General features: G+C 41.9%; 96 protein-coding genes and 6 tRNA genes (1 of these 102 running past the window's edge). 51 read left to right on the top strand and 51 right to left on the bottom strand.

Going from position 1 to position 115,343, the window contains the following annotated elements; all coding sequences use genetic code 11:
* The first annotated feature begins 257 nt into the window (after positions 1–257).
* Genes GVX98_RS08470 through GVX98_RS08460 form a run of 3 tightly spaced genes read left to right on the top strand, consistent with a single transcriptional unit; the run spans position 258 to position 2,283 of the window.
* On the top strand, positions 258–665 hold the full coding sequence (locus GVX98_RS08470; RefSeq protein WP_159127807.1) for a YraN family protein: 408 nt from the start codon (positions 258–260) through the stop codon (positions 663–665).
* A 60-nt stretch (positions 666–725) separates the two neighbouring features.
* Positions 726–1,409 carry a BON domain-containing protein gene (locus tag GVX98_RS08465; RefSeq protein WP_004980798.1) on the top strand — a complete coding sequence of 228 codons (684 nt, stop codon included), beginning with the start codon at positions 726–728 and terminating at the stop codon, positions 1,407–1,409.
* Complete coding sequence (locus GVX98_RS08460) at positions 1,399–2,283, top strand: alpha/beta hydrolase (protein WP_004980795.1); 885 nt, start codon at positions 1,399–1,401, stop codon at positions 2,281–2,283. The genes GVX98_RS08465 and GVX98_RS08460 overlap by 11 nt, the downstream gene beginning before the upstream one ends.
* Before the next feature lie 42 nt (positions 2,284–2,325).
* On the opposite strand, the gene nudC is transcribed toward GVX98_RS08460, so the two are convergent.
* The 3 genes from nudC to dnaQ form a co-directional block, all read right to left on the bottom strand.
* Positions 2,326–3,102, bottom strand: a complete 777-nt coding sequence (gene nudC / locus GVX98_RS08455; RefSeq protein WP_004980792.1) for an NAD(+) diphosphatase — start codon at positions 3,100–3,102, stop codon at positions 2,326–2,328.
* Positions 3,102–4,745, bottom strand: a complete 1,644-nt coding sequence (locus GVX98_RS08450) for a chemotaxis protein (RefSeq protein ID WP_159127806.1) — start codon at positions 4,743–4,745, stop codon at positions 3,102–3,104. The genes nudC and GVX98_RS08450 overlap by 1 nt, the downstream gene beginning before the upstream one ends.
* Before the next feature lie 126 nt (positions 4,746–4,871).
* The gene (gene dnaQ, locus GVX98_RS08445) at positions 4,872–6,293 is read right to left on the bottom strand and encodes a DNA polymerase III subunit epsilon (RefSeq protein ID WP_159127805.1); all 1,422 of its coding nucleotides are present in this window, start codon (positions 6,291–6,293) and stop codon (positions 4,872–4,874) included.
* Positions 6,294–6,502: 209 nt separating this feature from the next.
* Here dnaQ and GVX98_RS08440 point away from each other — a divergent pair, with 209 nt between their 5' ends.
* The 6 genes from GVX98_RS08440 (at position 6,503) to GVX98_RS08415 (ending at position 16,672) form a co-directional block, all read left to right on the top strand.
* Entirely contained in the window at positions 6,503–9,772 is a 3,270-nt protein-coding gene (locus GVX98_RS08440) for a LysM peptidoglycan-binding domain-containing protein (RefSeq protein WP_159127804.1), read from the top strand.
* Positions 9,773–9,807: 35 nt separating this feature from the next.
* Positions 9,808–11,649, top strand: a complete 1,842-nt coding sequence (locus tag GVX98_RS08435; RefSeq protein WP_159127803.1) for an extracellular solute-binding protein — start codon at positions 9,808–9,810, stop codon at positions 11,647–11,649.
* Between the two features lie 20 nt (positions 11,650–11,669).
* A complete protein-coding gene (locus tag GVX98_RS08430; protein ID WP_159127802.1) occupies positions 11,670–12,731 on the top strand; it encodes a microcin C ABC transporter permease YejB in 1,062 nt (353 codons plus the stop codon).
* Positions 12,731–13,744, top strand: coding sequence for an ABC transporter permease (locus GVX98_RS08425; RefSeq protein ID WP_159127801.1), 1,014 nt, complete (start codon positions 12,731–12,733; stop codon positions 13,742–13,744). The genes GVX98_RS08430 and GVX98_RS08425 overlap by 1 nt, the downstream gene beginning before the upstream one ends.
* Positions 13,719–15,308 (top strand): ABC transporter ATP-binding protein, encoded by a 1,590-nt coding sequence (locus tag GVX98_RS08420; protein ID WP_159127800.1) that lies wholly within the window; start codon positions 13,719–13,721, stop codon positions 15,306–15,308. The genes GVX98_RS08425 and GVX98_RS08420 overlap by 26 nt, the downstream gene beginning before the upstream one ends.
* Positions 15,309–15,427: 119 nt before the next feature.
* Positions 15,428–16,672: an NADH:flavin oxidoreductase/NADH oxidase family protein gene (locus GVX98_RS08415; RefSeq protein ID WP_159127799.1), complete on the top strand. Its 1,245-nt coding sequence runs from the start codon at positions 15,428–15,430 to the stop codon at positions 16,670–16,672.
* Positions 16,673–16,680: 8 nt separating this feature from the next.
* On the opposite strand, the gene GVX98_RS08410 is transcribed toward GVX98_RS08415, so the two are convergent.
* Entirely contained in the window at positions 16,681–17,346 is a 666-nt protein-coding gene (locus tag GVX98_RS08410) for a glutathione S-transferase N-terminal domain-containing protein (protein WP_159127798.1), read from the bottom strand.
* A 62-nt stretch (positions 17,347–17,408) separates the two neighbouring features.
* Between GVX98_RS08410 and GVX98_RS08405 the strand changes: the two genes are divergently transcribed.
* Positions 17,409–18,017, top strand: a complete 609-nt coding sequence (locus tag GVX98_RS08405; protein ID WP_159127797.1) for a YiiX family permuted papain-like enzyme — start codon at positions 17,409–17,411, stop codon at positions 18,015–18,017.
* A 78-nt stretch (positions 18,018–18,095) separates the two neighbouring features.
* Here GVX98_RS08405 and GVX98_RS08400 read toward each other — a convergent pair.
* From GVX98_RS08400 to pyrC, 10 genes are all read right to left on the bottom strand, one after another.
* Positions 18,096–18,171 (bottom strand) — tRNA-Glu (locus GVX98_RS08400).
* A 47-nt stretch (positions 18,172–18,218) separates the two neighbouring features.
* Positions 18,219–18,294 (bottom strand) — tRNA-Glu (locus tag GVX98_RS08395).
* A 24-nt stretch (positions 18,295–18,318) separates the two neighbouring features.
* A tRNA-Glu gene (locus GVX98_RS08390) sits at positions 18,319–18,394 on the bottom strand.
* 132 nt (positions 18,395–18,526) lie between these two features.
* Positions 18,527–19,432, bottom strand: a complete 906-nt coding sequence (locus GVX98_RS08385; protein ID WP_171503311.1) for an alpha/beta fold hydrolase — start codon at positions 19,430–19,432, stop codon at positions 18,527–18,529.
* 80 nt (positions 19,433–19,512) lie between these two features.
* Entirely contained in the window at positions 19,513–20,925 is a 1,413-nt protein-coding gene (locus GVX98_RS08380; protein WP_159127795.1) for an amino acid permease, read from the bottom strand.
* Between the two features lie 109 nt (positions 20,926–21,034).
* A tRNA-Glu gene (locus GVX98_RS08375) sits at positions 21,035–21,110 on the bottom strand.
* Positions 21,111–21,285: 175 nt separating this feature from the next.
* A complete protein-coding gene (locus tag GVX98_RS08370; protein WP_159127794.1) occupies positions 21,286–22,716 on the bottom strand; it encodes an amino acid permease in 1,431 nt (476 codons plus the stop codon).
* A gap of 412 nt (positions 22,717–23,128) precedes the next feature.
* Positions 23,129–23,204 (bottom strand) — tRNA-Glu (locus tag GVX98_RS08365).
* A 20-nt stretch (positions 23,205–23,224) separates the two neighbouring features.
* Entirely contained in the window at positions 23,225–23,884 is a 660-nt protein-coding gene (rnt, locus tag GVX98_RS08360) for a ribonuclease T (protein ID WP_005399764.1), read from the bottom strand.
* Positions 23,869–24,903 carry a dihydroorotase gene (gene pyrC, locus GVX98_RS08355; RefSeq protein ID WP_010326368.1) on the bottom strand — a complete coding sequence of 345 codons (1,035 nt, stop codon included), beginning with the start codon at positions 24,901–24,903 and terminating at the stop codon, positions 23,869–23,871. The genes rnt and pyrC overlap by 16 nt, the downstream gene beginning before the upstream one ends.
* Before the next feature lie 151 nt (positions 24,904–25,054).
* Between pyrC and GVX98_RS08350 the strand changes: the two genes are divergently transcribed.
* Positions 25,055–26,317 carry a diguanylate cyclase gene (locus GVX98_RS08350; RefSeq protein ID WP_159127793.1) on the top strand — a complete coding sequence of 421 codons (1,263 nt, stop codon included), beginning with the start codon at positions 25,055–25,057 and terminating at the stop codon, positions 26,315–26,317.
* Positions 26,318–26,371: 54 nt separating this feature from the next.
* Here GVX98_RS08350 and argG read toward each other — a convergent pair whose 3' ends face one another.
* Entirely contained in the window at positions 26,372–27,715 is a 1,344-nt protein-coding gene (gene argG, locus GVX98_RS08345) for an argininosuccinate synthase (RefSeq protein WP_004694013.1), read from the bottom strand.
* 625 nt (positions 27,716–28,340) lie between these two features.
* Between argG and lldP the strand changes: the two genes are divergently transcribed.
* The 7 genes from lldP to GVX98_RS08310 all read left to right on the top strand — a co-directional run bounded on the left by lldP (position 28,341) and on the right by GVX98_RS08310 (position 37,315).
* Positions 28,341–30,008: an L-lactate permease gene (gene lldP / locus GVX98_RS08340; protein WP_171503310.1), complete on the top strand. Its 1,668-nt coding sequence runs from the start codon at positions 28,341–28,343 to the stop codon at positions 30,006–30,008.
* 32 nt (positions 30,009–30,040) lie between these two features.
* Positions 30,041–30,784, top strand: a complete 744-nt coding sequence (gene lldR, locus GVX98_RS08335; RefSeq protein ID WP_004694009.1) for a transcriptional regulator LldR — start codon at positions 30,041–30,043, stop codon at positions 30,782–30,784.
* Between the two features lie 2 nt (positions 30,785–30,786).
* Positions 30,787–31,941, top strand: a complete 1,155-nt coding sequence (lldD, locus tag GVX98_RS08330; protein WP_159127791.1) for an FMN-dependent L-lactate dehydrogenase LldD — start codon at positions 30,787–30,789, stop codon at positions 31,939–31,941.
* Positions 31,942–32,224: 283 nt separating this feature from the next.
* Positions 32,225–33,922: a D-lactate dehydrogenase gene (gene dld / locus GVX98_RS08325; RefSeq protein WP_159127790.1), complete on the top strand. Its 1,698-nt coding sequence runs from the start codon at positions 32,225–32,227 to the stop codon at positions 33,920–33,922.
* A gap of 189 nt (positions 33,923–34,111) precedes the next feature.
* Positions 34,112–36,148, top strand: coding sequence for an NADPH-dependent 2,4-dienoyl-CoA reductase (locus tag GVX98_RS08320; protein WP_004980744.1), 2,037 nt, complete (start codon positions 34,112–34,114; stop codon positions 36,146–36,148).
* A gap of 87 nt (positions 36,149–36,235) precedes the next feature.
* Positions 36,236–36,326: transfer RNA gene (locus GVX98_RS08315), tRNA-Ser, on the top strand.
* 521 nt (positions 36,327–36,847) lie between these two features.
* Positions 36,848–37,315, top strand: a complete 468-nt coding sequence (locus GVX98_RS08310; RefSeq protein ID WP_004980743.1) for a surface-adhesin E family protein — start codon at positions 36,848–36,850, stop codon at positions 37,313–37,315.
* An 18-nt stretch (positions 37,316–37,333) separates the two neighbouring features.
* Here the strand turns inward: GVX98_RS08310 and GVX98_RS08305 are convergent, their stop codons facing one another.
* Positions 37,334–38,215: a LysR family transcriptional regulator gene (locus tag GVX98_RS08305; protein ID WP_159127789.1), complete on the bottom strand. Its 882-nt coding sequence runs from the start codon at positions 38,213–38,215 to the stop codon at positions 37,334–37,336.
* A gap of 169 nt (positions 38,216–38,384) precedes the next feature.
* Here GVX98_RS08305 and GVX98_RS08300 point away from each other — a divergent pair, with 169 nt between their 5' ends.
* From GVX98_RS08300 to GVX98_RS08255, 10 genes are all read left to right on the top strand, one after another.
* The gene (locus GVX98_RS08300) at positions 38,385–39,902 is read left to right on the top strand and encodes a CoA-acylating methylmalonate-semialdehyde dehydrogenase (RefSeq protein ID WP_159127788.1); all 1,518 of its coding nucleotides are present in this window, start codon (positions 38,385–38,387) and stop codon (positions 39,900–39,902) included.
* A gap of 11 nt (positions 39,903–39,913) precedes the next feature.
* On the top strand, positions 39,914–40,804 hold the full coding sequence (mmsB, locus tag GVX98_RS08295) for a 3-hydroxyisobutyrate dehydrogenase (protein WP_159127787.1): 891 nt from the start codon (positions 39,914–39,916) through the stop codon (positions 40,802–40,804).
* 85 nt (positions 40,805–40,889) lie between these two features.
* Entirely contained in the window at positions 40,890–42,545 is a 1,656-nt protein-coding gene (locus tag GVX98_RS08290) for an AMP-binding protein (protein WP_004980739.1), read from the top strand.
* A gap of 126 nt (positions 42,546–42,671) precedes the next feature.
* The gene (locus GVX98_RS08285; protein WP_035326884.1) at positions 42,672–43,796 is read left to right on the top strand and encodes an acyl-CoA dehydrogenase family protein; all 1,125 of its coding nucleotides are present in this window, start codon (positions 42,672–42,674) and stop codon (positions 43,794–43,796) included.
* Between the two features lie 93 nt (positions 43,797–43,889).
* A complete protein-coding gene (locus GVX98_RS08280; RefSeq protein WP_004980735.1) occupies positions 43,890–44,693 on the top strand; it encodes an enoyl-CoA hydratase in 804 nt (267 codons plus the stop codon).
* A 9-nt stretch (positions 44,694–44,702) separates the two neighbouring features.
* Positions 44,703–45,767, top strand: a complete 1,065-nt coding sequence (locus GVX98_RS08275; protein WP_171503337.1) for an enoyl-CoA hydratase/isomerase family protein — start codon at positions 44,703–44,705, stop codon at positions 45,765–45,767.
* A gap of 648 nt (positions 45,768–46,415) precedes the next feature.
* The gene (locus GVX98_RS08270; RefSeq protein ID WP_159127785.1) at positions 46,416–46,961 is read left to right on the top strand and encodes an ATP/GTP-binding protein; all 546 of its coding nucleotides are present in this window, start codon (positions 46,416–46,418) and stop codon (positions 46,959–46,961) included.
* Positions 46,962–46,970: 9 nt separating this feature from the next.
* Positions 46,971–47,387, top strand: a complete 417-nt coding sequence (locus tag GVX98_RS08265) for a roadblock/LC7 domain-containing protein (RefSeq protein WP_004980730.1) — start codon at positions 46,971–46,973, stop codon at positions 47,385–47,387.
* Positions 47,388–47,470: 83 nt separating this feature from the next.
* Positions 47,471–48,463 (top strand): hypothetical protein, encoded by a 993-nt coding sequence (locus GVX98_RS08260; protein ID WP_228716277.1) that lies wholly within the window; start codon positions 47,471–47,473, stop codon positions 48,461–48,463.
* 39 nt (positions 48,464–48,502) lie between these two features.
* A complete protein-coding gene (locus GVX98_RS08255) occupies positions 48,503–48,859 on the top strand; it encodes a hypothetical protein (RefSeq protein ID WP_004693972.1) in 357 nt (118 codons plus the stop codon).
* Positions 48,860–48,909: 50 nt separating this feature from the next.
* On the opposite strand, the gene GVX98_RS08250 is transcribed toward GVX98_RS08255, so the two are convergent.
* The 3 genes from GVX98_RS08250 to GVX98_RS08240 all read right to left on the bottom strand — a co-directional run bounded on the left by GVX98_RS08250 (position 48,910) and on the right by GVX98_RS08240 (position 51,555).
* The gene (locus GVX98_RS08250; RefSeq protein WP_159127783.1) at positions 48,910–49,782 is read right to left on the bottom strand and encodes a histone deacetylase; all 873 of its coding nucleotides are present in this window, start codon (positions 49,780–49,782) and stop codon (positions 48,910–48,912) included.
* A 4-nt stretch (positions 49,783–49,786) separates the two neighbouring features.
* Complete coding sequence (locus GVX98_RS08245; RefSeq protein ID WP_159127782.1) at positions 49,787–50,749, bottom strand: hypothetical protein; 963 nt, start codon at positions 50,747–50,749, stop codon at positions 49,787–49,789.
* A gap of 173 nt (positions 50,750–50,922) precedes the next feature.
* A complete protein-coding gene (locus GVX98_RS08240; RefSeq protein WP_228716276.1) occupies positions 50,923–51,555 on the bottom strand; it encodes an AraC family transcriptional regulator in 633 nt (210 codons plus the stop codon).
* Positions 51,556–51,672: 117 nt separating this feature from the next.
* Here GVX98_RS08240 and GVX98_RS08235 point away from each other — a divergent pair, with 117 nt between their 5' ends.
* Positions 51,673–52,740: a 4-phosphoerythronate dehydrogenase gene (locus GVX98_RS08235; RefSeq protein ID WP_159127781.1), complete on the top strand. Its 1,068-nt coding sequence runs from the start codon at positions 51,673–51,675 to the stop codon at positions 52,738–52,740.
* Positions 52,737–53,720 carry an EF-P lysine aminoacylase EpmA gene (gene epmA, locus GVX98_RS08230; RefSeq protein WP_159127780.1) on the top strand — a complete coding sequence of 328 codons (984 nt, stop codon included), beginning with the start codon at positions 52,737–52,739 and terminating at the stop codon, positions 53,718–53,720. The genes GVX98_RS08235 and epmA overlap by 4 nt, the downstream gene beginning before the upstream one ends.
* Positions 53,721–53,772: 52 nt before the next feature.
* On the opposite strand, the gene GVX98_RS08225 is transcribed toward epmA, so the two are convergent.
* From GVX98_RS08225 to ahcY, 6 genes are all read right to left on the bottom strand, one after another.
* The gene (locus tag GVX98_RS08225; protein ID WP_159127779.1) at positions 53,773–54,996 is read right to left on the bottom strand and encodes a multifunctional CCA addition/repair protein; all 1,224 of its coding nucleotides are present in this window, start codon (positions 54,994–54,996) and stop codon (positions 53,773–53,775) included.
* Positions 54,997–55,079: 83 nt separating this feature from the next.
* Complete coding sequence (locus tag GVX98_RS08220; RefSeq protein WP_159127778.1) at positions 55,080–57,359, bottom strand: NADP-dependent malic enzyme; 2,280 nt, start codon at positions 57,357–57,359, stop codon at positions 55,080–55,082.
* A gap of 139 nt (positions 57,360–57,498) precedes the next feature.
* Positions 57,499–60,375 carry an EAL domain-containing protein gene (locus tag GVX98_RS08215; protein ID WP_159127777.1) on the bottom strand — a complete coding sequence of 959 codons (2,877 nt, stop codon included), beginning with the start codon at positions 60,373–60,375 and terminating at the stop codon, positions 57,499–57,501.
* Between the two features lie 181 nt (positions 60,376–60,556).
* Positions 60,557–61,273 (bottom strand): 16S rRNA (uracil(1498)-N(3))-methyltransferase, encoded by a 717-nt coding sequence (locus GVX98_RS08210; RefSeq protein ID WP_159127776.1) that lies wholly within the window; start codon positions 61,271–61,273, stop codon positions 60,557–60,559.
* A 40-nt stretch (positions 61,274–61,313) separates the two neighbouring features.
* On the bottom strand, positions 61,314–62,150 hold the full coding sequence (gene metF, locus GVX98_RS08205) for a methylenetetrahydrofolate reductase [NAD(P)H] (protein ID WP_004980684.1): 837 nt from the start codon (positions 62,148–62,150) through the stop codon (positions 61,314–61,316).
* 185 nt (positions 62,151–62,335) lie between these two features.
* Positions 62,336–63,718: an adenosylhomocysteinase gene (gene ahcY / locus GVX98_RS08200; RefSeq protein WP_159127775.1), complete on the bottom strand. Its 1,383-nt coding sequence runs from the start codon at positions 63,716–63,718 to the stop codon at positions 62,336–62,338.
* 234 nt (positions 63,719–63,952) lie between these two features.
* Between ahcY and GVX98_RS08195 the strand changes: the two genes are divergently transcribed.
* The 4 genes from GVX98_RS08195 (at position 63,953) to GVX98_RS08180 (ending at position 68,924) form a co-directional block, all read left to right on the top strand.
* Entirely contained in the window at positions 63,953–65,887 is a 1,935-nt protein-coding gene (locus GVX98_RS08195) for an SIR2 family protein (RefSeq protein ID WP_159127774.1), read from the top strand.
* A 71-nt stretch (positions 65,888–65,958) separates the two neighbouring features.
* Positions 65,959–67,356, top strand: a complete 1,398-nt coding sequence (locus GVX98_RS08190) for a hypothetical protein (protein ID WP_159127773.1) — start codon at positions 65,959–65,961, stop codon at positions 67,354–67,356.
* Positions 67,357–67,419: 63 nt separating this feature from the next.
* On the top strand, positions 67,420–67,953 hold the full coding sequence (locus tag GVX98_RS08185; protein WP_004980678.1) for a cysteine peptidase family C39 domain-containing protein: 534 nt from the start codon (positions 67,420–67,422) through the stop codon (positions 67,951–67,953).
* Positions 67,954–67,973: 20 nt separating this feature from the next.
* Entirely contained in the window at positions 67,974–68,924 is a 951-nt protein-coding gene (locus GVX98_RS08180; protein ID WP_035326603.1) for a DUF4424 family protein, read from the top strand.
* 271 nt (positions 68,925–69,195) lie between these two features.
* Here the strand turns inward: GVX98_RS08180 and GVX98_RS08175 are convergent, their stop codons facing one another.
* The 4 genes from GVX98_RS08175 to GVX98_RS08160 all read right to left on the bottom strand — a co-directional run bounded on the left by GVX98_RS08175 (position 69,196) and on the right by GVX98_RS08160 (position 72,214).
* Positions 69,196–69,714: a tetratricopeptide repeat protein gene (locus tag GVX98_RS08175; RefSeq protein ID WP_171503309.1), complete on the bottom strand. Its 519-nt coding sequence runs from the start codon at positions 69,712–69,714 to the stop codon at positions 69,196–69,198.
* 79 nt (positions 69,715–69,793) lie between these two features.
* Positions 69,794–70,132, bottom strand: a complete 339-nt coding sequence (locus GVX98_RS08170; RefSeq protein ID WP_125273047.1) for a DUF3325 domain-containing protein — start codon at positions 70,130–70,132, stop codon at positions 69,794–69,796.
* A complete protein-coding gene (locus tag GVX98_RS08165) occupies positions 70,129–71,856 on the bottom strand; it encodes a PepSY domain-containing protein (protein ID WP_159127771.1) in 1,728 nt (575 codons plus the stop codon). Before GVX98_RS08165 ends, GVX98_RS08170 begins: the two co-directional genes overlap by 4 nt.
* 7 nt (positions 71,857–71,863) lie before the next feature.
* Positions 71,864–72,214, bottom strand: coding sequence for a hypothetical protein (locus GVX98_RS08160; RefSeq protein WP_159127770.1), 351 nt, complete (start codon positions 72,212–72,214; stop codon positions 71,864–71,866).
* A gap of 273 nt (positions 72,215–72,487) precedes the next feature.
* On the opposite strand from GVX98_RS08160, the gene GVX98_RS08155 reads away from it, so the two are divergent.
* Positions 72,488–72,748 (top strand): hypothetical protein, encoded by a 261-nt coding sequence (locus GVX98_RS08155; RefSeq protein ID WP_078425966.1) that lies wholly within the window; start codon positions 72,488–72,490, stop codon positions 72,746–72,748.
* 97 nt (positions 72,749–72,845) lie between these two features.
* On the opposite strand, the gene GVX98_RS08150 is transcribed toward GVX98_RS08155, so the two are convergent.
* The gene (locus GVX98_RS08150; RefSeq protein ID WP_159127769.1) at positions 72,846–75,320 is read right to left on the bottom strand and encodes an acyl-CoA dehydrogenase; all 2,475 of its coding nucleotides are present in this window, start codon (positions 75,318–75,320) and stop codon (positions 72,846–72,848) included.
* Positions 75,321–75,611: 291 nt separating this feature from the next.
* Positions 75,612–76,625 (bottom strand): lipoyl synthase, encoded by a 1,014-nt coding sequence (gene lipA / locus GVX98_RS08145; RefSeq protein WP_004693928.1) that lies wholly within the window; start codon positions 76,623–76,625, stop codon positions 75,612–75,614.
* Between the two features lie 208 nt (positions 76,626–76,833).
* Here lipA and sthA point away from each other — a divergent pair, with 208 nt between their 5' ends.
* Entirely contained in the window at positions 76,834–78,249 is a 1,416-nt protein-coding gene (gene sthA, locus GVX98_RS08140) for a Si-specific NAD(P)(+) transhydrogenase (RefSeq protein WP_004693926.1), read from the top strand.
* A 311-nt stretch (positions 78,250–78,560) separates the two neighbouring features.
* Here the strand turns inward: sthA and GVX98_RS16765 are convergent, their stop codons facing one another.
* On the bottom strand, positions 78,561–78,701 hold the full coding sequence (locus GVX98_RS16765) for a hypothetical protein (protein WP_004693924.1): 141 nt from the start codon (positions 78,699–78,701) through the stop codon (positions 78,561–78,563).
* A 429-nt stretch (positions 78,702–79,130) separates the two neighbouring features.
* The gene (locus tag GVX98_RS08135) at positions 79,131–80,063 is read right to left on the bottom strand and encodes a hypothetical protein (protein ID WP_159127768.1); all 933 of its coding nucleotides are present in this window, start codon (positions 80,061–80,063) and stop codon (positions 79,131–79,133) included.
* Positions 80,064–80,328: 265 nt separating this feature from the next.
* On the opposite strand from GVX98_RS08135, the gene GVX98_RS08130 reads away from it, so the two are divergent.
* Together GVX98_RS08130 and GVX98_RS08125 are read left to right on the top strand one after the other, a co-directional pair.
* Positions 80,329–80,799, top strand: coding sequence for a YaiI/YqxD family protein (locus GVX98_RS08130; protein WP_004693920.1), 471 nt, complete (start codon positions 80,329–80,331; stop codon positions 80,797–80,799).
* A gap of 13 nt (positions 80,800–80,812) precedes the next feature.
* Positions 80,813–81,724: a DMT family transporter gene (locus tag GVX98_RS08125; protein ID WP_159127767.1), complete on the top strand. Its 912-nt coding sequence runs from the start codon at positions 80,813–80,815 to the stop codon at positions 81,722–81,724.
* Positions 81,725–81,739: 15 nt separating this feature from the next.
* Here GVX98_RS08125 and GVX98_RS08120 read toward each other — a convergent pair whose 3' ends face one another.
* Complete coding sequence (locus GVX98_RS08120) at positions 81,740–82,309, bottom strand: PilZ domain-containing protein (protein ID WP_004693916.1); 570 nt, start codon at positions 82,307–82,309, stop codon at positions 81,740–81,742.
* 24 nt (positions 82,310–82,333) lie between these two features.
* On the opposite strand from GVX98_RS08120, the gene GVX98_RS08115 reads away from it, so the two are divergent.
* The 3 genes from GVX98_RS08115 to GVX98_RS08105 all read left to right on the top strand — a co-directional run bounded on the left by GVX98_RS08115 (position 82,334) and on the right by GVX98_RS08105 (position 86,818).
* Positions 82,334–83,569, top strand: a complete 1,236-nt coding sequence (locus GVX98_RS08115) for a lipoprotein-releasing ABC transporter permease subunit (protein WP_004693914.1) — start codon at positions 82,334–82,336, stop codon at positions 83,567–83,569.
* A complete protein-coding gene (gene lolD / locus GVX98_RS08110; RefSeq protein ID WP_004693913.1) occupies positions 83,562–84,245 on the top strand; it encodes a lipoprotein-releasing ABC transporter ATP-binding protein LolD in 684 nt (227 codons plus the stop codon). Before GVX98_RS08115 ends, lolD begins: the two co-directional genes overlap by 8 nt.
* A 101-nt stretch (positions 84,246–84,346) precedes the next feature.
* Positions 84,347–86,818, top strand: a complete 2,472-nt coding sequence (locus GVX98_RS08105; protein ID WP_159127766.1) for a DNA internalization-related competence protein ComEC/Rec2 — start codon at positions 84,347–84,349, stop codon at positions 86,816–86,818.
* On the opposite strand, the gene GVX98_RS08100 is transcribed toward GVX98_RS08105, so the two are convergent.
* The gene (locus GVX98_RS08100) at positions 86,718–87,707 is read right to left on the bottom strand and encodes a lysophospholipid acyltransferase family protein (RefSeq protein ID WP_159127765.1); all 990 of its coding nucleotides are present in this window, start codon (positions 87,705–87,707) and stop codon (positions 86,718–86,720) included. The two genes, GVX98_RS08105 and GVX98_RS08100, sit on opposite strands and share 101 nt — an antisense overlap.
* A gap of 127 nt (positions 87,708–87,834) precedes the next feature.
* Here GVX98_RS08100 and sppA point away from each other — a divergent pair, with 127 nt between their 5' ends.
* Together sppA and GVX98_RS08090 are read left to right on the top strand one after the other, a co-directional pair.
* Positions 87,835–88,854: a signal peptide peptidase SppA gene (sppA, locus tag GVX98_RS08095; protein ID WP_159127764.1), complete on the top strand. Its 1,020-nt coding sequence runs from the start codon at positions 87,835–87,837 to the stop codon at positions 88,852–88,854.
* Positions 88,851–89,651, top strand: coding sequence for an alpha/beta fold hydrolase (locus GVX98_RS08090; RefSeq protein WP_159127763.1), 801 nt, complete (start codon positions 88,851–88,853; stop codon positions 89,649–89,651). The genes sppA and GVX98_RS08090 overlap by 4 nt, the downstream gene beginning before the upstream one ends.
* 53 nt (positions 89,652–89,704) lie before the next feature.
* Here GVX98_RS08090 and purN read toward each other — a convergent pair whose 3' ends face one another.
* Positions 89,705–90,334, bottom strand: coding sequence for a phosphoribosylglycinamide formyltransferase (gene purN, locus GVX98_RS08085; protein ID WP_078388910.1), 630 nt, complete (start codon positions 90,332–90,334; stop codon positions 89,705–89,707).
* Between the two features lie 5 nt (positions 90,335–90,339).
* Positions 90,340–91,410: a phosphoribosylformylglycinamidine cyclo-ligase gene (gene purM, locus GVX98_RS08080; RefSeq protein ID WP_004980634.1), complete on the bottom strand. Its 1,071-nt coding sequence runs from the start codon at positions 91,408–91,410 to the stop codon at positions 90,340–90,342.
* Positions 91,411–91,542: 132 nt separating this feature from the next.
* Between purM and cxpE the strand changes: the two genes are divergently transcribed.
* The 4 genes from cxpE to GVX98_RS08060 all read left to right on the top strand — a co-directional run bounded on the left by cxpE (position 91,543) and on the right by GVX98_RS08060 (position 97,848).
* Entirely contained in the window at positions 91,543–92,763 is a 1,221-nt protein-coding gene (gene cxpE, locus GVX98_RS08075) for a chloramphenicol efflux transporter CxpE (protein ID WP_004980631.1), read from the top strand.
* A gap of 15 nt (positions 92,764–92,778) precedes the next feature.
* Positions 92,779–93,483, top strand: coding sequence for a DnaA regulatory inactivator Hda (hda, locus tag GVX98_RS08070; protein WP_004980630.1), 705 nt, complete (start codon positions 92,779–92,781; stop codon positions 93,481–93,483).
* A gap of 122 nt (positions 93,484–93,605) precedes the next feature.
* Entirely contained in the window at positions 93,606–95,411 is a 1,806-nt protein-coding gene (rbtA, locus tag GVX98_RS08065) for a rhombotarget A (protein WP_159127762.1), read from the top strand.
* A 16-nt stretch (positions 95,412–95,427) separates the two neighbouring features.
* Positions 95,428–97,848 (top strand): CSLREA domain-containing protein, encoded by a 2,421-nt coding sequence (locus GVX98_RS08060; protein ID WP_159127761.1) that lies wholly within the window; start codon positions 95,428–95,430, stop codon positions 97,846–97,848.
* A 76-nt stretch (positions 97,849–97,924) separates the two neighbouring features.
* Here GVX98_RS08060 and GVX98_RS08055 read toward each other — a convergent pair whose 3' ends face one another.
* The 5 genes from GVX98_RS08055 to GVX98_RS08035 form a co-directional block, all read right to left on the bottom strand.
* Positions 97,925–98,329 carry a DUF3106 domain-containing protein gene (locus GVX98_RS08055; protein ID WP_010326404.1) on the bottom strand — a complete coding sequence of 135 codons (405 nt, stop codon included), beginning with the start codon at positions 98,327–98,329 and terminating at the stop codon, positions 97,925–97,927.
* Complete coding sequence (locus GVX98_RS08050; protein ID WP_004693889.1) at positions 98,319–98,636, bottom strand: hypothetical protein; 318 nt, start codon at positions 98,634–98,636, stop codon at positions 98,319–98,321. The genes GVX98_RS08055 and GVX98_RS08050 overlap by 11 nt, the downstream gene beginning before the upstream one ends.
* A complete protein-coding gene (locus GVX98_RS08045; RefSeq protein ID WP_159127972.1) occupies positions 98,633–99,247 on the bottom strand; it encodes an RNA polymerase sigma factor in 615 nt (204 codons plus the stop codon). Before GVX98_RS08045 ends, GVX98_RS08050 begins: the two co-directional genes overlap by 4 nt.
* A gap of 161 nt (positions 99,248–99,408) precedes the next feature.
* Positions 99,409–100,185 (bottom strand): RNA methyltransferase, encoded by a 777-nt coding sequence (locus GVX98_RS08040; RefSeq protein WP_159127760.1) that lies wholly within the window; start codon positions 100,183–100,185, stop codon positions 99,409–99,411.
* 52 nt (positions 100,186–100,237) lie between these two features.
* Positions 100,238–101,212: a class 1 fructose-bisphosphatase gene (locus tag GVX98_RS08035; protein WP_004980616.1), complete on the bottom strand. Its 975-nt coding sequence runs from the start codon at positions 101,210–101,212 to the stop codon at positions 100,238–100,240.
* A 181-nt stretch (positions 101,213–101,393) separates the two neighbouring features.
* Here GVX98_RS08035 and GVX98_RS08030 point away from each other — a divergent pair, with 181 nt between their 5' ends.
* Positions 101,394–101,594 carry an NF038105 family protein gene (locus tag GVX98_RS08030; RefSeq protein ID WP_159127759.1) on the top strand — a complete coding sequence of 67 codons (201 nt, stop codon included), beginning with the start codon at positions 101,394–101,396 and terminating at the stop codon, positions 101,592–101,594.
* A 58-nt stretch (positions 101,595–101,652) separates the two neighbouring features.
* Here the strand turns inward: GVX98_RS08030 and pal are convergent, their stop codons facing one another.
* From pal to ybgC, 6 genes are all read right to left on the bottom strand, one after another.
* Positions 101,653–102,222: a peptidoglycan-associated lipoprotein Pal gene (pal, locus tag GVX98_RS08025; protein ID WP_004980612.1), complete on the bottom strand. Its 570-nt coding sequence runs from the start codon at positions 102,220–102,222 to the stop codon at positions 101,653–101,655.
* Positions 102,223–102,273: 51 nt separating this feature from the next.
* Positions 102,274–103,557 carry a Tol-Pal system beta propeller repeat protein TolB gene (gene tolB / locus GVX98_RS08020; RefSeq protein ID WP_171503336.1) on the bottom strand — a complete coding sequence of 428 codons (1,284 nt, stop codon included), beginning with the start codon at positions 103,555–103,557 and terminating at the stop codon, positions 102,274–102,276.
* A gap of 356 nt (positions 103,558–103,913) precedes the next feature.
* The gene (gene tolA / locus GVX98_RS08015; protein ID WP_004980610.1) at positions 103,914–105,221 is read right to left on the bottom strand and encodes a cell envelope integrity protein TolA; all 1,308 of its coding nucleotides are present in this window, start codon (positions 105,219–105,221) and stop codon (positions 103,914–103,916) included.
* Positions 105,222–105,224: 3 nt separating this feature from the next.
* Entirely contained in the window at positions 105,225–105,677 is a 453-nt protein-coding gene (gene tolR, locus GVX98_RS08010; protein ID WP_159127757.1) for a protein TolR, read from the bottom strand.
* Positions 105,677–106,375, bottom strand: coding sequence for a protein TolQ (tolQ, locus tag GVX98_RS08005; protein WP_004693871.1), 699 nt, complete (start codon positions 106,373–106,375; stop codon positions 105,677–105,679). The genes tolR and tolQ overlap by 1 nt, the downstream gene beginning before the upstream one ends.
* A gap of 26 nt (positions 106,376–106,401) precedes the next feature.
* Positions 106,402–106,809 carry a tol-pal system-associated acyl-CoA thioesterase gene (ybgC, locus tag GVX98_RS08000; protein ID WP_004693869.1) on the bottom strand — a complete coding sequence of 136 codons (408 nt, stop codon included), beginning with the start codon at positions 106,807–106,809 and terminating at the stop codon, positions 106,402–106,404.
* A 220-nt stretch (positions 106,810–107,029) separates the two neighbouring features.
* On the opposite strand from ybgC, the gene GVX98_RS07995 reads away from it, so the two are divergent.
* Together GVX98_RS07995 and GVX98_RS07990 are read left to right on the top strand one after the other, a co-directional pair.
* The gene (locus GVX98_RS07995; RefSeq protein ID WP_087010802.1) at positions 107,030–107,602 is read left to right on the top strand and encodes a hypothetical protein; all 573 of its coding nucleotides are present in this window, start codon (positions 107,030–107,032) and stop codon (positions 107,600–107,602) included.
* A 180-nt stretch (positions 107,603–107,782) separates the two neighbouring features.
* Positions 107,783–108,625, top strand: a complete 843-nt coding sequence (locus tag GVX98_RS07990; RefSeq protein WP_228716275.1) for a hypothetical protein — start codon at positions 107,783–107,785, stop codon at positions 108,623–108,625.
* A gap of 150 nt (positions 108,626–108,775) precedes the next feature.
* Here GVX98_RS07990 and ruvB read toward each other — a convergent pair whose 3' ends face one another.
* From ruvB to GVX98_RS07975, 3 genes are all read right to left on the bottom strand, one after another.
* Positions 108,776–109,783 carry a Holliday junction branch migration DNA helicase RuvB gene (ruvB, locus tag GVX98_RS07985; RefSeq protein WP_087010806.1) on the bottom strand — a complete coding sequence of 336 codons (1,008 nt, stop codon included), beginning with the start codon at positions 109,781–109,783 and terminating at the stop codon, positions 108,776–108,778.
* A gap of 247 nt (positions 109,784–110,030) precedes the next feature.
* Positions 110,031–110,633, bottom strand: coding sequence for a Holliday junction branch migration protein RuvA (ruvA, locus tag GVX98_RS07980; RefSeq protein ID WP_125280477.1), 603 nt, complete (start codon positions 110,631–110,633; stop codon positions 110,031–110,033).
* A gap of 126 nt (positions 110,634–110,759) precedes the next feature.
* Positions 110,760–112,100 carry a deoxyguanosinetriphosphate triphosphohydrolase gene (locus GVX98_RS07975; RefSeq protein WP_062034676.1) on the bottom strand — a complete coding sequence of 447 codons (1,341 nt, stop codon included), beginning with the start codon at positions 112,098–112,100 and terminating at the stop codon, positions 110,760–110,762.
* 436 nt (positions 112,101–112,536) lie between these two features.
* Here GVX98_RS07975 and purL point away from each other — a divergent pair, with 436 nt between their 5' ends.
* Positions 112,537–115,343 carry the 5' portion of a phosphoribosylformylglycinamidine synthase gene (gene purL / locus GVX98_RS07970; protein WP_159127756.1) on the top strand. The gene runs 1,030 nt beyond the window's last position, so 2,807 of the gene's 3,837 nt are visible here — the first part of the coding sequence; its start codon is at positions 112,537–112,539; its stop codon lies off the right edge, out of view.

The raw sequence follows: 115,343 nt of genomic DNA, 5'->3' as shown, positions 1-115,343 counted from the left end.
ATAAGCATTCTACCTGAATTGTCCGTCGTGGCGTGAGCTAGAATGTTGTCGGCGATGCATTTGCAGGAGTCAGTGAGACATTCGGCTGAAATCTAAACGTCAAGAAGGCTTTAAAACACGGAATGAAGCGAAATGATTGGCTTGAGAGATTCGCAGCAGTGGTTTTAAACATCAAGAAGTCATATTTTTGATCGATATTGAGTTTTTCGAAATGCGCTCATTAAAAAAATAAAAAATGAAGTAGGGAAGATAAAGAGATGAAACTGGGACAATGGGCAGAGCAACAAGCTTTGACTGTGCTAGAAGAACAGGGGTATGTTCATGTACGGTCCAATTATCACTCGCGCTTTGGCGAAATTGATCTGATTGTACAAAAAGGGCAGGAATTGGTTTTTGTTGAGGTCAAAGCACGCTCAAAAACGCATTTTGCGCAGGCTATTGAAACAATTTCCTATTCAAAACAACGCAAAATAGCAAAAACGGCCATGTTATTTTTACAAGATCATCCATATTTCCAGCAATATTATTGCCGCTTTGATGTGATTTGTTTTGATTTTTTTAAAGAAATTGCAAAAACCATACAGCAAGATTTTTCAAAATTCACTTATGATCAGCAATGGATAGAAAATGCTTTTACTTTTGATCAAGACTTTATTAATCTTTGAACAAAATCAAAGCTGAAATGCTGAATTAAAATAGTTTGAAAAGTTGAGGAGTCTTGCTGAGTGTTCAATCGTATTGCAATGACCGTATTATGCGTCGCAAGTTTATCTGGATGTGCAAGTTTCATTTCGGGTGGGACAGGAACAGCCGCTGTAGGAACAGAAAGCGGTGTACGTTCATTAGGGCAGGTCTTTATTGACTCTTCAATTGAGCGTACTGCAAAAATTAACTTATATAAATTGGACAGTCGTTTTAAACAGTCACGTGTCAATATCGAAAGTTTTCATGGCAATGTCTTATTAACAGGACAAGTACCTGATCAACACTTACGTCAGTTGGCTGAAGACAATGTACGTGCGATGTCGGATGTCAAAACCGTGCATAACTACATTACAGTTGGAAACCAAATTAGTTATAGCACCATCATGCAAGACACCTCAGTTACAGCAAATACACGTGGCTTGATCATGAAAGCTGCTGTTGTTTCAGATGCGAAAGTGCGTATTCACACCGAAGATGGCGTGTTATATGTGATGGGACGTTTAAATGGTGCTGAAATTACCGATTTAAACCAAGTGTTACAGCAAGTGGGGAATGTGACTAAAATTATCACACTGGTGGATAATATAGAGCAACAGACGCAAACGACCAGTGCATTTGCATCACCAATGATTAATTCAACACCGACAGAGCAAACGCCTGTTGCGATAGACCCAGACCAAGTTGAGCCAAATAATGTTCAATAAGATTCAGCCTTTTGTTCAAAGACTGAATCGTTCGGTAGAGTATGCAAGATTACTCTATCGTGACTTTCGTATTTATGATGTCGGTAGTTATGCCTTAAACCGTTTAACACCGCGTAAGGGTTATTCGGTCCAAGAAAATGTGGCCTATGGGTTACGTGCGCGACATCGTTTAGATTTGTTTCGTACACAAACACCGCGTGAACACCGTCCTCTGATTGTATTTGTGCATGGCGGTGCATGGATGCATGGCGATAAAAAAGATTATCGTTTTATTGGAGAAGCCTTTGCCAAAGAGGGCTTTGATGTGGCGGTGATTAACTATCACTTGGCGCCTGAGCATATTTTTCCTGCCTCTATTGATGATCTCAGCTTGGCTTTAAATTATCTCAATGTACATCAACTTAAATATCAAATTTCGACTGAAAAAGTGGTGTTGATGGGGCATTCTGCGGGCGCGTTTAATGTGATGTCTGCGCTCTATCATCCGAAGCCATATGAAATACAATGCCGCAGTCAAATTACCGCCATTATTGGTTTGGCAGGCCCTTATCATTTTGACTATAAAGGTGATCCGATCTGTGCGGATGCTTTTGATCAGAACAGACCTTATCAAGAAGTGATGCCATATTATTTCGTTGAGTCGAATACGGTTAAACATTATCTATTGGTTGCGGAGAATGATGATGTCGTCGGGTTGAGTAATGCCGTTGATTTGGATCGTAGGTTGAAAGAAAAAGGCAACTACAGTCAACTTTGGACAGTGCCGCGTATCGGTCATATTTCAATGATTGGTTCGGTATCGAGTTTGTTTAGTCGTTACTTCACGACCAAGCAAAAAATTATGCAGGCGCTCGAGGATGCGCTTAAGCACTAATTAGGTTTTAAAGTGTATTTGTTGTAGAGATGGTGAGTGAGCTTAGAGCCACTCACGTGTATCATCTGCGAGCGTTGTGCCTTCTGTCGCATGCATGATCATTGCATGTGCAATGCTGCCTTTGAACGGAATTTCAGGCAATTGATCAAACTTAAAGAATTGAGCATCGCTGATTTCTTCTTCTTGTAAGCAAAGCTCACCCGATGCGTATTCTGCTTTAAATGCAATCATTAAGTTACTTGGAAAAGGCCAAGGCTGACTCGCCAAGTATTGAACATTTTTGACTTGAATGCCGACTTCTTCCAAGGTTTCGCGGCGTACCGCTTCTTCTAAAGTTTCACCGACTTCAACAAAGCCTGCAATCAAACCATACATATTGCTACGGGTATTACGCGCATTTTTTGCCAAGAGAATTTCATCTTCACCTCGTGTAATGACGGTGATAACACAGGGTTGTACTCGTGGATACTGATGATAACCGCAGGCAGGGCAGATCATGGCATATTCGCTGGCATGTGCTTCTGTGGCGTGGCCGCAATGACTACAAAATTTATGATTGCGACGCCATTCTAGCAGTTGAATAGCTCGGCTGGCCTGTTCGAATTGTTTGGTGCTCCAGAGTGGAAGCAACTGGCGAATTGGGATGAGTTCTAAGCCATCAGGGATTGGTTCATTGTCTAGCAGGTCTCGGGCAATCACTTGATCACCCGAGTGAAAACTTAAATCACTTGCTAGCTTTTCTACACGAGGCAATTGAAAGTTATGGTCCACCAACAATTGCTGTTGGTGGAAAATATAAGCAAGTGAAAGTTCTGACATTAGGCAACAGTCTTTAGTTTTTGACTACTGTCCAATGCTACATCAAACATACTGTGTAATACAGGCTGTTTGTTTTTTAAGTTATCAATCAGCATATCTGCACTTGCGAGAGCATCAAGTACATGATTCACCTGAGCAGCAGTGAGCGCAGTTTCAGCCGTGATTTGTTGTTGCACAAAATCTGCTGAAATATTCAGAGCAGTTTGACCATTTTCAGCGCCTAAGAACAGCATTGCGCCCGCAACTTCACGTAGTTGCACAGGGGTGTTCTCAAGTGCAGCTAAATCTTGTTCTTGCTGATATTGCGCCAACGCTTGACTACTTAAGTCAATAGAAGTTTTAGCCTCAGTCAATAAAGCAGCATGGGCTTCATCTAAACGGTCTAGTGAAATATTCATGTTGTTCACACGAAGCTGTAGGCGGCTTGAAGTATGGTGACGTTCTAGCACGCCAATGGAGTTCATTGCCGACAAGATCACGTTCATCAACTGCTGCGCAAAACCTTCATCTTTCAGCATATCTGCTTGACTAAGTGATGCTGCTTGACGGTTTAAGTCATTATGCGCCTCATTTAAGTTCAATACTTTGAAGATGTTCGCCAAATCGACCAGTTTTGCTTGGAGCTCTAAGGTCTTCTCAGGCGTCATGTTTTGATAGTTGTACTCAATATCATTGCGGATTTGCGACATTTCGGTGGTTACCAAATCACTAATGGTATGCATCGTGTCGAAATCTGGGCCATACAGATGACGACTGAAAACTTGCAGCTGCGTATCTGTGAGTAGGTCGTCGCCAATATTGAGTTTGCCACGGATGTGTTGAGAAACTTCGTCTTCTTGGCTGATACATAGGCTGAGAATGTTGGCAAGATCTGTGAGGCTAGCTTTGAAACGTTCAGGCGCAGTAAAGAACTGTGCAATGTTACGTTCGATGCTAATCAGAGTGCGTAAACGTGGTTCATTAATGAGCAATTGTTCAATTTGATTGAGTGCAACATAGACCAAGTTCCAATATTGTTTACTCGGCGTTTGTTCTGCTAGACCCGCTAAATAAGTGCCCACCAATTTCATTGCTTGTAAATCAAGTTCGCTTTCTTCTTGTTTCAGCATTTGGCTTAAAGACAGCTTGTACAAGCGGTGAACATATTGTGATTTTTCAAGGCTTGGTGCTTGAGGGAGGCTGAAATCTGGGGTAATACAGTCCAGTAAGGACTCGATGTGTTGACCTTCTTGCGTTAGAGATTTTGCTAGTGCAATTTCAAGACGGTTTAAGGTGTCGAGTAAAAACTGTGGAATTTTCACTTCTCTTAAACAAATGAATTCAATATAGCGCTTCAGCATGGTCGTACCTTCGCTGAGTGCAATCAAATCTTGCGTATTAATCTGTGCAGGATTCCTCATGATCTTGCGCATAAGCTCTGCGGAATATTCAGCAATTTTTGCCAAGCTCGACATATCAATTAATGCAAGCACTTGAGCACATTGCTCAAATTGGTTTAATGCGTCGTCAATTCCAAAAGGTAAAGTCTGATCTTCTGCTAAGGTGCTCACAGCTGATTCAACCAGCTTAATGGAGTTATCCACTTCATTTTTTATTATCAGCAGCGCCGTTGGATCAAAATGAATAGAGGTTTGGTAAGACATTGATCTGCACCTATCCTAGTGTTTTATCGTGTTTATATGCGGCCTAAAGAAGGCATAGCAACTTGTTCATCACTATAGCCTAACTGAAAAATCTTGTAATACAAAAGTTAACAAAAACTTTAGAATTTATTTGGAAAAAAGGCAGGGTGTGCCATGTTTTTCTTGGTATTGTTTGACCCAAGTCTCATGTGCTTCAAGTTCTTCGGCTGAAGGGTGAATTACCGCCAGTTCAATATCCAGTGTTTGACGCTGACTTTGCCCATTTTGTTGTTCACTATGTGACAGGGCATCCATATCAAAGGAAACCTGACCACCTGTCATAGCCAAGTAAACGTCGGCTAGAATTTCAGCATCCAGTAAGGCCCCGTGGAAGGTACGGTCACGCTGTGGAATTTCGTAACGGCGAACTAAGGCATCAAGTGAGTTTTTTTGTCCCGGATGCTTAGATTTTGCCATCGCGAGGGTATCTGTCACCGCACAAACTTCAGAAAGCGCAACAAATCCTGCACGCTTGAACTCCATGTCTAAGAAGTTCATATCGAAGCTTGCATTATGCGCAATGATTTCCGCACCTTTGAGATAGGCAAATAAAGTGTCAGCAATCTCTTGATACAGCGGTTTATCTTTTAAAAAGTCATCAGAGATCCCGTGGACATTTTCAGAGTCGCCCACAGGTTTTTTCGGATTGATGTAGATATGAATCGAGCTGCCTGTGAGCTTTCGATTGACCATTTCAATCGCACCAACTTCAATAATGCGATCGCCATCTTGATAATAGAAACCTGTAGTCTCTGTATCGAGGATGAGCTGTCGAGGTCCAAAGACCTCAACCTTACGTGGAGTAATCACAATTTGCGGATGTTGTTTGAGTTGTGTTAAATCGACACTTGCCGCAACTTCAGGCGTTTGTTCAGTAGACGCAACCGTTGTGCCAAGTTCTGGTTCAGCGACTAAACTTGGCTCTTGTTCTGCAACGTGTATTTCACTTTCGGCTAAATCTTCGCTGTTATCAACTTCTTCGTCATCGAAACCCAAACCAAAAGGGTCGTTTAACAACCAGTCTGGTTCAACTTTTTTTTTATCTACAGACGGTTCTGTTGTCGCTGTTTTAGACTGACGAAGTTGAGCCTGTGTTTGATCGGCACCGAGGTTTGCCAATTGATCTGCCATTTCATTACCTTCATGACCTGCATGGCCTTTGACCCAGTGCCAGTCGATATCACGACCTTGGCAGGCTGCATCGAGTTTTTTCCACAAATCTGGATTTTTAACATCTTTCCAGTTCTTCTTTTTCCAACCTGTAATCCACTCGGTAATGCCGCGTTTGACATAGGTTGAATCTGTCCAGACTACCAACTTCGCGTCGGTTGGGCAGAAAAGAATGCCTTCAATGGCCGCGGTCAGTTCCATACGGTTATTGGTGGTGTTGTCTTCACCGCCACACAGTTTATGTTCTTCAGTTTCTGTAATAATGTAGGCGCCCCATCCCCCAAGACCAGGGTTTCCACGACAAGCACCATCGACATACAGGGTAATTGTTTGTGACATACACAACTTCCGTAAACTGAAAATTAAAACTAAGCGGGCACCATTGTATAACGCAAATGCACTAGAGAAGTGTATAAGATGCAGCTTTTTTAATTTCTTGTAACATTTATACTGATTTCAAGTTAAATTAACGCCTTGTGTCTGCGGCGTGCTTTACTACAATGGCAGATCTAAAAAATAAATTTTATACGAGTTGTTTGGATTTTCTTATGTATAAGTCAGCTGCCATTTTTGGCCAACCGATGTTACCGACATTATTTAAAATTACAGTACTCGGTTCAGCTCTCGCGACACTTGGACTGGCTGGTTGCTCCTCGACGCAAAGTGCAACGCAAACATCTAAATCCAAACAAGTCGGATCAAACTACTTAGACGCAAATAGTCTAGATTCTTTAGAAGATTTACTTTCTGCAACCGACATGCGTGCGGTGGAAGGGGATCGACTGTTGGTGTTAAAGCACGGTGACGTTTGGAAGCGTATGACCGTGGGCTTTAAAATGAACAGCGATCATTGGAATCTGCGCATTGATGCACAGCGTGGTTGGTTTATTTCACGCCAACCGTATTTGGACCGTTTAAGTGCACGTGCTTCACGTTATTTGTATCACACCGTTAAAGAAGCCGAGCGTCGCGGGTTACCAACAGAGCTAGCTCTTCTGCCGGTGATTGAAAGTTCGTATGATCCTGCTGCAACCAGTAGTGCTGCGGCTGCGGGCTTATGGCAGTTTATTCCAAGTACAGGGCGTATTTATGGCTTAAAACAAAGTAGCCAATATGACGGTCGCCGTGATGTGGTCGAGTCAACACGTGCCGCGTATGAGTTCTTGGGTAGTTTATATAACCAGTTCGGTTCGTGGGAACTTGCACTAGCGGCTTATAACGCAGGTCCGGGCCGTATTCAACAAGCAATTAACCGTAATAAAGCCGCAGGTTTGCCGACAGATTATTGGTCATTAAAACTGCCTGAAGAAACCATGAACTATGTGCCACGTTTCTTGGCGGTTGCGCAGATCATTAAAAATCCAAATGCCTATAACATCAATTTACCGCCGATTGCCAACCGTCCGCACTTTAGAGAAGTTACTGTGGGCGCGGTGAGTCTAAATGAAGTCGCGTCGATTACCGGTTTAAGTCGTGCCGAGCTGTATCAGTTAAATCCGGGACACCGCGGTGAATGGATTGATGGTGCAAGTCCAATGCGGATTTTAATTCCTGCGGATTTGAGTCCTTCAGTGGATGTACGTTTGAAAAAATTACAGGGTGGTTCAGGCGGCTTGTGGGCATCTGCAAATACCAAACTGCCTGAAAATAACCAAACGATTCAACCAAGCAAAATTGAACCGCCGACCTTAAACACCAAAGCGATCACACCGTCGAAAACTACACCACCTGTTTTAGCGACGACAACAACAAAAACCACAACAGGAAAGCCTGCCACTTCGTCTACAGTGACGTCGTCGAGCAGTACGGCTATTGCGACGCCTACCCGTGGTTCAACGCCTAAAGGGTCTAATGCACTGGCTGCTTTTGCTGCTAATAGCGATATTCCAAGTGCGCCGCGTATTCCCGTTGCGGTTACGCCAGCGACTCCAGTGAAACCAGTTTCCGTTGAACCACCAATTTCAGCAGCAGAGCGTGAGCAGTTAACCGCGGCAATTCAAGCCGAAGGTCAAAGCAAAACTGTCGATGAAGTTCTGAAACCAGTTGCGACCAAAGCAGAGCAAGCTGAAGTGGTAGCTGAAATTCAGGCTTTAGCCCCTCAAGGGACAGAAATTGTAGATCCTTTAGATGGTAAAATTAAGCTCACCGCAATTCAAACCAGTCAGTCTGTGGCTGAGCTGCAAGGTAAAGAGTTGACTAAAGGTTTTGCATATCCAAAGTCTGTGGCTGACAATACCCGTTTAGATTCAGATGAAGTGAAACGTAATCAAGGCAAAAACTTTGTTAAGACTGACTCTGAAATTGTGATTGTGCCGCCAAAAGGTAAACGTTCAACTTATACCGTACAACCGGGTGATACTTTGGCGCTGATTGCTGCCAAAAATGGGGTGAACTGGCGTGATGTGGCGAAGTGGAACCAAATGGATGCCAATGCCACGCTTTATGTCGGTACATCGATTTATTTATATGATGCAAAACCACAAGCTGAAAAAGTTGAAGTGCGTTCTACCGTGAAAGCTGAGACTAAACCCGAGAGTTATACCGTTCGTGCCAATGATACCTTAACCGGTATCGCGGATGAGTTTGGTTTAAGCTTAAAACAGTTGGCTGACTATAACGGTTTAAGCGTAACGAGTGGTGTACGTGTGGGGCAAAAGCTTTCTTTAAAAGAAACAGCTCAATCCCGTACTAAATCCAACGATGAAAAAACTAGCAGCCCAGCCAAAGTGGCAACCCAGTCGTATACGGTGAAACGTGGCGAGTATCTGAAACTGATTGCAGACCGCTATGCGCTGTCAAATCAAGAATTGGCAGATTTAACATCAGGTTTAAATGCGGGCAGCAACCTGTTGGTGGGACAAAAAATTAATGTGCCACTCAATGATGTCAAAAGCTTAACGACAAGTAGTGCCAAAGCATTTCCAGTCAAAGCTGAGCCACAGTTCAAAGTTGAAAGTTATAAAGTACAACGTGGTGACACATTATATAGCATTGCATCACAGTCGAAGATGAGCTTGTCGGAGTTGGCTGATCTCAATAATCTGTCAACCAATAGCGGTTTACAAGTGGGTCAAAGTATTAAGATCCCTGCGGGTTCAACTGTGCCAGATACTTATACCGTTCAGTCGGGGGACTCGTTAACTGCGATTGCTTCGAAATATAATTTGGGTATGGATTATATTGCTGACCTCAACAACATGAGTCGTACAGCGGGCTTACGTGCAGGTCAAAAACTCAAATTAACGGGTGAAGTGCCTGCTGTTGAAATGCCGAAAACAGTCGAAAAACAAACCACTGCAAGTAATAACTCAACCGATATTCACGTGGTGAAATCGGGTGAAACCCTAAATAGCATTGCGCGTAAATATCACTTGCAACTGAACTATTTGGCTGAATTAAACAACCTAAGCCGTACAGCCAATGTTCGTGTCGGTCAGCGTTTGAAAATTGAAGGTGATGTTGATTCAGTTCCAATCAAAACAGAAACAGTGGCAGCAAAACTACAAGCAACTTCTAGCCGTGCAACTGAAGCCTATAAAGTGAAGTCAGGCGAGTCGTTAAATTCAATTGCAAGCCGTGCGGGGATGTCAGTGTCAGAGCTTGCTAGTTTAAATAATTTGAGTCCGCGTGCGGGCTTACAAGTTGGGCAGACCATTCAAATCCCAAAACTGATTTCGCAGTACACGGTGAAACGTGGTGATACCTTAATTGGACTGGCAAGTCGTTATGGTATGGACACTTCGCAATTGGCTGAGCTCAATGACATTAAACCGAATACACAGTTGCGCATTGGGGATGTAATTAAGGTGCCGAACTAATATTGAGTTGAAATGCAATTTCAGAGAAATCCCCGATGAAGGTTAGAACAACACTCTTGCTGTTCAGCCTTGTAACGATTCCTTTAAAGGCATGGTCTGCACTGCAGACCATGCCTTTTATTGCACCTTATGCTACGCCGAAATACAGCCAGTTGGATCATTTGCCTTATGCCAATGTGCAGGCGCCAAAGGGTGGCGAATTAACACGTGCAGTCATTGGGAGTTTTGATAACTTAAACAGCATGAATGGTCGCGGTACTGCGGTTGAGGGAACCAATTATTTATTTGACTCACTCATGAGTAGTTCTTTGGATGAGCCTGCGGTAATGTATCCATTGCTGGCAGAAAAGGTCAGCTACGACCCGGAAAACTTTAACGCTATCATTTTTCATTTAAACCCAAAAGCACGGTTTAGTGATGGCAGTCCTGTTACCGCAGCCGATGTAAAGTTCAGTTTTGATATCTTTCAAAGCAAATCCAATTTTGGCTTACAGATGTATTTGTCGGATTTAGCCAAGACAGAAGTGTTGTCCAAATACAGCGTCAAAATGCATTTTAAAACCCGAAATAATGTGGAAATGCCTTTGATTGTAGCCAGAATGCCAATTTATTCCAAAAAAGACTGGCAAGGCAAAGATTTTAGTAAAACTTCGATCAAACCGATTTTAGGATCAGGCCCTTATCTCTTAGAGAAAATCAATGCAGGGCAGCGGGTTGTTTATAAGCGTAATCCAAAGTATTGGGCCAGAGATTTAAAGGCCAACCAAGGGCGCTATAATTTTAACCGCGTGGGTTATGTGTATTATCGTAGCAAAGATATTGCTTTTACTGCGTTTAAGGCGGGTTTATATACCTTGCATGAGGAAGAGTCCGCACGACAATGGGTGACAGCCTATAACTTTCCCGCTGTAAAACAAGGTCTCGTTAAAAAATATCGCTTTAAGCATTTCAATCCAATTCCAACGCAAAGTTTTGTATTTAATACCCGTCGTCAGCCTTTTCAAGATATTTATTTTCGCCAAGCTTTGACTTATGCCTACGACTTTGAGTGGCAAAACAAGGCGATGTTCTATGGGCAATATCAACGCTTGCAAAGTTATTTTTCTAATAGCGAACTAGAGGCGAAGGGTGTGCCTTCGGCTGCTGAAATTAAAATTTTAAAGCCTTATTTGGCGAAATTGCATCCTGTGCAGCGAGATGGCGTTTTAAAGAACTGGCGTTATTCAGCTTCAGATGGATCGGGCTACAATCGAAATAATTTGCTTATCGCACGACAGATCTTATTAAAAAATGGCTATAGATATAATGCCAAAGGTCAATTGTTGGATCGGAACAACAAGCCGATTCAGTTTGAGTTTCTGATTCAGCCGAGTGATGCTGTGCGTGAAATTACGCCTTTTGTTCGTCATCTAAAGCGCTTAGGAATACAGCTGAACATTCGACAAGTTGACACACCACAGTATTATGAGCGGATGCGGACTCAAGATTTTGATATGACCCTACAAACGATGCCGCAGTCTCTGACACCAGGCAAAGAGCAGGTGCAACTGTGGGGCAGTGCTTCAGCCCATCAGGTGGGAAATTATAATTATTCGGGTATTCAAAATCCGGTGATTGATCAGATGATCCAACAGTTGATTCAAGTGCCTGATCGTAAGCAAGTGGTCGTGCAAACGCGTATTTTAGATCGATTACTGCGTGCGGGTTATTATCAAATTCCGACCTATGGTAAAGCGGATCAATGGTATGCCTATTGGAATATGTATCAAAAACCGGCACGGAGTCCACAGTTGCATGTCGGTTTGGATTATTGGTGGAGTGATGCCAAACAGGCAAAAAAGGTGAGTCAGTATTTAGGTCAGGCAGCCAAGCCATAAGCTGGTATAGGGGGGGTGAGATGCGTATGTATATATTCAAAAGGCTGTTGCTGATCGTTCCGACCTTATTTCTGATTTTACTGATCAATTTTGCTGTGATCCAAATTGCACCCGGTGGGCCTGTTGAGCAAGCCATTCAACAAGCGGAAGCTATGCAAACTTTGGGTAATTTGGGCGGTGCAGGTACGGGCTCAAATGTCTATCAAGGCGCGCAAGGACTCAGTGATGAAATGCTCGCAAAGATCAGAGCACACTATGGTTTTGATCAGCCCATGCATATACGCTTTTTTGAAATGGTAAAAAATTATGCGCAACTGGACTTCGGCACGAGCTTTTTTAAAGACCAACCTGTTACAGCATTGATTAAGGATAAATTACCTGTATCGCTGTCCTTGGGGCTGTGGAGTGCTTTACTGATTTATCTGATTTCCATTCCTTTGGGCATCAAAAAAGCCCGATTGCACGGCACGGTGTTTGATCAGTCTACATCACTCCTGTTGGCAGTGGCTTATGCAGTTCCTGCGTTTATTTTTGCAATTCTCCTGATTGTCTTTTTTGCAGGCGGTTCTTATTTCCAATGGTTCCCCTTACAAGGTTTGGTCTCGGAAAATTTTGCAGACTTGTCGCTATGGGGCAAAATTAAAGATTATTTCTGGCACATGGCTTTACCGCTTTTGGCGATGGTGATTGGTGGCTTTGCCACAGTGACTTATCTCACCAAGTATTCGTTTATGGAAGAGCTAGGCAAGCCTTATGTGCTGACGGCACGTTCTAAAGGCTTGACTGAGTCGCAAGTGTTATATGGCCATGTGTTTCGCAATGCGATACTGATTGTGGTGGCAGGTTTACCAGAAGCTTTAATCGCTTACTTCTTTGTGGGCAATTTATTTATTGAGATCATATTTAATCTGGATGGTTTAGGTTTATTAGGATTTGAAGCCATTGTGCAGCGTGACTATCCTGTGATTTTTGGCACCTTATTCATTTTTACTTTGATGGGCTTGCTGCTGCGTCTGATTGGCGATGTGTTGTATCAGCTGATTGATCCGCGAATTCATTTTGATTCGCAAGGGAGAGGCTGATGTCACCTATTTTACAGACAGGTTTTAAGCGATTTAAGCAAAATAAGCTTGGTCTCAGTTGTTGTATTTTATTTCTTTGTGTTTTTGTCCTGTCTTTAGCTGCAGAACTGATCGCGAATGATAAACCGCTGTTGCTTAAGTATGATCATGCTTTGTATTTCCCTGTATTGAAACACTATCCTGAAACGACTTTTGGCGGTGTTTTCGAAACTGAAACTGAATATAAAGACCCAGTGGTACAACAGCTGATTCAGGTAAAAGGTTGGGCCATTTGGCCGTTAATTCAATATTCATATCAAACCCCCAATGTAGATTTGACAGTCCCTGTACCGTCACCACCCACGATGCAAAATTGGCTCGGGACAGATGATCAAGGTCGTGATGTTTTGGCACGAGTATTATATGGCTTACGTGTCTCATTGCTGTTCGGTTTTATTTTGACTTTTAGTTCAGCTGTACTGGGCATTGTGATTGGGGCCATACAAGGTTATTACGGTGGTTGGATCGATTTAATCGGGCAGCGCATTTTAGAAGTGTGGGGCGGGTTACCCATGCTGTTCATGGTGATGATTTTAGTCAGTATGTTTAGCCCAAATATTTACTGGCTGTTTTTAATCATGCTGTTATTCAGTTGGACAATTTTAGTTCCACTGGTACGAGCTGAGTTTTTGAGGGCGCGCCAGTTGGATTATGTCCGTGCCGCGCGAAGTTTAGGTGTCACCAACCGAGCTATTATTTTTCGGCATATTTTACCCAATGCAATCAGCTCTAGCCTGTCACAACTGCCTTTTATCTTAACAGCCAATATTACAGCACTAACAGCACTGGATTTCTTGGGTTATGGCTTACCGCCTGATGCGGCATCATTGGGCGAGCTTTTGTTACAAGGCAAGAATAATTTAAATGCACCATGGTTAGCACTGTCTGGCTTTTTCAGCTTGGCCCTTGTGCTTGCGTTGCTGATGTATATCGGGGAGGCTTTGCGCGATGCATTTGACCCTAGATGCCAATAGAACAGCTCCGATACTTGAAGTGAATGCCCTGAGCATTCACAGTTCAGAACGGGTATTAGTCGATCAGCTCAGTTTTGAACTGCGTGCTGGGCAGACTTTGGCGCTGGTTGGAGAGAGTGGTTCAGGAAAATCGGTCAGTGCTTTAGCCTTGATGGGTTTATTGCCGAAAGTTTTACAAGTGCAAGGCTCAGTGCTGTTAGACGGAAAAAATCTCTTAAAGCTGAGCGATGCGCAACTTAGGTCGATTCGTGGGCAAAAAATCTCGATGGTTTTTCAAGAGCCAATGACCGCTTTAAATTCTTTGCATCGGGTGGAAAAGATCATTGCCGAGACTTTATGGTTACAGGGTTGGTCTAAAAAGCAAGCGCGACAACGAGTAATTGCCTTGCTAGACGATGTGGGTATTCCAAATCCAGAAAGTGTGTTGCGGCGTTTTCCTTATGAGCTGTCTGGCGGCCAGCGTCAGCGGGTCATGATTGCTATGGCACTGGTGCAAGAGCCTGATATTTTGATTGCTGATGAGCCTACCACGGCACTAGATGTCATGCTGCAAGTTCAAATTTTAGACTTGCTGAAGTCTTTACAACAGCGCCATAACATGGCCATGATTTTGATCAGCCACGACCTCAATTTGGTGAAACATTATGCTGATGATGTCGTAGTCATCCATCAAGGTAAGGTCGTAGAGCAAGGGGCGGTTGCGCAGATTTTTGAACAGTCGCAGTCTACTTATACTCAAAATCTACTCAATCATTCTTTTGGTCAAGCCATTAGCGTACAAGATGCTGTGCCTTTACTGAGTTTAAAACAACTTGAGGTCAAATTTCCGATTAAAAAAGGCTGGTTTAATCGCACGACACAGTATCTTGCTGCGGTTGATGCTTTGGACTTGAGCTTGGCTCAAGGGCATTCTTTGGGAGTGGTGGGGGAAAGTGGTGCAGGCAAAAGTTCTTTGGCACTGGCTATAGCAAGGCTGATTGAAAGTCGTGGGCAGATCCAGTTTGGAAAACATGATTTAAACCAACTCTCGCAAAAGGCATTACGTCCGCTTCGTGGTGATTTTCAAATCGTATTTCAAGACCCGTTCGCAAGTTTGAACCCACGCATGAGTGTTGAACAAATCATTGCAGAAGGTTTGACTTTAAAGCCTTTGTCTTTGTTTGAGAGGACACAGCATGTTGAGAATGTCTTAACTCAGGTGGAGTTGCCAGTCGCATTTAAAAGCTATTATCCACATGAGCTATCCGGTGGGCAAAGGCAGCGTGTGGCTTTGGCACGAGCCTTGGTACTTCAACCTAAACTATTGATTTTAGATGAACCGACTTCGGCTTTAGACCGTAGTACGCAGCGTTCAATTGTGGCGTTATTACGCCGTCTACAACACGAGCAGGGTATGAGCTATTTGTTTATTAGTCATGACTTACAAGTGGTACGTGCACTCTGCCAACAAGTTTTGGTTTTGCGACATGCCAAAGTAGTGGAATTGCAAGCCACTGAACAGCTTTTTGAACAGCCGCAGTCTGATTATACGCGTCAATTGATTCAAGCCAGTCAGTATCAGTAAAATTATTTTGCTAAATAAAAGTTTAGAGAATTTGACAAAATGAATTGTCAAATTCTCTTGACTGTCGCCAAAAAACACATAGAGTAAAAACACTAAAAAATATTAAAGGATGAATTTTCATGAGCCAGCTTGCAAGCGCAATCGACATTGGGCAGGTCCATTTTAAAAATAAGATGATTAAAGGGGCGATGAGTGAAGCACTGGCCAATCATGCTGGCCAGCCGAATCATTTGCACTTAGGCTTGTATGAGGCTTGGGCAAAAGGAGGCCTAGGCTGTGCCATTACAGGCAATGTGATGGTGGACTTCCGAGCTAAAAATGAGCCGGGCGTGGTGGTGATTGAAAATGAGCGAGATTTAGAGCAATTAAAGCAATGGGCTGCGATTGGTAAAAAACATGGCATGGTGCAATTGGTGCAGTTGTCACATCCGGGCCGTCAATGTCCTAAGGGTTTAAATAAGGAAACGGTTGCACCTTCAGCAGTACCGTTTAGCCCTGCTTTAGCAATGAGCTTTGGAACGCCACGAGCGCTCCTTGAAGATGAAATCCTTGATATTATCCAACGTTTTGCAACTTCAGCTGCCATTTGTGAGAAAGCGGGCTTTGAAGGCGTGCAATTACATGGTGCACATGGCTATCTCATCAGTCAGTTTTTATCGCCATTGACCAATAAACGCCAAGATCAATGGGGGGGCTCTTCTGAAAACCGTATGCGTTTTTTATTAGAAATTTATAAAGCAGTACGTGCAGTGACTTCAGAGCAGTTTATTATTTCGGTCAAACTCAACTCGGCAGATTTTCAGCGTGGTGGAATCTCGGAAGAAGATGTCATTGCGACATTTAAAGCTATTGATGCGGCTGGGATTGATTTGATTGAAATTTCAGGTGGTAGCTATGAAGCACCTGCCATGGCTGGGGTGAAGCAAGAAAAACGTAAAGCGTCGACCATTGCACGTGAGGCTTACTTCTTAGAATTTGCTGAAAAAATTCGTGAACAAGTCCAGTGTAAGTTGATGGTGACAGGCGGTTTTCGTACGGCTGCGGGTATGAATGCAGCCTTAGAAAGTGGCGCGTGTGACTTTATTGGAATGGCACGTCCGTTTGCGGTAGAGCCAGATGTGACCAACCGTTTAATTGCAGGGCAAGATGTACGTTATGCAGTCGATAAGATCAAAACAGGCATTTCAATGATCGATAAAATGGCGATTATGGAAGTGATCTGGTATGCCGCGCAATTTAAGGATATCGCAGAAGGTAAACAACCAAATCCGAAACTGTCACCGCTCAAAGTGTTTTTTAATTATTTAAAAGGCAATGTGAAAGCCGTGATTAAGGGGCAAGTCAACTCTAGAAAGTCAGCTTAAGCATAGCCTCACTGTGTGATAGACCAATAGTGTTCAAAATAAGAAGCAGACCATTGTCCACGTGCCATTGCAGCATTAAAGGCAGGTCTGCTTTGTATTTGGGTGAAATAGTGTTGAATAGACTGATACTGGGCAAACTGCGGAGTGGCATAACTGGCCGCATAGAGTGGAAACCACATCAAGATATCCGCATAACTAAACACATCGCCAGCAAAGGATGAATGCGTGCTTAAGTGGGTATCAATTTCTTTCAGTTGTCGATGTAGCTCAGGGTTTAAATAAGCGCGATTGAACGAGCTTTGAAAGGCCAAACTTACAAAGCGCACAAGCAAAGGTGTTTGTTGCTTAATGTGTTGGAAAACTTGTTTTAATGCCAAATTGGGCATGAGACTGGCATCGCTATAATGGCTATAAAAACAGAAGTTCCAATACTGTGTATGGTCATGAGGAATAATCAACTTCTGCTGTAGTTGGCATAAATACTCTACGATTGCACTGCTTTCCGTAAGTTGTATCGTCTGAGTATGATGTGGAATGTCGAGCGTTGGAAATTTCAGATTCGTTTGTCTAGCTTGTGTTGCATCATATAGTTTGATTTCATAAGACAGCTCAAGTTCCTCAAGTAACCAAAGAATACGCTGTGAACGTGAGTTTTGAAGATGATGTAAGATCATAAATATTTTTAGTTTTAAGTGATTGATCGTATCTATAAAAAGAAGAATAAAGGAAATCTAGGATGAAAAATAGAAATGTTGTGATTTTAAGTGCTGTTTCACTGTTGGTAAGTCCTCAGCTGCTATGGGCGAATATGTCCTATCAAACAGGGGATATTATTTTTCACGTCTCGAAGTCTCAACAAAGTTTAGGGATACAAAAAGCGACCAAGTTTCGTTATAGCCATATGGGTTTAATTGTTCATAAAAATGGAAAAGCATGGGTTTTAGAGGCAGTTCAGCCTGTGAAATATACGGCACTTCAGCAGTGGATTGATCGCGGGGTTGAGCGGCATTATGTGGTGAAGCGCTTTAAAACGAATTTGACTGTTCAGCAAAAGCAGCAACTAATCAAGAACGCAGAACAATACTTAGGCCAGCCTTATGATCTTTATTTTGAGTGGGACAATCGTGCTTTATATTGCTCAGAAATAGTCTGGAAGGCCTATCATGATGCTTTAGGTATTGAGTTGGCTCCGTTATCGAAACTGAAGCAATTTGATTTAAGTTCGTCTGAAGTCAAGCAACTCATGCAACAGCGATATGGGCAAAACATTCCCTTGAATGAAATTGTGATTGCGCCACAGGCTATTTTTGCCTCGACCGCTTTAGTTGAAGTCGATCGTAAATAGACAGGCAATAAAAAAGCCCAGGTCCTAATGCTTGGGCTTTTTTTATGAGATGACTCTAGAAAAAATCAATCTCGAATATGGCGTCCCTACGGGGATTCGAACCCCGGTTACCGCCGTGAAAGGGCGATGTCCTAGGCCTCTAGACGATAGGGACAGTACAGAAGTGATATTTTAAAACCGATTACTTTTGATCTTAAGTAATGGCGTCCCTACGGGGATTCGAACCCCGGTTACCGCCGTGAAAGGGCGATGTCCTAGGCCTCTAGACGATAGGGACTTAATAAAACTTTACTTCTGAAATTGGCGTCCCTACGGGGATTCGAACCCCGGTTACCGCCGTGAAAGGGCGATGTCCTAGGCCTCTAGACGATAGGGACGTTTCAGAGGTGGGCGTATATTAGGGCGAAAATAGAGGGGTGTCAAACGCTTTTCTCTAAATAATTCCAGTTTTAAGTGTTGAGTGCATAAATTTAAAACAATCTAGATAAAATGATTAAAAATCATATGATTTAAGCCGATTTTTTAAGCAAACTTAGCAAGTTGTTGATGAACTCGGGATGGTGTAAATAGCCTTCGATTAGATGAGGATGAGCAAGATCGGTGGTGATTTGCTTGTTGATAATGGCGGGAGTAAAAGCAAACGGTTTTTGGTTCAGTGGAAAAGCACTCAGAAAATCAGCATCTGAATAAAAATTGATCCAATCGCCATATAAAGCAGCGGGCCGTTGAATAGGTTGCTGCAAATGACACTGGATAACGCGAAAGGCCAGTGGTGAACCGAGGGTAATTAGTGTTTGAATCTTAAGTTCAGGGTGTTGAATTAAATAATTATAGGCAATCACGCTGCCTAGAGAGTGGGCAATCACAATATTGGGTTTCGTACCGTGTAAGTGCTCATGCAGACGCGTATGCACGGTGTGGATGAAGTGTGGATTGGATAAATATAGATACGCTTCCATCAAAAAACGATGAATAAAGCTACTATGCAGCTCTGGGAAGTGGTTGATTAAACTAGCTAAGTCACGTAAGGCCAGATCTTTGCCGAGGAGGCTGATGTATTTAATTTTATTATTGAATGAGAGTTCATCTGAAATAGTGAGCTGGGGGTTTTTAGAAATTTCAGCTTGATGTTCGATATTGGGTGCAGCGGTGTGCGTCAGGTGAATAGGATGTAAAAAAGAAAAAGGAGACCAATGTTGTGGCATGAGGGTGCTGGCATTGAGGGTGTTTTCTAAATGCTGACGTGTTAGGAGATCTCCGTAAAAGGCCAGCCGACTGTGCCGCTGAAGATAGGGAAGGTCATCTGCGCGGCCAAGTTCACTCAGTACCTGTTGTAAGATCACAAGCCAATGTTTAAGCAGGGTACGTGCAGTCTTGTGCTGCTGATTCATCCCATGAATCCATACAATATTCATCGTGCATGCACCGATGGTGTACTTGATCAAAACAGTATAAAAAAAAGAGCAACCGAAGTCGCTCTTTTTAACAGTAAGGATTAAGTTTTCTTGTGATAAAAGGTGTAATAACTGGCATAACATACTGCAATAAACAGTAAACAACCAAAGAAGCTAATACGCATACTTGGATCAAACACCATACTGACGCAGGTGATAAAGCAGAAGATAAAGCCAAGGATTGGCACAATAGGAAACAGGGGTGCTGCAAAACCTAATTCTTCTTTTTTACGTCCTTGTTTATACCATTGGCGACGGAAGTTAAATTGGCTTAAGCAAATACTCATCCAAACGACGACCATGGTAAACGCTGCAATACCTAAAAGGTTTGTAAAAATGGCTTCAGGTGCAAACTGTTCAGACAGTAAACCCGGCATACCCCCAATCATGGTCACGATGACTGCCACGTAAGGGACACCACGTGCATTGATTTTTGAGAAGACTGCTGGCAACTGTTTTTGGTAAGACAACGACCACATCATACGCGAAGCGGCAAATAGTCCTGAGTTCGCAGCAGATAGCAACGCAGTGATAATCACAAAACGAATGATATCTTCAGCATAAGGAATGCCAATGTGCTGGAATACGGTTACAAATGGACTGCTACTCACGCCTTCAGCTGCTAAACCTGCTTCTTGATGCGGGAGGAGTGAAGTCACGACCAAGATGGTACCCACAAAGAAAATCAATAAGCGGAAAATCGCAGTATTGATGGCTTTGGGTACATTCTTAGCAGGATCTTTGGTTTCACCCGCAGCAACACCAATCAGCTCTGTACCAGAAAATGCAAAGTTCACGATCAACATGGTGGTAAAGATAGGGAACAAGCCTTCTGGGAACCAACCCTGAGCCGTTAAGTTGCTAAATAAAGGCGCGGCTTCATAGCCTCTGTAGCCAATCACGCCAAAAATAGCGAGTAGACCCAATAAAATAAAAATAACAACGGTGATAACTTTGACTAAAGCCAACCAAAACTCAGATTCTGCGAACCATTTGGTTGAGATCATATTTAAACTAAATACAAAAGCACCAAAAATTAGGGTCCACATCCACATTGAACTATTTGGAAACCACTCCTGCATGAGCAGAGCGGCAGCTGTAAACTCGGTGCCTAGCGTGACTGACCACGTTAGCCAGTACAACCATGTGATGGTATAACCTGTACCTGGTCCGATATAGCGTTTGGCATAGGCGCCAAATGAGCCAGACTCAGGCATATGAACAGCAAGTTCCCCTAAACACAGCATGACCATATATGCAATGATCCCGCCGAGGAAATAAGAAATAATGGCACCTACAGGCCCCGTTTGTGCAATGACTTCACCCGATCCTAAAAATAGGCCAGTCCCGATTGCGCCACCAAGCGAAATCATAACCAGATGTCGAGTACTCATAGCGCGTTTTAAAGGCGCAGAATTGCCCTGATGCGAAGCATCATTCGGAGATGAGTGCATAAGCGTTAATAAGTTCAGGAATGAAGCGGGCTATTGTAGTGAAAAACTGCAAATCTGCAATGAAATAATAGTAATTATGAATAAGTGTTGATCGGATAAGATCAAGATATGGCGTCCCTACGGGGATTCGAACCCCGGTTACCGCCGTGAAAGGGCGATGTCCTAGGCCTCTAGACGATAGGGACGTTGCGAGGTGATGCGTATATTAAGGATTAAAGGCCTATTTGTCAAAAGGGTTTTTGCTCTGTGATGGTTGAAAGTTCAAACATTAGGCAAAACAAGTAATTAAATTGAATGAATTTTTTATTGCTGCAAAAGTGAGCCCAAAAAATAAGCTTGTGCTCACTTTGCTGAAGGTACTTAGTTTTTATTATGATAGAGCCAATAGTAACTGGCATAGCAAGCCGCCATAAAGAGTAAGCAGCCAATAAAACCTGAAAGCATTTCAGGGTCAGCCGCCATACTTAAGCCTGTTGCTGTACAGCAGATAAAGCCTAGGATCGGAACCAACGGATACCAAGGGGTACGGAATTTCAGCTCCGATAAAGCCCGACCTTGCTTTAACCATTGGCGACGAAAGTTAAACTGACTCCAGCAAATACTCATCCAGACAATCACCATGGTAAAAGCTGCAATACCCATTAAGTTCTTAAAAATGACATCTGCACCAAATTGCTCAGAGAGCAAGCCCGGCAAGCCACCGATCATGGTGACCCAAATGGCAATATAAGGCACCCCAGATTTACTCACTTTAGCAAAGAGCTTGGGCAATTGGTTTTGTGAGGACAGGGCCCACATCATGCGTGATGCAGCATATAAGCCTGAGTTCGCGGTTGATAATAATGCCGTGATAATCACAAAGCGAATAAAGTCTTCGGCATAGGGAATGCCCATTTGGGTGAATACAGTCACAAATGGACTGCTGCTTAAGCCGCCATGTCCACCTACTTGCAAACCTGTGTTGCTATAGCTGAGCAGTGAACTGATGACAATGATAGTACCAACAAAGAAAATAATCAGGCGCCAAACCGCGGCATGAATGGCTTTGGGTACATTTTTTTCTGGGTTTTCAGTTTCACCTGCGGCAATGCCAATCATTTCTGTGCCATTAAAAGCGAAATTCACAATTAATAAGGTGGTAAACAAAGGAATAAGGCCATTTGGTAGCCAGCCTTGTGCGGTTAAGTTGTTAAATAAGGGTGCAGATTCATATCCCTGAAAAGGGATAACACCAAAAATACAAGCAAAGCCTAAAAGAATGAAAATGAGTACAGTCGCGACTTTAATCATGGAGAGCCAAAACTCAGACTCTGCAAAAGCTCGGGTTGAGCTAAGGTTTGAAATCAGGACGCCACTGGCAAAGATCAGGGTCCATAACCAGATCGACGTTTGTGGGAACCATTCCTGTACCAAAATGGCTGCTGCGGTAAATTCGGTACCGAGTGTTGCCGACCAACCGAGCCAATACATCCACGACACCATATAACCTGTGCCAGGGCCAATATAACGTGTTGCAAAGGCTCCAAATGAACCAGAAACAGGTAAATGTACTGCAAGCTCCCCGAGGCAAAGCATGACCATATATGCGATCAACCCGCCAATAATATAAGCCAGCACAGCACCGAGAGGACCTGCTTGAGAAATAACCTCGCCTGAGCCCATGAACAGGCCTGTGCCAATGGCACCACCAAGCGATAACATGATCAGGTGGCGCGTGCTCATGGCACGTTTTAATGAGGTATTTTGCGGTGAATCAGTTGAAGACTGCGGAGGCGGCGTTGCAGATTGCATAGAAAATCAAACAATGGGCTTAAAGTGATATTCTAGTTTTTAATAAGATGAAAAATCACGTGAATTGAAATTTTCTGATGAACTATATTTATTAATTTAAAAACCAAATGCTTAAAGGCTATCTTTTAGTGGTCAGGTGTTGGATAAGAAGGGCTGTTCTCAGCACTTGAGTGTATTTCTTGTGCAACAGGGTCTTGTTTGGTGTTATTGGACCCTTGTTGAACAAACCATAGATAAAAAATAGAAGGCGATAGAATCAATAAAAAGATTAAAAATTTCTTAAGCACAACAATCAACCTTGAAAAACACGAAGCATCGTATAGCGAGTGCATGGTTAAAATTGAAATGAAATATCGGTGGTCAATCAGAACCGATTAAATGAAAAGTGGTGTTTTCTAGAAATAGAATAAGATGGCGTCCCTACGGGGATTCGAACCCCGTTTACCGCCGTGAAAGGGCGATGTCCTAGGCCTCTAGACGATAGGGACGTTGCGAGGATGGCGGTATCTTATTGATCCGCCACCAGAGTGTCAAGTAGGTGTGGCGCGAGTTTGTTCAAAATATAACAGAACAGTTCAGCGGTTTTTTGAGTGTCGTATAAAGCCGAGTGGGCCTCTCTACCATCGAACTCAATCCCTGCTTGAATACATGACTTCGCAAGAACGGTTTGACCAAACATCACAGCACTTAAGGTGACGGTGTCAAATACAGAAAAACTGTGAAATGGGTTTTGATTTTTAGTCCCTGTACGTGCAATAGCTGCTTGTACAAAGCCTAAATCAAAGTGGGCGTTATGACCGACCAAGACCGCATGTGTACAGTTCTGTTGGCGACGGACTTCATTGACGGCTTTAAAAATACGTTTTAATGCTGTTTTTTCGTCTTCAGCCATAGCCATGCGCATCGGGTTAAAGGGATCAATACCAATAAAGTCTAATGAGCGACGGTCTAGATTTGCACCTTCGAATGGGTTGATATGCGCATGATGTGCAGGACCCGGTACAAATTGACCTTCTTCATTATAAATAATCGGAATTGCGGCAATTTCCAATAAGGCATCGGTCTGTGCATTAAAACCTGCTGTTTCGACATCGACAACAACAGGTAGAAAACCACGGAAACGCTGACCAATTATTGGCAATGTTTCATTTGTCACACTTTTCTCCATTGAATGGTTTTACCCGCATACAGCGGAATAATTTGTTCACCATCCAAATAGTCTAAACTCTCAGGGATGACTTGGTCTTCTTTTACCAGTGTAATTGTAGAAGTATTGCGCGGTAGACCGTAGAAATCTGCACCAAAGTGGCTGGCAAAACCTTCAAGGCGTTCAAGTTTACCCACTTGATCGAAGGCTTGAGCATAAAGTTCAATTGCCGTTGGTGCGCTGTAGCAACCTGCACATCCACATGCATTTTCTTTGGCATTTTTAGAGTGTGGTGCACTGTCTGTGCCTAAGAAAAACTTAGGGTTGGCACTGGTCGCAACTTCGAGCAAAGTTTGCTGATGCGTTTGACGTTTTAAAATGGGTAAACAATAGAAATGCGGTTTAATACCACCAACCAACATGTCATTACGGTTAAACAGTAAATGCTGTGGAGTAATGGTTGCAGCCACATTGCGGTCTTGCTCTAAAACAAAGTTGGCCGCTTCGCTGGTCGTAATGTGTTCTAAAACCAATTTCAGTTTTGGAAATTGTTTTAGCAACGGAGAAAGAACTTCGTCTAAGAAGCGTTTTTCACGATCGAAAATATCGACATGATTGTGTGTGACTTCACCATGCAGCAGTAATGGAACCTGATGTTCTTCAAGTTGCTCAATAACGGCATAGACTTTACGAATGTCGCTTACACCATTATCTGAGTTGGTGGTCGCGCCAGCAGGGTAGAGTTTAATGGCATTTACAAACTCAGAATTTTTAATTTTCTTGACTTCTTCAGGCGAAGTTGTGTCAGTAAAATACAATACCATGCGTGGGTCGAAGGCATTGCCTTCTGGTACATGCGCCATGATGCGTTCACGGTACGCATTCGCTTCCTCAACCGTTTTAACTGGCGGTACGGTATTTGGCATACAAATAGCGCGTGAAAACTGTTGGGCTAAATCGGGAACCGTACGTTGTAATGCAAGACCATCACGAAGGTGAGCGTGCCAATCATCTGGCTGGAGAATCGTAATCGTATTCAAGGCGATTTCTGTCAAAGAAATAAAACAGATGATAATGCATATGCGCCAAAAATGGTAATGACAAATAAAGGCATCTTGTCTGATTATTATGATTTATCTTTGTAATTTTGTGTTATTTTTAGGCAACTACAAGAATTAAATCTGGTCTGGTATGGAATATAAATACAACCTCGCCAAACTTCAGTACGATAAAGAAAAAATGGAAGAGCTGATTACACGACACAACCGTCGTATTGGTCAGGTTTTTCCTCAGAAATTAGAACAAGAGTTTTGGCGATTAAACTTAGAGCGCGCGCGTCGCAATATTAATGACTTTCTGTGGTCTGGTGTTTTGGCTTATTTTATTTTCGCCATTTTGACGATTCCGGGGGATTACTGGATTATTGAACAGTCTCATTTTAAACAAGATTTTATTCATTGCTTGCTGGGGCTGCTAAATGGAGCAGTTTGTCTTTTATTCCTTTATATTTTTTCACATTTTACCAAGCTGAAGCCTTTTTTTGCGTATGCTGCCATGTTTGCTGTGTTTTGGGCTGTGGTCTCGACGACTTGGTTGACCATGTCGGTGCATACCGAAGCTTTGCGTCATCAAGCGATGATGATCATTTGCATGATTTATGTCTTGGGGTATTTGCTGACTGGGGTAAAACCAGGATATGTTTTTATGACTGGTATGGCAGCCGCTGGGGTTTCATTTTTAGTCCTGATTTCAACGCTGGTCAAGTTTGATGCGATCGTGATGGGGCGTGTAATGTTTGGTAGCTGTTTGCTGGGTTTTATCATCAGTCGTATGATTTACGCCCGCGAGCGCATCATTTTTTTAAATATTCGTCGCGCTAAAATTAGTGAAAAAATTCATCGAATACATACCTCAGAATTGCTGCATTTAAGTCAGAATGATGAGCTGACCAAGATCTCAAATCGGCGTAATTTTGACGAAATGATGGATACCTATTATGAGCAATCACGTCAGGATGAAACACCCTTGTCGATTTTGTTTATCGATGTTGATTTTTTCAAAAAATATAACGACTGTTATGGTCACCAAAAGGGCGATGATGTGATTTCATCGATTGCAAAATCTATTAAAAATGCGATTCGGCATATGGATTTTGTGGCGCGTTATGGCGGCGAAGAATTTGTGGTGTTATTGCCAGAAACTGATGCACATGGCGCTTATGCGGTTGCTTCAAATATTTACCGAGCGATTGAGCGTTTGGAAATTCCACATGAAATGTCCGAAGTGTCTGCATTTGTCACCATTAGCTTAGGGATTACGGTCTTTAAAGGTGAGGTGGATTTGAGCAAAGTCGAGTTGTTGGGTATCGCAGATCAGGCTTTATACCGCGCCAAGCAATTGGGGCGTAATCAGATTTATTATCAGCCTTTAACCACATCGACTTGCATCGAATAAATCGCTGAAATAAAAAAACCGCTCATAAGAGCGGTTTTTTGACATTCAATAAACTTATTTGTTTTTGTCTTTTAACTGAGGAACAGCAGAACCAGTACCGACTGCTAGCAAACCAGTATTGGTATAAATACCAAGTTTCGCACGAGTATCTGTGATATCCAAGTTACGCATAGTTAACTGACCAATACGGTCCATTGGCGTAAACATTGAATCACCTTTCTCCATCGTCAAACGCTCAGCTTCATAAGTGAGGTTTTCAGACTCTGTGTTCATGATGGTGTAGTCATTACCACGACGAAGTTCTAAAGTCACAGTACCTGTGATGGCTTTCGCAACCCAACGTTGTGCGGTTTCACGAAGCATTAATGCTTGAGAGTCGAACCAGCGACCTTGGTAAAGCAAACGACCTAAACGTAGACCGTTAATACGGTACTGTTCAATCGTGTCTTCGTTATGAATACCAGTCACCAAGCGCTCATAAGCAATATGTAGAAGTGCCATACCTGGTGCTTCATAAATACCGCGAGATTTTGCTTCAATAATACGGTTTTCGATTTGGTCAGACATACCTAGACCATGACGACCACCAATACGGTTAGCTTCAAGAATGAACTCAACAGGGTCTTCGATACGTTGACCATTGATAGCAACAGGGAAGCCTTCTTCAAAAGTAATCGATACTTCTTCTGCTTTAACTTCTACGTCGTCTTTCCAGAATGCAACGCCCATGATTGGGTCAACAATTTTGATCCCTGCATTGAGGTATTCAAGATCTTTTGCTTCGTGGGTCGCACCCAACATGTTTGAGTCAGTTGAATACGCTTTTTCTTTTGACATTTTGTAGTCAAAGCCGTTGTCGATCAAGAATTGCGACATTTCAGCACGGCCACCTAATTCATCAATAAACGTTTGGTCTAACCAAGGCTTATAGATTTTAAGTGCAGGGTTGGTCAACAAACCATAACGGTAGAAACGTTCAATATCGTTTCCTTTATATGTTGAACCATCACCCCAGATGTTGACATCATCTTCTTTCATTGCGGTAACAAGCATAGTCCCTGTTACTGCACGCCCCAATGGCGTCGTGTTGAAATAAGGTACACCACCAGTTGAAATGTGGAACGCACCACATTGAATCGCAGCAATACCTTCAAGTGCAAGCTGTAAACGGCAGTCAACTAAGCGAGCTTTTACTGCGCCATACGCTTCCGCTTTTTTGGGAATCGCATCGTAGTCGTCTTCATCAGGCTGACCTAAGTTTGCTGTATAAGCATAAGGTTCTGCGCCTTTTTGTTTCATCCACAGAAGTGCAGCTGAAGTATCTAGACCACCAGAGAAGGCAATACCAACTTTTTTGCCAACTGGGACATTCTGCAAGATAGTTGCATTATCAGTCATTGTTAATCCTAACGATATAAATATAGGCACCGAGAATGGGTGGCCTGAAAGAATACATATGTCCGCGATTGTAGCACTTTTCCAAATGGTTTTTCTAAAAAATCATAGGGCTTTAAAAATATTAAAGCTCATGTGCATATCGATACTGTTAAAAAATTCTGGATAAAATCGGTTTCTATATTGTGTGCTCAATTTTTGTCTTTTTAGAAAATGTTTAAGCTGTAAATTAATCAGAAAAGAGGTGAAATTAGTTCGGGTTTAAATTGGTATTACCAATATTGTGTGATTTTTCCATTTTTTGAGTATTAAGCTAGATTTAAGTTGGGTGATTATTTTTTATATTATTAGACTAAAGTCTAGAGTTGGCATTATTTTAATAAAAATATCATTAAAAACAATGATATTAATTTGATTGAAATATGATCTAGTTTATAAAGGCATCCAATATTGGTCATACCAATATTAACTTTTAATTGAAGTTTTACTTCATTTTAAATCAAAATAAGCCAAGTATAAGTCATTATTGGTTTGTTTCTCTTTACGGTTGCTTATATTGGTCTGTCCAATATTGGCAAAAGTGCCAATAATATGCTCAAAATTAAATCTTAGTAAGCATTTCAAGGAGATGACAATGCTTCAATGGCAGCAAATGTATGACCCGATGGGGAATACTTGGATTTCAAGTCTAATAGCACTGATTCCGATTATCTTCTTCTTTTTGGCGCTCGCGGTATTTCGTTTAAAAGGCAGTGTGGCAGGTACGATCACCGTAGTACTTGCACTTCTTGTCTCTTTATTTGCCTATAAGATGCCTGTGCTGATGGCATTCGCATCGATGGCTTATGGTTTCCTCTACGGTTTATGGCCGATTGCATGGATCATTATTGGTGCGGTGTTCCTGTATAAAATTTCAGTGAAGACAGGCCAGTTCGACATCATTCGTTCTTCTATTCTCTCAATTACTGAAGATCAGCGTTTACAAATGCTGTTGGTAGGTTTTGCTTTCGGTACCTTCTTAGAGGGTGCGGCAGGCTTTGGTGCTCCTGTGGCGATTACCGCAGCATTATTAGTCGGTTTAGGCTTTAAACCGTTATATGCAGCAGGTCTGTGTCTAATCGTAAACACAGCACCTGTGGCTTTTGGTGCAATGGGTATTCCAATTATTGTTGCTGGACAAGTCTCTGGTGTCGATACGATGGAAATCAGCCAAATGGTGGGCCGTCAGCTACCATTTATGGTACCAATCGTGTTGTTCTGGATTATGGCGATTATGGACGGCTGGCGCGGGGTTAAAGAAACATGGCCAGCAGTTGTGGTGGGTGCAAGTAGCTTTGCAATTGCGCAATACTTAACTTCTAACTTTGTTGGTCCAGAATTACCCGATATTACGGCTGCAATTGCATCCCTGATTTCTTTAACAATTTTGTTTAAATACTGGCAGCCGAAGCACATTTTCCGTTTTGCAGATCAAGACGCAACGATGAGTGAAGATGTGGCTGCACAAAAACAGCAAAAATACACTGTAGGACAAATTGCAAAAGCATGGTCTCCATTCGCGATTTTAACTGTGATGGTGACGATCTGGAGTGTGAAACCGTTTAAGGATTTATTTGCCAAAGACGGTGCATTGCATGATCTCGTGATTTCAATCAAAGTACCATTTTTGCATCAAATGATTCAAAAAATGCCGCCTGTGGTTGCTGAAATTAAAGACTATGACGCGATTTACAAGTTTGATTGGATCTCGGCGACAGGAACTGCGATCTTTATTGCAGCATTGATCACCATTGCCTATTTGAAGATGAAACCGAAAGATGCTGTGGTAACTTTTGGTGAAACCCTGAATGAATTGAAAGTTCCCATTTATTCAATTGGTATGGTGTTGTCTTTTGCTTTTATCGCAAACTATTCGGGTATGTCTTCAACCTTGGCTTTGGCCCTTGCACATACAGGTTCGGCATTTACGTTCTTCTCGCCTTTCTTGGGTTGGTTGGGTGTATTCCTCACGGGTTCAGATACCTCTGCCAATGCACTGTTTTCAGCACTTCAGGCTACTACAGCTCAGCAAATTGGTGTGCCAGAAGTTTTACTGGTGGCAGCCAATACCAGTGGTGGTGTGACCGGTAAGATGATTTCACCTCAATCGATTGCGATTGCGTGTGCGGCGGTAGGACTGGTTGGTAAAGAGTCTGATTTATTCCGTTTTACCTTAAAACACAGTATAACGTTCACAATTATGATGGGTATTATGATTACTCTACAAGCCTATGTGTTCCCATGGATGATTCCATAACACAAATTGTGTATCAACGTTAAGGAAAGCAGATGAAAGTCTCCGATAAAGCTGTACAAAGCCTGCGTGTATTGATTGAACAAAGCAATATGCAAGTTGGAGACCGTCTGCCTGCTGAAAGAAAACTGTGTGAACAGCTTCAAGTCTCTCGCTCTTCTTTAAGAGAGGCCATTTCGCAGTTGACCAGCATGGGTATGTTGGTCAGCAAAGTGGGGGCGGGGACTTTTTTAAAACAATTACCAGCAACTTGGTCCAGTTATCAAATCGTACAACCGATTAGTAATTTGATGAGTGAGGATCCTGCCTACCGATTTGATGTGCAAGAGGCGCGCATTATTTTAGAAGGTGGAACAACTTGGTATGCAGCACAACGCGCAACCCAAGAAGATCTGGTGAACATCCGACATCATTATGATCAGATTAACCATTTTCAGGCTTTGGGAAATGATGACGAGGCGGCTCGCGCAGATGCGAAATTTCATTTAGCGATTGCTGAAGCATCTCATAATTTGGTTTTGATTCAGATGATGCGTGGTTTGTTTGATTTGTTGCAGTTCAACGTCGCTTTGGGACGCCGAAAAGTCTATAGCGAAGCACACCGTTTTGATCAATTGCATGATCAGCACTTTCAAGTCATGAATGCAATTGAACGTCGTGATCCAGAAGCTGCACGTAAGGCAGTCTGTGGACACATTGAGTTTGTAGTACAACAGGTGCGAATGATTGATGAAGAAGAAGCTCGTCGTCAGCGCGCCAGTCGATTAAACAGGATATAAGCATGATTATTTCTTCTGCCAATGACTACCGTGAAGCGGCACGACGTCGTTTACCGCCATTTTTATTCCATTACATCGATGGTGGTGCGTATGCAGAATATACCCTGAAGCGTAATGTAGAAGATTTATCAAAAATTGCTTTGCGCCAGCGTGTACTGAACGACATGTCACAGTTAAGTTTAGAGACCAAACTGTTTGATGAAACTTTGTCGATGCCTGTTGCATTATCTCCTGTCGGTTTAACAGGCATGTATGCACGCCGCGGCGAAGTTCAAGCTGCGGTCGCTGCAGATAAAAAGGGTATTCCATTTACACTGTCTACCGTTTCAGTATGTCCAATTGAGGAAGTGGCACCGGCGATTCAGCGTCCAATGTGGTTCCAGCTCTATGTACTACGTGACCGTGGTTTTATGAAAAATGCCTTGGAACGTGCTAAAGCGGCAGGCTGTTCAACCTTGGTGTTTACCGTGGATATGCCTGTTCCGGGCGCGCGTTACCGTGATGCCCACTCGGGTATGAGTGGCCCAAATGCTGCAATGCGTCGTTATATGCAGTCATGTTTCCACCCACATTGGGCGTGGAATGTCGGCATGATGGGACGTCCGCATGACTTGGGCAATATTTCCAAATACTTAGGTAAGCCTACAGGTCTAGAAGATTATATTGGTTGGTTAGGTTCTAACTTCGATCCGTCTATTTCGTGGAAAGACCTTGAGTGGATTCGTGAGTTTTGGGATGGGCCAATGGTCATTAAAGGAATTCTGGACCCTGAAGACGCCAAAGATGCAGTGCGTTTCGGTGCAGATGGGATTGTGGTTTCAAACCATGGTGGTCGTCAGCTCGATGGTGTTTTATCTTCTGCACGTGCCTTGCCGCCGATTGCCGATGCAGTGAAGGGTGATATTAAAATCCTCGCGGATTCGGGTATTCGTAATGGTTTAGACGTGGTACGTATGCTGGCGTTGGGTGCGGACACGTGTATGCTCGGTCGTGCTTTTGTTTACGCATTAGGTGCTGCGGGTGGAGCGGGCGTTTCAAATCTTTTAGAGTTGATTGATAAAGAAATGCGTGTGGCAATGACTTTAACAGGTGCAAAAACCATTGCTGATATTACGTCTGACTGTTTAGTGAAGTTAGAACGAGAGTTGGCTGAGTAAAACTCTCTAATAAAAGCGAATGAATATAAAGAAGCATCCTTTGCCTCATTTTGAATTAAAAAATTTAAGTTCAATTGCGTAGGCGATACCTTACTTTTCAAAGATGAAAAGTAACAAAAAATCTTTTGTTGGGCGGGGGTACGTCCTATACCCCCGCCCAACGCCGGCATCCATGCCGCCACACGACATCGAATACCGTGATTAATACGCTTAAAAAATGAATGTGTTATTTCATAATCTAGCTTTATTGAAAAGCTCAAAAAATTAATGGGCAGGATATAAAATGCAATCCAATTTAGACGCACCGCAAACTATTCAAAAACTCATCACCATTGTTGGTAAACAACACGTTTTAACTGACGATAAAGACACACGTTTATACCGCCAAGGCCGTCGTTATGGTGCGGGGAAAGTACTGGCTGTTGTTGCACCAGGGTCATTACTGGAACAGTGGCAAGTACTACAAGCGGCTGTTGATGCAGATTGTATTGTGATTATGCAAGCAGCCAATACAGGTTTGACCGGTGGTTCAACGCCTTTTGGCGATGACTATGACCGTCCTGTGGTTCTGATCAGCACGCGTCGTTTGATTGGCATTCAGGTCATTAATGACGGTCAACAAGTGATTTGTCTACCTGGTGCAACACTAGATCGACTTGAAAAAGAATTGGTGCCATTTAATCGGGAGCCACACTCGGTGATTGGTTCATCGTGTATTGGAGCTTCAGTTTTAGGTGGCGTCTGTAATAACTCAGGCGGTGCTTTGGTGCGCCGTGGTCCCGCTTATACTGAGCTGGCATTGTATGCCCGTGTCAATGATGATGGTCAGTTAGAGTTGGTGAATCATCTAGGGGTAAATCTCGGAGAAACACCTGAAGAAATTCTAAGCAAGCTTGAAACGAAAAATTATCAAATCGGCGATATTATCAATAACTCAGGCTGCTGCGCATCGGACCATCGTTATGGACATGATGTTAAACAAGTTGATGAAAATACGCCTGCACGTTTTAATGCCAATCCGTCTCGTTTATATGAAGCATCGGGTTCGGCAGGTAAAGTGTGTGTTTTTGCCGTACGTTTGGATACCTTTGAAAAAATTCCAAGTCAGGTATTTTACGTCGGTACAAACTCACATGATGATTTGACTGAAATCCGCCGTTTTTTACTAAAAGATTTGCCGCGATTGCCGATTGCAGGGGAATATATCCACCGCGTGGCTTATGATATTGGGGCAGAGTACGGTAAAGATACCTTCATGTTCATTGAAAAACTCGGCACAGCCAAAGTACCTGCTGCATTTGCAATGAAAGATAAGGTCGATGCGTACTTAGAAAAATTTGGTATGAAAGGACTGTCAGATAAAGTCCTGCAATTGATCACCAAATTTTTGCCTAATCATTTACCGAAACGGATGAATGCTTTCCGTGATATATATGAACATCACTTGGTTATTCGGGTTGAAAATCAAGATGTCGAGCAAGTTGAAAGCTTTTTAAGACATTATTTCCAAGATAAAAGCTCAGGTGATTTTTTCCACTGTAGCGAGGAAGAAGGACGTAAAGCATTTTTACATCGCTTTGCCGTTGCAGGTGCAGCAATTCGCTATCGGGATACGCACCGTTCAGAAGTTGAAGATATTGTGGCTCTGGATATCGCATTGCGTCGTAATGATCGCGAGTGGGTGGAAACCTTACCCAAAGAGATGGATGATCTGATTGTTCATAAACTCTATTATGGTCACTTTTTATGTCATGTGTTTCATCAGGACTATATTGTGAAAAAGGGCGTGGATCCCTTGGCGATGGAACACCAAATGTGGTATTTACTGGATGCGCGTGGGGCTGAATACCCAGCCGAGCATAATGTCGGACATTTATATGTAGCAAAACCTGCACTACGAACGCATTATGAAAAGCTTGATCCAACCAATAGTTTTAATGTGGGCATTGGTCAAACCAGTAAGCTGAAGCATTGGCAGTAAAGGGCTTTGGTCTAAAAAACTAAACCAGTGAGGGCAACGTCACTGGTTTTTTTATTGTCGTATGTTTTTGAGAGTTCAGTCGGATTGACCGTAGATGCCAAGAATTTTTTATAAATTGTCATCCCAATAATTTAAAAAACAGCTAAAGTAGTATGCAACAAGTTGCAAAGCCAAAGATAAGGATTCATGATGACAACCAATAGCTATGCACATATTTTAAAACCTTTACATTTGGGTTTTACCACCATTAAAAACCGTGTGGTGATGGGCTCCATGCATACGGGCTTGGAAGATCGTTTTTATAATTATCTAAAATTGGCAGCATACTTCGGTGAGCGTGCTAAAGGCGGTGTTGGTCTGATCATTACAGGCGGGATTTCTCCAAATCGTCAAGGTTGGCTCCTTCCTGCGGGTGGAACGATGAATACGCTGGGGGATATTGCTCCGCATCGTTTAGTGACACATGCAGTACATAAACATGGCGCAAAAATTTTAATGCAAATTTTGCATGCTGGACGTTATGGCTACCAACCTTTTGTGGTTTCTGCCAGCCCAATCAAGTCACCGATTTCGCCATTTAAACCGCGTCAAATGTCTGAAAAGCAAATTTTGAATACCATTGATGACTATGTTAACTGTGCCAGTCTTGCCAAAAAGGCGGGCTATGATGGTGTAGAAATTATGGGTTCAGAAGGTTATTTACTGAATCAATTCTTAAGCCGTCATGTGAACCAACGTAAAGACCGTTGGGGTGGGCCGATTGAAAACCGTATGCGTTTTGCGGTCGAAATCGTCAAAGGGATACGTGCACAAGTCGGTGAGAAATTTATTATTTGCTTCCGTTTGTCATTGCTGGATTTGGTGCATGATGGCAATACCATGCAAGAAGTAATTACTATTGCGCAAGCACTAGAAAAAGCAGGCATTACCTTGTTGAATACAGGGATTGGCTGGCATGAAGCACGTATTCCAACCATTGTGACTTCTGTGCCACGTGCAGCTTTTGTTGATTATACAGCGGAAGTGAAAAAGCATGTGGCTGTGCCAGTGATTGCTTCAAATCGTATTAATATGCCAGACACGGCAGAAGAGATTTTGGCATCGGGCAAAGCTGATATGGTGCAAATGGCGCGTCCGTTATTGGCTGATGCTTTTTGGGTGAATAAAACAGCAACCAATCGTGTTGATGAAATCAATACGTGTATCGCTTGTAACCAAGCATGCTTAGATCATACTTTTAAAAACCAACGTGCTACTTGTTTAGTCAACCCGCGTGCGGCGTTTGAAACTGAGTTGGTTTATTTGAAAGCGAAACAACCGAAACGAGTTGCGGTTGTGGGTGGTGGTGTTGCAGGTATGTCGGCAGCGACAGTTGCAGCCAGTCGTGGACACCAAGTGACATTGTTTGAAGCAAGTCATGAAGTGGGTGGACAGTTCAATTTGGCAAAAGTTGTACCCGGTAAAGAAGAGTTTCATGAGACCATTCGTTATTTCAAAGTACAGATTGAAAAAACTGGCGTCGACTTACGTTTAAACACCAAGGTGAATCGCGAGCAGCTTGAGCGTGAAGGCTTTGAAGAAATTATTATTGCAACAGGTGTTGTGCCACGCGCATTACGTATCGAAGGGAGTGATTCACCGCAAGTTTTGTCTTATGCAGAAGTGTTACGCGGCGCACCTGTCGGTCGAAAAGTTGCGGTGATTGGTGCTGGAGGGATTGGTTTTGATGTGTCTGAGTATTTATTGAAACCTGAGCATCAACCTCAGCCACAACCACTTGCAGATTGGCAACGTGAATGGGGTGTAGATCCAAACCCGAATTATGTTTCTGAAGGAGGCACGCAGGCCGCAGAAGTTCATCCGCCTGTTCGTGAGATTTATTTATTACAACGTAAAACCTCTGCACTTGGAGCAGGTTTGGGAAAAACTTCGGGCTGGGTACACCGTGCACAGTTGAAAAAGCATGCAGTACGTATGTTACGTGGGGTTCAGTACAAAGCTGTGACTGATGAAGGGCTTTGGGTCGATATGGCAGGACAAGATCAATTGCTCCGTGTTGATACTATCGTTGTGTGTGCAGGACAGGAGTCCGTGAAGGATCTGATGCCAAGTGCTGAGCAAAATATGTTAGCGAATTATCACATTATTGGTGGTGCTAAATTGGCAGCTGAGCTAGATGCGAAGCGTGCGATTCGTGAAGGTGCCGAAATCGCCTCGAAATTATAAGCTTTTGATGAAACAATATGCAGTTGGTTGCTTTGACGGTAAGTTTTACTTGTCATCAAAACAAAAGCTCCGTATGATGGCGCACATGGAAGCGTGGCAGAGCGGTTTAATGCACCGGTCTTGAAAACCGACGAGGGCTTATACCCCTCCGTGAGTTCGAATCTCACCGCTTCCGCCAAATTTGAAAAGCCCTCTGTAGTTACAGGGGGCTTTTTTTAATTATACTTACATCATCACGCATACATTAAGTAATGAATTTGAAAAGAAAAAATGATGCTGAAAATAGAAAAATATTTAATAATTTTTTTTTAGAAATAGATTGTTCTATCGTGAATAACGCAATAAAAATCGAGAGTTGAATGTAGTTATTTTACTCATTATCGATAATATCTTGCTGTCTCATTTTATTAAAACAGCGTTATAAAATACCTTGTATATTTTATGCCTAGAAGATCATTTCTTCGAAATACAATTTGATTTTTCAGCAGACAAATACGATCTGCTATATGTGTGTGCAAAAAAAGCCACAAAGTCGATATAGAATGATAGTTAGTTGTAATTAAGCGCGGATATATGTGTTGAAATTCACTTTTTAAAATCAATTAAATAGATATATTTCAGTATGTTAGTTTGGTTTTTAATGTGCTTTATCTAAGGGAGTCGCTATAATCTTGCCCGTCTATCTTGGGGGATAGTGATGTGTTAAGTCGTATTTTATTGGGTTTTCTTTGTGTATTGTGGGGAGGATCTGCGTTTGCCGAATGGACGTTTGTGAATGCCAATTATGATCGCTCACAATATGTTTATGTCGATTTTGATCGAGTTAGAATGCTTGATACGAGTCGTAATGAAGTTGAGTATTGGGTCAAATATCTCATTAAGAGTGACAAAGAAAAAGACGGCTTGGAGTTAGGGGATTACTCACTCGCACTATACAGGGTTGGCTGTGACAATGAAGTCTATAGTATTCATTCATCTGCCAATTTTAAAAAAAATGGCTCGTTACTCAGTAGTCAAGACTATGCAACAAGTCAGACTCGACCGCTGATTCCCAATACTGCTGTGGATTATACCGCCGAGATGGTTTGCCACGTTTTACCACAACGCCAAAAAGTCGATCGTTTGGAACAACTGGCTCGACGCATTGCGACGGGAGAATATAAATAAGAACCTACTGTAGATGATTTAATCCATCAGCATGCCTTGTTTTAAGTCGGCTTGTTTACGCAAATAATCCCAGACCAATTTAATCCGTGGCTCGTGTTGTAGGTCGACAAAAGTCAGCATCCAAAAGGTATGTGTGAAGCGTACCTGTTCGGGCAATACTTGTTCTAAGTCGGGTTGGTCATGGGCTAGAAATTGCGGCAAAATGGCCAATCCAGCTCCTGCATTGACTGCGATTTGTTGGGCCAAAATACTGCTACTGCGAAAATTTGCCGTCAAAGGAATGGGTAGCCGTTCTAAGCAATACAGCTCCGAACTATAAATCAGATCATCAATATAATTGACAAAGCGATGGGTCGCTAAATCTTCCATCCGCTGAATAGGCGGATGCTGTGCCAGATAGCGCTTGCTGCCATAAATTTTTAAACAGTAATCGGTCAGTCGGGTAATGATGTAGGGACCTGATTTTGGACGGTCAATTGAAATCACAATATCCGCTTCACGATGCGACAGCTTCATCATCTTCGGTACAGGAATCAGATCGATCGTGAGCAGTGGAAATTTCAATGACAGTTCGGCCAATAACTGGGTTAAAAACGCTGTGCCGAAACCCTCAGGTGCGCCAATTCGCACACGACCTTCAAGAGGCTGTTGTGGTTTCTGAATTTGCAAAAAGGCCTGTTCCATTTGCTCTACGCGCGGAACCAGAGCCATGCCATCGACGGTGAGTTCATAGCCTGTGGCTTCACGTTTAAACAGTGGTGTGCCTAAAGCAACTTCTAAAGACTGTACCCGCCGTGCCACAGTACTGTGCTCGACGCCAATAATCCGTGCTGCATTGGTCAGGGTTTTAGCGCGTGCCAAGACCAAAAAAAACTGCAGATGATCCCAATCTACTTTCATTTTTTATTTTCCACATCCTGTGCAAAATTGCACAACCATCGTGCACCAATCTGCATTGGTGGTCAAAGTTTTCTTTGCTAGTCTGAGTTGAAACGCAGAAATTGAATATACGTTTTAAGTCGTATGTTTCAACAGTAACACAATAAAAATGAATGCCTATGGAGAGGTTATGAATACGGTTTCTAAAATCCAAATCACCACAGCTAAATTATTGATTAACGGTGAGTTTGTCGAGTCTAAAACCCAGAAATGGCAAGACATTATCAACCCTGCAACCCAAGAAGTGGTTGGTTTAGTCCCTTTTGCAACGCCTGAGGAAATCCAAGCTGCGATTAGCTCAGCAAAAGCGGCATTTGCCAGCTGGAGAGAAACCCCGATTCAAGCGCGTATGCGCATTATGCTGAAACTACAGCAACTGATTCGTGACAATGCCAAGAAAATTGCACAGGTACTCACAGCAGAACAAGGTAAAACTTTGGCCGACGCTGAAGGTGATATTCAGCGTGGTTTGGAAGTGGTGGAACATGCGTGTTCAATTGGCACTTTGCAAATGGGCGAATATACCGAAGGTGTGGCACGTGGCGTAGATACCTATACCTTGCAACAACCTTTAGGTGTATGTGCAGGCATTACGCCATTTAACTTCCCTGCGATGATTCCTTTGTGGATGTTCCCAATGGCAATCGTCTGCGGTAATACCTTTGTTTTGAAGCCATCTGAACAAGATCCGCTCTCCACCATGATGTTGGTCGAGTTGGCAATCGAAGCAGGTATTCCCGCAGGCGTACTGAATGTGGTGCATGGTGGCAAAGAGGTGGTCGATGCCCTGTGTACGCATCAAGACATTAAAGCCATTTCTTTTGTGGGCTCAACTGCGGTTGGTACGCATGTCTATAACTTGGCAGGTCAACATGGCAAGCGTGTGCAATCCATGATGGGTGCGAAAAACCATGTGGTCGTGATGCCCGATGCCAATAAAGAACAAACCTTAAATGCCATGGTCGGTGCAGCCTTTGGTGCGGCAGGGCAACGTTGCATGGCGCTTTCAGTTGCAGTCATGGTCGGTGACAGTAAACACTGGATCAATGAATTGGTTGCAAAAGCGAAGACCTTGAGTGTGAATGCGGGACATGAGCCGAATACGGACATTGGCCCTGTGATTTCACCACGTGCCAAAGCCCGTGTGATTGATCTGATTAACAGTGGTGTAGAACAAGGCGCTGAACTGCTGCTGGATGGTCGTGATATTCAAGTCAAAGGCTATGAAAATGGCAATTTTGTTGGGGCAACGGTGTTTAACCATGTCACGACGGATATGCGTATTTATAAAGAAGAAATCTTTGGTCCTGTACTGACGATTCTCTGTGTGGATACGTTGGATGAAGCGATTGAGCTGGTCAATGCCAATCCATTTGGGAATGGCGTGGGCTTATTTACCCAAAGCGGCGCCGTGGCACGGACTTTCCAAAACCGTATTGATATTGGTCAAGTGGGCATCAATATTCCAATTCCAGTCCCTGTGCCATTCTTTAGCTTTACAGGTTCGCGTGGCTCAAAGCTCGGTGATTTAGGCCCTTATGGCAAACAAGCGGTTCAGTTCTATACACAAACCAAAACCATCACCAGCCGTTGGTTTGAAGACAGCCAAGAAGCAGGGGAAGTCAATACCACCATCAGTTTACGCTAAGGAGTAGCGAGATGAAGATAGCTTTCATTGGTTTAGGGAATATGGGCGGTTCGATGGCACAGAACCTGCTCAAAGCAGGGCAAACGGTGTTGGGCTATGATCTGAGTGAAAAAGCCTTACAACAGTTTGCTGAAAGTGGCGGTGTGGTGTGCGATAGCCCGCATGCTGCGGCTGAGCAGGCAGATGTGGTGATTAGTATGCTACCTGCGGCCAAGCATGTACGTGACGTGTATTTGGGTGAAATGGGGATTCTGGCAGTGATGCGGGCAGGTAGTCTGTGTATTGACTCTAGTACCATCGATCCGCAAACCATTAAAGATGTTGCTGCTGAGGGCTTGAAGCATCAGGTCCAAGTCTGCGATGCGCCCGTTTCTGGCGGCACCATTGGCGCCAAAGCAGGCACTTTGACCTTTATGGTCGGTGCCGATGATGCGACCTATGAGCAAGTGAAGCCCATTCTTAGTTTGATGGGAAAAAACACCGTGCACTGCGGTGCGGTCGGTGCAGGGCAAATTGCGAAGATTTGCAATAACATGATTTTGGGCATTTCCATGGCTGCCGTGGCAGAAGGTATGGCACTGGGGAGCCGATTGGGGATTGATACACATGCGCTGGCAGGGGTGATCAATAGTTCAAGTGGTCGTTGCTGGAGTTCTGAAATCTGTAATCCTTGGCCAGACATTAGTCCAAATGCGCCCGCAGGGCGTGGTTATACCGACGGTTTTGCCTCGCAACTCATGTTAAAAGATTTAGGTTTGGCCATTGAAGCGGCAGGCCAAGTCAAGCAACCTGTACTACTTGGTGGTTTGGCACAGCAGTTGTATCAACAATTGTGTTTGCAAGGCAATGCACATTTAGATTTTTCCAGCATTATCCAGCAATACTTACCCCGAGAAAATTGATTTAAAAGAAATGAAAGGGTGCAATGAGTGCACTCGATAAAAAACCCTTGTCGTGAATAACAAAAAATGTGACTGAGGTGAAAGGATGACTTCAAATTATCAACAAGCGCAGCAAAGCTTTGATTTACAGCAGGCTGCGCAACGGTTTCTATCAGGTTCAGTCGATGTGCTGAATGCGTGTTATGAGTGCTGTGATCGGCATGCTTTGCCGGGGCAGATTGCTTTGTTTTGGCAGGGTAAAGATGGTCGTAAAGAGCAATATACTTTTCGAGAGTTACAACAACGTGCCAGTCAGTTTGCCAACTTTTTAAAGTCGCAAGGGGTAAGCAAAGGTGATCGTGTTTCGGGTTTATTGCCACGCACGCCTGAGCTGATTATTACCATTTTAGCGGCATGGCGAATCGGTGCAGTCTATCAACCTTTATTTACTGCGTTTGGCCCGAAAGCCATTGAGCACCGTTTACAACTGGCTCAGAGTAAGTTGGTGGTCACTGATGTGGGTAATCGTGACAAATTGCAAGAAGTAGAAGGCTGCCCTGCAATTGTGACGGTCACGGGAGCCAAAGGCACAGGACTGTATCAGGGGGATTATAGTTTCTGGGCAGAGGTCAATCGCCAATCTGATCAATGCGAATTGGTGATGATGAACATCCAAGATCCGTTCTTGTTGATGTTCACTTCAGGCACAACAGGCCCTGCTAAACCCTTGCAAGTTCCACTCAAAGCGCTGATTGCATTTGGTGCCTATATGCAAGATGCGATTGGTTTAAGAGCTGAAGATTCGTTTTGGAATATTGCTGATCCGGGTTGGGCCTATGGATTGTATTACGGCATTACTGGCCCGCTCTTATTGGGTCATCCAACCATTTTTTATGAAGGCGCATTTACTGCAGATAGCTTATGTCAAATTGTCCAAGACTATGGCGTGAATAATTTGGCAGGTGCACCCACAGCCTACCGCATGATGATGGCGGCTGATCCGAAGCAAATGGCAAAATTGCACGGCAAATTCCGTGTCGTTAGCAGTGCAGGTGAGCCATTGAATCCTGAAGTGTTTCGCTGGTTCAAACAAGTGTTAGATGCCCCGATCTTTGATCATTATGGCCAAACCGAAGTTGGGATGGTGGTGTGTAATCACCATGCGCTGGAACATGAGGTTCGCGCAGGTTCGGCAGGTTTTGCCAGTCCCGGCTATCGTGTTGTCGCTTTGGATGAACAAGGTCAGGAGTTAGGTGCCGATAGCCCGGGAATTTTAGCGGTGGATATTAGCCAATCTCCGATGATGTGGTTTGGCGGCTATCAAGAAAGTCGTAAATCACCCTTTATTGGACATTATTATTTAACGGGTGATACCGCTGAAATACATACTGATGGCAGCATGAGTTTTGTCGGGCGCAGTGATGATGTGATTACCACTTCAGGCTATCGCGTAGGTCCCTTTGATGTGGAAAGTGCATTGCTAGAGCATGATGCAGTGATTGAAGCCGCTGTGATTGGTGTGCCTGATCCTGAGCGTACAGAAGTCATTAAAGCTTTTGTGATTTTATCTGGTGAAAGTGCAGCCAGTACTGAACTCGAAAATGAACTGAGCCAATTTGTGAAAAAACGCTTATCTGCCCATGCCTATCCGCGTTTGATTGAGTTTGTGACTGAACTTCCAAAAACACCAAGTGGGAAGATTCAACGCTTTTTACTGCGCAATCAGGAAATTGCTAAACAACAAACTGCGGCTACTGTTTAAATTGAAGAGATTGTAAGGAAAGGATTTATGCAATTCACTGAGGAACACGTCCTGAGTCAGGACAAGGCGAAAAGTTTTGCCCAAGAACAGATGAAACCGAATACCAGTGAGTGGGATCGACAAGGTATGTTTTTTGAAGAACAAGTCTTGATTCAGGATATGGCAAAAAGCTTTGCCCAAGAACAAATTAAACCCTATGCCAGTGAGTGGGACCGACAGGGGACTTTTCCTGCCCAAGCCTTACAGCAAATGGGGCAATTGGGTTTTATGGGTATGTTGGTGCCTGAAGAATGGGGTGGTTCGGCAACTGGCAACTTGGCCTATGTACTGGCGCTAGAAGAAATTGCGGCTGCCGATGGTGCGACATCGGCCATTATGAGTGTACATAATTCAGTCGGTTGCGTGCCGATTTTGAAATTTGGTACTGAGGAGCAAAAGCAGCAATTTCTCGTGCCTTTAGCCAAAGGGGAAATGATTGGCGCTTTTGCACTGACTGAACCACATACCGGTTCTGATGCCGCAGCCATTAAAACCCGCGCCGTGAAAGATGGTGACCATTATATCATCAATGGTGCCAAGCAATTTATTACTTCAGGGCACAATGCAGGCGTGATTATCGTGTTTGCTGTGACCGATCCGAGCGCTGGGAAAAAAGGCATGAGTGCTTTTTTAGTCCCGCGTAATACGCCGGGTTATGAAGTGATTCGGGTCGAAGAAAAATTGGGTTTACATGCCTCTGACACCTGCCAAATTGCCTTGACTGATGTGCGTGTGCACAAAAGTCTGTTATTGGGCAAAGAAGGCGAAGGCTTAAAAATTGCCTTGTCGAATCTGGAAGGTGGACGTATTGGCATTGCCGCACAGGCTGTTGGATTGGCGCGTGCCGCTTTGGAGGAAGCGACGCGTTATGCCAAAGAGCGTGTAGCTTTTGGGAAGCCCATTTTCGAGCAGCAAGCGGTGTCGTTCCGACTGGCCAGTATGGCAACAGAAATTGCCGCGGCACGACAGTTGGTACATCAGGCGGCACGTTTAAAAGAAGCGGGTCAACCGTGTTTGACTGAAGCTTCGATGGCGAAATTATTTGCCTCTGAAATGACCGAGCGGGTTTGTTCAAATGCCTTACAAATCTTTGGGGGTTACGGCTATCTGAAAGATTTCCCGATTGAGCGGATTTATCGTGATGCCCGAATTTGTCAGATTTACGAAGGCACCAGTGATATTCAACGCTTAGTGATTGCCCGTAGTTTATAAAGCCAATATCGAAAAAACTGACCCTTGCACATGTGAGTGATCACGAGATTTTAAAGGTATGTGTGCATTGGTCTATACAGAAAGGATTGCAACATGCAGTGGGAAAAAACATTCATCGAAGATTTACAGTGGGACACGATTCTAGTTGAAAAGCGTAAAGGCGTCGGGGTGATTACCTTGAACCGTCCTCAAGCGTTAAATGCCTTGAATAGTCAACTGATTGCTGAAATTAACCAAGCCTTAGACCAGTTTGAACGCGATGCTGAAATTGGCTGTATGGTGTTGGCGGGTTCGGAAAAAGCCTTTGCCGCGGGTGCCGATATTAAAGAAATGGCCGAGCTGAATTTCCCGAATATCTATTTTGATGATTTTTTCCATTTGGCAGATCGAATTGCGCAGCGTCGTAAACCATTAATCGCTGCGGTAAGTGGTTATGCATTGGGGGGCGGTTGTGAATTGGCATTGATGTGCGATTTTATCTATTGCGCTGAGAATGCCAAATTTGGTTTGCCTGAGGTGACACTCGGTGTGATTCCAGGTATTGGCGGAACACAGCGTTTAACGTTGGCATTGGGTAAAGCCAAAGCTATGGAGATGTGTTTAACCGCACGGCAAATGGGCGCAGTTGAGGCAGAGCAAAGTGGTTTAGTGGCGCGTGTGCTACCGAAAGAAGAATTATTGGTCTATACCTTAGAGGCTGCGGAAAAAATTGCGCAACGATCCCTCACTGCCACCATGATGATTAAAGAAAGCATTAATCGTGCTTTTGAAGTGAGTTTAAGTGAAGGATTACGCTTTGAGCGTCGTACTTTCCATTCCATCTTTGCAACAGCTGACCAGAAAGAAGGCATGAAAGCCTTTGTGGAAAAGCGACCAGCCCAATTTAAAAATCAATAAATAAGGAGTCTGCGCATGGAAAATAATTTACACATCAGCCTCCAAGGACATTTGGGTGTGATTACGCTAGATCGCGCGAGTCATCTGAATGCACTGTCCTTAAGTATGATTCATGGCATTAGCCAGCAGCTAGAACTGTGGCGCGAGGACGAACAAGTTCAAGCCATCTTGATTAACTCCAATAGCCCGAAAGCCTTTTGTGCAGGCGGGGATATTCGCTTCCTATATGACAGTTATCAAAATGGAACTGCCAATTATCAGCGCTATTTTGCCGATGAATATCACATGCTAAAAAGCCTGCGCCAATATGCGAAACCTGTATTGGTGTTTTTAGATGGCTATGTTTTGGGTGGTGGTTTTGGTTTGGCACAAGCTTGCCAGATTATTGTTAGCAGTGAAAGATCACGTTTTGCCATGCCAGAAACCGCGATTGGCTTTTTCCCCGATGTGGGCGCAACCCATTTTCTGTCTCGTTTAGACGATATCGGTGTGTACATGGCTGTTACGGGTGAACAGATTAGTAGTAGTGATGCTTTGCACTTAGATTTAATCGATTATTTAGTACCGAGTGAACAGTTACAGCAGTTACAAACAGAACTGGGACATGCCGCGCAATTAACCCAACAATCTATTGAACAGACCATTGCACGTTATTTAAAAGAACCTGCGCCTAGTGAATTAAAACAGTATGAAGATGCGATTCGCCAGCATTTTTCTCATGCTGAATTGGCTCAAATTGAAGACAGCCTTGCCAATACATTAGATAGTGATTATATGGATTGGGCTGAAAAGATCTTAGCAAACTTACAACAGCGTTCTTTGTTAGCCAAGCAAATCAGCCTAAAACTTCAGCATGTAGGGCGCGGGCTATCGTTAGAACAGTGCATGCAGTTGGAGCGCGATTTACAAGATATTTGGTTTGAGCAGGGTGACATGCTTGAAGGTGTCCGTGCCTTGCTGATTGATAAAGACAAGCAGCCGAAATGGCAACTTGAAAACCCTGAACTGATGCAGAGGTTTGAAGAACTTTTGCCAGCGTCAAGACAACAGCGTCAGGCGAGTGTGCAAGTGTAAGTTTGCTTTCAATCAGCACCGAAAATCCTCCAAGGCTTTGGAGGATTTTTTTATGATGAGAACGTTAGTGAGATAAATGCATCGAATAACTGAAGCCTCTTCAAAGCTCATCGTGATTACAGCTCTGTGAGCTTTACCAGTTTAATTTCGTAATGAAAATAAGCCACTAGAAAAAACTTATCCTTTATTCGAATAAGCCAAAGCTTACAGTTCCAGCCTCAATAAAGAATCAAAATCGACACGTAACCTTTCGTTTAAATCAGTTCATGACGTTTGGATACAGAAATTAAGCGAAGAAACCATCGGCTAAACATAGGAAAACGTGAAGTTTCTTGTTTTGTTGATTGGAAAAAATCTTTCAAATGTATTTTTTGATCTAAGTTATAGATTGAATTTTGCTTGGTAAAAAATGCCAATCACGCCCTAACTGAGTATGATTCTTATTATTTAATTTAAATAACAAGAAAAGACAGATACTTAAGCAAAGTTAAATAGTATACTTTTGTATAAAAAAGCTCAAAAGTTATACAAAAAGTAGGGAGATATGTAAGTGGATTTTACTAAATAGTTTAAAATCTGATGTTTTTTGTCAATAAAATTAAATATAATGTGACGTATTAGGCATTTTATTGTTCTTGGGACTTCTTGATGATACTACAGCAATACAAAATTGTTTTCGGGGGAACCATGGGGGCAGGAAAATCTGCTGCCATTCAAGCATTGTCTGATATTCCTGTCGTGACGACAGAAGCAGTAAACACTGATACTGCAGCGCACCATAAATTTTTGACGACTGTGGGTATTGATTACGGTGAAATTAGCCTTGAAGACGGTACGCAGATAGGCCTGTACGGTACTCCAGGCCAAGATCGTTTTGATTTTATGTGGTCTATTGTCTGCAAGGGTGCAATAGGAATCGTGATCTTAATCGATGATAGCCAAGCAGATCGTTTAAAGGATTTAGAGTTTTATTTAAAAGCATTTGAGCAGTATGGGTCAAATGTAGTGGTTGGCATTACGCATTTAGATCAAGAAGATCAGCATAAGCTCAAAATTTACCGTGATTGGATGCAGATCCATCAAAAACAATTTCCGCTGTTTGCCATTGATGCGCGTGAACAAGATGATGTTTTACTGATGATTGAAACACTAATTGCAACAATAGAAATACAAGCTGAATCTGCAGTTGCATAGGTAGGATAAATGAATAGTTCACGTGAAATTCCGCAAGCACTGATTGAGTCTGCGCATATCGAGTTACAACGTTTTTTAAATACCGTTACAGGCATCGACTTTGTGATGTTGTGCTCATCGGATGGTTTTGAGCTTGCTTTGGCTTCAAAGAAAAATATCGACAATACAGGAAAAATTGCAGCAGTTAGCAGCTCCATCTTGGCTATGGTGAATGCATTTATTACAGAAATTCAATTGATGGGCTGCCAAACCATTACCCTTGATGCGGACACTGGCAAAGTCTTTTTAACGGCTGTCAACCATCCACTGCATCCTATGGTCATGGTGGCTGTCACTAACACAGATATTTTGATGGGGCAGATGCTTTATTACTACAAAGAGTTAAGTGCACGATTAAGCAGTGCGCCGCTCAGTCTTGCATCATAATAAATTCTATATTTTTTGATTTTTAATTATATCAATCGGCGTGATGCTGTGATTTAAAGGGTGAGGTTGTCGTGGGTTTAGGCATGAAAAACGTATTAAATATTGCAGTATTTGGTTTAAGTTTAAATTCGTTAGAGCAAATAAAAGAACAAATTTTACTGTCTTTACCTGAAAATTTGAATGTGAGATGGGTCAATCTTGCTGAGCAAAAAATAGATTTATTGCTGGTCAATGATGTGTTTTTTAATTCACCTGGCATTCAAAAGTTGCTGACTATTCAAAACATTGTGTATTTGCGTCTGGTCAAAAAGGTTGAAAATGCAGGGCGCATTGTCGGAGATCAATTGTTCTACCCATTTTCGAACATAGAACATTTGCACGATTGGTTATTTAGAAAAGTATTGTCACAACATGAACTAACCGAACCTGTGAAGTCAACGCTTGAAGTCATTATGCCTGTTCAATCTGTTATGCCTACAGTGCTGAACCCAGTGATGACCACGGAACAGGTTTTTAGTGAAATTTTTACACCACGTAATGGCTATATTCAGTTGTTCGATGCCCGTGGTTTTCTCGCTTTAGTTGATACGCGGACCGAACGTGTTTGGATAGAGCCGAATAAAGAAATTCAGTTTAATGAGACCTTGAACCAAACGTATGCAACTGCACAGTTGGTCCAAGATATGATCAAAGATAAAGACGTTTATGACCTAAGAATTTGGCTATGGAAAGTGGTGAATGCTTCACCTGCGATTCAGTTACCGCAAGTCAGCTTGAATCAGAACTTTAAGCTTGAAATATGGCCTCAGTTTGAAAAAGATTTACAACGTCGTGACTTCTTGAAGATGGCAACCTGCTTTTCACAAGGCGCACAAATTGATCAAGTAAAACAGGCCTTAAATTTAAGTAATGAAAGGGTATTGAATTTTGTAGCATGTGCTGTTCTACTGCAATTAGGTCGGTTTATCGATCAAAATCAAGTGACGTATCAGGCAGATACACAACAAGTAGAAACAGGACAAATGAATAAATTACGCGGTTTTATTGGAAAGTTGCGTAAGAAACTAGGTCTTTAAATTTTTTGGGGTAACCCTATAACTAGAGGTAAAAATAAGATGGCACGTGTTAGTTTAGATACGTTAACAGGGATTGATGGTTTTGTTGCTGCTGCACTGGTAGACAGTGATAGTGGCTTAGCACTTGCGACTCAGGGGAGTGGTGTAGACTTAGAATTAGCAGCAGCAGGTAATACTGAGGTTGTGCGTTCTAAGCGTAAAGTTGCGAAAGCATTACAATTAAACGATAACATTGAAGATATTTTGATTACTTTGGGTAAGCAATATCATTTGATTCGTCCGCTTGATAGCAATGAAACATTGTTTTTATATTTGGTACTTGACCGTACCAAGTCTAACTTAGCGATGGCGCGCTATGAGTTAAAAGGCTTTGAGAAAGAGCTTGATTTCTCTTAATTAAACAGCCGAGCTATCCATGCCAGTGTATGTCAATATGCTGGCATTTTTTATTCGGCATAGTAAGTTTTATAAGCAGTTTGAAACGTTCCCACATGAAGCTTGACGAGTTCTGGTAGTGCTTGATAGCCGCCAGCTAAAACAAACATCAACGGCAGTTGATGCTTTTTGGCCAAGCGAAACACAATTTCATCTCGTTTTTCAATCAGTTCTGTGCTGAACCATGATGACCCGCAAGGATCATCTTGATGGCAGTCCATTCCCGCCTGAAAGATAATTAAATTAGCGTTCCAGTCTAGGGCACGTTGAAAAGCTTGATGGATTGCTAAAATGTATTGGCTGAAGTTCCCTTGATGTTTGTGTACATGATAGGTTTCTGAACGTTCGTAGGTCGGACAGCCAAAGGCCAGCCCATAGATACTATAATTAAAAAAGTTGTCAAAGCGGCGGGTAAATTCTGCCGTACCATTACCGCCATGCTGATCACAGTCCAGCACGAAAATACGTTTATCTGGAAACTGTTGTGCGACCAAGGCCAGCCCGTTAAAGGTACAAAAAGACCCACCATGTTCGTAAACCGCATGATGGAAGCCTTGTGCGATATTAGCCGAAATTTGATGTTTGAATGCCAATTCTGCTGCAAGAACTTGCCCTGCATTAATCTGATAAACCGCATCACGCAGTTGAGTATTCCAAGGCTTAAAACCTTGGAAAGTGGCTAGCTTTTCAGGGAAGCCTGTATCAAAAGCATCGACATATTTTGGATCATGCAGTTGTTTTAAAATATCTATGGAGAGCTTTTCAGGGCGGTGGAACTGCGCGATACCAAGTAAATCTAAAGCATCGGCCACAGCGCTCAGTTTTTCCATACTGTTGGTATGGGTCTGAGCATAATAATCTGGTGAGTAGCAAACCTGTAGCATGCATTTAGTTCCGTATTTGCGCGGTCGCGACATCAACCAATTGTTGTAGGCGTGTAGTTCCCGGACTAAATAAACCATTTTCAACTTGCTGCTGATAATGCGTTGTAAAAGCACGTGCACGATTTTCAGGAGAAATAGCTAAAGTCGTGAGTCTTAAAAACCAAAAGCCGTTGATCTCAGAATAGGGGATCACATAGCCTTTATATTGCTGGTTTTGAGTTTTGTTTTGAATGGCTGTGCGATCATAGTTGACTGAGAACAATGAACCCGCAGGCAAACACACCCCATTCATCAGGATCGGTTTTAGGCTAATACAGGAATGATCATCTCCCATATTGAGTTTTTCCAGCAATAAGGGCTGCTGTTGTTCATCGACAAATATATTGAGTTCGCCCTGTCTTAAGACGCGGCCATGGGCAATTTTGAGAAAGAAATTTTCAGCCATGGGGCAAGAACCGACTTTCGGTTTTTCACCCAAGGCTTTGAGCTCAACCAAACCCGTTTTTGCTGTGCTTTGCGGGAGAATAATATCGGCAATCAGTTGACACAGAATTTGAGTTTCTTCCAGTTGCGCTTGTGCGGTGATACTGCGTAATTGTAGTTGTAACTGCCGCTGACGTTGCACTTGCTGAGCAAATTCAGAGCTGTTTTCGGTTGCGAGCAGCGGTTGAATTTGCTCATTCAAATCTAAATTATGCCAATCTGAAATCATGTACTGCGATTGCTCTAACAATACTTTTAAGGTCTTGGTTTCGTATTGGTCAAACAGTTTTAAGTCGGCAAAATCTTGGCTGAGTCTGGGGCTGTTAATATAGTCCGCTAAAACACGTGTCGCCTGCGTATAGCCGCAACCGCGACGTTCCGTTTGGTGGGAGAAATGCTCATTTAACATTTCGGTGAGTTTGCTTGAAAGCGGGTGAACGTGTTGTTTAAAAAGTTGAATAATTTCGTGATCAGTTTCGCGCATCCTTGCCCCAAAAAATAAATTTAAAATCTGTTTTATTATACAGTTATATATCAAATTACTATTGATATTGAAATAAAAACCAGCAGGGATTACGACATTTATTTTGGCAGGATAATCATTGTTTCATTCGTTATGAACTCTTTTGAAAGCATCCTTTATTGAGGCTAAAAAGGTCAGCTTATCGTCGGCGTGGAATTCAGCCGATACATCTGTGGTGTGGTACCTAATTCAGCTTTAAATGTCCTACAAAAATTCGCTGCCGTGGAGTAGCCCAGCTCAAAACTAATTTCGGTGATGCTTTTGTTGGTGTGCATCAGCAGGTGCTCAGCACGGCTTAAAATGACCTGCTTACGAATGGTATTAAAATTGGCATTCTGCTTTTTTAAATAGCGCTGCAGGGTTTTACTTGAGACGTTCAACATTTGAGCACAGTCTTCAAAACTTGGCGGGGGAGATGCTTCGCGGAGCATCATGCTGATCCAGTCAATAATCTCTCCATCTAAACTGATTTGTTTCAGTTGTTCGCGGCACTGTTGTTCCAAAATGTTCAATGAAAATGCATCTGCTTTGGGGAGTTTCGTGTCTAAATTATCCGCTTGAATAAAGATTTTAATGCTAGGACGAATGAGTGTACCAAAGTGAAATTGAGCGGGCTTGAGTTGCTGTAAAGCTTGTACATAATTCGGTTGAAACACGGATAAATGAATGTCATAGGGTTTAACGTTTTGGTTGAGCAATTCAGCAAAACTGCTGCAAAAACCCACGGCAATGGCTTCTAAATGAAAATTCAATGTGAGCGTGCTCATGGCTTTTCACCATGAAGATGAAACATCGTGACTGTTTATTCAGATGTATTGCAGAGCAACATAGTGTTGCGCTTGTGCAACGGTTATCATAGAGCCAACAAAGCGTTGGAAGACATTATGAAAATCGTGGCAGATGAAAATCTCGCATTTACCGATTATTTTTTTGCCGAATTTGGTGAAATTGAGCACAAAGCAGGGCGTACTTTAACGCATGCCGATGTTGTAGATGCCAAAGCACTGTTGGTGCGTTCTGTGACGCAAGTCAATCCAGCATTAATCAATAACACCACACTTCAATATGTAGGTAGTGCAACCATTGGTACAGACCATTTAGATATTGAAGCCATTGAGAAACAGAATATTAAATGGGCGAATGCTGCAGGTTGTAATGCGCAGGCGGTGGCTGAATATGTGATTACAGCTTTACTTCATTTGAATCCAGCATTGCTGAACGCTGAAGAAAGTTTTACTTTGGGCATTATTGGCCTAGGAAATGTCGGTTCTCGCTTAGCTTATATGGCTAAACTCTTGGGTTGGAATGTGATTGGTCATGACCCTTTTGTACAGCAAGATGCGATTCAGCAGGTCGATTTAAATACGTTGTTGCGTACTGCCGATGCAATTTCATTGCATGTGCCTTTAACCAAAACAGGATCACATCCAACCTACCATTTGTTCAACGCCGAAGCTTTCGCTGCGATGAAAACGACAGCAATATTGATTAATTCTGCGCGTGGACCTGTGATTGAAGAGCAAGCTTTATTGGCCGACATCGAAAAAACGCAGCGCAAAGTGGTACTAGATGTCTTTGAGCATGAGCCTGTGATTTCTGAACAAGTGTTGAAAGCCGTAAGTGTGGTGACACCACATATCGCAGGCTATAGTTTAGAAGGCAAGGCGCGTGGTACACAAATGATCTACGAGGCTTTTTGTAAAACTTTCCAGTTTGAGGCACATAAAAGCTTCGAGTCACAGTTACCTGTGTGCGCGCAGTATTTTGAAGGGCAAGATTTGAAATCTGCACTTCAACAGCATTTAAATGAAATCTACCCGATTGCACGGGATGACCAAGCCTTACGTGCATGCTTAAAAGAGGGGATGATCGATCAAAAAGCCTTTGATTATTTAAGAAAAACTTATCCATTACGCCGTGAATGGGCTGCACACGGAGGGCCGAAGGCATGAGTCAGGACGTGATCCATTATCAGCCAACCTGTGACTTAAAAGCCATGCGTGCTCGCGCGCAAATGTACAGCCAAATTCGCCAGTTTTTTGATGAACGTGAAGTGCTTGAGGTTGAAACCCCGATTTTATCTCAAGCTGGTGTGACCGATGTGCATTTGGCTTCGGTTCAAGCGCAGCGCCATGTCCAAGGTAAGCAACAAACACATTATTTGCAGACCTCACCTGAGTTTGCCATGAAGCGTTTATTGGCCAGTGGTAGTGGGCCGATTTATCAAATCTGTAAAGTTTTCCGTGATGATGAACATGGTCGTAAACACAATAGTGAATTTACCATGCTGGAATGGTATAGACCGAATTTCAGTTTGAAGGATTTGATGTTTGAAGTGACAGATTTATTGAATGTCACATTAAAGCAGCGTTTTGGTGAAGTTCGCCCTACCATTTTGAGCTATAAGCATGCGTTTATGGATCGCTTGGATTTGAATCCACTGCAAGCCAGTTTGAAAGAGTTAAAAGACTGTTGTAATCGCGTAGGTTTAAATTTGGACTTGGGCGATGACCGACTGGGCTATATCGATTTACTGTTTTCACATTTTGTAGAGCCAAGTCTAGGTTTTGATACGCCCGTATTTCTGACCGATTTTCCGCCAGAGTTGGCCTCGCTTGCCAAAACTAAAACGGATGAAGACGGTGAATGGGTTGCAGCACGTTTTGAGCTGTATATTGAAGGTTTGGAACTCGCCAACGCTTATGATGAGTTGATCGACGCAGAGGTATTGCGTTCGCGTTTTGAAGCCGATAATGCTGAACGTGAAAAATTAGGCTTACATGTGATGCCAATTGATGAGTTTTTATTGGCTGCTTTGCCTCAAATGACGGCATGTGCAGGTATTGCGTTAGGTGTGGATCGTTTGTTAATGATTGCAACAGAACACATGCAGTTGGAAAAAGTAATTACCTTTCCTGCATCCATTTCTTAAGTGAAATTAAATAAAGCGCCGATTGTGGCGCTTTATTTGAGTTTATGAAGGTTTAACTGTATTGAGCCTTTAACTCTCCAATCGCGTGTATTCGACGTTCAATCAGCATTTCACCAATATCAGGGCCTTTAATATCTGCAGGTAGGTCTTGCGCTTTGATATTTCGCACAACATCCATCACCTTTAAAATATATGCAGATTGTGGGTATTCACGGTCTTCAAGCCCTAAACGACCACGTGAGTCGCATTCACAGGCCTGTACAAAGGCTTCAACCCGTTCTGGGCGGCGTAGTACATCTAAGCGTTGCAGTAAGCGCCATAAAGTACCTGGTTTTAAGGTTAGAGCTTGATGACATTTCAAATGTTCTTTACAGACCGTAATTGCGAGCTGCTTCATCTGCGTTGGAACTTTTAGACGCTCACACACTTCTGTCACAGGTTTGACCCCACGTTCTTCATGCATGATATGACGCGGTAGCTCGTCCACAGGTGTCAAAGCTTTGCCTAAGTCATGCACTAAAACAGCAAAACGAACATCCAGTGCGTAGTTGGCACGACATGCTTGCTGCAATGACATCATGGTATGAATACCACAGTCAATTTCTGGGTGATACTCAGGGCGCTGTGGAATACCATAAAGTGCCGCGATTTCTGGAAAAAGTACTTTTAAAGCACCACAGCGACGTAGTACTTCAAAGTATTCATCGGCATGATCTTCCATCAGAGCACGAGAGGTTTCTTTCCAAACGCGTTCAGGGGTCAGCGCCTCAAGTTCACCCGAGTCTGCGAGTTGTTGCATCAGTGCCAAAGTTTCTTCAGCCACCGTAAATCCTAGGGTTTTATAACGTGCAGCAAATCGTGCAACTCGGAGGACGCGTAACGGGTCTTCTACGAAAGCATCAGAAACATGACGTAAAACACGGAGCTCTAAGTCGCGCTGGCCGCCATAGGGGTCATACAGTGTGCCTTCATCATCCATGGCAATGGCATTGATGGTAAGGTCACGTCGAATTAAATCTTGTTCTAAGGTAACGGTAGTGTCGGTATAAAACTCAAAGCCATGATAACCATGCCCTGACTTACGTTCGGTGCGGGCAAGTGCATATTCATCTTTGGTTTCAGGATGTAAAAAAACAGGAAAATCTTTACCTACAGGTTGGAAACCTTGGGCAAGCAGTTGTTCAGGCGTTGCACCGACAACTACATAATCTTTTTCGTGATAGGGGTGACCCAGAAGCTGATCTCGGACCGCACCGCCTACTAAATAAACTTGCATGAAAAAACCTCTATTCTTGCAGCCATCATGCTACAGAATAGAGGTTTTCTCAAGTCACAAGATACGTGTATAACGACAAACAATTATTCGCCGTTTTTTTCCGCTTCTTGAATTTCCGCTACAGTCAGCGCAGTCATATTCACTAAACGACGTGTTGTTGCTGTCGGTGTCAAAATATGAACTGGTTTCGCTGCGCCAAGTAGGATAGGGCCGATGGTAACATTATTACCTGAAGTTGATTTCAACAGGTTAAATGAAATGTTGGCTGCATCTAAGTTTGGCATGATCAATAGGTTCGCAGAACCTTTGAAGCGCGAGTTTGAGTATGCAAAGTTACGGATGTTTTCATCCAATGCCGCGTCCGCATGCATTTCACCTTCAACTTCAAGTTCTGGCGCGATTTGCGTCAAAATCTCAAACACTTTACGCATTTTTTGCGCGCTTGGATCAGTTTGATCTGAACCGAAGCTTGAGTGAGAAAGTAGAGCAACACGTGGTGTCATACCAAAACGACGTACTTCTTCAGCGGCTAAAATTGTCATTTCAGCCAACTGTTCAGCTGTTGGGTTGGTGTTGACATAAGTGTCAGCAATGAACAGATTACGGTCTTCAAGCATTAAAGCATTCAATGTAAAGAAAGAGTTGTGACCTTCTTTTTTACCAATGATGTTTTTAACGAAGTCTAAGTGAATGTCGTAGCTTGAATACGTACCACATAGCATCCCATCTGCTTTACCATGTTTCACTAACATCGATGCGATCAAGGTTGAACGACGACGTGCTTCACGTTGTGCATATTCAGGTGTTACACCTTTACGCTGCATAAGCGTGTAGTAGTCATCTGCAAACAATTCGTAGTCAGGATTTTTTTCTTGATCCACAATAGTGATGTTCACACCATGTTCAAGACGTAAGCCTAACTTTTTAATGTTTGCTTCAATAACCGCAGTACGACCAACTAAGATTGGTTTTGCAAGATCTTCATCGACCGCAATTTGTACTGCACGAAGTACGCGTAGGTCTTCACCTTCAGCATAAGCGATACGTTTCGGATCAGATTTTGCTTGTGCAAAAATTGGTTTCATCATCAGTGCTGAGTTATAAACAAACTCAGAAAGACGTTGACGGTATGCAGAGAAGTCTTGAATTGGACGACTTGCAACACCTGAATCCATGGCCGCTTGCGCAACAGCAGGTGCAATTTCTAAAATCAGACGCTGATCAAGTGGGCGTGGAATTAAGTAATCACGACCAAAGGATGCAGACTTTTCACCATAAGATGCTGCATCTGCTTCAATGTGTGCCATACGCGCAATCGCATATACGCACGCAATTTTCATCTCTTCATTAATAGTGGTTGCACCTACATCAAGAGCACCACGGAAAATGTAAGGGAAGCAAAGTGCGTTGTTTACTTGGTTTGGATAGTCTGAACGACCTGTTGCCATGATCACGTCATCACGAACTTCGTGTGCATGTTCAGGCAGAATTTCAGGATCTGGGTTGGCAAGTGCGAAGATAATCGGATCTTTCGCCATCAGCTTAACCATTTCTTTGGTTAAGATACCCGCAGCAGATAAACCGAGGAACATGTCTGCGCCTGCAATCACGTCAGACAGTTGAGTGCCGTCAACATCTTGTACATAACGTTTTTTAGAGTCGTCTAGACCTTCACGTTTTGTTGTAAGTAGACCTCGTGAGTCCGCAACAATAATATTTTCTTTTTTTGCACCAATGGCACAAAGTAAATCTAGGCAAGACAGAGCCGCAGCACCTGCGCCTGAAGCGACGATTTTAATTTCGTCAATTTTTTTGCCATTTAATTGCAAAGCATTCAGTAAAGCAGATCCAACGATAATGGATGTACCATGCTGATCATCGTGGAACACAGGGATATTCATACGTTCACGAAGTTTTTGTTCAATATAGAAGCATTCTGGTGCCTTGATGTCTTCAAGGTTGATACCACCAAAAGTCGGTTCTAATGCAGCAACAATATCGACAATTTTGTCAGGATCGTTTTCTGCAATTTCGATGTCAAATACATCAACACCTGCGAATTTTTTAAATAAAACGCCTTTACCTTCCATGACAGGTTTAGAAGCAAGTGGACCGATATTACCTAAACCCAAAACGGCAGTACCATTTGTGATTACGGCAACAAGGTTCCCACGTGCAGTATAAAGCGCTGCTTTTGAAGGATCTTTTTCAATTTCAAGACATGGTGCTGCGACACCAGGTGAATACGCCAAGGCTAAATCGTGTTGGTTGACCAGCTGCTTGCTAGGTGTAACGCTGATTTTCCCTGGGGTTGGGAATTCGTGATAATACAAAGCTTGCTGTTTTAATGATTGATCGTCCATCTGAATCTCTTTGTAGCGTGGGTTAGCCAGCGGAGCTGGTAGTTTTTAGTAGACAAGACCGAATATACCATTAGTTGCTGGCATATCCCAGTGATAGCTGGTGCTTTTTAAGGCAAACTTAGAGCTAAAACAGTCTGATTTATATTAAGTATGTATACGAGGGTATGTTGAGATGATCTCTTAAATATTGGGTAGCATCGAGCTGCGGAAGAGGTTTGGAAAATAAATAACCTTGCGCGATATCACATTCTAAGTTTTGTAGGTAACTCAGTTGTTGTTCGGTCTCAATTCCTTCCGCCACCACGGTCATACCCATGGCTTTCCCCATGGCAATCATGGCGCTCACAATGGCTTCTTGTTTGCAGTGTCCAATCTTTGAAATGAAGCTTCGATCAATTTTTAAAGTATCGATTGGGAAGTCAGTCAGATAAGACAGCGATGAATAACCTGTGCCAAAGTCATCTAAAGAAATATGAATGCCACGCGATTTGATGGTTTCAAGGAGGTTCTTCACCGCTTCCGAGTTTTCAACCAAAGTGGATTCTGTAATTTCTAATTCGAGGCTACTACCACTGATTTTATATCGATCAAGGGCTTCATCTAAGTCCTTTAAAAGCTGTCCACGTTGTAATTGTTGGGCAACCACATTGACCGAGACGCAGATATTATCAAAACCCAATTTATTCCATTCTTTGATTTGCTTAGCGGTTTGTAATATTACAATGCGGCCAATATCTGAAATTAAGCTGGTTTTTTCTGCCATCGGAATGAATAGACCTGGTGGCACGATGCCTTTGGTCGGGTGATTCCAGCGTACCAACGCCTCAAAACCATAAATCTTCTGATTGTGAAAGTTGATTTTGGGTTGGTAATAAACCACCAACTCATTGTTTTGTATTGCTAGCCTTAAATCACGTTCTAAATAAATTCCTTCTTCTAATGCAACGGTATTGCTCAGGCTGTAGAACTTGGTGGCATTTCCACCTAAACGTTTTGCTTCACTCAGTGCTTGTTCAGCACAGTTGTTTAAGTAGTCCAGTTGACGACCATGTTCAGGGTACTGCGAAATCCCCATTGAAAGCGTAATAATGTGCTCTTGACCAAAAATATCAAAAGGTAGGCTAAAGGCTTTGTTAATGCGATCAATATGTTCCTGAACGGAGGGGCGAATATGAGAGACCTCATATACAATTGCAAAATCGTCACCATTTAAGTGAGCCACTATCAAGGCTTCAGCATTGGTTAAACGAAGGCGCTGAGCAACTTGGCGCAGCAGCTCATCGCCGCCATTATTGCTTAAGAATTCATTCAATGGGCGGAAACGGTCAATATTGAGTCGAATAATCGCCAGTTGTTTAATACTGTCTTGCTGAGAAACCAAATACTGATGAAGCTGATAGTTATAGTAAAAACGGTTGGGTAAATCGGTCAGCGTATCGTAGTTTTCTAAATAGGAAAGACGCTGTTCTTGTAGTTTGCGCTCGGTTAAATCGGACACGATACCAATATAATGCGTGACACGATCTTGCTCGTCGGTAATGGCATTCAGATGCATCCAAATACACAGCTCTTTGCCTGATAGGAACTTTTCATTAAGTTCACCGTCGTATTCGCCTTTTTTTAGGAGCTGTCCAATGATTTGGTTATGTGTGCTGCGTTGATGCGACTTATAGTTCGCAACAATATCAAACAGATGTTTGCCATTAATTTGTACAGCTTCAAAGCCAGCCAAACGCTCAAAGAACGGATTTACGTCGATATAACGCAGGTCTTCATCTAAGATGAAAATCCCTTGTTCAGCTTGTTCAAGGACGCTCGCTGCTAGTCGAAGACGTTCTTGGTTGCTTTTTTCATGTTGAATATCGCGTCGAATACCGACCATTTGTAACGGTTTTTGATTGATTGGATCGCGAGCAATGACGCGTCCCGTGTCATGTACCCAGTACCATTTCCCGTTATTGTGTTGCACACGATAAGTGGCTTCATAGCGGTCTGAATGACCGCGTAAATGACTTTTCATTGCAGATTTAAACGGGGCAATATCATTTGGATGAATTAGATACTGAAGCTGAAGTTGATGCTCTGTGGAATTTTTAAGTACTTTTTCTTGTTTGTGATTGGTCAAGGAAATGAGCCGATCTTTAATATTCCAATCCCAAGGACGAATACCTGAAATTTCATGGGCAAGCGATAGGTTTTCTTGCTTATTTTTTAAGTCTTTATTGATTTGATTTACGTCAAAGGTTCGTTCACGTACTTTTTGCTCAAGCAATTGATTATTCAGTTGTAACTGTTGTTCAATTTCTTTGGATTTATTCACTTCGTTTTGTAGCTGCTTGCATAAATCATCGGTCCAAGCGACTTGTTTTTCAGCTTCTTTTTTCAGCTCTCGATTTTTAATTGAGAGACGGGATAAGTGCTGATTAATACGGTTGGTGGCATTGGCACAGAGCAAAATCACAATCAGAATAAAGTTCACAGCAAGGTGAAAAAGAGTATGATTGGCATCGAAGTTGATAAATTGCGAGAGGACATAAGGGGTGATAGACGGAATAAAAACCAAACAAAAATAACTGATGCGTTGCGTTAAATAGGTGAGGCAAACGGTCTGTGTGACAATCACTAAAAGTGCAGATAAGAGTAGGGCATTTGTATAGTTAAAATTGCCAGATAGGCTGGGTAAGTAGTAGTAGATACATACGACGCCTGCTGCAACCAAAAGACCAATACTTAAACAGATGCCTTGAATCCAGCGGTGTGCATGTTTGGCAGAGTGATTTTTCGGGTTGAAATACACGGTGTTCACGAGCCAAAAAATACTGAGAATAAACTCGGAAATAAAAAACCACAGGTTAAAATAAAAAGAATCTTGAGAAAAATTATAGTGATATGCACAGAAAATATAAAAATTAAGAATCAGTAAGCTACTGATGAGGAAACGAAGATGGCTAATGGAATGCGATATTTGCGCAGTCTGCAAGTGCCGATCAAGATTTTCTGTAGAAATATCTGGCATGAATCGCGAAACCTTATTTTTTTTATGACCCAATGGCATTGTGTTGTGTCTTTTTTCAAATTTAAATACATTGTGTAAAACACAATCAATTTATATTTTGATATAAGTCAAGGGTAATATTGTTGTACATCATAATCAATATATTAACAGAACAAAAGGGTGACTCTGCTGTTTATGTGATTTAAATCACTAAATTGTAGTTGAGGATTGACAAAGCGACGACTGGTGCTGTCTCTGTACGTAATACACGCTCACCAATACACCAGCTGATAAAACTGTGGTCATTGGCTGTCGTAATTTCAGCCTCACTTAAACCACCTTCAGGCCCAATGAGTAGAGCAATGTTTGGTGTTGCATTTGCCAATACGTCGAATTTTTCTTTATTCGGGGCAAGTACAAGTCGCGTCGCAGGTAATTCGGATGCGAGCCATTTGTCCAAGCTGACTGGAGCATGGATGGTAGGAACAATATTCATGCCACATTGTTCGCAAGCCGCGATGGCAATGCCTTGCCAATGATCGATCTTCTTTTGATCGCGGTCATATTTCAAACGCATTTCACAGCGTTCAGACGTTAATAGTTGAATTTCGGAAACGCCTAATTCAACTGCCTTTTGAATGACATAATCCATACGGTCACCTTTACTCATGACTTGACCGAGTAAAGTTTTAAACGTAGGCGTACGATTGGTTGGGTTAAAAGCAGTGACCTGAACTGATGCTGACTTTTTAGCAACGTCATTTAAGGTCACTTCATATTCGCCGCCTTGTCCATTAAACAAAGTAGCCGCTTCACCGACTTGAGCGCGTAAAACTTTGACCCAATGGTGAAACACAGTTTCAGTCAGTTCGACAGTGTGATCAACATTGAGTTCTGCTTCCATAAAAAAACGAGGCATTCGGTTTTACTCTCAAATAGGGTGAATCTAGTTTAAATGCTTATGCTAAACCGAGGTCTAGTACAAGCTGGCGGGTAGGGTCAGTGGTGTTCATGGTGTAGAAGTGCAAACTCGGTGCGCCACCAGTAATCAGGCGTTCGCAAAGTTTCACAATCACTTCATGACCAAATGCTTTGATGCTGGCAGTGTCATCACCATAGGTTGCCAGTTGCTTACGAATCCAACGTGGAATCTCAGCGCCTGTCCCATCTGCAAAGCGAATCAAGTTGCTGGCATTGGTAATTGGCATAATGCCTGGTGCAACTGGAATGTTCACGCCTTCTTTTTGAATGCGATCGACAAAGTAGAAGTAGGCATCTGGATTAAAGAAGAACTGAGTCAGTGCGGCATTCGCACCTGCATTGGCTTTGTCGCAAAAACGTTGAATGTCTAGATCAAAACTATCTGCTTGAGGGTGCATTTCTGGATAAGCAGCAACTTCAATTTTGAAATGATCACCCGAATGTTCACGGATAAAACGTACCAAATCCGTAGCATAAGGTAGTTCCCCTAGGCCAACTTGACCTGAAGGCAAGTCACCACGCAGCGCCACAATACGGTCAATGCCTTGATCTTTATAAATGTCGAGTAACTCAGCAATACGTGCTTTGTCATCACCAATACAAGACAAGTGAGGGGCAACAGGTGTGCCTTTACCATTAAATTCTGCAATGGCTGCTAAGGTGCGTTCACGGGTTGAACCGCCTGCACCATAGGTAATTGAGAAAAACTCTGGGTTGAGCAGCTGTAATTCTTGGTGTACAACTTTCAGTTTTTCTGCGCCCGCATCCGTTTTGGTCGGGAAAAACTCAAAAGAAATAGGAATGTGTTTCGACATGTTCAAATCCTTTTTTATAAATGCTTTTTATTTAGACCTCTTCCTAGCCCCTCACTTGCGCGTAGCTTTAAAGCAGTGCTTAAAACCCGCTTTACAGGAGAGGGGACTTTTACTATAAATTGCATTAATAATGAAAAGTCCCTTCTCCCACTGGGAGAAGGCTAGGATGAGGGGAAATATAAAACTTAGTATTTATAAGCATCAGACTTGAATGGGCCTTCAACTTGAACACCTAAGTAGTCTGCTTGTTCTTGAGTCAATTGAGTCAAGACACCGCCAAAACCTGCAACCATTGCCGCAGCAACTTCTTCATCTAATTTCTTAGGAAGCAGTTCTACACGGATTGCCGCTTGCTTTTGATCTTCTGCAAGATCAGCAAATTTTTCAGCGAACAAGTGCATTTGACCTAGTACTTGGTTGGCAAAAGAACCATCCATAATACGTGATGGGTGACCCGTTGCATTACCTAGGTTAACTAAACGACCTTCAGAAAGAAGGATCAAGTAGTTATTTTCATCTTCTGAACGATAAACTTGGTGAACTTGTGGCTTCACTTCAACCCACTTGTAACCACGTAAGTAGTTGGTGTCGATTTCAGTGTCAAAGTGACCGATGTTACATACCACAGCGCCTGCTTTTAATGAATCAAGCATTGCAGCGTCGCATACGTGGTAGTTACCTGTTGTTGTTACGATCAGGTCAGTATTTTGAAGAAGGTCTGCATTTACATCTTCTTTTTTACCAGTCTGTACGCCATTTTTGTATGGAGATACAACTTCGTAACCGTCCATGCATGCTTGCATCGCACAGATTGGATCGACTTCAGTGACACGTACAATCATGCCTTCTTGACGAAGTGATTGCGCAGAACCTTTACCTACGTCACCGTAACCGATCACAAGCGCACGACGACCAGATAAAAGCATATCCGTACCGCGTTTGATGGCATCATTCAGTGAGTGGCGGCAACCATATTTGTTGTCATTTTTAGACTTAGTTACTGAATCGTTGACGTTGATTGCAGGAACTTTCAAAGTACCGTCACGAAGCATTTCATACAGACGTTGTACACCTGTAGTCGTTTCTTCAGTTACGCCATGAATTTTTGCAATCACTTCAGGGTATTTTTCATGAACAAGGAGGGTTAAATCACCACCATCATCCAAAATCATGTTGGCATCCCAAGGCGTACCATTGACATTGATTTGTTGTTCAAGACACCACATGTATTCTTCTTCTGTTTCGCCTTTCCAAGCAAATACAGGAACACCAGAAGCCGCAATTGCAGCAGCAGCATGGTCTTGAGTTGAGAAGATGTTACAAGATGTCCAACGAACTTCTGCGCCTAATTCAACTAGGGTTTCAATAAGAACCGCAGTTTGAATGGTCATGTGGATACAACCAAGGATTTTTGCACCAGCAAGTGGTTTTGCAGCAGCATAACGCTTACGTAGGCCCATAAGTGCTGGCATTTCTGCTTCAGCAAGTTTGATTTCTTTACGGCCGTAGTCAGCGAGTGAAATATCAGCAACTTTGTAATCTGTAAATGAAGCAGTAACCGCGTTCATCACGATCTCCTAATATAAAAAATTGATCATTCAGTTCGCGGATGCCGTTGTTGATTCAAAAGGGATTTGAACCGGATCGTCGAGCCTAGCGATTTCACATTTATGTACCTGTAAAAAAGTCGCAGCATCCCTCGACTAGCGAAGTATTGTACTTGGAAATCACTTGAGTTCCAATTGCTATTTGTACATTATAAAACCGTATAATTTTTATAAAATTAATGAGTTTTAGTCATTATGAAATTTGGCAATGTTGAAATACCAGCAACTTTAATTGATTCGCTTAAACACAATAGGGTAATTGTCTTTGCTGGGGCAGGAGTTTCAATGGCAACGCCAGCCAACTTACCTGATTTTGTTACTTTAACTCGTAAAATATTGAACTTAGATGATAATGAGAAATTTGATAATCCAGATCAGAAGCTCGGAGAAGGTTTTGATCAAGGTGTAAGAATTCATGAACAATGTATTCGTGTTTTAAATCAAAACTCACCTCAACCGACGCAGCTTCATCATGATATCCTCAAACTATTTCCAAAAAAACCTCGTGTTATTACTACGAACTTTGACCTTTTATTTGAAAAGGCGTTCTTTAACCTGAATCCTGATGGTGTAATCAAAAAATTTAATGCGCCCGTTTTTCCATTAGGAAGCAATATTGAGGGAGTTATTTATTTACACGGTAATGTAACTGACCCTAGTTCAATGGTCTTATCAGATTCTGACTTCGGTAGAGCATATCTTTCTGAGAGTTGGGCGAAGAGATTATTAACAGATGCCTTTTTAAATTACGATTTTATATTTATTGGTTATTCTTATAATGACACAATTTTAAAATATTTAACTCGATCTTTACCTAAGAATAGAGCATCTAAACTCTACGCATTTGCAAATATTGAAGATGGAAATACTCAGCAAGTCAATCACTGGACGTCTTTAGGGATTGAGCCTTTGATTTATCAAAAAGAAAATGGAACACATCTGCAATTACCTGAAGCAGTAGAAAAAATTGCACATTTTTTAAATTTAGGTTTTTCTGATTATGGGAAGTTTATTTGTTCTAAAGTTGTTGAGTATGAACAGAAGCAATATGAAGATGATTTAAACTACATAAAGTACTTCTTAGGTTCAAATGATAGTTATAAGCATTTTTATAGATTAGCACGCCCTGAAGTTTGGTTGTTTAAAATTAAAGAAGATCAGTCATTATTTGATATATTGATGAAGCAAGAAGATGATTTATTTCATTGGTTGAGAGGCTGTTTGGAGACTCATACAAATGAATTAATGGATTTATTACAAAAATATCCAGCTTTAAAGAGCAATAAAAATTTGCTTTGGGTGTTTTTTAGAACATTGGATGATCTGCAAGATAAGAATTGTTATTTGAAGTGGTTTCTGTTTTTGGAGAGTAGTCTTTATCAAGAAAGTGGTTTATGGAATGGCGTAATTTCATGGGTGCTTAAAAAATTAGTTAGCTTTGGCCTGGTTACTGAGTTCACAAGAGCATTCAGTGCTTATCTTAAGATAGAGATTAAACCTAAAGTTAGATTTGGGATAGAACGATATGATGTTGATGTCTTAGTAAAAATAGTCAAAGAAAACGAAAGATTTTATGAACCTACACTTGAAGTGTTTTTTGACAAATTAAGTGAGTATGAAAAGTATATTCAGCTTTGGGAAGGTGGTAATAAATACCGATTTATACGAAAACAAGAAATTTGGGAAAAGTCTAAACGTCATACTGATTTAATTTTTCATCTTGTTGATAGTGTGGTTTTATTGATTTCGGAAAATAAATTAAATGTGGATTTTCTGGATCAATATATGAAAAAATGCATTAACTCCGAGAGTGTTTTATTAAATCGCTTGGGGATTTATTTGATGAGCTATCATTGCTCATCTAGTGCTGATTTTATTTATAGTTTAATCAGTTTGAAATTTGATTGGTTTGATATTGAATACAGGTCTGAGTTTTTTAAGTTCTTGGAGTTAAACTATAGGAAGTTATCTACAGCTCGTAGAGTTGAAATAATTAATAAGATTAAAAATAATGTAGAATTTGGAAATTATGAAAAATTGAATTTTTTTTCTTGGATTTATAAATTTTCACCAAGCTGTAACTTAATAAAGCAAGAATATGATCGGTTAAAAACGAATATGATCGGTTAAAAACATTAATTCCTGAGTTTAACTTAAAGGATAAACCATATCTATCATGGTATTCATCAGGTGTATATAGAGTGACATATAGCTCGCCTTTTACAATAGAAGAAATTGAAAAAAGAAATGATTACATTTGGTATTTAGCTTTATTGGAATATGATTTTAATAATAAATTTGGTGGGCCTAATCAATTAAGCTACGAAGGTTTATGGAGTGAAATTGAAAATACAAATATTCAATGGGTATTGGAATTTTTGAAATTTACGGTACAAATTATGCCTGAGCACCCAATTGTTAAAATAATTATAAGAAAGGCCAAAGCTTGGCAGTTTGACAAAAATATACATGAAAAATTTATTGCGATCTGTCAGCAAGTGATCATTCGGCAGGATAGAAGTCAAATTTATGCTATTTCTCAATTTTTAAGTGATATTCATGAAGTTGTTTACTACCGAAGTGATGCAATTCAATATTTATCGTGGGTAAATACCGCCAAAAAGATACTAGATTTGAATGATAGTCATGAATCTTTTGCACCAGATAATATTGATGGTTTCACTGAAAGTTTAAATAGTGTGAATGGCTCACTTGCTTGCTTTATTATTAAACTATATGAGCTTTCTAAAGATGATGAGGAAGGACAAAAAAGTTGTGAAATCTTTATAAAGTTATTGATTGATAAAGATGAAAATGGTTATGCACTTATCAGACTGTTGAATTTTTACTCATTCATTAAGAGTAGAAATTCCTTGTTCGCTCAAAAAGAGTTATTGCCATATCTTTTTTCAGAAAAAAAGAAAATTAAGCTCTTAGCTTGGAAGGGATTTTTGTCGAATGCTTGTTTAGAGTTTGCGGAATTTAGAGAAATTCGTAAAGAGTTCTTTAATATATTGCAATATGCTCTGTATCATAATGATAAGCAACTTATTCAAGGCTTAACAGACCTATATGTCTATAGTATTTATTTTGAATATCATGAGGATTCGGTTCAGTCTTTGCGAACTTTACAGCGATTTGAAAATCAAGATATTTATGAGCAAATTTTAATCACTGTGCGAAGAATTTTATCCGAAGAAAATGATGTTGATAAAATTTGGTCTTGGTTAGGTGAGTATGTACAAGATCGTTTATTTCAAATAAATCAAATTTTGACTAAGGACGAAATTTCAAATATTTGGTATTTATTAACGGATCACCCACAAATAATTGTTAAATTAAAAGATATTGTTCTACAGCTACCATTTAAAGATGAGTGGGCAAGTTTTCTGCATGATTTATCACGAAATCATGCAGAAATTATTTTAGGTCATGAAGTTCTGTGGTGTGATGTTTTGGCAACATACTTGAATTTGCAGGGTGAAAGAATCACTGGCCTCATTGGCAGTGAGGAAAAAGACCTTTTTAGCTCATTGATTCAATATGATCATGATGAAGTACTCCAAGTCGTATTATTAAAGAAGGATATCAGTTTGTAATTTTATTTAGTTCCAACGATGTTTTGTTTATTATCAACACAATCATCTTTTTTGAATTGTGTTATGGCCGTGAATATCCCTGAATCCTTAATGAACCTTGAAGCTAATGGCGGTATTTATGCGGTATGGATGCTACTCCAGCATTTATATATCGATGCGGATATTGAACAGTTGATTGAGGTCTGTGGTTACGATGCAGAAAACGGAACGACAACCATTGGCTTGGCAGTCGGATTAAAGAAATTTGGCTTTGATGTTCAATTTTATACTGATGAAGACCCAGAGCTTCAATCACAAGAAAAATTGAGTTATGCAGAAGCTGAGCAACTAAAATTGCCAGTTTTAGCGGCCATCAATTACCAACAAATTCAACAGGCATTTGAGCAAAATAAATTTATCATTGTCTATTACGATACTTTAGAAGGCGTCGGAAACCATTCACTGGTTTATTCTATAGATGAGCAGGAAATCTGTTTCTTTGACAGTTTTGATGCGATGCCTGCATCTGTATTTGAGCAGCAACGTCAAGTCGAGGGCATCTGCCGACAAGTGATCGTGCTTGATCATTCAAACGCTCGCATGGGAACAGCACAATAAATATGAAAAGAAGACGTTAAATGAAAAAAATCCTCGGACTATGCGTGTTCATCTCTATACAGATCAGTGCTAATGACAGTACGGGTTTTGTGGCAACAGGCGGTGTGCAATATCTTAAAAATCCAAAGATTAGTATGCAAAGTGAAGATTTGTTTATCAGTAAAAACATCATTCGGGTGAATTACCAATTTAAAAATCTTACCGCTCAAGATATTACTGAAACTGTTTTATTTCCTTTGCCACGTGTGGGCAGTTCGCGTGAAAGCGATTTTGCGCATACCGAACAATTGATTCAAAGCTTTAAAGTACAAGCGAATGCACAAAAGATTCAGCCAGAAACGCATGTGCGCGCATTTTTACCTGCTTTAACAGCAAGTGGTGACTTCAATTCCAATGGCGAAGTCGTCGATGTGACTGCGGGTTTGAAAAAATGTGGTTTTTCTGATCGAGATTTGATGTATCCGTGGTTATTGCAACAAGACTCTACGCTTAATCAGCGTTTGTATCGTTGTCAGGACAAAACAGTGCAGCAGCTTTTAAAACCCTATCAGGCGGATGATGAAATTTATTGGGAATCACAAATCATTTATAGTTGGCAGCAGAAGTTTAAGGCCAATGCGTTGACATATGTACAACATGAGTACATGCCATTGGTCGGTGGTTCGGTCTCTTTATATCCTGAAGAGGATGAAAAAACCTATTGTATGGATCAAAACTTCAAAGCGGGTTTGAAAAAGGCCAAGTCGCAATATGCATCTTATCAAGCCTTGGGCTATATTTTAAAAACGGGTGCAAATTGGGCGAAACCTATTCAAAGTTTTAAACTGACCATTGAGCGTGACCCGAATGAGCTGGTTTCATTTTGTTGGAAGGGTCAGGTGAAAAAGATCAGTTCGACACAATTTCAAATGACAGAAAAGAATTTTGTGCCGAGGCAGGATTTAGATATTATTTTTGTGCGTAAGTTTTAAGTCCAATTTTTTGGGCGTTCTTTTGTTTCGGTAAAAGAACCAAAAACATTTTTCATCCGAAAAATCTGTTTACTTTCTGAATGCAGAGCGCCTTTTGTTGCAAAAACAATTCATTTTAAAGGCGATTACTTTGTCTTACGCTGCAAATAAAAGCATTGCTTTTATTCTTGCTCAGGTTGCGGATGACCTTATGGCCCATCGAATGAAATTTAAAAAATGCCAGTCAGTTTATTAACTAACTGGCATGACATCAAAGGATGGGCTTTTTATTTTATTCCTGTTCTGCGGCATCCGCTTTGTCGTGCCAGTATTTGGCTTTTTCTTCATCGGCATCGACACCTAATGCATTTTCATAAATGAATGCCAAATCACGCATGGCTTGAGCTTCACCCAGTTCCGCTGCTTGTTGTACCAGTTCAATCGACTTAGCGACATCTTTTTCAACCACATCGCCCCGACGGTAAAAACCAGCCAACTCTAATATTGCAGTAGGGTGTTTGAGTTCAGCGGCTTGTTTTAACCAGTGATGTGCATGTCCAAAGTAGGTTTCAGCTTCGCTTGGATCTTCTTCGCGAAGTTCTTTGGCATAAAAAGCATAACCTTCACCCAGCCAATACATGGCTTCTACATGACCCAATGCTGCTGCTTTGAGCGCCCATTCTTCTGCAAGGGTAATGTCATCTTCATTTTCACTTTGCATATACAGTTCAGCAAGTTCAAATTGAGCGTCACTATTACCCATTGTTGCAAGGTTGACCAATTCAGCAGGAATTTTAGGAGATTTAGGCATACAAATAACCAAAGATTTAAACTGTGGATAGCCTAATGCTTTCAAGTGAAAAAGCCAATCCGAAGATTGGCTTTTAGGTTCAGATCAGGTGCAAAGTTAGGCTGAATATAAATAAGAGTAAAACTGAAACAGCAATATTCTTAATTTTTTGTTCAAAATAACTCAAGCAAACTCCAACAAACAATGCGGCGAAAGTAATCACGCCAATCCAATAACTGATTTCGGTACTCCAATGTCCTTGCGTTAAGCAAATGAGCAAAGAAACAATTAACAGTAACCAACCCACAGTGGTTGCTAAGCGTGTTTGCTGAAGTGTCAGTTCTTTGCTAAAGATTTGCTTTTGGTGCTTAGACATACTGCTGGCAAGAGCAAAAAAACCTAAGGTCGCTAAAGTCCAAATGATCAGAAACCAAATCATGCTTCGGCCTCCTGAACAGGTGCTTTCACTTTTTTGTTCGGCAAACCTTGATGTTTTTTAACTTTGTCATAAGCGAAATAGAAAATTACTGCCATTACCCACATGGCTAAATCAACCGATGCAATCATCCATTGACCCTGTGCAATACTATTCCACAAAGCTTGACCGCCTGTCATCAAGTTGACCACTGGCAGCAGGGCGAAAGCGAGTTTTGCCAATAAAAGTAAGTCTAACCATGCTTGGCGGTGGGTACGGAAAATGGCATAAATTAGCGTGAGTAACCATACGGTAAAGAAGCTACGAATTTCCCAGTTCAGGCGCATTTCTACATCTGCAGGAATGAAACGGTTGGCATAAAAATATGCCGCGCAGGCCAAAGGCAAACCAATAATGGCCGCAATATTCAGGACTTCAACCAGTCGGAAACCAAACGATTTATAGCCTTGTTTCTGCTGTTGGGGTGCACGTTTTACACACCAAAGGATCAGACCTGTCGCCACCATGAGCGTACCTAAAATACCTGAGCAGAATAATAACCAACGCAGTGCTAAGTCGAGGCCACGCGCTTCGTGTAAGACAGTGACCACGTTATAAATGCCACTTGGAATCGATGGATTTTTGATTCGTATATTTTTATCCGTTTCGTTTTTACCCGTGACACCGTTATAGTTGAGGGTTGCATACATATTACGATGCGCGACGCTTTCGGCACGCAAGGCACGAAACTCAATTTTGGCTTGGTCTGTATTGGGTGAAATAATGTTTATTGAAGAAATTGGATTGTCTTCCCACTGTTGTTGTACCGCTGCCATAATTGGCGCTAAGTCTGTCAGTGGTGCAGGGCGGAGTTCGGGTTGTGGACGTTCCTCACCATGACCTTCTGTATGTTCACCGCGTTGCTGTCCGCGTTCTCCACGATCCGTTCTTTCACCCTCGTGTTGACCTCGACCTTCGCGCTGCACATCTTCAGCTTTTTGGGGCTGCTCAATCATGCTGGCCTGTTGGTCACGTAAAAACTGTTGTCGATTTTCATAAGCTTGGTTAATTCCCCAAGGCATGAACATAAACATGAGCAGTAGTAAGCCACTAAAGGTAATCATTAGATGAAAAGGCAGTGCAAAAACAGCGGTTGCATTGTGTGCATCCAGCCATGAGCGCTGACCTTTGCCTGAGCGAAAGGTAAAGAAATCTTTAAAGATTTTTTTATGGGTAATGATGCCGCTGAAAATTGCGACCAACATGAACATGGTGGCAATCCCGACTAACCAACGCGTCCACAGGCGGGGTAAACCGTACAACTCAAAATGGAAACGATATAGGAATCCACCACCACGCGTATCCCGTGGTTCAATCACTTCACCAGTCGCACTGTCTAAGGTGATGCGTGTTCCACCACGACGTGCTTTCGGGTCTTCACCAACGGCACGAATAGTCACTTCAGTTGTGGTTTGGCGTGAGTTGGGTAGTTGAATATTCCAACTGCCTGCATCTGGGTGGTTTTTCTGTAAATAGTTGAGCGCGACCTGCATTTGTTGCACTTGAGACTGTGCGGGGACAGATTGATGTGTTTCTGGTTTCATCCAAGTAGAAATTTCATTTTGGAAAAAACTCAGGGTTCCAGTCACAAAAATTGCATACAGCAGCCACCCTAAAATGAGACTGGCCCATGTATGCAACCACGACATGGATTGGCGCGGTCCTTCCGCTTTTTGATCAACACGCATTGAAAAACTATCCTAAAAATTTGAGTAGGGCATACAGTGCAATACATGGCACAGCAATGCCGAGCGTTGCTTTTAAGGTTTTTTGAACCATAAAGACCCAAATAAAGGCAGCACAGTTAAGACAAAATGCAATGAGTGTGGCGCTCATGGCCGCATTCACAGGATTTGCAATAAAGACTTTAGCAATGGTTAATGCAGAGAGTGCAGCAAGGAGATAACCTCCAAGCAAGGCAAGTGCAAATCGATACAACACCATCAGACGGTAGCCAAGTGGTGTGTCGACTTTCTTCTTTTTGGCAGGCTTCGGACGGACTTTTTCCGAATGAACCAAGGCATCAATTTGAGTGGTGCTATTCATGGAAGAGAGTTGGTGTATTAGTAAACAATATTGCAAATGATAACAATTATTATTTAAATAAAATAGATGGTAACTTTATTTATTTTTTCTGTAACGGTAAGTGAGTTTGGTGAACAGAAAAATTTGGATTGTAGTGGATGATTTTTTAAATAGATTTGATTCTTATTGTTATTTCTCTAAGGAATGGCTACACAGTGTTACCAAATCACGTTATACGCTGTTTTGATCTGCGTTAGTTTCATAGTCAATACTTGGGCAAATTTGGAGGAAAAGATGGCTGCTTTTATTAATGCCGAACAGGCAAAAATTATGTCCAACCAAGCGTATTTAGATATTGAAATCTATAAATTACGTTTAGCATCACTAATTGAGGAGAGTGCGAAACAGGGAAATACTGCAGTATTTACCGTATTGCCAAAACATTTACCCCTAGAAGATATTCGTCATTTTTCAGCAGAACTTACCAAATTAGGTTATCAAGTCCGTTTGGAAGTGGAAGAGTTCTACTATCGTTTAAACGTGTATTGGATTTAAAACTTCGCTTTGATGTCTTGGGTTATATTGTGTGGATAAAATAAAAGCCCGTAAACGGACTTTTATCTTTTAGGAGTTTCGAAAACCGATGAGAGGGTTATGGTTGAATATCGGAACCCATTGTATGGTAAGGATTCTTTAAATCTAGTGTCTGTTCAAGCTCATGATCGAAAATGTCGGTGAGCATACTATCGAAGCGTTGAGCATTGTAATGAATCAACTGATCTGCTTCTTCAGGACTGATGAATCCTGTTTCAAGTGCATGTTGAATATGTGATTCAAAATCTAAGCCTTTAAATTGTCCTTTAGACTCCGCTTTTTTAAACTTCGTCCACAGTGGATCAATCTTTAATGCTGCTTGGAAGGCATTTTCCATACGCCCAAAGACGTCATTGGGATCGGTATTATAAAAAACATGCTGCTTCAGTTGTTCACGGAAAGAATTATTTTCCATAATAGCAAGTCCTAATTGCGTTTTTAGCTGATCACTTGGTTGCTGGGCAACACGACCAAAAGGGAAACAGATGAACTTGACCACACAAGCTGCGGCTCGCATAGGAAAGTTTGCGAATAGTCCATCAAATGCATCTTGAATTTGGACAAATGCTTTTTCTAAAGCCAGTTGAGCATGCTGTTGTTCCACCTCACTACGTTGTCCTTTTTCATAAAACTTCAAAATAGCGGTCGCGATAAATAGATGGGCATGAATGTCAGCCAAACGCCCTGAAAGCATTTCTTTGCGTTTAATATCGCCTGCAAGTAAGCCTAAACACAGGTCTGCGGTTAAGGCGAAGTTTGCACTGAAACGGTTAATGGTTTTGTAAAAAGGACGTGAGAAAGAATCTGTCTGTGCGGAAGCATTTGAAGGGCCACCGAATAAGCCATAACTGAATGAACGTGCTGCGCGGTTAAAGGTATAAGCCAAATGTTTAAAAAGTAGTGTGTCGAAAGGCACTAAAGCTGCTTTTGTATCTTCTGCTTGAAGGAGTTGTAGCTCTTCATATAAATAAGGATGACAGCGCATTGAGCCTTGACCAAAGATCATTAAAGAACGGCTTAAAATATTGGCCCCTTCAACGGTAATTGAAATGGGGATGGCCTGATAATTCAGTGCTAAAAAATTGCGTGGCCCCATTTGTACCGCCCGACCACCAACGACATCCATCCCATGATTGACAATTTTACGCATGGTTTCGGTGGCATAGTATTTGGCCATAGCTGTCATCACAGCAGGTTTTCCACCTTCATTTAAACCACAAGTCACCATATAGCGAAAAGCTTCTAACATATACGCACCGCTGGCAATATCACTGGTGGCTTCTTGCACGCCTTCAAAATGTCCCACAGAAATTTTAAATTGTTGGCGAACTTTGGCAAAAGCACCGACGCTTAAATAGGCCATTTCAGCTGAAGCAGTGGAGAGGGCTGGCAAAGAAATCCCACGACCGACGGCTAAGCATTCCATCAGCATGCGCCAACCTTTACCTGCATTTTCCACCCCACCAATAATCCAATCGAGTGGAATAAAAATATCTTGTCCATCGACCGTGCCATTCATAAAGGGTGAACCAGGATTATGTCGTGCACCGACTTGGACACCGTCATGACTAGCAGGTAATAAGGCGCAGGTAATGCCATATTCAGTTTTGCTTGCATCACCTAATAGTCCATCAGGGTCATACAGTTTAAAAGCGAGACCAATCACAGTCGCAATAGGTGCCAGTGTAATCCAGCGTTTTGAAAAATTCATACGTAAACCGAGTACTTCTTGGCCTTCAAACTGTCCATAACAGACTACACCTGTATCAGGTATTGCACCCGCGTCTGAACCAGCCTCAGGACTGGTTAAGCCAAAGCAGGGGATTTCTTCACCCTTAGCGAGTCCTGGTAAGTAGCGTTGTTTTTGTTCCTCAGTTCCATAATGTAACAGCAATTCACCTGGGCCTAGAGAGTTGGGCACCATACAACTGACGGCAGTGGTCAGTGATCGTGAAGAAATTTTGCTCATGATGCGGCTTTGGGCAAAGGAGCTAAAGGCACGACCGCCGTATTCTTTGGGAATAATTAAACCTAAAAAGCCTTGTTCTTTGATGTATTGCCATGCCTCAACAGGAAGATCTTTTAAGTGGTGATGAATTTCCCATTCATTGAGTAAACCACAAAGGTGTTCAACTTCATGATCTAAGAAGGATTGCTCTTCAGCAGACAGAGTTGGGTAGACATAACCATCAAATTTTTTCCAGTCAGGCGCGCCCATAAATAATTCTTTTTCCCACCAACTGGTGCCTGCATCCAATGCTTCACGCTCGGTACTGCTCATACTCGGCATGGCTTTGGCTAAAGCTTTATAGGCAGGTTGAGTGATTAAAGACTTTCGCAATGGATCAATAACCACAATCAGGCTGAGAATAATTAAGGGCAGACCTAGAAGTAATGACCACGGACTGATAAAAATAGCAGCGAAGAGGGATGCAAAAATAATGATTGCAGTTGCCATTAAGCGACTGAGTTCAAAATAAAAAATAGCCCAGAGGATACAGATTAAAAACAGAATGGCGAAAATGAAACCCATTGAAACCTCCCGTTGTTTACACCGTGAGGTCAGTCATACGTTTTATAGAATTCCACGGAAAATAAGGCAAAACGTAGACTAAAAAGGTGTAATAAAATGAATTTGATGTGATGTGTAGCATCACGATTATTTTAGACTTTGAATTAGATTAGGGCGTTTATTGAACAATGACTGTGTTAGAAATGTATGAATACGTAATTGAAAAATATAAAGAACGAAGATCGTAATAAAAAAAGCCCTCATATGAGGGCTTTTAATTTTTGCGTTTTGACTATTTAACACCGCAGCAAATTAAGCTTCAATCGTTTGGACCGCAATCTTTTTCGCAGGATCTGCTTTGCGACGTACTGCTGGTACAGGTTCGCCATAGTATTGACGGTCAGCGAAGTAGCTTGAACGAACCATCGGCGCTGCCCAAATATTTCTAAAACCCAGCTTTTGACCATGTGCAGTGTAGCGTTCAAACTCTTCTGGTGTAACGAAGCGGTCAATCGGTGCATGCTCTTTTGAAGGTTGTAAATACTGACCAATCGTTACATAGTCAACGCCGTGTGCATGTAAGTCATCTAAAAGTGAAATGACTTCTTCTTCAGTTTCACCAATACCGACCATCAAACCACATTTGGTTGGAACATCAGGGCAATATTCTTTAAACATTTTCAGCAAATTTAAAGAGTGTTGGTAGTCTGAACCTGGACGCATCGCTTTGTATAAACGCGGCACAGTTTCAATGTTATGGTTAAACACATCAGGTGGACACTCAGTCATAATGCGAAGCGCAATGTCCATACGACCACGGAAGTCAGGTACCAAAATCTCAAGTAAAGTATTCGGGCTTAATGCACGTGCTTCTTTAATACAGTCAACAAAGTGCTGTGCGCCACCGTCAAGTAAGTCATCACGGTCTACAGAAGTGATCACGGCATATTTTAAACCTAAGTTTGAAATCGTTTCAGCCATGTGACGTGGTTCGTCTGCGTCAAGTGCATTTGGACGGCCATGTGCCACGTCGCAGAAAGGACAACGACGTGTACAAATGTCACCCATAATCATAAAGGTTGCAGTACCGCCACCAAAACATTCGGGGAGGTTTGGACATGCAGCTTCTTCACAAACGGTATGTAGTTTTTGTTCACGTAGGGTTGATTTAATGCGTTGCACTTCTTCGGGTGCTGCCATTTTCACGCGAATCCAATCCGGCTTGCGTGGCGTTTCAACCGTAGGAATAACTTTTACAGGTATACGCGCGACCTTTTCTGCGCCACGAAGTTTGATACCCTGCTCAGGTTTACGGTTTTCAGACATATTCAACTATTCCACTGTTTTTGACGGGGGAGATGCTAAAAATAGCAGTATTAGTATAGCGGAAATGCGAATTGATAGGGCGGAAATACTATTCATTTACTAAATGTGGTTATCACTTAATATATGTAAGCTAAATACAGCAAATTGCCTGCAATTACGTCATAATATGCCCAAGATAAGTAATAAGTTTTTGAAGAAGGAGCGTTGAATGCCACGTAAAAAAGAGGTCGTTGGTGGAACTTTCGTTAAGTACGATGCGGTCGTTCTAGGTTCAGGCCCTGCGGGTGAAGGCGCGGCAATGAAACTTGCCAAATCTGGAAAGCGTGTTGCGATTGTAGATGTACGTGAGCAGCTCGGTGGTAACTGTACCCACGTGGGGACCATTCCAAGTAAAGCTTTACGTCAAACGGTATCGAGTATTATCCGTTATCGCCGCGACCCAATGTTTAAAAAAATGGGCGACTGGCGTCAGTTTACAATGAAGCAAGTGCTTCAAAATGCACATAAAGTGATTCAACAACAGGTTGATACACACTCACGTTTTTATGACCGCAATAAAATTGATATTTACCATGGTCGTGCTTACGTTCAAGACCAAAATACGGTTTTAGTATTTAGCCCTGAAGGCATCAAAGAAACGATCATGTGCAAACAAATCGTGATCGCAACGGGTAGCCGTCCATACCGTCCTGCGGCGCTTGATTTTAATCATCCGCGTGTATTCGATTCGGACAAAATTTTAGACCTTGATTATTCAATCCAAAAAATCATCATTTATGGTGCGGGTGTCATTGGCTGTGAATACGCGTCTATTTTTATTGGACTAGATCATAAAGTTGACCTGATTAATACACAGCATAAATTGCTGAGCTATCTAGACGATGAAATTTCTGATGCTTTGTCTTATCACTTACGTCAACAAGGGGTCTTGATTCGCCATAATGAGCAGATTGATCATCTTGAAACCTATGATGATCACGTGGTGCTACATTTGCAAAGTGGTAAGAAAATTAAAGCAGATGCTATTTTGTGGTGTAACGGTCGCTCTGGAAATACGGATGGCTTAGGTCTAGAAAATGTGGGTATTACGCCAAACAGCCGTGGTCAAATTACAGTCAATGATCAATACCAAACCGAAGTGGAAAACATTTACGCGGCGGGTGATGTGATTGGTTGGCCTTCACTGGCTTCTGCTGCATATGACCAAGGTCGTTGCGCAGGTGCAAACATGAGCGGTGAAGTGGGTGTAGAACCTGTGGTTGATATTCCGACAGGAATTTATACCATTCCAGAAATTTCTTCAATTGGTAAAACTGAACAAGAGTTAACCGAAGAAAAAATTCCATATGAAGTGGGTCAGGCTTCTTTCCGTCATTTGGCGCGTGCGCAAATTACGGGTGACACAGTAGGTGAATTGAAAATTTTATTCCACCGTGAAACTTTGGAAGTGCTGGGTGTTCATTGCTTCGGTAATAACGCTTCGGAAATTATTCATATTGGTCAAGCGGTGATGAATAGTCCAAACAATACCATCAATTATTTCGTAGAAACGACGTTTAACTATCCGACGATGGCTGAAGCGTATCGTGTAGCGACTTTAAATGGTATGAACCGTTTGTTCTAATTTTTATAGTATTTTCAGAGACCTGTAAGTTTAGGCTTGCAGGTTTTTTTATATCTAAAATTGCTATTTTGTAAGTGCAGGCATATCTAAATGCTTAAAACTTTTTCACGATTAGTGCGGTGGTAGGTGAGTGCGACAAGTAAGGGGGAGGGAGCAACTTTGCTTATGAGATACAAGTAATTTTGTGGGTGCCATGTTTCTTAGCTTAGAACATGGAGAGAATGACCAGTGATACGTCATAGCAGATATTTTTAGGCATAAAAAAACCAACAAAGTTGGCTTTTTTGAATTAGGCTGCTACGTGAAATCAGTTACAGGATGAACTGATGTAAGAAGTAGGCAGAAATCATCATGCCTAACACAAAAAACATGCACGAATAAGCGTCAAGCTGATAACGCTTTTCTAATTGATGTTCAACATGCTGTATATTTTCTTCTTGCATAATTTTCATGGAAGTTTTTATTCCGATTTAATTATCGTTAAAATCCTATTGCATGTTTGTATTTTTAACATAAAAAAATGCTTAAATAAAGTACTAATTAAAAATAATCAGATCTCCACTATACATAATCACTTAAATATTCAAGTTTATGCTCTGTTAACCCAGAAGCCAGTAGCTACCAATAACTAACTATCTGAAAGTCATAGAACTCATAGAACTTAGGATTTTATTATTCATCGTTAAAATAATATAATTGAATTTAAAACTGTGGATAAATGTGCTTTTAAATGAATTTAAAATACCAAAAGATAATAAAATATGTGGATAAGTTTTATACAAATGAATTCAAATTAAAATAAATCGTACTGATATAAATAAAAAAGCCAACGCAACCTGTACATCATTCTGGCATAGGCTGAGTTGGCTTATTTTTATAAATTATTGATTTAATGCATAAATATTGGCTTGAATCCAAATGTTGCCGCGAATGTATTGTCCAATATTAAAGTTGGAGTACTCTGGATTTTTAGTGGCAATACGAATCAGTGTTGCAGGTTGGTTGTCTTCATGAATCAAGGCAACATCAAGCAGAGTGTAATCTTGTTCCATAAATTGCATGCTGGTTTTGCCCACAATATTCCCTTGGAACCATGCTTCATCTTCCTGACCGATCTTTTCGCCATACAAATAAGCGACCATTTTTGAAAAATCGACAGTCACAGGTTCTTTGTCATCATCCGAGTTTGGTTCCCATGCATCAATCTGTTCTTGTAGGTTTGCAGGAGCAATGCCATTGTTTGCTGCCAAAATATCGTTCAAGGCACGATGATGTTTAATCGATGCAGGGTCATCAACCACCAGTTGCTCGTGCTCTGCGACTGCTTCTAGTTCATATGCCCATGCATTGAGATGTGCAATATAGGTTTGGTCTTTTTGGTATTGAGCATGATTGACGCTATACAGGCTGTCATAAGCGTAGACGATGCTGTTATTGCCTAAGTTTAAACGTAAAACGGCTTGTGTGTTGGATTGACCGCGAATGATGCGTTCAACCACAGCAGACACTTTATAGGGGCTATTAAAACTTGGAAATGCAGTTTTAACAGCCTTGGGTTTATTGTCTTCAACCGCGATGACTTGAGTCAGCTGAACAGCCGCTTGACTTGGACCTTGAATGAGCCAGCAATCTGCATCCATATCTTGTTCAGTCTGGCATAAACCCATCGGCATGATTGGTGCATTTAAAGCTAAACCTAACCATTTAGGGACATCTTGTGCAGGGTTATCTGTGAGTAAATTCCAATGCTCGACGTGGCTACCAAAGTTTTGGTCATCAATGGTGATTATTTCTGGACTATTTTGATTGTTCATATGCACGATTGAATGAGGTTATATATCCCTATTAAATCGAGGGTTATTTCTATATTTCAAGTCCTATATTTTATTTTTACTGGAAAATCATCAAAAAAGACTAAAGCCTTACTTTATTTGACAGACAAAAGAACAAAGTATTTCCTTGTGATACTTAAGAAGTATGACACAAGCTTTGTATTAGGGATTTTGAGCGGTTTTATCTATTATGCTCAAGCACTGAGTTTGTTAGACTAAGGCAGTTTCTTTTGTTTATGGATGTGCAGTGCTGCCATTTAAACTCTGGGTCGATGCAGATGCATTGCCTAAAATTTTACGTGAAGTGATTTTACGTGCTTCAGATCGTTATCAGCTTGAAGTGACCTTTGTGGCCAATCAAAATGTCGGGATTACGCCTTCCGTTCGTATAAATTCAATTCAAGTGATGAGTGGAGCCGATGCCGCTGATAAAGAAATTATCGAACGCATGAAAGAGAATGATATTGTGATGACACAAGATATTCCGCTGGCGGCACAGGTGATTGAAAAGGGTGGAATCGCAATTCACCCACGTGGTGAAATCTATACTACTGCTAATGTCAAAGCTCGCCTACATTTACGTGATTTTATGGATTCATTACGTGGTGCAGGTGTAAACACGGGTGGACCACCGCCTATTTCTGAGCGTGATAAACGCGAATTTTCTAGTTCTTTAGACCAAACCATTCAAAAGCAAAAACGCAAAACCGCCATTTAGCATCGAGCTGATTATGTCTTCTAAAGCCAATCTGATGGCAACCTATGGATTATTGGTTTTTATTTGGTCCACAACGCCTTTAGCGATTGTGTGGAGTGTGACCGATTTACATATGCTGTGGGCGTTGGTATTACGTTTTTTCATCGCGTTGCCTTTGGCGATTTGTTTGTTATTGGTTTTAAAACGACGGTTCCCCACTGATAAAGTCGCTTGGCATAGTTATTTGGCTGGTTCTTTTAGCTTGATTGGCTCGCAGTTTTTTACCTATGTGGCGACCAACTATATTAGTTCAGGCATGATTGCATTGATGTTTGGCTTAGCACCGATTATGGCAGGGCTGATCGGACGTTTTTACTTTAAGACCTATTTGAGTGCGATGCAGTGGCTTGGGATGTGTATTGCACTGCTGGGACTTGCGATCATTTGCCTTGCAGGTACAGCACAGCATGTCCATCCGTTTGGGATTGGGTTGATGTTACTGAGTGTATTTTCTTATGCAGCCTCTATTTTTTGGGTGAAAAAAGTCAATGCGAATATTGAACCCGTTGCACAAGCGACAGGTTCAATTTTGGTGTCGACATTGGCGGCTATATGTATTGTGCCGTTTATTTGGCAGCATGCACCGCAGCAAATGCCCGATTTGAAAACTTGCTTGGCGCTGCTATATACGGTCGTCATGGCGTCATTGATTGCGATGTTCTGTTATTTTAAATTGGTGCAGAAAATTCAACCCACGACTTTATCGCTGACTACCGTTATGACGCCGATGATTGCTTTATTTATAGGTGCGGTACTGAATCAGGAAAAACTTTCGATGATGGTGATTTTGGGTGCAGTGATTTTACTGTCAGGTTTATTCGTTTACTTTTATAAAGATCTTCAGGCAAGTCGGAAACTTGCCCAAAAGTTAAAAAGCCAAAACTAGTCCAAGGTTCTGGCTTTAATGATCTTCGACCGTCAAAGAAATACAGTCGGCCAATTTGACACGATCTTGCGGGTGCAAGGTAATAAAGTATGCTCCCGTACGGCACTTGCCATTTTCCTCTTCATTGCTGTACACCACTTGTGCAATCGCGGCAATATGGAAGAAGTTTTCAGGGTGGCTCAAGGTTAAGTGGATATAAGTACCATCTTGAATTTGTTTTTCACTATAGAAGCTCAAGCCACTTTCTGAAAAGTTCACATGTTCAGGCGTAGGTAACATGGTTTGTACAATTGTGTCGTACAAAGACCCCGTGATCAGGTTTAATTTCTGGTTAAATAGGGATAAGATTCGAGCAATTTGTTGATCTTTTTCAGATAATTGTTCTAATTCGTAGTTTAGTGCATGATCAAATTGATCTAATTCTGCGAGTAGTAGAAAATAGCGCGGTAAAACAAAATTAGGATCGTAAGGGTCATTCAGGGCAACATCATCAGAAATGATCTGATAGTTAATTCTCAAGGCCGCATCGATTCGTGACATCACACGACGTTCTGTTTGAACGTTTTGATGCTGTAAATTTTCCATAATTATGACCTCGGACTAGATGGTATGTTTAAACCAATCTCGCTGTATATAGGGTTGAGATATACTCGCGCACGGCGTAGCAACCACTTTATTTCTTTTATTGCACTGGTTTCGATGATCGGTCTGACACTGGGTGTGGCTGTACTTATTACAGTCTTATCTGTAATGAATGGTTTCGACCGAGAGCTGAAAACACGTGTACTTGGAATGATACCTCAAGCCACTGTTTCTTCAACACAAATTTTAACAGATTGGCCTGAACTTGCAAAAAAAATTGAGACAAAGGAACACGTCACAGGCGTAGCACCGTTTACTCAATTGCAGGGGATGCTTACGGCACAAGGCCAAGTGGCTGGAATTATGGTCACGGGGATCGAACCTCAATATGAAAAAAAGGTTTCGATTATCCAAGACCACATGGTTGAAGGCGGTATTGATAACTTAAAAAAAGGTGAGTTTGGTATTGTTCTAGGCAAACAAATGACCGATGCCTTAGGTTTAGGTTTAAATGATAGTGTGACTTTGGTTTTACCTGAGGCAACACCATCTCCAGCGGGTGTGGTACCGCGTTTTAAACGTTTCAAAATTGTGGGCATTTTCAGCATTGGTGCTGAGGTCGATTCGATGATGGGCTACATTGCCTTGAATGATGCATCTACTTTGTTACGCTTACCTGATGGCGCGCAAGGCATTCGCTTGAAATTGGATGATATTTTTGCAGCACCTAAAGTGGCTGATGAAATTGTGATGGATCTGCCAAGCGGTTTTTATGCTTCGAATTGGACCTATACTCACGGCAATTTGTTTAGTGCGATCCAAATGGAAAAGGCCATGGTGAGCTTATTGCTCTTCCTGATTGTCTTGGTGGCGGCATTTAATATCGTGTCATCCTTGGTGATGGTCGTGACCGATAAAAAATCGGATATTGCCATATTACGCACCCTTGGTGCCTCACCTGCAACTATTACCCGTATTTTTATGGTTCAGGGCACGATTATTGGTGTGATTGGGACGGTATCGGGTGCGATTCTCGGCATTGTTTTCGCCTCTGGAATTAGTGGTTTTGTGGGTTGGTTAAACAATGTGATGGGACTGCATCTGTTTGATGCCTACTTTATCAATTACCTACCTTCGTATTTAAGATGGCAAGATGTATTAACCATTGTGTCCCTGTCTTTAATTTTAAGTTTCCTTGCAACAATTTATCCTGCAATGCGTGCTGCAAAAATCCAACCTGCGGAGGCATTACGTTATGAGTAAAATTGTTTTAGAAGCGCAAAATATTGAAAAGCACTTTACCGATGGTAAGTCGACTGTTGAGGTGATTAAAGGTCTCTCTCTACAAGTTAAAGCAGGTGAATTTGTCTCGATTGTGGGGTCGAGTGGTTCGGGTAAAAGTACTTTGTTGCATGTCTTGGGTGGTTTAGACCGTCCGAGTTCAGGCCAAGTGTTTTTGCAGGGCAGTCGTTTTGACAGTTTGAATGAAGCTGAGCGTGGTTATTTACGTAACCAACACTTAGGTTTTGTTTACCAGTTTCATCATCTGTTGCCTGAGTTTACGGCTTTGGAAAATGTGGCAATGCCACTGATGTTACGTCAAGGTACCAACTTTAAAGATGTACAAAAGCAAGCCGAATATTTACTCGAACGTGTCGGATTGACGCATCGTTTAACCCATAAACCAGGTGAGCTTTCAGGTGGGGAACGGCAACGTGTTGCATTAGCGCGTGCATTGGTGGCCAAGCCTGCGTTGATGATGGCAGATGAACCGACAGGCAACCTAGATCGTAAAACAGCAAGTAAAATTTTTGAGCTGCTGATGGATTTACGTCAGGAGTTCAATATGGCGATGTTGATCGTGACACATGATGAACAACTGGCTCAGTCCGCCGATTCTATTTTGCATATGCAAGATGGTCTTTGGGTCAATGATTAGGCTGAGTGCCGATAAAAATATGAGATAAAGCCACTATCTATTGAAGCCCACCTCGGTGGGCTTTATTATGGCACCAATAAAAAAAATAACTGAATAAAAGAATGAAGCTTTTATATGCTGCTGCTTGGATTGTAGGAATTGCATTGATGGGACAAAACGTCCCCATTCTAAATCACCTTTTTTATCCAACGCTGATTTTGGTCATCGTACTTTTGCCTTTACAGCTTTTTCTCTTTAAGCACAAACACACCTTTATTTTGCAGTTTATATGTGGACTGATTTATTCCATGTTGTTTTTAACTGCGGGATATCATTATGCACAATCGGCTTTGCAACAGCGTCTATCCTATAAAGAAACAAAAGTTGAAGATGCTGAAATTATTGTTTATATCGCAAAAATTAACCAACTGGGTGCTGAGACCATTCAGCAAGAAATACAGGTCTTGAACCGACATGTGCAACCAGTGCAGTGGTTGGGTTTTCAAAAAAGGATCTCGGATGAGCAAGCGGTCTTGGAACTTGGGAAATACTACCGACTGACAGGGGAAATACGTCCTGCACATAGTTATGCGGTGCAAGGTGTATTCGATGTTGAGCAGTGGTATCTGCAACGTAATCTTATGTCTGGTTTCAAACTCAAGCACATACACCCCTTGTCTGAGTCAGAAATTTCTGCATTAGGTTATACCAATTATTTAAGAAAACAGCAGGGTGTACTCAATAAAATTCAACTGGGTATAGAACATCAGCGATTAAACATTCGTCATTTTATTTATAGCCAGCCCTTAAGCCATAAGGGCTTAATTCTAGCGCTCCTGACCGGGGATGAAAGTTTCTTAGATAAGGAGACGACAGCCTTTTTTCAACGCTTTGGCATTAGCCATTTATTAGCGATTTCTGGGCCACATGTGCTGATCTTTGCCGTGATGTTGTGTTGGCTGTTACAAAAGGTGCTGAGTCGTTATAGGCCACAGATTTTTCTAAAAAGCCCACGACCTTATGCATTGTTACTGCCATTTTGTTGCTGCGTATTGCTGTATTGTGCCTTTGTAGGTTTTGAGATTCCTGCACTCCGTACTTTACTCAGTTGTTTCTGCTTAAGTGTGTTAATTTGGCTCAGGCAGAAAATTTCAGCTTTGACGTTACTCTTATTGAGTGCATCACTCCTTTTACTGTTTGATCCTTTTTCAATTCTATCAGCGGCCTTTTGGTTGTCCTATGGTGCGTGCTTTGTGCTTTTACGCATTTATCAAACCACTATTCGGCTCGATTTAACTCGCCCGCAGTCTTGGCAGAAAAAACTCGTTTTTAGCCTAAAACTTTTGGTTGAGTCGCAGTGGAAAATATTTATGGCTTTGATGCCTTTGGTGATTATTTTCTTCAAGCAAGTCTCATGGGTGAGCCCAATCAGTAACCTTGTCGCTATTCCACTGATCAGTTTACTGGTTGTACCACTGGAGGTTTTGGCAGCATTTACTTTTTATCTTTTTGAACCGCTGAGCAGCCTTTTGTTTCAGTTGGCAGATTGGGTGCTGGTATTTTTATTGGGCATACTCAATGTGCTGGATGCGTTACTGCCGATTCAGTTGTACCCGATTGCGCTCAATACTTGGCAAGTCATTTTACTGATTGTGCTCTTAATCATGGTTTTTATGCCCAAACCCAGTCTACCAAAATCATGGCTGGTGTTAGGTTTGATTCCTTTGTTGGGGTTCAGTAGCCAAAACCGTCCTTTTGAGTTGATCGTACTGGATGTCGGTCAGGGACAAGCGGTGTATATGCAACATGGGCAACAGCATGCCATGATTGATGTTGGCGGCTCCTATGATGAATCGAGGTTTAGCGTTGCTAAGCAGATTATTCAGCCATTTTTATCGAAGCAAGGCGTGAGCCAATTAGATCAGCTTATACTTACACATTTGGATCAAGATCATAGTGGAAGTTATGCCACATTAAAAAATGAGTTGTCGATCAATCAAGTTTACTCTAATCAGCAATTGGATGTGGCAACTACGTCAAACTTTAACTATTGCCAACAAGGTCAGATCTGGCGCTGGTCTGAACAAGTAGAAATCAAAATTTTGTCGCCGAAAGCCAATCAATTGGCACAAGTGCCATATCAGCAAAATGAGTTATCTTGTGTGGTCTATATACAGGTGAAGCATGTACAGCCTTATCAGTATTTTTTGATTATGGGGGATGCAGGCTGGCAAACCGAGTTTCAATTATTACAGGATTATCCAGACCTAAAAGTTGATGTATTGGTCCTGGGGCATCATGGCAGTCGACATAGTTCAGCCTATGCGTTTTTAAAACATTATCAACCGAAATTAGCAATTGCCTCAGCAGGCTTCCATAACCGTTATGGACATCCAAGTACAGTAACGCAAGCCCGTTTGAAAGCTTTAAACATCCCACTCTTAACAACAGTAGAGCAAGGCAGTATCGGTTTTATTGTGCAGCCTACAGGGCTTATTGAACTGACGACACAACGTCAGACTCGACAGTGGTTGCAGTCGACTGAATCTGTTGTTCCATACGCAATTGCTCTAAACGCGTCACAGCCTCATTAAAGGGAAGGTTATACAGTGCTCGAAGTTTAGGGTTGGCCTTAAAGCGCTTATAGGTCCAATGATAATGCTCAGGATAGCGATGGACCAAGTCCTCAATGGCGTGGTGAATGACCAAGGTGCCATCATTGGCTGTACCTTGATAAATACTTTCACTGATTTCTTCAATATACATATCAAAGCCATCGTCATTACGAATAGCATAGAGTAGTAAAGCCTTGGCTTTGGTTTTTTGAAGTAGTTTGGCGCTTAGGTTACTTGAAGCCAAAGGAAAACCAAAATAAGGAATCATTTCCCCACCTTGTTTTGGAGTGTGATCGGGTAGAATTACGGTTGTCCCCCCTTGTTTTAGCGCCTTAAAAATCTGGCGTACCCCTGATTCATCGGTAGGGACAAGGTGAGCACCTTCACGGCTGCGCGCCTCACGAACAAATAAGTCAGCACCAGGGTCTTTAACTGGTTTATACATAATGGTCATTTCAGTAAATTGGGCGATATAACTATTCATAATTTCCCAAGTTCCAAAATGAGGCACGATTAAGACCAAACCTTTCTGAGTGGCAAGTGCCTCATGTAGTAAATGTTCACCATGTACTTTTTGGACGCGTGCAATATTTTTTTGATTGCTTGAACCCCAAATACTAAAAAACTCAAAATAGGTGGTTAGTTCATTACGCACTGCTTGCTTCGCAATTACTTCACGTCGCTCGTCACTCAGCTCAGGCAGTGCAATTTTTAAGTTGAGTCTGAGAGCATCATTATTTTTACTGATTTTTAAAAGATTGACTAAGCCTGCTAAACCCTTAGCAAAAAAACGTGCAAATTTAATAGGTTGTTTGCTTACAAAACGCAGTAAACGATAAGTCGAGTTTTGCTCTTGTGCTTTAGTCATTCTTTAGAGTCAATGGTACATGTGGATAAAAACATAAAATATTATAGGCTAAAATAAACTGTTTCGACAGTTTTCTACAAATCAGTGTATATAATGAGGGCAATTTTATTCAAGTTTGGATTGTTATATGTCCGATTGGCCACCAAAACCAGAAAATGAAATGCCTAAACAACAGCCTGTACATGAACAACCGACAGGAAACGAATGGAAACTTTTAGAGAAAGCAGTTTTAGCTTCCGTTGAAGAACAACGTCGTGCACGTCGTTGGGGCATCTTTTTCAAATGTCTAACTTTTGCCTATCTTTTGTTTATTCTATTTGCCATGACCAAGAGCTGTTCGACTAGTGGTACGGAGGCAACCGCATCTAAACATATAGCTGTAGTTGATATTGTGGGTACCATTGCCGCTGATGAGCAAAGCGTAAACAGTGATGACACGATTAAGTCATTAAAGAAAGCTTTTGAAAATAAACAAAGCCAAGCGGTGGTGCTCAATATTAATTCACCGGGTGGTTCTCCGGTTCAGTCGGATGAAATCTGGCAAGAAATTCAATATTTGAAAAAAGCGCATAGCGATAAAAAATTGTATGCGGTGATTGGTGATACAGGTGCATCAGGTGCTTACTATATCGCATCTGCTGCTGACGAAATCTTGGTGAATCCTTCGAGTTTAGTGGGTTCAATCGGTGTGATTATGCCGAACTATGGGGTGAATGGCCTCATGCAAAAACTAGGTGTTGAAGACCGCACTATGACCTCTGGTCAAAACAAAGCTTTATTATCAATGACACAACCCGTTAACCCTGCGCAGCGCGCACATGTTCAAGGTGTGCTTGATGATGTACACGAGCATTTTATTAATGCTGTGAAACAAGGTCGTGGCAAAAAGTTAAAGTCGAACGATCCTGCACTCTTCTCAGGTCTTTTCTGGACAGGGGATCAGGCGGTCAAACTGGGTATTGCTGATCGTATTGGTAATTTACATACTTTAAAACGTGAACTAAATACCGATAAAGCGATGGATTATACGGTGGTACATAGCCCACTAGATGCTGTATTAGGCCGTTTAGGTGCATCTATGGGAGCTAGTTTTGCATCTTCACTTTCAAATCAAATGCAATCTGAACAGACCACGAAACTCCAATGAAACCTTTAATTCATTTTGCGCACGCCAATGGCGTGCCTTCTAAGGTCTATCAGAAATTATTTGATTTATTGTCAGATCAGTATGATGTGATCTATGTCCCTTTATTAGGGTCAGATAAAAACTATCCGATTGATAACCATTGGAAAAGCTTAACTCAGCAAGTGATTGACAGTATTGTTCGTCAGGCACAGGGTCGTAAAGTGATTGGTTTGGGACATTCATTAGGATCAGTGCTGACGTTTCAGGCGGCATTACAGCGTCCTGAGCTATTTCAACAAGTCATCATGATGGACCCGCCTTTGATCATGGGCAAAGCCTCGTTTGCATTACACTTTGCGAAAATGTTGAAGTTAAAAATGGTCGATACTATGTCTCCAGCAGCGCTATCTTTACGGCGTCGTGACCATTGGGAAAGCCGTGAACAAGCGGCTGAACTTTTACGTCCGAAAGGCTTTTATAAAGACTTTGATCCAGACTGTTTTCAAGCTTATATTGACTATGCTTTAACGGAAGATCGCGTCCGTGGCGGTGTTGAACTTACGATTGCAAAAATGGATGAAGTTCATATCTTCAGGACCAATCCTTCTTTATGGTGGCTACCTCAGGGTAAACCACAAGTGCCGATGCATTTGCTGATTGCTAAAAAAGGTCCTTTTGTTGGTCTAGGGTTTCCACAAATAGTGAAAAAGAAATTTGGCATTCCTTATCAAATCGTTGAGGGAAGCCATATGTTTCCTTTAGAGGGACCAGAAGAAACGGTTGCTTTGATTAAGATGCTGATTCAAGAAAATGTTTAATAGTACTTTTTAGCAACCATAAAAAAACGCCTCCTTGGAGGCGTTTTTTTATTTTAAAATTTGCAAAACTGAATCGGCTCGTGCATCAGTGTATTGCGGTAGAGAACACCTTGGTCTGTATGCTGAATCGTTTGTGTACAAATCCACTCTACCACTTGCGGGTAGATGATATGCTCAAGCGTATGGACACGTTGGGCCAAACTATTCACACCATCATGTGAACCAACTTTCAGTACACCTTGTGCCAAAGCTTGACCTGCATCAAGTTCAGCCGTCACATAGTGCACGGTACAGCCATGCAGTTGATCGCCAGTATTCAGGACGCGCTGATGAGTATGCATACCTTTGTAATGCGGTAGAAGAGAAGGGTGAATGTTGATCATTTTCCCTTCCCAAGCACTGACAAATTTCTCACTTAAAATACGCATAAAGCCAGCAAGAACGACCAAGTCCACATCCCAATCGAGCAATTGTTGATGCATGACATCATCAAAAGCTTCACGATGAGGATACTGTTTGTGTTCAATGACCGCTGTCGCAATACCTGCATTTTCAGCACGCTGTAGCGCATAGGCTTCAGGTTTGTTGGAAATCACACCAACAATTTGCCCTGACAGATTGGCATCAATCAAGGCTTGAAGGTTTGATCCACTTCCTGAAACCAAAACAGCAATTTTAATCATATGACTTAAGCGAATGTCACGCGGATTTTTTCGTCTGCGCCTTCAACTGACTCAGCATTGTCTACGATATGTCCCATAGTGAAAGCTTTTTCACCCAGGTTATTGAGTCGTTCAACTGTTTTGTCCGCATCAGCAGCATCAACAACTAAGACCATGCCTACGCCACAGTTGAATGTGCGATACATTTCGAACTGTTCAACACCACCTTCACTCTGAAGAAGTTTAAACAATTCTGGCCATTCCCAAGATGCTTCATTCACAACAGCTTGAGCACCATTCGGCAATACGCGTGGTAAGTTACCTGGTAAACCACCACCAGTAATGTGTGCCATTGCGTGTACATCAACTTCTTTTAAAAGTTGAAGAATAGGCTTCACGTAAATACGTGTTGGTTCCATTGCAACATCGGCAAGTGGACGACCATCAACGATTTGCGTCAAGTCAACGTTTTTCACGTCTAAAATTTTACGAAGTAGAGAGTAACCGTTTGAGTGAGCACCACTTGATGCAACACCAATTAAAACGTCACCCGCTTTGACTTTAGAGCCATCAATAATTTTGCTTTGCTCAACTACACCTACACAGAAACCTGCCAAGTCGTAATCTTCGCCTTCATACATGCCCGGCATTTCGGCAGTTTCACCACCAACCAATGCACAACCCGCAAGTTCACAGCCTGTACCGATACCTGTAACTACGTTTGCAGCCACATCTACATTAAGATGGCCTGTTGCATAGTAGTCAAGGAAGAATAATGGCTCAGCGCCACATACAAGAAGATCGTTTACACACATTGCAACCAAGTCTTGACCAATCGTGTCATGACGGTTCAAATTCAATGCTAAACGTAATTTTGTACCAACACCGTCTGTGCCAGATACGAGAACAGGTTCTTCATAACCTTTAGGGATTTTACAAAGTGCACCGAAGCCACCTAATCCGCCCATTACTTCAGGACGAGTAGTACGCTTCGCGACAGATTTGATACGATCGACTAACGCGTCGCCCGCTTCGATGTCGACACCTGCATCTTTGTAGCTTAAACCAGTGTTTGGGGTAGAAGTTGAGTTGCTCATAATGAAGTCTCCGCATTCGCGGGGCGATTATACCTGAATATACGAAACACATATGTTATTTCTGCGCTAAAATGTTATCTTTACTAAAATATTTTTCTCAATAACGATTAAATCTGAAAAAGGCGAGATTGCATGCAAGATCGTACACTTAAACGTATTTTTATTTTGGCAGGAATCGCGCTCATACTCTGGGTGTTGTATTTACTTAAGCCTGTTGTTTTACCTTTTATTGGTGCATTTTTAGTCGCTTATCTATTTAGCCCACTGGTCGATAAACTGCATAAAATTGGCTTACCGCGTTGGTTGTCTATTAGTGCTGTTTTTATCGGTATTGGCGTTGTCATTACATTGGCATTTTGGTATTTAGTTCCACTGGTGTGGGAACAGCTGATGTATGCGAAGAACAGCATTCCTTCAGGTATACATTGGGCGAATTATAAATTCCTGCCTTGGTTATCTGACAGTTTTAATCTGGTCCCAATGGAATTAGATGTTGATCAGATTTCAGCTGCGATTATGGAATATGTACAGACCAACTATAGTGCTGACAGTATTCAGGCTATGATTGCCAAATTGGCTCAGTCTGGACTGAACTTCATTCAGATTGGTGGTACGGTTGTACTGATCCCGATTATTGCATTCTATTTTTTATTAGATTGGGATCGAATGCTGGACAGTTTTCGTCGTCTTATTCCACGGCGATATGAAGAACAGACCTTAGTCATTGTTAAAGAATGTCATAGTGTGCTTGGTGCTTTTGTCAAAGGTCAGTTCTTGGTCATGGTACTCTTGGGCGTGGTCTATGCAATGGGCTTACAGTTAATTGGACTTGAAGTAGGTTTGATTATTGGGATGGTGGCTGGGCTGTGCAGTATCATTCCTTACTTAGGTTTTGCTGTCGGGATTATTGCCGCAGTGATTGCGAGTTTATTCCAGTTTGGTATTGATTGGATGCAATTACTCTTGGTTGGTGTAGTCTTTATGATTGGTCAGGCAGTGGAAGGCTATATCCTACAACCGTTCTTGTTGGGCGATAAAATTGGCTTGTCTCCAGTTGCTGTGGTATTTGCGGTACTGGCTGGTGCACAATTGGGCGGTATTTTAGGTATGTTAATTGCGTTGCCTGTGGCTGCTGTGATTGTGGTTTTATTAAGACATGCACGTGAGTTTTATGAAAATAGTCCAATGTATAGTACACCTACTTTTGTTGTGCAAGATTCATCTGCGGGTTCAATTGCGATTGAAACCGATCAAGTCGATGTTGATATTGAACTAAAAAATCAAGCGGTAAAAGCTCAGCAAGCATCTGAAAATTCAAGTAAGATTGATCAGATAGACCATAAAGAACTTTAGGATATACAAACCAGCATGCGTCAATTGCAACTAGATATTGAACCCCAACTCGATGCCCGAATCAGTGATTTTTCTGGGCCGGGATGGGGGCCTGTTATCGATGCGATTCGTCAGTTACATGCAGGTTTAATGAATCGTTTTTATGTGTATGGCGGTGCAGGTTCTGGAAAAAGCCATTTACTTTCAGCAATTTGTGATTCTTATTTAGATGTAGGTAAAACAGCGATTCAGGTTTCACTACTTGAGTTGCTGGATGCGCCAACAGAAGCAATCACCTCTTTAGAGCGTTTTGACCTTGTCGCTTTAGATGACATCGAAGCCATCAGCGGTGTGCCGCATTGGCAGAAAGCGGTTTTTCACCTGATCAACTACAACAATGAAGAAGGTGGCCAGTTGGTGTTCTCTTCTCGTGTTGCACCGATTGAATTAAAACTTGAACTACCCGATTTACAATCTCGCCTGACGCAGGCTGTAAGTGTGAAAGTACCAAACGGAAGTTTGTATGCCGATCGTTCTACATTGGTGATGTCGGTTTTATCGCGTCGTGGGATTCATATCGATCAACAGATTATTGATTATTTGCTCGCGCATGGGCCACATCAAACCTCGGTGTTATTGCAAAGTTTAGAACAACTGATTCAACTGTTAAAAGGTGAGAAAACCAAACTGAGTAATGCAAACCTCAGACAAATTTATGCGCTAATTGACGAATATCGGTAAATCATAATATTACTTGAGAAATTGTCCGAGCTGTGACAGAGTACGAAAAATTGTTAGATATTGCAGGGATTTTGCAATCTAAGAATAAAAAGAAAAGATAAAATAAAAGCAAGGAGATCGTTATGCTCAAGAAGAGCATAGGTGTAGCTACGCTATTGGTGGCGAGTCATGCCTATTCGGACAATATTAAGGTGACCATCACTGACGATATTGTCAAAAATGACACGGAATGTTCACTTCGCGAAGCTATCGACTATATTAATCAAGGTATGCCTGAGGCGGGTTATTATGGCTGCGGGGGCAAAGATGCGATTTCCACCGTCATGCTTGAGAAAAATAAAACCTATTTGCTAAATACCCATCTTGCAATCAAAAAAGATTTAACACTCAGAACAAGTTATGACAGTTCTGTGGGGGAAGAAACTGTTCAGGGTTTAAGTAATGCCATCTTAAAAATGAATGGTTCTGACAACTTATTAAGGGTTGATAATGCTGAGAATGCTTTAATTCGTGTGTTAGTAAAAGAGGTTACTTTACAGGGCTGTGCGAAAGACTGCGGTGTGAATCAAGGTGGTTTAATTTATAACAATGAATATTTAGGTCTTGAGTACGTCAAATTAACAGGTGGTTTTGCAGGGCAAGGGGGTGCGATTTACAATGTTGCAACCTTGCTCGAAGATGGTACAAGTCGTAGTCTAGTCGAAATTCGCTCTACTTTAGTTGAGCAAAACCAAGCGGCACAAGGTGCTATTTTGTATGGGGACGCGCCTTCTTTTCGGATTTATAATTCAGTTTTCAAAGAAAATAAAACAACAGATGCAAGCAGTGCCAATATTTACTCCGTTAATAATGCAGCGGTTAAAGAAGACACGACCTTATCCAGTTTAGCATCACGTCTGGTCAGTAGTACCTTTGTGAAAAATACAGGTTATGTCGTCAATGTTCGAGATGGCATGGCTTTGAATAACTTAACGGTGGTGGGAAACAGTAAAGGGATTTATTTCAATCCATCTACAAACTTGGCTTATCTGGCCAATAGTATCGTTTTAGGGAATGGTGAAAATACCATCACACAAAACTGTGCTGGGGATTTAAGTAAAGCAGTTCTTCAGAACAACTTAGTCACACAAAGTGACTGTGGCAGTGGTGCGAGTTATTATCCGAATGAGTTTTGGTCTGGCGCTTTGATCGCAGGCAGTGATGTGGTGGGTGAGTGTAAAACCATGTCTGCAGATGCTGACAGTTTATTGTGTCCTTATATTGTTCCCAACCAAAAATTTTTAGGCTATATCCGTCCACGCATTTTAATGAGTCAGACGCATTGGTTAGATTCCCCAATTGTGAACAAGGGTAAAGTGGTTGTAAACACAACGGATTCTTTAATTGGCTGTGAAAATTCAGATCAACGTGGTGTGAATCGAAATATGAACAATACCTTTTGTGATCGTGGTGCAATCGAGATTGAGGTCCCAACGACCATTAGCTTAATTGGTGAAGATCTGATTGCGGGGCAAGTAGCTAAACTTTCTGTTGCAGATCTGCTTGGAGATAGTGATCTACTGTCCAAAACCGAATGTGCAAGCTTGTTCAAATCGGCTAAAGCGCCAAATGGTGAAGAGTGGCAACCGGGTTGTATGCGGGTGCAGCAGACTCAAACGGTATCGAAAGGTAAAGTGGCGATTGATGAACTAGGAAATATTACTTACACGCCAAATGGAGCATGGCATGGTGCTGATATTTTTAGGTTACAGCTGGTCACAACCACGACACGTTTTGATGAGCATATTCCGTTCGTCGAAGTGAATGTACAAATTGTACAAGAACCGCAAAATCATATGGAAAGTGACAAAATTAAAACCTCTGGGGGAAGCACGGGTATTCTGAGCTTACTGGGGTTATTTGCTTTAATTTTGCTGCGTCGAAAATAAAAAGAAAAGGGCAAACATGAAACACTTTAAAAAAGGACTATTGGGTGTCATGGTAATAACTGCTATGACATTAATGGCTGCAGAAGATAGAACAATTCATGTCAACACATTTGAAGATGAAGATAATGTAAACATGAATCAATGTTCACTCCGTGAGGCAATCAAAACAGCCAGCTTAAACAAGGCTTATGGTGGCTGTAGTGCTGGGAATACCGGTTCAGGTCAAACCGATTATATTCAGTTAGAAGCTGGGACGTATAAACTGAATAAGGAAATTGTTCCCGAGTCTAAAGTGGTGATTTTTGGGAAAAGCCCATATTTAGATCGTGAAAAAAATCCCATCACTTTTAAGTATCCTGCCCTAGGTGAGTTGACTTCACGGATTGATGCGGGTGGAAAGTCACGTTTATTTAATACCATTACCAAGACCAGTTTGACGCTAGAGAATGTGATTTTAGAAAATGGTTATTCGGCAGATGAAGGCGGTGCTTTATTGGTCGGTGGAGCATTAACCTTAAATAATGCACAAATTCTAAACTCAAAGTCAGATAAAAAAGGTGGGGCACTCTATCTCGTTGGTCCTGGTGAGCATCAGGTGACTGTAAATAATAGTGTATTACAAGGCAACCAAGCGACTGTGGGTAGTGTTCTTGCAATGCAATGCTATGCAGGGCTCTTGGATGTAAAAACGAATATAGAGTTTAGAGCGAATAGTATTATTTCAAATGGTCAGATATCGAATCTAAATACATTCGATTTTTGTGGTAACCCAAAAGTTGCTATGGCGAATAATACGATCGCAAAAAATACTACGAATACCGTAAACGGGAGCATCTTGTATGCCGTTAATACCCGAGAGCATAATCTGAGTCTTGAAAGTAGTTTCTTATTTTCAAATAACACCATTGTAGAAAACAGTGCAGCGAGCGTTTTGGATTATGATGATTTTGGTATGAAGTCGTTGTATTACAATGTACTTGCATATAATGGAAATACATCATGCCGCTATGTCGGTTCTCAGACACTATCCGACAAATATGATGCAGGTGTGACAGCAGGTTACAATGCGTTTGATACGGCGACCAGTCAGTGTGAACTGGCAGCAAGTGCAAGAATACTCGATGGTACGACAGATACCAATATTGATGTAAAAAATGTGGCTATAGGAAGTCTACTTAGTTCCTTAACTTCGCCATCGAAATATAATTTATTCCGCCCAATGTATTTTCCGAAAGTGAATAGTGGAGGAGTTGATTTACTCGATACCAACAGTAAATTGAGCTGTAATGATAGTGACCAGCGTGGTCTAGACCGTATTGTCGACGGAACATTGATGTTAGCACCTGCGGAAGCCAACAGTTGTGATATTGGATCGGTTGAGTTGCGTCGTTTAGCAGCAGCGGATATTGCTGATTTGAAAAATACCTCGCAGGCAGAACGTCTTCAGGCGTATGAGAATAATATTAAGGAATTGGAAGAATTAATCGCCAATAAAAACACCAATCCAGACTTTTTGATCGAGTTTAATGAAGAGTTAAAGCGTTATAAGGAACTTCTAACTTCGACAAAGTTACATCAAAAATATCGCGCGATTTATGTCGATCCCTTCCAGTTTGTTTTGCAAGATGAGGCTGTGGTCAATACTGCTGATGGAACGTCGGCTTTAAAAGAAATGAACACTGAGAATTATATCATTACAGAAACTCAGGTATTAGGTGTAGGTGTACTCAGCGCCAAAGATGGTGTGCTTGATACCTCAAAACTCAGAGCGGACCCAACTTTACGCTGTGAGTGGAAGGATGATTTAAAACAAATCATGATTTACCGCACCGATGGTAAGCCTACAACCAGCACGGAATATGTCTATTGCCAATATAGCGTGAAGAGTAAGGCTACGCAGGCAACATCTTCGGGGATTTTAAAAGCGGAGTTTAGCAATATACAACCGATTGCCAAAACGGATGAATACACCCTGAATTATGGTGGCACTTTAAAACTCAATGTAAATCCACTGGCAAATGATAGTGATGATGGTGATGGGCCGATGAGTACAGTCGCGGCAGAACATCAGCGTCCAGCATTTCACCGTGATGCGAATGGAAAGGATCTTGCTCTTCGTATTGTACGTCAGGATGCAGGCATTAATATTAAGCCAGAACGTACAGGTTCTTGTCCGGGAGAATATGAAAAATATGTATGTTATGGTGGGAATATTGAAGTCGAAGTCCGCAATAATTTCAGTCCATTCCCTTATGAAATTGAATATGTGATCTATGATGCAGAGGCTGAAGAGTCTAAATCTGCGATGATGTATTTTACGAACACCGCTAAAAATACCAATACGGAAGCGAGTGGCGGTGGTGGTGGCTCAATGGGTAGTGTTGGGGTGCTTGGATTGTTGTCATTAGCGTGGTTTAGACAACGACGAAAAATATAAATGTAGCCATAAAAAATGCCTCACATGGGGCATTTTTTATGGCTGTTTCTAAAGTATTTATATTCAACTAGGCATCTTAATGTGTAGCAGTGTTGCTATGGATGTATTTATTGATATATTCATTTCGAATATTCACACGTTCATCTGCATCTGCTTTTTGCATACGTACACGTAAATCACGTCGTTCTTGGGTGCTCATCTGTTGCCAAGTGTCACGCATTTTTTGCTTTTCTTGTTCAGGTAACTGAGTAAACCAGTCCATACGTTGTTGCAGGGCTGCACTTTGCGCATCGGGCAGTTCTTTTAGTGACTGGTAACGTTGAATCAACGCACGCTGTTCTTCTTCAGACAACGATTCCCATGTTTCAGACACTTGGGTATCTGCATCTTTAGAAAAAATCCAAAAACGATCAAAACCTGCAAAACTGGTTTGTAAAAAACCTAGCGTGCAAAGTGCGAAAGCGACACGTTTAGCTGCCATGTGGAACAGTGTCCTCACCTAAAACCAATAACATTTCTAAATCTTCAACCATTTGAGGTGAAAGTTTAGGAGTCGAAACCACTTGGTTATGTGGTTTTTCATCAAGGGTTACAGAGTTTGGAAGTACGACAAAGCCAGCAATAGCCGCAGCTAAAGCAAAACCAGACATTTTCCAAAGGCCATAACGTGAGGACTTTTGATCTTGAATGTCATCAAGAACATGTTGCATCACCACGGGTTTGTTTTTGTGGTGTTGCGCGAGCCCATCAAGTTTGGAGGTTACTTGCTTTAAGAAATCATCTTTCATTCGGATGATCCTCCTAGATGTGGATTCAAATGTGCGAGAGCATTGCGTAAGCCTTGAATCGCACGGTGGTAATGAGTTTTAACGCTGCCTTCAGAACAATTCATGATTTGCGCAGTGGTTGCAGTATCAAAACCTTCCCATGCACGTAACATAAATGCTTGCTGCTGACGAACAGGAAGACCAGCAATGGCTTCTTGAATTTCATCCGCAGTGACAGCTTGACTTAAAAAGTCTGAAGGATTCAGCGCTCTTTCATCGACCACCTCATTGACTTCAAAATCGTCATCATCAAGACTGACTTTTTTGAAGAAAGAAAAGGGTTGTGCTCGACGTGCTTCTTTACGACGCCAATCCTGTAATTTGTTGGTTAAAATGGTATAGAACAGGGGATACCATTCTTCCGTAGATCGATCGGAATAAGATTTGTGTAATGAAATGAAGGCTTCTTGCACCAAATCCATGGCGATACCCTGCTGGTTTTGTGTGGCACTTTCCATCATTACTAACGCACGACCAGTCACTTCTTGCATGAAGTTTTTTAGGCGAGACTCAGCTGTACTCTTGAGAGCACTAGAATCCTGCATTTTAGACTGTTTGGGTGCTAAATCCATAGAGATGGAAAATCCTGTCATCGGATACCCACCATTATTTCCTCGATCATGTGCCTATAACGTTGGAAATAATGGTTTGGTTGACAACACAAGTAATTATTTTTTCTAGTGTAATCTATTTTTTCTGCTGAGCCGACTTTAGTTAATATAACTTAACGATTTTAAAGTCGTTGTCGTACCATTTCAAAAAAGCAGATTGAACCGGCAATGGCGACATTGAGAGATTCTTGGCCACCAGGCTGAGGAATGCTTAGTGCTTGCGCATGCGCCAAAGCAAAGTCAGAAACTCCTTGGCCTTCATTGCCTAAGATCCAGACACAAGCTTGTGTTAAATCTTTTTGATATAAACTTTCAGCCTGATGTGAGCTGGTCACATACACTGGAATTTCAAAGCATTCGAGTACATCTTCGATGGCAACGTTTTCATAGGTGTTGAGTGAGAAGTGTGCACCCATGCCTGCGCGTAATACACGTGGTGACCAGAGTGCAGCAGAACCTTTGGTACAAATAACTTGCTTAATACCCGCTGCAGCAGCAGAGCGGAGTAGTGTACCTACATTGCCTGGATCTTGAATGTTTTCCAAAATCAAGGTATCCAAGCTAAAGTCTACACTTTGGCTTGAACTTGGTAAGTCTACAACTGCCAAGAAGGGCAAAGTGGTTCCTAATGTGCTTAAGTCACGATATAGGCTTTCAGCAATGACAAAAACAGCACCTTCATATTCATCTAAAATATCGCAAATATCAGGGTGTTCGAGTGCATTTTCAGTGGTGAAAATAGAATTGAGTTTCTTCTTTTTTTCAACCCAAGCTAAGCCTAAGTGTGTCCCTTCAAGCACAGTTTGACCCTGCTTTTTACGGTAGCTACTTTGCTCTATTAAACCGCGCAGATGTTTAATCTTTGGGTTGTCTTTTGATTCAAGGAAAATAATCGACATGGAGGAGACTCATGCGCATAACGCGTCAAATGGTTATGCGCATTTTAAAAAATTAGTTGTGGTAGCCAGTCACTAAATCGACTTCGTTTTTAGAACCAATAATCACAGGGACACGTTGGTGTAGGTCAGTTGGTTGGATGTCTAAAATACGAACGCGACCCGTTGTAGATGCACCGCCAGCTTGTTCAATTAGCATACTCATTGGGTTTGCTTCATACATTAAACGCAGGCGACCTGCTTTTTTCGGATCTTTGAGGTCGTATGGATACATGAAAATCCCGCTACGGCAAAGAATACGATGAATGTCGCCCACCATACATGCAACCCAACGCATGTTAAAGTCTTTCTCACGTGGACCTGTTTTACCTGCGAGAAGTTCTTCAATATAACGTTTTACTGGGTTTTCCCAGTGGCGTTGGTTTGAAGAGTTAATAGCATATTCTTTGGTATCTGCTGCCACTTGAATATTTTCAGAGGTGAGCAAGAATTGTTGAGTTTCTGGGTCAAAGGTAAAGAATACTGTGCCTGCACCGACTGTTAATGCCAACATGGTTGATGGGCCATAAAGCACATAACCTGCAGCAACTTGCTGGTTGCCTGCTTGCATAAAGTCTTCAGCTTGTGTCACTGCATTTTTTGCAGGCAAGATTGAGAAAATAGTACCCACACACATATTGATGTCGATGTTGCTTGAACCATCAAGTGGGTCAAATAAAACTAAATATTTGCCATTTTCTTGAGCTGGCGTGAATTCATCCAATTCTTCAGACGCTAAGCCACCAACTTGTGGGTGGACTTTTAGAGCATCAATCAAATAATCATTTGAAATCACATCCAGTTTTTTCTGTTCTTCACCTTGCACGTTTTCATGCTGCGCGCTACCTAAGACACCAGCTAAAGCACCTTTTTGTAAAGCTTGATCGATGGTTTGGCAAGTAGCAGCAATGGTGCTAATCACTTGTGCCAATTCAGGCGTAAGATTTCCCGTTTGTTGTTCTAAAAATTGGGACAGATTGAGATATGACATAAGGGGGAGGACTCCACTAAAACTTGAATACGTAACAAAATCAACATTGCGCTATATTTTAGTCGAGAACGAGACAAAAGAACAATTAAACTCGACTATTTGCTGCGATTTTACCCTTGCAAGTCTTGTGGAAAGTGCTATGTTGATGGAAGGAATATCAGGTAAAAATAGGAGCACAACAATGACAACGCAAAAATTTGATGCGACTCCAACGCCGAGCGAAGGGATTAACTTAGATGATATTTCAGACGATAGCGTGAAAAAAGCGTGGCAAGACTACGAAGCAAAAGCTGAGTATAAAAAGTTCAATAAACATGACATGATTGAATCTATGCAACATGCTGAAGAATCTGATGAAAATCCCAAGCCTGAACAAATTTAAGTCATAAAAAAGCGCTCATCGAAAGGAGCGCTTTTTTATTTCAGTTGTGATACCAGCATTATTTTAAAAGTGGTGGCACTGCTTCGTAGTTAATTTCTACGCGACGGTTTTCTTTCCATGCATTTTCGTCATGGCCTGCATTGATTGGCATTTCTTTACCATAACTAACGGCTTCAAGCTGGCTCGGACTCACACCTGTGGTGATTAAGAAACTTTCAACCGCTTTGGCACGACGTTCACCCAATGCCATATTGTATTCACGTGTACCGCGCTCATCGGTATGACCTGTTAACGCCACACGCGAATTTGCATTTGCCATTAAGAACTGCGCATGGGCTTGTAGCGTTTGGTAATCATCATTGCTGAGGTCGCTACTGTCATAGTCAAAATGTACAACGCGTTTTGCTAAAAATGCTTTGTTGGCTTCAGTCACGCCTTTTGCCGATGCACCTGCAAGATTTTGTGCATTTAAAGCTGCATCTTCACTTAGACCTTGAGTATTGACTGTGGTTGAGCCATTTGGGTTTTGACCCGCTTCAATTGTTGCAGCAGGTTTACGGCTCGCACATCCTGTAACTACAAGAGCAGTCGCTAAGATTGGAAGGGCTAAAAGTTTGATCGATTTCATTCTTCATCTCCATGAAAATTGATGATTATTAAATGACTAGTCATTAAAAAGTTATCTGGGTGCCCAAGCAGGTTCACGGACTTCACCTTGTTCACTTGGTAAATTCATACGGAAACGGCCATCCAGTGACATGATCGATAACAAACCACGTGAACCTTCACGCGTTGCATAGACCACCATCTGCCCATTTGGCGAGAAACTTGGTGATTCATCCAAACTGGTTGGCGTTAAAATATTGGTGACACTTGAGTTTAAATCTTGAATAGCGACTTTATAGTTACTGCCGCTTGGACGGTGAACCAGTGCTAGCTTTTTACCATCAGCACTGAGCGTACCACGTGCATTGAACGCGCCACGGAAGGTCAGACGGTTATAGCTGCTATTTGCCAAGTCATAACGGTAAATTTGTGCAGAACCACCACGGTCAGAAGTAAAGATAAATGACTTACCATCTGGTGCATAACGTGCTTCAGTATCAATAGCACTGTCGTTGGTCATACGTTGCAGTTGACGGGTTTCCAAGTTCATTTGGTAAATTTCTGGGTTGCCATGCATAGAAGCGGTGAACAACATACTTTTCCCATCTGGTGAGAAGCTTGGCGCGCCATTTAGACCACGGAAGCTAGCAAGCTTTTCACGCGCACCTGTGGAAAGGTCTTGGACATAAATTGCAGGGCGTTTGGTTTCAAATGAAACATAAGCGATTTTCTTAGCATCTGGTGTCCAAGCAGGCGATAAAATTGGATCGCGTGACGTTAAAATTGTACGTGGTTGCTCACCATCAGTATCCGCGATTTGTAGTGTATAGCGTTGCTCTGGTGTAGCAGGATTCCGTAGCACATAAGCAATACGACCGCTGAAGTCCCCAGGAATACCAGTTAATGCTTGATAAATAGCATCACTAATCATGTGTGCAGCAGAACGAACGCGTGATGCTGGAACAGTTAATAATTCATTTAAAAGATATTGTTGTTTTTGGACATCGTACAGTTGGTAATGAACCTCGTAGCTACCATTTTCAGTGGTTTTTACTGTTCCTGTAACGACATATGGAACACCTGCTGCTTGCCAGTTGGCTGCGTTCGGATTATTCATGCTGGCTGTTGCAGGCAAATTTTTTGAAGCGCTGGTAAATTTCCCTGAGCGGTTTAAATCCGTTTCAATAATAGGATAGAGACTGCTGTCATTGCTAAAAGGTACGATTGCAATTTTAGGCGCTTCTTCAGGTGCTTTTGCAATTTCTAAATGAAGCTGAGCATGCGCTTGAGTCACTAAGACTGGGCTGAAAGCAGTTAAAATGGCTAGGCTAAGAAGGTGTTTACGCGTCATTTCCATCATTCGTTATTTACTCAAACAAACGGCTTTTATTGTGGGTTTAATTGTTCTACATAATGGCATGATTTTCTAATATTAAAAGCATGAAATTATGACTGATCTGTTATAACACTGTGAAAAATGAGTAAGAATTAAGTCGTTTAAGCGTAAGTGCAAAAACGCATAGGTAGATATGTGTGATAAGGGGGAGTGGCGATTTACTTGTATTGAGTGAAATATCGACTGAAATTAAAGACTTCACATCGATTACTATTGAGCATGGATACAGATTAAATGTATTTAAAATAAGTTATTTGAATATATAAAAGTACTGAGCTTTAGGCTAAAAAATCCCCTGACTGTTCGGGGGATTTGGATTATTTCGCAGTAAAGGATGAGGTAAAGCTTTGTGCTTGCCGGCGTGCTTCTGGATCTGAAGGCATTGGGTAGGGGGCAGCAGAACGAACAGCAGCTTCAACACTGGCTTTCATGTCAGGATCACTTGAATTGACAATCACCGAACGTACGGAACCGTTATCAGATAAGGTCACTCGCGCTGTTGCGGTCTTACCACTTGAGCCTGCTGGGGTATCCCAAGCGCGTTTAATTTTATTTTCAAAGTCGCGCTTAGCCGTTGAAGCAATTTGCTTGGCTTCAGCTTTCTTTTGCGCGGCTTCTTCGGCAGCTTGTTTTGCAGATGAAGCACGTGCTTCTTCAGCCGCACGCTCTTTGGCTTCGGCATCAGCTTTACGTTTGGCATCAGCAGCGGCTTTGGCTTTTTCGGCATCAGCTTTGGCTTTTGCGTCAGCATTTGCCTTAGCTTTATCAGCATCAGCTTTACGTTTCGCATCAGCGTCAGCTTTGGTCTTCGCAGCATCTGCTTTAGCTTTAGCATCGGCATTTGCCTTAGCTTTATCGGCATCAGCTTTTGTTTTCGCATCAGTGGCGGCTTTCGCTTTGTCCGCATCGGCTTTACGTTTTGCATCAGCGGCGGCTTTTGCTTTGTCCGCATCGGCTTTGGCTTTTGCATCAGCCGCAACTTTAGCTTTATTGGCATCAGTAATTTGTTGCTGCTTTTTAGCGAGATCGGCTTTCTTTTGTGCGTCAAGCTTCGCTTTTTGCACTGCCTCTGCTTTTTTCAATGCTTCTAAGTTTGCTCGGCGTTTGGCGTCTGCTTCGGCTTTCGCCGCTGCATCTGCTTTGGCTTTCTCAGCATTTTTAGCTTGCTCCGCTGCACGGGCAGCAGCACGTTCTTGCTGAGCTTGTAGTTTTTCAGCTTCAGCCTTTGCACGTGCCTGAATCTGCTGCTGTAGTTCAGCTTTACGCGTTGCCGCTTCAGCAGCTTTGGCATCCGCTGCTGCTTTTTGAGCGTCGACCTTTGGCACAACGGGTGTTATAGGTGGTGCTGTTGGGATAACAGGTGCAGGCTCTACAGCGGGCGGAGCAGTTTGTGTGATTTCTTTGGCTACATTTTCATGTGCTGTTTCCGTAAACTCTGTTTCTTCAAGCGTAACAGGCTTTAAGTCCTCAGGTTTGATGAGCACAGTTCTAATTTGCTTCGGTGGCTCTGGTGGTTTACTCATACCAAGATAAAGTAAGCCAACAACAGCAATCACATGGACACCAAAGGTAAATCCAAGCGCGATGGCTTTTTGTTTAAAAGGTGGCTTTTTAAAATCTTTCATAAATTACTTTAATGGCTCTGTGAGTAATCCAACTTGGCTGAGACCCGCTTCTTGTAGGCTGTTCATGAGCGACATGACTTCGCCATAAGAGCGTGACTGTTCACCTTCCACAACAACGGTTAAAGTTTTATTGTCAGCCTGAGCTTGTTGCTGTGCTTCACTTAAAATAGACGTCAATTCAGATAAAGCCAAAGGTTCAGCTGAACGGTGTGTTTTATATTTAAGGAAATAGCGACCTTCTTTATCTAAGCTGACCATTGCAGGTGCATCTTTTGATTCAATAGGGTTGCCATTGGCCTGAGGAAGATCGACATTGATGCCGCTGGTAATCATGGGTGCGGTGACCATAAAAATCACTAATAATACGAGCATGACGTCAATATATGGGACGACGTTCATCTCACTTTTTAGTGGTTTCTTAATGCGCTCGAAGCGTCCTGAACGTTGAATTGCCATTAGTCATGTTCCTTAGTTTCACCCAAAGACTGACGTTGTAATAACGCAACCATTTCCTCTGCAAATAAAGCACGATCGGAGTAAACCGTTTCGCCTTTTCCTGTGTAATGGTTAAATGCCAATACCGCAGGAATCGCTGCAAATAAACCAATCGCTGTAGCAATGAGGGCTTCAGCAATACCCGGTGCAACCGTTGCAAGGGTGACTTGATCTACGTCTGCTAAACCGATGAATGCATTCATGATGCCCCAAACGGTACCAAATAAGCCAACATACGGGGCAACAGAACCAATGCTGGCCAAAGCACCTAAGCCTTGTTCAAGTTGGCTTTGGTCACGACTTAGACCGACGCGTAAAATACGTTCTGTGCCTTCAATGGTTTGTGCTGGAGCAGCATTGCGTTTTTTTAGTTTTAAAAACTCGCCTAAACCTTGATAAAAAATATCCTCAAGGCCGACACGTTTGGAGTTAAGTTGCGCATTGTTATACAGCGTGTTTAGTTCAGCGCCTGACCAAAAGATTTTTTGGAAATGGTCATCGTCTGCCTGTGCTTTTTTATAACTCATGTGTAACTTGGCAATCAGATACCAGCTAAACAGCGAGGCCAAAAGTAAAGCCAGCATTACCAGTTGTACGACTGGGCTTGCTTGTAATATTAGATCTGAAACTTGAAGAGATGATTCGAGTTGAGTTGCCATAGTTACTACATGTGCCAATAATTTTTTTAGTCTTGTCCTAATTCTTTTAGAATCAGTTCGCGGATTTCATCGGGAAGTCGACGTGGTTTCATTTCTGAACTGATACATGCCAATTCGACCTCACCAGATGCAAGCATGATTTCACCACGATAAATATTTTGTTGCAACACAAATGACGTAGCCTTACACGAAACAACACTTGCTGTAACAGTAATTAAATCATCCATTAAAATTGGACGTGAATATTTCACATTAATTTTGTGTACAACGAAGTTATAGTCTTTTTGATGCCAGTAATGATCTACACCAGAAGCACGTAACCACTCGGTACGGGTACGCTCCATAAAGCGAATATGATTGGCGTGGTAAACAATGCCACCTGCATCAGTATCTTCAATATAGACACGAATGTTGAATTCAAATTTATTCGCCATGAGAGTATTCCGTTTTCCAGTTGTACGAGTCGATTTAGATTGACTTGGCGCTTTTATATTTAAGGACAGGGTCTTAAAATTGGTGCACGTCAAAGTACTAATGCGTCGCAGTTTAGCATTATGAGATTTCACTCCAATGGCACAAGATGTCAAATATTGTGATTCATGACTGTTGGGGAAGTTGAGCGCAGTATGGCTATAAAAATATAAGGATAAGGGAATGAATGGTTATTTTAAGCTGCTGCTTATTTTGGCTGTGGCATTTGCGCTGTGGACATATTGGCTTAAACCTGAGCAAGGAAGCAGAAGTTTAGAGTTATATTCACCGACTGAAAATGTACAGCACGTTGAAGGCTACACAATTACTTCCTTAGAACCATATGTAGGAGAGTTTCGTGTCTTGGCGCGTGAAAACTATAGGATGGGTCGTGAAGCAGAGCTGAGTCCTGTTGATTTTGCTTTAGGTTGGAATGAGATGGCGAAGCCAGAGGTGTATAAGCAACTATTTATTACACAAAGTAATCGTTGGTATTATTGGCGTTATGAGAACAATCCACCCATTCCAGTAAATGACATTGCGTCGAGTAGTGCCAATACGCATTTGATCCCAGCCAATAAAGTTGTTGCACAAAAACTTGCAGATATTGATGTAGACGACATGGTTTATTTAAAAGGGCAACTGGTTGAAGTTAAATCGACTGATGGTTGGACATGGCGCAGTTCACTGAGTCGGACAGACACAGGAAATGGGGCGTGTGAGTTAATGCTGGTCGAAGAGGTGAGGGTGATGTAAATTGAACAAGATTCAGAGTAAGGCTAGTTTAAGTATCTTGCACAATTCAGATATATTCTGAATTCCGATATTCGACATGGTGAAGTATGTAAATCAGACATGTAGCTTGTTTAGTGAAGTGGAAAAGGTAAGTCCATAGTCTTTACTAACTAACATAAAAAAATAAGAGAAAGTTGTTTTATGGCAAAGAAGCTTTTAGGAATAACCCTTAGCGCATTTATATTAATAGCTTGTGACTATAATAAAGAACTAGAAACTCAAGAGTTTATAACACCACGCGACCAATATGGCGCACGTTATAGTGTAGGCGATTTAGGAGGGAAGCCTGTTAACCTTGGTAGAGAAGCACCTTGGGTTGAATATGACGATAATTCAGGTTTCGTAACAGGTAAGAAATATAAACGCAAGACGCGGACCTATCAATCTAAAATTCAGGCCTTTGGGTTTGATATGCGTTATACCGATGGATTGGTTTTAGTCGATTATTATAAAGCATCACCTTATTCAAGCGAACAATATAATGCAGAAATTAACTTGCCTGATAATCATTGGCTAAGTGTAAGTGTATATGCAGATAGGCATTATAATGGCGATTTATCAACGAAATTAATCAATTCAACGTTGGATACAAAAATAACATCAAAAAAACATTTAGAGGAATTCAATTTTAGGGATATATATTTGCCTAGTGATGAGTATGAATATGGTCTACAGAAATATATTCCTCATCCTAAATGGGTGAAACGAAATAAGGAATTAATAGCTATAAATACGGGGTCTAATGCTTTATACGATATAGATGATTTATATGTTGAAAAAAATGAAAAAGGAAAGGTACTTACCTTAATTACATGTGGAGATTCGGAAAATCCAATAGCACGTGAATGTAAACAGGAATTTGTTTTGAAGCCTGAAATGAGAGCTCGTGTTACTACTATATCTCAAAGTGTTCATTTGCAGGATTGGAAAATCATTCAATTAAAAGCAAAAAAAAGTCGTACAGGGTTTTATTGTCGAACCTAATAATTATAACGGTGTATAACATGACAGCTATAAACATACTTAGGATAATCTGATCATCAATTCAATTTTTAATATCTTATATGTCTTTATCTAAGTGACTTCAAATTATTTTAAATCAGTAAGAAAAAGGGAGATTCACTCCCTTTTCAATCATTTTTCTTTTGGTTCAGGCGGTGTCATACCAAACTGCAAATACGCCATATTGGTGGCAATACGGCCACGGGCTGTCCGCATCACATAACCTTGTTGAATCAAATACGGTTCAATCACGTCCTCTAATGTACCTGAGTCTTCAGCCATCGCTGCTGCCAAAGCTTCTACACCACCAGGGCCGCCATCAAAACGTTCAAGTAACATACTCAAATAACGACGGTCTAAAGTGTCTAAACCATCTTTATCGACATTGAGCATATCGAGGGCACGCTGAGCCATGTCTTGTGTCACTTCACCAGTACCTTTGACTTGCGCATAGTCACGAACTCGACGTAGTAAGCGGTTTGCAATACGTGGTGTGCCGCGCGAACGACGTGCAATTTCTGCTGAACCTTCACGCGTAATAGGTACATCCATCAAATTGGCTGAACGAGTCACAATATGCGTCAAGTCAGTGACTGAATAGAACTCAAGGCGTTGCACAATACCAAAACGGTCACGTAAAGGAGAGGTGAGGAGTCCAGCACGTGTGGTTGCGGCAACTAAAGTAAAAGGGGGTAAGTCGAGCTTAATTGAACGCGCCGCAGGACCTTCACCAATCATAATGTCGAGTTGGTAGTCTTCCATGGCTGGATAAAGAATTTCTTCAATCACGGGAGAAAGACGGTGGATTTCGTCGATGAACAGCACATCACCTTCTTCAAGGTTGGTCAGCATGGCTGCCAAGTCCCCAGCACGTTCCAATACGGGGCCAGACGTCGACTTGAGGTTTCCCCCCATTTCACGGGCAATAATATTGGCAAGTGTGGTTTTACCCAGTCCCGGTGGACCAAAAATTAAGGTGTGATCAAGGGCTTCACCGCGACCACGTGCTGCGCCAATAAAGATTTCCATTTGTTCACGAACCACGGGCTGACCGATGTAGTCATCGAGTGAGGTCGGGCGGATAGCACGGTCGATATGATCTTCGGGTTTTTCGGAACCACCGATGAGACGGTCTTGCATATAGTTAAATCAATCTCTGGCTGAACTTTCGAGGCACAGCCTCAAATTATGATTTGTGTTTAGGTACCATTGTGTAGGCATTGCCTTACTTTTGAAAGATCAAAATGAGGGCTTTTAAATATATTTAAAAGTCCGCAAGTAAATCTTGTGTTGGATTGAGGATATGTCCTTATATCCCAATCCAACATGGCGACATCCATGTCGCCTTCGTGTATCCAATTTAGGTGTATTGGTGTGTCTATTGGGATTATTTATTCATCGACTTAAGTGCAGCACGGATGATGTCGCTCGCTTCAGTAAAATCACCTTTTGCAGCATTGACCAATTTCTGTGCTTCTAAAGGTTTGTACCCTAAAGACTGTAATGCAGCTTCGGCTTCTGCAACGGCAGAGTTGCCTGTGAACTGGATTTGTTCAACGGTTGAGTTGCTTGGTACTGTGCCTGAAGACATCGCTTTAAAGCGATCACGTAATTCAATCATGAGGCGTTCAGCAGTTTTTTTACCCACGCCCGGTACTTTAACCAAGGTATTGATATCTTCATGTTCAACAGTATGAATCAGCATATCGACACTGAGTGTGGAAAGAATACCTAAAGCCATTTTAGGGCCGACACCGTTGACCTTTAATAGGGTGCGAAAAATGATTTTTTCTTGTTGATGTAGAAAACCATAGAGCAGTTGAGCATCCTCACGCACGGCAAGGTGCGTCCATAAGGTGATTTTCTGGCCTTTTTGTAACTGGCAAAATGTGGTGAGAGGTGTATCAATTTCATAACCAACACCATTTACATTTAAAAGTACGGTGGGTGCTTCTAGTGCGAAGACTTCACCAATAAGACATCCGATCATGTTGTGTGATTCACTTTTTTATCAATGGTTGCATAGTAGTGAGCATTGCGCAGAAAGGCAAAAGGCTCACGGAAAATTGAGTTCGGATTGATGGCTTTATCATCAAACTGGATGTTGATGACTTATTTAAATTAATCCTGCCTTATTGCCTTGTAACTCTTGAGACAAGTTATACGCTTGGTGGTCTGAAAATTTAGAAATAATATCTAAGACCTGCATAATGTTTTCGTAGTGGTTACTGCCAAAGTGCGCACCAGAACGACATAAAATCGCCATTAAGCGTTGTTCTTTAAAGCTCAATGTTTTATGCGGTGTAGTGAGCGGAATAAAGGCATCTAAAATGTTTTGTAAGCTTTGATGGGCAATAATTTCCAAACCCGCTTTTTGCGGGTGTTCAAATATTTTATCGCGTGCTAAATCCTTTGCACGGTTAATGCCTAGCTCAATATCAGCAGCGCAGTATTGCAGTAAGCTGCCAGCCAGTTGTCCACTTAAAATTTCAAAATGATGTTTAGCAAAAGCCGATGTGACTTCTTCAACCAGACGTTTCATCACGCGCCCGCGCAGGGCTGCAATTTTTTGCTGCCAAGTCGTATCTGGCATCGACAGTTCAGTTGGTGCGCTGTACTCACCAAGTAAGCTTAAAAAAATCGGTTCAACTTCTTCATAAGACAACATGTTTAAAATGATGCCATCTTCAAGATCAATCAGGGCGTAGCAAATATCATCTGCTGCTTCAAGTAAATAAGTCAGCGGATGACGACAATAATGGTATTCACCCAGTTGAATCAGTCCGAGTTGCTCTGCAATTTGTTGCAGGATTTCTTTTTCTGCCTGATAGCAGCCAAATTTGGCACGTTTACTGGCAGGAGTATTGCCTTGTGATTCGATGGTTTTCGATAGCCACGGATATTTTAAATAAGCGCCCAGTGTTGCATAGGTCAGACGCATGCCACCATCATTAGGGTGATAGTCAATTTTAGTCAGTAAGCGTAGACCTTGGGCATTTCCTTCAAACTGACGCACATCGGCTTGTTCTTCTGGGGAAAGTTTCTCTAAAAAGTTTCCATGTGATGCATCGTCGAACCATTCACGAATGGCATATTCACCTGCATGACCAAACGGTGGGTTCCCAATATCATGTGCTAAACAAGCCGCTTGAATAATGGCTCCAACATCGGCAGGGGAAATCCACATTGGTAGTTCATCTTTGATTTTTTCCGCTGCGAGCATGCCAAGAGAGCGTCCAATACAGGAGACTTCGAGCGAATGCGTTAAACGGGTGTGAATGCCATCGTGTTGAGTCAGTGGATGGACTTGGGTTTTTCGGTTCAGTTGGCGAAAACTTTGGGAAAAAATAATTCGATCATAATCTTTGTGAAATGGGCTACGTGCCAATTCGGTATTTTGTTTTTTACTTCCAATACGAACTGTTGAGAGCAGTTCCAACCAACGCATTTGCATCATTTATCATTATTCAGTGAGTTATTGGCTTCATCATGCCAAAAAAGTGTGACGAGCTCTAGAGGGCTGCGACATAAGTTGTCTTTTAATTTTTGCAGCATTAAATTTTCATCAATAGAACATCTTAATACAGTTACGTCAGTTCTCAAGGAGGCTATAAACTTCTTTATTCGTAGCTTGAATATCAATTAACAATGGTTTTTAGAACCGAATCAAAGCCTAAAAGTCGGGCATCTTTGAAATTTATCCCTTAAAACATTTGTTACTAATCATGTTTGATTTTTAAAGTCAAAGTAAATTGATCTTTTAAAACAAAGAAATCTCACTTTTTTAAGTCGTAGACGACTAGCTGATTTTGGCAATACGCAGTAGAATATGCGCTCTCTTCAAGTCACATTGAGGTAGGTTGTCTAGACCTGCCCGTGGAGCCAAAAACAGCATGTTTATCGTTGCCGGTGCACCTGCACACTCTTCTTTTAAGCAAACACAACTTTTAACACGTCTATCGTCTATTAGTTCTGTTCAATCAATAGAAAGCCAATGGGTTTACCTTTTCGACCAAGCGCTCGACGAGCAACAACAGCAATCTGCTTTGCAGCTATTAAATGATGGCGCAACCTTCCAAGTTCGCGAAGCGACAAGTGATGAAGTTCAAGTCCTTGTGACACCACGTGTAGGCACAATCTCGCCGTGGTCATCAAAGGCAACGGATATTTTTGCCAACTGTAATACCCCGATACACCGCTTAGAACGCGGTGTTTTGTTTACTTTAAAAGGTATTTCTGAAGTATCGGATGCAGTAAAACAAGTTTTACATGACCGTATGACTGAAAGTGTGTTCAATCAAATTGAAGACGCGGCTGCATTGTTTTCTGAAACTGCACCAAAGCCTTTAAATGCAATCGACATTTTAGGTCAGGGTAAAGACGCTTTAGTGAAGGCAAACTCTGAGTTTGGCTTTGCACTCTCTGATGAAGAAATTGATTATTTAGTTGCTGCTTTTAACAAGCTCGGCCGTAATCCGCACGATATCGAACTGATGATGTTTGCTCAGGCAAACTCTGAGCACTGTCGTCATAAAATCTTTGGCTCTGAATGGACCATTGACGGTGAAAAACAGCCATTGTCATTGTTCCAAATGATTAAAAACACCTATAAAGAATCACCAACAGATGTATTGTCGGCATATAAAGACAATGCTTCGGTGATCGTTGGTTTTGATACTCAGCGTTTCTATCCGAAGAAAGATGAAGCGACGGGTCACCACGTTTATAAATACAAGAGCCAAGCTGCCCACATCTTGATGAAAGTGGAAACGCATAACCACCCAACAGCGATCGCGCCTTTTGCGGGTGCTGCGACTGGTTCGGGCGGTGAAATTCGTGATGAAGGTGCAACAGGTCGTGGTGGTAAACCAAAAGCAGGCTTAACAGGCTTTACGGTTTCAAACTTAAATATTCCGGGCTTTGAACAGCCTTGGGAAGAAAACTACGGTAAACCATCTCGTATGGCATCTCCGCTTCAAATTATGATTGAAGGCCCATTGGGTGGTGCTGCGTTTAACAACGAATTTGGTCGTCCTGCTTTAAATGGTTACTTCCGTACTTTCGAACAAAATGTAAATGGTGATGTGAAAGGTTTCCATAAGCCAATCATGATTGCTGGTGGTTACGGTAACATCCGTCCAGACCACGTGGAAAAAGATGCGATTCAACCGGGTGACTTGCTGATCGTTCTCGGTGGCCCTGCAATGTTGATCGGCCTTGGTGGCGGTGCGGCATCTTCTGTGGACAGCGGTAAACTCGGTGAAAACCTAGACTTCGCTTCTGTACAACGTGAAAACCCTGAAATGGAACGTCGTTGCCAAGAAGTGATTGATGCATGCTGGCGTATGGAAGACTTCAACCCAATCGTGTCCGTGCATGACGTGGGTGCAGGTGGTGTTTCGAACGCAATGCCTGAGTTGGTGAATGACCACGAACTGGGTGCGATTCTTGATTTACGTAAGATTCCATCACTTGAGCCGGGTATGTCTCCAATGGAGATCTGGTCAAACGAAGCGCAAGAACGTTATGTGTTGGCGATTCGTCCAAGTTCTTTAGAATTATTTGAATCATTGTGTGCACGTGAACGTTGTCCGTTTGCTGTTTTAGGTGAAGCAACAGAAGCGCGTCAATTGACGGTGAACGATCCATTGTTTGATAACAAAGCCGTGGATATGCCAATGCAAGTCATGCTCGGTGGCACACCTCGTATGAGCCGTTCGTATGAAACGATTGAACGTCAAGGCGACGACTTTGATGCATCTAAAGTCACAGATTTGAAAGATGCCATTTACCGTGTACTTAAAAACCCAACGGTTGCATCGAAATCATTTTTGATCACCATTGGTGACCGTTCAATTACAGGTATGGTTGCACGTGATCAGTTTGTAGGTCGTTGGCAGGTTCCTGTTGCAGATGCAGCAGTGACTACAACAAGCTTACAAGGTTATACAGGTGAAGCCATGGCGATGGGCGAACGTCCACCTGTTGCCTTGTTAAATCCTGCGGCATCTGCACGTTTATCGGTTGCAGAGTCGATCTCGAATATTATGTCTGCAAAAATCGACCAGATCAGTGACATTAAATTGTCTGCAAACTGGATGGCGGCGGCAGGGCAAAAAGGTGAAGACCAAGCTTTATTCGAAGGTGTAAAAGCCATCGGTATGGAAATGTGTCCTGCACTCGGTATTGCAATTCCAGTGGGTAAAGACTCATTGTCAATGCGTACGACTTGGAATGATGAAGGCGAAGACAAATCGGTGACTTCACCGATGTCAGGTGTAATCACAGCCTTTGCTCCTGTGACTGATGTACGTAAAACCTTAACGCCTGAATTGAAAAATGAAGAATCAGTACTTGTCCGTATTGATCTTTCTAAAGGTCAGTTCCGCCTAGGTGGTTCGATCCTTGCTCAGGTTTATAAAGCGATTGGTTCAGTGACACCAGATGTAGATAGTTTTGACGACTTCAAAGCATTCTTTGCCTTGGTTCAAGACTGGAACAACCGTGGCTTAATTAAGGCTTACCACGACATTGGTGATGGTGGTTTGCTTGCAACTGTTGCGGAAATGATGTTTGCGGCACGTCTCGGTGTGGCTTTAGAAGATCAATCAACTGAAAGCCTGTTTGCAGAAGAAATTGGTGCAGTGCTTCAAATCAGCGCGTCTGATTGGGCAACACTTGCAGACGAAGTTGCGGCATC

The organism is Acinetobacter sp. 8I-beige (assembly GCF_902505955.1).
Taxonomy (GTDB): domain Bacteria; phylum Pseudomonadota; class Gammaproteobacteria; order Pseudomonadales; family Moraxellaceae; genus Acinetobacter; species Acinetobacter johnsonii.
Note: the sequence above shows the minus strand (reverse complement) of the source record. Positions and strands in the feature narration are given on the sequence as shown.

Bases quoted from the DNA above. Each gene is read 5' to 3' on its own strand.
- GVX98_RS08045 (WP_159127972.1), bottom strand. From the start codon at position 99,247: ATGGATTTAGCACCCAAACAGTCTAAAATGCAGGATTCTAGTGCTCTC.
- dld (WP_159127790.1), top strand. From the start codon at position 32,225: ATGCAATCCAATTTAGACGCACCGCAAACTATTCAAAAACTCATCACC.
- GVX98_RS08245 (WP_159127782.1), bottom strand. From the start codon at position 50,749: ATGCGCGAAACTGATCACGAAATTATTCAACTTTTTAAACAACACGTT.
- GVX98_RS08240 (WP_228716276.1), bottom strand. From the start codon at position 51,555: ATGAGCACGCTCACATTGAATTTTCATTTAGAAGCCATTGCCGTGGGT.
- lldD (WP_159127791.1), top strand. From the start codon at position 30,787: ATGATTATTTCTTCTGCCAATGACTACCGTGAAGCGGCACGACGTCGT.
- GVX98_RS08195 (WP_159127774.1), top strand. From the start codon at position 63,953: ATGAAATTTGGCAATGTTGAAATACCAGCAACTTTAATTGATTCGCTT.
- sppA (WP_159127764.1), top strand. From the start codon at position 87,835: ATGTCCGATTGGCCACCAAAACCAGAAAATGAAATGCCTAAACAACAG.
- GVX98_RS08415 (WP_159127799.1), top strand. From the start codon at position 15,428: ATGAGCCAGCTTGCAAGCGCAATCGACATTGGGCAGGTCCATTTTAAA.
- metF (WP_004980684.1), bottom strand. From the start codon at position 62,150: ATGTCGAAACACATTCCTATTTCTTTTGAGTTTTTCCCGACCAAAACG.
- GVX98_RS08100 (WP_159127765.1), bottom strand. From the start codon at position 87,707: ATGACTAAAGCACAAGAGCAAAACTCGACTTATCGTTTACTGCGTTTT.
- GVX98_RS08170 (WP_125273047.1), bottom strand. From the start codon at position 70,132: ATGATTTGGTTTCTGATCATTTGGACTTTAGCGACCTTAGGTTTTTTT.
- GVX98_RS08430 (WP_159127802.1), top strand. From the start codon at position 11,670: ATGCGTATGTATATATTCAAAAGGCTGTTGCTGATCGTTCCGACCTTA.
- GVX98_RS08250 (WP_159127783.1), bottom strand. From the start codon at position 49,782: ATGCTACAGGTTTGCTACTCACCAGATTATTATGCTCAGACCCATACC.
- purM (WP_004980634.1), bottom strand. From the start codon at position 91,410: ATGAGCAACTCAACTTCTACCCCAAACACTGGTTTAAGCTACAAAGAT.
- sthA (WP_004693926.1), top strand. From the start codon at position 76,834: ATGCCACGTAAAAAAGAGGTCGTTGGTGGAACTTTCGTTAAGTACGAT.
- GVX98_RS08135 (WP_159127768.1), bottom strand. From the start codon at position 80,063: ATGAACAATCAAAATAGTCCAGAAATAATCACCATTGATGACCAAAAC.
- ruvB (WP_087010806.1), bottom strand. From the start codon at position 109,783: ATGCAAGACCGTCTCATCGGTGGTTCCGAAAAACCCGAAGATCATATC.
- GVX98_RS08470 (WP_159127807.1), top strand. From the start codon at position 258: ATGAAACTGGGACAATGGGCAGAGCAACAAGCTTTGACTGTGCTAGAA.
- GVX98_RS08055 (WP_010326404.1), bottom strand. From the start codon at position 98,329: ATGGCAGCTAAACGTGTCGCTTTCGCACTTTGCACGCTAGGTTTTTTA.
- GVX98_RS08035 (WP_004980616.1), bottom strand. From the start codon at position 101,212: ATGTCATATCTCAATCTGTCCCAATTTTTAGAACAACAAACGGGAAAT.
- GVX98_RS08125 (WP_159127767.1), top strand. From the start codon at position 80,813: ATGTCTTCTAAAGCCAATCTGATGGCAACCTATGGATTATTGGTTTTT.
- argG (WP_004694013.1), bottom strand. From the start codon at position 27,715: ATGACTGATAATGCAACTATCTTGCAGAATGTCCCAGTTGGCAAAAAA.
- purN (WP_078388910.1), bottom strand. From the start codon at position 90,334: ATGATTAAAATTGCTGTTTTGGTTTCAGGAAGTGGATCAAACCTTCAA.
- lldR (WP_004694009.1), top strand. From the start codon at position 30,041: ATGAAAGTCTCCGATAAAGCTGTACAAAGCCTGCGTGTATTGATTGAA.
- GVX98_RS08235 (WP_159127781.1), top strand. From the start codon at position 51,673: ATGAAAATCGTGGCAGATGAAAATCTCGCATTTACCGATTATTTTTTT.
- GVX98_RS08260 (WP_228716277.1), top strand. From the start codon at position 47,471: ATGAAAAACGTATTAAATATTGCAGTATTTGGTTTAAGTTTAAATTCG.
- GVX98_RS08050 (WP_004693889.1), bottom strand. From the start codon at position 98,636: ATGAAAGATGATTTCTTAAAGCAAGTAACCTCCAAACTTGATGGGCTC.
- GVX98_RS08410 (WP_159127798.1), bottom strand. From the start codon at position 17,346: ATGATCTTACATCATCTTCAAAACTCACGTTCACAGCGTATTCTTTGG.
- GVX98_RS08030 (WP_159127759.1), top strand. From the start codon at position 101,394: ATGACAACGCAAAAATTTGATGCGACTCCAACGCCGAGCGAAGGGATT.
- GVX98_RS08280 (WP_004980735.1), top strand. From the start codon at position 43,890: ATGCAGTGGGAAAAAACATTCATCGAAGATTTACAGTGGGACACGATT.
- GVX98_RS08150 (WP_159127769.1), bottom strand. From the start codon at position 75,320: ATGGGTTTCATTTTCGCCATTCTGTTTTTAATCTGTATCCTCTGGGCT.
- GVX98_RS08105 (WP_159127766.1), top strand. From the start codon at position 84,347: ATGAAGCTTTTATATGCTGCTGCTTGGATTGTAGGAATTGCATTGATG.
- GVX98_RS08300 (WP_159127788.1), top strand. From the start codon at position 38,385: ATGAATACGGTTTCTAAAATCCAAATCACCACAGCTAAATTATTGATT.
- lldP (WP_171503310.1), top strand. From the start codon at position 28,341: ATGACAATGCTTCAATGGCAGCAAATGTATGACCCGATGGGGAATACT.
- GVX98_RS08425 (WP_159127801.1), top strand. From the start codon at position 12,731: ATGTCACCTATTTTACAGACAGGTTTTAAGCGATTTAAGCAAAATAAG.
- GVX98_RS16765 (WP_004693924.1), bottom strand. From the start codon at position 78,701: ATGAAAATTATGCAAGAAGAAAATATACAGCATGTTGAACATCAATTA.
- ybgC (WP_004693869.1), bottom strand. From the start codon at position 106,809: ATGGCGAATAAATTTGAATTCAACATTCGTGTCTATATTGAAGATACT.
- tolR (WP_159127757.1), bottom strand. From the start codon at position 105,677: ATGGCAATTCAACGTTCAGGACGCTTCGAGCGCATTAAGAAACCACTA.
- rnt (WP_005399764.1), bottom strand. From the start codon at position 23,884: ATGGAGAAAAGTGTGACAAATGAAACATTGCCAATAATTGGTCAGCGT.
- tolQ (WP_004693871.1), bottom strand. From the start codon at position 106,375: ATGGCAACTCAACTCGAATCATCTCTTCAAGTTTCAGATCTAATATTA.
- GVX98_RS08420 (WP_159127800.1), top strand. From the start codon at position 13,719: ATGCATTTGACCCTAGATGCCAATAGAACAGCTCCGATACTTGAAGTG.
- cxpE (WP_004980631.1), top strand. From the start codon at position 91,543: ATGCAAGATCGTACACTTAAACGTATTTTTATTTTGGCAGGAATCGCG.
- GVX98_RS08175 (WP_171503309.1), bottom strand. From the start codon at position 69,714: ATGCCTAAATCTCCTAAAATTCCTGCTGAATTGGTCAACCTTGCAACA.
- tolA (WP_004980610.1), bottom strand. From the start codon at position 105,221: ATGAAAGATTTTAAAAAGCCACCTTTTAAACAAAAAGCCATCGCGCTT.
- GVX98_RS08090 (WP_159127763.1), top strand. From the start codon at position 88,851: ATGAAACCTTTAATTCATTTTGCGCACGCCAATGGCGTGCCTTCTAAG.
- GVX98_RS08270 (WP_159127785.1), top strand. From the start codon at position 46,416: ATGATACTACAGCAATACAAAATTGTTTTCGGGGGAACCATGGGGGCA.
- GVX98_RS08460 (WP_004980795.1), top strand. From the start codon at position 1,399: ATGTTCAATAAGATTCAGCCTTTTGTTCAAAGACTGAATCGTTCGGTA.
- GVX98_RS08285 (WP_035326884.1), top strand. From the start codon at position 42,672: ATGTTTTTTGAAGAACAAGTCTTGATTCAGGATATGGCAAAAAGCTTT.
- pal (WP_004980612.1), bottom strand. From the start codon at position 102,222: ATGAAATCGATCAAACTTTTAGCCCTTCCAATCTTAGCGACTGCTCTT.
- lolD (WP_004693913.1), top strand. From the start codon at position 83,562: ATGAGTAAAATTGTTTTAGAAGCGCAAAATATTGAAAAGCACTTTACC.
- GVX98_RS08220 (WP_159127778.1), bottom strand. From the start codon at position 57,359: ATGGACGATCAATCATTAAAACAGCAAGCTTTGTATTATCACGAATTC.
- GVX98_RS08160 (WP_159127770.1), bottom strand. From the start codon at position 72,214: ATGAATAGCACCACTCAAATTGATGCCTTGGTTCATTCGGAAAAAGTC.
- GVX98_RS08320 (WP_004980744.1), top strand. From the start codon at position 34,112: ATGACAACCAATAGCTATGCACATATTTTAAAACCTTTACATTTGGGT.
- GVX98_RS08265 (WP_004980730.1), top strand. From the start codon at position 46,971: ATGAATAGTTCACGTGAAATTCCGCAAGCACTGATTGAGTCTGCGCAT.
- dnaQ (WP_159127805.1), bottom strand. From the start codon at position 6,293: ATGTCACAAACAATTACCCTGTATGTCGATGGTGCTTGTCGTGGAAAC.
- GVX98_RS08350 (WP_159127793.1), top strand. From the start codon at position 25,055: ATGGAATATAAATACAACCTCGCCAAACTTCAGTACGATAAAGAAAAA.
- GVX98_RS07990 (WP_228716275.1), top strand. From the start codon at position 107,783: ATGGCAAAGAAGCTTTTAGGAATAACCCTTAGCGCATTTATATTAATA.
- hda (WP_004980630.1), top strand. From the start codon at position 92,779: ATGCGTCAATTGCAACTAGATATTGAACCCCAACTCGATGCCCGAATC.
- GVX98_RS08165 (WP_159127771.1), bottom strand. From the start codon at position 71,856: ATGCGTGTTGATCAAAAAGCGGAAGGACCGCGCCAATCCATGTCGTGG.
- ahcY (WP_159127775.1), bottom strand. From the start codon at position 63,718: ATGAACGCGGTTACTGCTTCATTTACAGATTACAAAGTTGCTGATATT.
- GVX98_RS08060 (WP_159127761.1), top strand. From the start codon at position 95,428: ATGAAACACTTTAAAAAAGGACTATTGGGTGTCATGGTAATAACTGCT.
- GVX98_RS08450 (WP_159127806.1), bottom strand. From the start codon at position 4,745: ATGTCTTACCAAACCTCTATTCATTTTGATCCAACGGCGCTGCTGATA.
- GVX98_RS08155 (WP_078425966.1), top strand. From the start codon at position 72,488: ATGGCTGCTTTTATTAATGCCGAACAGGCAAAAATTATGTCCAACCAA.
- GVX98_RS08180 (WP_035326603.1), top strand. From the start codon at position 67,974: ATGAAAAAAATCCTCGGACTATGCGTGTTCATCTCTATACAGATCAGT.
- mmsB (WP_159127787.1), top strand. From the start codon at position 39,914: ATGAAGATAGCTTTCATTGGTTTAGGGAATATGGGCGGTTCGATGGCA.
- GVX98_RS08215 (WP_159127777.1), bottom strand. From the start codon at position 60,375: ATGCCAGATATTTCTACAGAAAATCTTGATCGGCACTTGCAGACTGCG.
- nudC (WP_004980792.1), bottom strand. From the start codon at position 3,102: ATGTCAGAACTTTCACTTGCTTATATTTTCCACCAACAGCAATTGTTG.
- GVX98_RS08435 (WP_159127803.1), top strand. From the start codon at position 9,808: ATGAAGGTTAGAACAACACTCTTGCTGTTCAGCCTTGTAACGATTCCT.
- GVX98_RS08385 (WP_171503311.1), bottom strand. From the start codon at position 19,432: ATGAATATTGTATGGATTCATGGGATGAATCAGCAGCACAAGACTGCA.
- tolB (WP_171503336.1), bottom strand. From the start codon at position 103,557: ATGGAAATGACGCGTAAACACCTTCTTAGCCTAGCCATTTTAACTGCT.
- ruvA (WP_125280477.1), bottom strand. From the start codon at position 110,633: ATGATCGGATGTCTTATTGGTGAAGTCTTCGCACTAGAAGCACCCACC.
- GVX98_RS08440 (WP_159127804.1), top strand. From the start codon at position 6,503: ATGTATAAGTCAGCTGCCATTTTTGGCCAACCGATGTTACCGACATTA.
- epmA (WP_159127780.1), top strand. From the start codon at position 52,737: ATGAGTCAGGACGTGATCCATTATCAGCCAACCTGTGACTTAAAAGCC.
- GVX98_RS08305 (WP_159127789.1), bottom strand. From the start codon at position 38,215: ATGAAAGTAGATTGGGATCATCTGCAGTTTTTTTTGGTCTTGGCACGC.
- GVX98_RS08040 (WP_159127760.1), bottom strand. From the start codon at position 100,185: ATGTCGATTATTTTCCTTGAATCAAAAGACAACCCAAAGATTAAACAT.
- rbtA (WP_159127762.1), top strand. From the start codon at position 93,606: ATGCTCAAGAAGAGCATAGGTGTAGCTACGCTATTGGTGGCGAGTCAT.
- GVX98_RS08255 (WP_004693972.1), top strand. From the start codon at position 48,503: ATGGCACGTGTTAGTTTAGATACGTTAACAGGGATTGATGGTTTTGTT.
- GVX98_RS08225 (WP_159127779.1), bottom strand. From the start codon at position 54,996: ATGCAAGTTTATTTAGTAGGCGGTGCGGTCCGAGATCAGCTTCTGGGT.
- GVX98_RS08405 (WP_159127797.1), top strand. From the start codon at position 17,409: ATGAAAAATAGAAATGTTGTGATTTTAAGTGCTGTTTCACTGTTGGTA.
- GVX98_RS07995 (WP_087010802.1), top strand. From the start codon at position 107,030: ATGAATGGTTATTTTAAGCTGCTGCTTATTTTGGCTGTGGCATTTGCG.
- GVX98_RS08380 (WP_159127795.1), bottom strand. From the start codon at position 20,925: ATGCACTCATCTCCGAATGATGCTTCGCATCAGGGCAATTCTGCGCCT.
- GVX98_RS08185 (WP_004980678.1), top strand. From the start codon at position 67,420: ATGGCCGTGAATATCCCTGAATCCTTAATGAACCTTGAAGCTAATGGC.
- lipA (WP_004693928.1), bottom strand. From the start codon at position 76,625: ATGTCTGAAAACCGTAAACCTGAGCAGGGTATCAAACTTCGTGGCGCA.
- GVX98_RS08120 (WP_004693916.1), bottom strand. From the start codon at position 82,309: ATGGAAAATTTACAGCATCAAAACGTTCAAACAGAACGTCGTGTGATG.
- GVX98_RS08115 (WP_004693914.1), top strand. From the start codon at position 82,334: ATGTTTAAACCAATCTCGCTGTATATAGGGTTGAGATATACTCGCGCA.
- GVX98_RS08210 (WP_159127776.1), bottom strand. From the start codon at position 61,273: ATGCCTCGTTTTTTTATGGAAGCAGAACTCAATGTTGATCACACTGTC.
- GVX98_RS08370 (WP_159127794.1), bottom strand. From the start codon at position 22,716: ATGCAATCTGCAACGCCGCCTCCGCAGTCTTCAACTGATTCACCGCAA.
- GVX98_RS07975 (WP_062034676.1), bottom strand. From the start codon at position 112,100: ATGATGCAAATGCGTTGGTTGGAACTGCTCTCAACAGTTCGTATTGGA.
- GVX98_RS08290 (WP_004980739.1), top strand. From the start codon at position 40,890: ATGACTTCAAATTATCAACAAGCGCAGCAAAGCTTTGATTTACAGCAG.